109 protein-coding genes and 3 tRNA genes (2 of these 112 running past the window's edge) are annotated in these 114,105 nt (G+C 55.0%); 75 read left to right on the top strand and 37 right to left on the bottom strand.

Translation table 11 applies throughout. The features are described from left to right. Positions 1-1,043: the 3' portion of an aldehyde dehydrogenase family protein gene (locus FJ695_RS16860; protein WP_141186534.1), read on the top strand. The gene continues 451 nt to the left of window position 1, outside the view; 1,043 of the gene's 1,494 nt are visible here — the last part of the coding sequence; its start codon lies off the left edge, out of view; its stop codon occupies positions 1,041-1,043. Between the two features lie 255 nt (positions 1,044-1,298). Here the strand turns inward: FJ695_RS16860 and FJ695_RS16865 are convergent, their stop codons facing one another. Both FJ695_RS16865 and FJ695_RS16870 read right to left on the bottom strand, forming a co-directional pair. Next, a complete protein-coding gene (locus FJ695_RS16865; RefSeq protein ID WP_209010689.1) occupies positions 1,299-2,168 on the bottom strand; it encodes a hypothetical protein in 870 nt (289 codons plus the stop codon). Next, positions 2,165-3,745: an acyl-CoA synthetase gene (locus tag FJ695_RS16870; protein WP_141186535.1), complete on the bottom strand. Its 1,581-nt coding sequence runs from the start codon at positions 3,743-3,745 to the stop codon at positions 2,165-2,167. Before FJ695_RS16870 ends, FJ695_RS16865 begins: the two co-directional genes overlap by 4 nt. A gap of 159 nt (positions 3,746-3,904) precedes the next feature. On the opposite strand from FJ695_RS16870, the gene FJ695_RS16875 reads away from it, so the two are divergent. Beyond that, positions 3,905-4,711, top strand: a complete 807-nt coding sequence (locus FJ695_RS16875; protein WP_141186536.1) for an alpha/beta hydrolase — start codon at positions 3,905-3,907, stop codon at positions 4,709-4,711. Between the two features lie 3 nt (positions 4,712-4,714). Here the strand turns inward: FJ695_RS16875 and FJ695_RS16880 are convergent, their stop codons facing one another. Both FJ695_RS16880 and FJ695_RS16885 read right to left on the bottom strand, forming a co-directional pair. Continuing rightward, entirely contained in the window at positions 4,715-5,083 is a 369-nt protein-coding gene (locus FJ695_RS16880) for a PilZ domain-containing protein (RefSeq protein WP_141186537.1), read from the bottom strand. Between the two features lie 8 nt (positions 5,084-5,091). After that, positions 5,092-5,661, bottom strand: a complete 570-nt coding sequence (locus tag FJ695_RS16885) for a hypothetical protein (protein ID WP_141186538.1) — start codon at positions 5,659-5,661, stop codon at positions 5,092-5,094. A 179-nt stretch (positions 5,662-5,840) separates the two neighbouring features. On the opposite strand from FJ695_RS16885, the gene flgB reads away from it, so the two are divergent. From flgB to FJ695_RS17035, 30 genes are all read left to right on the top strand, one after another. Continuing rightward, complete coding sequence (gene flgB / locus FJ695_RS16890) at positions 5,841-6,221, top strand: flagellar basal body rod protein FlgB (protein ID WP_141186539.1); 381 nt, start codon at positions 5,841-5,843, stop codon at positions 6,219-6,221. A 19-nt stretch (positions 6,222-6,240) separates the two neighbouring features. Beyond that, complete coding sequence (flgC, locus tag FJ695_RS16895; RefSeq protein ID WP_141186540.1) at positions 6,241-6,657, top strand: flagellar basal body rod protein FlgC; 417 nt, start codon at positions 6,241-6,243, stop codon at positions 6,655-6,657. A gap of 2 nt (positions 6,658-6,659) precedes the next feature. Next, positions 6,660-6,998 (top strand): flagellar hook-basal body complex protein FliE, encoded by a 339-nt coding sequence (locus FJ695_RS16900; protein ID WP_141186541.1) that lies wholly within the window; start codon positions 6,660-6,662, stop codon positions 6,996-6,998. 63 nt (positions 6,999-7,061) lie between these two features. Continuing rightward, entirely contained in the window at positions 7,062-7,850 is a 789-nt protein-coding gene (gene flgG, locus FJ695_RS16905) for a flagellar basal-body rod protein FlgG (RefSeq protein ID WP_141186542.1), read from the top strand. A 22-nt stretch (positions 7,851-7,872) separates the two neighbouring features. Continuing rightward, a complete protein-coding gene (gene flgA, locus FJ695_RS16910; protein ID WP_141186543.1) occupies positions 7,873-8,331 on the top strand; it encodes a flagellar basal body P-ring formation chaperone FlgA in 459 nt (152 codons plus the stop codon). A gap of 3 nt (positions 8,332-8,334) precedes the next feature. Then, entirely contained in the window at positions 8,335-9,435 is a 1,101-nt protein-coding gene (gene flgI, locus FJ695_RS16915; RefSeq protein ID WP_141186544.1) for a flagellar basal body P-ring protein FlgI, read from the top strand. A gap of 141 nt (positions 9,436-9,576) precedes the next feature. After that, the gene (locus tag FJ695_RS16920; RefSeq protein ID WP_209010690.1) at positions 9,577-10,140 is read left to right on the top strand and encodes a MotE family protein; all 564 of its coding nucleotides are present in this window, start codon (positions 9,577-9,579) and stop codon (positions 10,138-10,140) included. Positions 10,141-10,148: 8 nt separating this feature from the next. Beyond that, a complete protein-coding gene (flgH, locus tag FJ695_RS16925; RefSeq protein WP_141188774.1) occupies positions 10,149-10,844 on the top strand; it encodes a flagellar basal body L-ring protein FlgH in 696 nt (231 codons plus the stop codon). Between the two features lie 18 nt (positions 10,845-10,862). Continuing rightward, a complete protein-coding gene (locus FJ695_RS16930; RefSeq protein ID WP_141186545.1) occupies positions 10,863-11,360 on the top strand; it encodes a flagellar basal body-associated FliL family protein in 498 nt (165 codons plus the stop codon). Next, positions 11,357-12,112 carry a flagellar type III secretion system pore protein FliP gene (fliP, locus tag FJ695_RS16935; RefSeq protein ID WP_209010691.1) on the top strand — a complete coding sequence of 252 codons (756 nt, stop codon included), beginning with the start codon at positions 11,357-11,359 and terminating at the stop codon, positions 12,110-12,112. Before FJ695_RS16930 ends, fliP begins: the two co-directional genes overlap by 4 nt. 412 nt (positions 12,113-12,524) lie before the next feature. Then, on the top strand, positions 12,525-13,460 hold the full coding sequence (locus tag FJ695_RS16940; RefSeq protein ID WP_141186546.1) for a flagellin: 936 nt from the start codon (positions 12,525-12,527) through the stop codon (positions 13,458-13,460). A gap of 154 nt (positions 13,461-13,614) precedes the next feature. Further along, positions 13,615-15,261 carry a flagellar basal-body MS-ring/collar protein FliF gene (gene fliF, locus FJ695_RS16945; protein WP_141186547.1) on the top strand — a complete coding sequence of 549 codons (1,647 nt, stop codon included), beginning with the start codon at positions 13,615-13,617 and terminating at the stop codon, positions 15,259-15,261. Next, on the top strand, positions 15,261-15,902 hold the full coding sequence (locus FJ695_RS16950) for a hypothetical protein (RefSeq protein WP_141186548.1): 642 nt from the start codon (positions 15,261-15,263) through the stop codon (positions 15,900-15,902). Before fliF ends, FJ695_RS16950 begins: the two co-directional genes overlap by 1 nt. Continuing rightward, positions 15,902-17,338 carry a MotB family protein gene (locus tag FJ695_RS16955; protein ID WP_209010692.1) on the top strand — a complete coding sequence of 479 codons (1,437 nt, stop codon included), beginning with the start codon at positions 15,902-15,904 and terminating at the stop codon, positions 17,336-17,338. The genes FJ695_RS16950 and FJ695_RS16955 overlap by 1 nt, the downstream gene beginning before the upstream one ends. Continuing rightward, positions 17,335-18,567 (top strand): hypothetical protein, encoded by a 1,233-nt coding sequence (locus FJ695_RS16960; RefSeq protein WP_209010693.1) that lies wholly within the window; start codon positions 17,335-17,337, stop codon positions 18,565-18,567. The genes FJ695_RS16955 and FJ695_RS16960 overlap by 4 nt, the downstream gene beginning before the upstream one ends. Beyond that, entirely contained in the window at positions 18,564-19,889 is a 1,326-nt protein-coding gene (locus FJ695_RS16965) for a flagellar hook-length control protein FliK (RefSeq protein ID WP_141186549.1), read from the top strand. Before FJ695_RS16960 ends, FJ695_RS16965 begins: the two co-directional genes overlap by 4 nt. After that, on the top strand, positions 19,843-20,421 hold the full coding sequence (locus tag FJ695_RS16970; protein ID WP_209010694.1) for a transglycosylase SLT domain-containing protein: 579 nt from the start codon (positions 19,843-19,845) through the stop codon (positions 20,419-20,421). The genes FJ695_RS16965 and FJ695_RS16970 overlap by 47 nt, the downstream gene beginning before the upstream one ends. Positions 20,422-20,590: 169 nt before the next feature. Further along, entirely contained in the window at positions 20,591-21,874 is a 1,284-nt protein-coding gene (locus tag FJ695_RS16975; protein ID WP_141186550.1) for a flagellar hook protein FlgE, read from the top strand. Between the two features lie 35 nt (positions 21,875-21,909). Next, on the top strand, positions 21,910-23,400 hold the full coding sequence (gene flgK, locus FJ695_RS16980) for a flagellar hook-associated protein FlgK (protein ID WP_141186551.1): 1,491 nt from the start codon (positions 21,910-21,912) through the stop codon (positions 23,398-23,400). Between the two features lie 5 nt (positions 23,401-23,405). Next, complete coding sequence (locus tag FJ695_RS16985) at positions 23,406-24,452, top strand: flagellar hook-associated family protein (RefSeq protein ID WP_141186552.1); 1,047 nt, start codon at positions 23,406-23,408, stop codon at positions 24,450-24,452. 48 nt (positions 24,453-24,500) lie between these two features. Further along, a complete protein-coding gene (gene flaF, locus FJ695_RS16990) occupies positions 24,501-24,851 on the top strand; it encodes a flagellar biosynthesis regulator FlaF (RefSeq protein ID WP_141186553.1) in 351 nt (116 codons plus the stop codon). A gap of 4 nt (positions 24,852-24,855) precedes the next feature. Then, complete coding sequence (flbT, locus tag FJ695_RS16995; protein ID WP_141186554.1) at positions 24,856-25,323, top strand: flagellar biosynthesis repressor FlbT; 468 nt, start codon at positions 24,856-24,858, stop codon at positions 25,321-25,323. Positions 25,324-25,335: 12 nt separating this feature from the next. Continuing rightward, positions 25,336-25,731: a flagellar hook assembly protein FlgD gene (gene flgD / locus FJ695_RS17000; RefSeq protein ID WP_141186555.1), complete on the top strand. Its 396-nt coding sequence runs from the start codon at positions 25,336-25,338 to the stop codon at positions 25,729-25,731. Between the two features lie 15 nt (positions 25,732-25,746). After that, positions 25,747-26,013: a flagellar biosynthesis protein FliQ gene (gene fliQ / locus FJ695_RS17005; protein ID WP_141186556.1), complete on the top strand. Its 267-nt coding sequence runs from the start codon at positions 25,747-25,749 to the stop codon at positions 26,011-26,013. Positions 26,014-26,178: 165 nt separating this feature from the next. Further along, on the top strand, positions 26,179-28,269 hold the full coding sequence (gene flhA, locus FJ695_RS17010; protein WP_141186557.1) for a flagellar biosynthesis protein FlhA: 2,091 nt from the start codon (positions 26,179-26,181) through the stop codon (positions 28,267-28,269). Further along, entirely contained in the window at positions 28,266-29,042 is a 777-nt protein-coding gene (fliR, locus tag FJ695_RS17015) for a flagellar biosynthesis protein FliR (RefSeq protein ID WP_141186558.1), read from the top strand. Before flhA ends, fliR begins: the two co-directional genes overlap by 4 nt. A gap of 4 nt (positions 29,043-29,046) precedes the next feature. Beyond that, positions 29,047-29,427 carry a flagellar biosynthesis protein R gene (locus FJ695_RS17020; RefSeq protein WP_141186559.1) on the top strand — a complete coding sequence of 127 codons (381 nt, stop codon included), beginning with the start codon at positions 29,047-29,049 and terminating at the stop codon, positions 29,425-29,427. 97 nt (positions 29,428-29,524) lie between these two features. Beyond that, positions 29,525-29,956: a rod-binding protein gene (locus FJ695_RS17025; RefSeq protein ID WP_141186560.1), complete on the top strand. Its 432-nt coding sequence runs from the start codon at positions 29,525-29,527 to the stop codon at positions 29,954-29,956. Further along, the gene (locus FJ695_RS17030; protein ID WP_209010695.1) at positions 29,956-30,354 is read left to right on the top strand and encodes a hypothetical protein; all 399 of its coding nucleotides are present in this window, start codon (positions 29,956-29,958) and stop codon (positions 30,352-30,354) included. Before FJ695_RS17025 ends, FJ695_RS17030 begins: the two co-directional genes overlap by 1 nt. Next, positions 30,351-30,809 carry a hypothetical protein gene (locus tag FJ695_RS17035; protein ID WP_141186561.1) on the top strand — a complete coding sequence of 153 codons (459 nt, stop codon included), beginning with the start codon at positions 30,351-30,353 and terminating at the stop codon, positions 30,807-30,809. The genes FJ695_RS17030 and FJ695_RS17035 overlap by 4 nt, the downstream gene beginning before the upstream one ends. A 149-nt stretch (positions 30,810-30,958) precedes the next feature. Here the strand turns inward: FJ695_RS17035 and FJ695_RS17040 are convergent, their stop codons facing one another. The 6 genes from FJ695_RS17040 to FJ695_RS17060 all read right to left on the bottom strand — a co-directional run bounded on the left by FJ695_RS17040 (position 30,959) and on the right by FJ695_RS17060 (position 36,279). Then, the gene (locus tag FJ695_RS17040; RefSeq protein WP_141186562.1) at positions 30,959-33,004 is read right to left on the bottom strand and encodes a M3 family metallopeptidase; all 2,046 of its coding nucleotides are present in this window, start codon (positions 33,002-33,004) and stop codon (positions 30,959-30,961) included. Positions 33,005-33,144: 140 nt separating this feature from the next. Further along, positions 33,145-33,882: a DMT family transporter gene (locus FJ695_RS17045; protein ID WP_209010696.1), complete on the bottom strand. Its 738-nt coding sequence runs from the start codon at positions 33,880-33,882 to the stop codon at positions 33,145-33,147. After that, on the bottom strand, positions 33,807-33,995 hold the full coding sequence (locus tag FJ695_RS28185) for a hypothetical protein (protein WP_209011235.1): 189 nt from the start codon (positions 33,993-33,995) through the stop codon (positions 33,807-33,809). Before FJ695_RS28185 ends, FJ695_RS17045 begins: the two co-directional genes overlap by 76 nt. Positions 33,996-34,130: 135 nt before the next feature. Then, on the bottom strand, positions 34,131-34,529 hold the full coding sequence (locus FJ695_RS17050; RefSeq protein WP_141186563.1) for a DUF2306 domain-containing protein: 399 nt from the start codon (positions 34,527-34,529) through the stop codon (positions 34,131-34,133). An 11-nt stretch (positions 34,530-34,540) separates the two neighbouring features. Continuing rightward, positions 34,541-35,674: an agmatine/peptidylarginine deiminase gene (locus FJ695_RS17055; protein WP_209010697.1), complete on the bottom strand. Its 1,134-nt coding sequence runs from the start codon at positions 35,672-35,674 to the stop codon at positions 34,541-34,543. Next, complete coding sequence (locus tag FJ695_RS17060; RefSeq protein ID WP_141186565.1) at positions 35,671-36,279, bottom strand: pyridoxamine 5'-phosphate oxidase family protein; 609 nt, start codon at positions 36,277-36,279, stop codon at positions 35,671-35,673. Before FJ695_RS17060 ends, FJ695_RS17055 begins: the two co-directional genes overlap by 4 nt. A 485-nt stretch (positions 36,280-36,764) precedes the next feature. On the opposite strand from FJ695_RS17060, the gene FJ695_RS17065 reads away from it, so the two are divergent. The 8 genes from FJ695_RS17065 (at position 36,765) to FJ695_RS17100 (ending at position 44,831) form a co-directional block, all read left to right on the top strand. Further along, the gene (locus FJ695_RS17065) at positions 36,765-38,117 is read left to right on the top strand and encodes a substrate-binding protein (RefSeq protein WP_141186566.1); all 1,353 of its coding nucleotides are present in this window, start codon (positions 36,765-36,767) and stop codon (positions 38,115-38,117) included. An 88-nt stretch (positions 38,118-38,205) separates the two neighbouring features. Further along, positions 38,206-39,234: a branched-chain amino acid ABC transporter permease gene (locus tag FJ695_RS17070; protein WP_141186567.1), complete on the top strand. Its 1,029-nt coding sequence runs from the start codon at positions 38,206-38,208 to the stop codon at positions 39,232-39,234. A 4-nt stretch (positions 39,235-39,238) separates the two neighbouring features. Then, a complete protein-coding gene (locus FJ695_RS17075; protein ID WP_141186568.1) occupies positions 39,239-40,384 on the top strand; it encodes a branched-chain amino acid ABC transporter permease in 1,146 nt (381 codons plus the stop codon). An 11-nt stretch (positions 40,385-40,395) separates the two neighbouring features. Then, complete coding sequence (locus FJ695_RS17080) at positions 40,396-41,151, top strand: ABC transporter ATP-binding protein (protein WP_141186569.1); 756 nt, start codon at positions 40,396-40,398, stop codon at positions 41,149-41,151. A gap of 44 nt (positions 41,152-41,195) precedes the next feature. After that, entirely contained in the window at positions 41,196-41,930 is a 735-nt protein-coding gene (locus FJ695_RS17085; protein ID WP_141188779.1) for an ABC transporter ATP-binding protein, read from the top strand. A 218-nt stretch (positions 41,931-42,148) separates the two neighbouring features. Continuing rightward, positions 42,149-42,541 carry a hypothetical protein gene (locus FJ695_RS17090; protein WP_141186570.1) on the top strand — a complete coding sequence of 131 codons (393 nt, stop codon included), beginning with the start codon at positions 42,149-42,151 and terminating at the stop codon, positions 42,539-42,541. Positions 42,542-42,685: 144 nt separating this feature from the next. Continuing rightward, positions 42,686-43,786 (top strand): calcium:proton antiporter, encoded by a 1,101-nt coding sequence (locus tag FJ695_RS17095; RefSeq protein WP_141186571.1) that lies wholly within the window; start codon positions 42,686-42,688, stop codon positions 43,784-43,786. A gap of 100 nt (positions 43,787-43,886) precedes the next feature. Then, positions 43,887-44,831: an ornithine cyclodeaminase family protein gene (locus tag FJ695_RS17100; protein WP_141186572.1), complete on the top strand. Its 945-nt coding sequence runs from the start codon at positions 43,887-43,889 to the stop codon at positions 44,829-44,831. A gap of 9 nt (positions 44,832-44,840) precedes the next feature. Here FJ695_RS17100 and FJ695_RS17105 read toward each other — a convergent pair whose 3' ends face one another. Next, on the bottom strand, positions 44,841-45,692 hold the full coding sequence (locus tag FJ695_RS17105) for a GNAT family N-acetyltransferase (protein WP_141186573.1): 852 nt from the start codon (positions 45,690-45,692) through the stop codon (positions 44,841-44,843). Positions 45,693-45,972: 280 nt separating this feature from the next. On the opposite strand from FJ695_RS17105, the gene FJ695_RS17110 reads away from it, so the two are divergent. The 6 genes from FJ695_RS17110 (at position 45,973) to FJ695_RS17135 (ending at position 53,584) form a co-directional block, all read left to right on the top strand. Next, positions 45,973-46,659: a hypothetical protein gene (locus FJ695_RS17110; RefSeq protein WP_209010698.1), complete on the top strand. Its 687-nt coding sequence runs from the start codon at positions 45,973-45,975 to the stop codon at positions 46,657-46,659. Next, positions 46,656-48,590: an adenylate/guanylate cyclase domain-containing protein gene (locus FJ695_RS17115; protein WP_141186574.1), complete on the top strand. Its 1,935-nt coding sequence runs from the start codon at positions 46,656-46,658 to the stop codon at positions 48,588-48,590. Before FJ695_RS17110 ends, FJ695_RS17115 begins: the two co-directional genes overlap by 4 nt. An 83-nt stretch (positions 48,591-48,673) precedes the next feature. Beyond that, on the top strand, positions 48,674-50,665 hold the full coding sequence (locus FJ695_RS17120) for a M23 family metallopeptidase (RefSeq protein ID WP_141186575.1): 1,992 nt from the start codon (positions 48,674-48,676) through the stop codon (positions 50,663-50,665). Between the two features lie 94 nt (positions 50,666-50,759). Beyond that, positions 50,760-51,056, top strand: a complete 297-nt coding sequence (locus FJ695_RS17125) for a PAAR domain-containing protein (RefSeq protein ID WP_141186576.1) — start codon at positions 50,760-50,762, stop codon at positions 51,054-51,056. Between the two features lie 313 nt (positions 51,057-51,369). Continuing rightward, complete coding sequence (locus FJ695_RS17130) at positions 51,370-52,458, top strand: hypothetical protein (protein ID WP_141186577.1); 1,089 nt, start codon at positions 51,370-51,372, stop codon at positions 52,456-52,458. Positions 52,459-52,513: 55 nt separating this feature from the next. Next, a complete protein-coding gene (locus FJ695_RS17135) occupies positions 52,514-53,584 on the top strand; it encodes a hypothetical protein (RefSeq protein WP_141186578.1) in 1,071 nt (356 codons plus the stop codon). Between the two features lie 400 nt (positions 53,585-53,984). Here FJ695_RS17135 and FJ695_RS17140 read toward each other — a convergent pair whose 3' ends face one another. From FJ695_RS17140 to FJ695_RS17185, 10 genes are all read right to left on the bottom strand, one after another. After that, complete coding sequence (locus FJ695_RS17140; RefSeq protein WP_141186579.1) at positions 53,985-55,130, bottom strand: hypothetical protein; 1,146 nt, start codon at positions 55,128-55,130, stop codon at positions 53,985-53,987. 195 nt (positions 55,131-55,325) lie between these two features. Beyond that, positions 55,326-58,127, bottom strand: coding sequence for a type VI secretion system ATPase TssH (tssH, locus tag FJ695_RS17145; protein WP_141186580.1), 2,802 nt, complete (start codon positions 58,125-58,127; stop codon positions 55,326-55,328). Positions 58,128-58,152: 25 nt separating this feature from the next. Continuing rightward, positions 58,153-59,622, bottom strand: a complete 1,470-nt coding sequence (gene tssG / locus FJ695_RS17150; protein WP_168206399.1) for a type VI secretion system baseplate subunit TssG — start codon at positions 59,620-59,622, stop codon at positions 58,153-58,155. Continuing rightward, positions 59,619-61,616, bottom strand: a complete 1,998-nt coding sequence (gene tssF / locus FJ695_RS17155; RefSeq protein ID WP_141186582.1) for a type VI secretion system baseplate subunit TssF — start codon at positions 61,614-61,616, stop codon at positions 59,619-59,621. The genes tssG and tssF overlap by 4 nt, the downstream gene beginning before the upstream one ends. Beyond that, positions 61,613-62,164 carry a type VI secretion system baseplate subunit TssE gene (gene tssE, locus FJ695_RS17160; RefSeq protein WP_141186583.1) on the bottom strand — a complete coding sequence of 184 codons (552 nt, stop codon included), beginning with the start codon at positions 62,162-62,164 and terminating at the stop codon, positions 61,613-61,615. The genes tssF and tssE overlap by 4 nt, the downstream gene beginning before the upstream one ends. Positions 62,165-62,286: 122 nt before the next feature. Further along, on the bottom strand, positions 62,287-62,772 hold the full coding sequence (locus tag FJ695_RS17165; RefSeq protein ID WP_141186584.1) for a type VI secretion system tube protein Hcp: 486 nt from the start codon (positions 62,770-62,772) through the stop codon (positions 62,287-62,289). Between the two features lie 205 nt (positions 62,773-62,977). After that, entirely contained in the window at positions 62,978-64,501 is a 1,524-nt protein-coding gene (gene tssC / locus FJ695_RS17170; protein ID WP_141186585.1) for a type VI secretion system contractile sheath large subunit, read from the bottom strand. Beyond that, positions 64,502-65,056 carry a type VI secretion system contractile sheath small subunit gene (tssB, locus tag FJ695_RS17175; RefSeq protein WP_141186586.1) on the bottom strand — a complete coding sequence of 185 codons (555 nt, stop codon included), beginning with the start codon at positions 65,054-65,056 and terminating at the stop codon, positions 64,502-64,504. A 280-nt stretch (positions 65,057-65,336) separates the two neighbouring features. Further along, a complete protein-coding gene (locus FJ695_RS17180; RefSeq protein WP_141186587.1) occupies positions 65,337-66,641 on the bottom strand; it encodes an ImpA family type VI secretion system protein in 1,305 nt (434 codons plus the stop codon). A gap of 71 nt (positions 66,642-66,712) precedes the next feature. After that, positions 66,713-67,396 (bottom strand): OmpA family protein, encoded by a 684-nt coding sequence (locus FJ695_RS17185; protein ID WP_247653671.1) that lies wholly within the window; start codon positions 67,394-67,396, stop codon positions 66,713-66,715. 387 nt (positions 67,397-67,783) lie between these two features. On the opposite strand from FJ695_RS17185, the gene FJ695_RS17190 reads away from it, so the two are divergent. From FJ695_RS17190 to FJ695_RS17240, 11 genes are read left to right on the top strand one after another with little or no spacing between them, the layout of a single operon-like run. Beyond that, positions 67,784-69,685, top strand: coding sequence for a type VI secretion system Vgr family protein (locus tag FJ695_RS17190; protein WP_247653672.1), 1,902 nt, complete (start codon positions 67,784-67,786; stop codon positions 69,683-69,685). A 47-nt stretch (positions 69,686-69,732) separates the two neighbouring features. Further along, on the top strand, positions 69,733-70,359 hold the full coding sequence (locus FJ695_RS17195; protein WP_141186588.1) for a hypothetical protein: 627 nt from the start codon (positions 69,733-69,735) through the stop codon (positions 70,357-70,359). Between the two features lie 6 nt (positions 70,360-70,365). Beyond that, positions 70,366-72,147, top strand: coding sequence for a type VI secretion system-associated FHA domain protein TagH (tagH, locus tag FJ695_RS17200; RefSeq protein ID WP_141186589.1), 1,782 nt, complete (start codon positions 70,366-70,368; stop codon positions 72,145-72,147). Positions 72,148-72,205: 58 nt separating this feature from the next. Continuing rightward, entirely contained in the window at positions 72,206-73,540 is a 1,335-nt protein-coding gene (gene tssK, locus FJ695_RS17205; protein ID WP_141186590.1) for a type VI secretion system baseplate subunit TssK, read from the top strand. Further along, positions 73,540-75,153 (top strand): type IVB secretion system protein IcmH/DotU, encoded by a 1,614-nt coding sequence (gene icmH, locus FJ695_RS17210; protein ID WP_141186591.1) that lies wholly within the window; start codon positions 73,540-73,542, stop codon positions 75,151-75,153. The genes tssK and icmH overlap by 1 nt, the downstream gene beginning before the upstream one ends. Positions 75,154-75,164: 11 nt before the next feature. Then, positions 75,165-78,821: a type VI secretion system membrane subunit TssM gene (tssM, locus tag FJ695_RS17215; RefSeq protein WP_141186592.1), complete on the top strand. Its 3,657-nt coding sequence runs from the start codon at positions 75,165-75,167 to the stop codon at positions 78,819-78,821. Positions 78,822-78,825: 4 nt separating this feature from the next. After that, complete coding sequence (tagF, locus tag FJ695_RS17220) at positions 78,826-79,497, top strand: type VI secretion system-associated protein TagF (RefSeq protein WP_256370164.1); 672 nt, start codon at positions 78,826-78,828, stop codon at positions 79,495-79,497. Beyond that, on the top strand, positions 79,494-80,267 hold the full coding sequence (locus FJ695_RS17225) for a PP2C family serine/threonine-protein phosphatase (RefSeq protein WP_141186594.1): 774 nt from the start codon (positions 79,494-79,496) through the stop codon (positions 80,265-80,267). Before tagF ends, FJ695_RS17225 begins: the two co-directional genes overlap by 4 nt. After that, positions 80,264-82,171: a serine/threonine-protein kinase gene (locus FJ695_RS17230; RefSeq protein ID WP_141186595.1), complete on the top strand. Its 1,908-nt coding sequence runs from the start codon at positions 80,264-80,266 to the stop codon at positions 82,169-82,171. Before FJ695_RS17225 ends, FJ695_RS17230 begins: the two co-directional genes overlap by 4 nt. 16 nt (positions 82,172-82,187) lie before the next feature. Then, on the top strand, positions 82,188-82,610 hold the full coding sequence (locus FJ695_RS17235) for a biopolymer transporter ExbD (RefSeq protein WP_141186596.1): 423 nt from the start codon (positions 82,188-82,190) through the stop codon (positions 82,608-82,610). Next, positions 82,607-84,496, top strand: a complete 1,890-nt coding sequence (locus tag FJ695_RS17240) for a hypothetical protein (protein ID WP_141186597.1) — start codon at positions 82,607-82,609, stop codon at positions 84,494-84,496. The genes FJ695_RS17235 and FJ695_RS17240 overlap by 4 nt, the downstream gene beginning before the upstream one ends. A gap of 4 nt (positions 84,497-84,500) precedes the next feature. Here the strand turns inward: FJ695_RS17240 and FJ695_RS17245 are convergent, their stop codons facing one another. The 3 genes from FJ695_RS17245 to FJ695_RS17255 form a co-directional block, all read right to left on the bottom strand. After that, on the bottom strand, positions 84,501-85,157 hold the full coding sequence (locus tag FJ695_RS17245; protein WP_141186598.1) for a MotA/TolQ/ExbB proton channel family protein: 657 nt from the start codon (positions 85,155-85,157) through the stop codon (positions 84,501-84,503). A gap of 45 nt (positions 85,158-85,202) precedes the next feature. Then, entirely contained in the window at positions 85,203-85,640 is a 438-nt protein-coding gene (locus FJ695_RS17250; RefSeq protein WP_141186599.1) for a hypothetical protein, read from the bottom strand. Positions 85,641-85,705: 65 nt separating this feature from the next. Then, positions 85,706-86,080, bottom strand: a complete 375-nt coding sequence (locus FJ695_RS17255) for a DUF1036 domain-containing protein (RefSeq protein WP_168206401.1) — start codon at positions 86,078-86,080, stop codon at positions 85,706-85,708. 209 nt (positions 86,081-86,289) lie between these two features. On the opposite strand from FJ695_RS17255, the gene FJ695_RS17260 reads away from it, so the two are divergent. Beyond that, complete coding sequence (locus FJ695_RS17260) at positions 86,290-86,715, top strand: biopolymer transporter ExbD (RefSeq protein WP_141186601.1); 426 nt, start codon at positions 86,290-86,292, stop codon at positions 86,713-86,715. 366 nt (positions 86,716-87,081) lie between these two features. Here FJ695_RS17260 and FJ695_RS17265 read toward each other — a convergent pair whose 3' ends face one another. From FJ695_RS17265 to gloA, 3 genes are all read right to left on the bottom strand, one after another. Further along, positions 87,082-88,644, bottom strand: coding sequence for a caspase family protein (locus FJ695_RS17265; RefSeq protein WP_209010699.1), 1,563 nt, complete (start codon positions 88,642-88,644; stop codon positions 87,082-87,084). Between the two features lie 294 nt (positions 88,645-88,938). After that, positions 88,939-89,013: transfer RNA gene (locus tag FJ695_RS17270), tRNA-Glu, on the bottom strand. A 125-nt stretch (positions 89,014-89,138) separates the two neighbouring features. Continuing rightward, positions 89,139-89,579 carry a lactoylglutathione lyase gene (gene gloA, locus FJ695_RS17275; protein WP_141186603.1) on the bottom strand — a complete coding sequence of 147 codons (441 nt, stop codon included), beginning with the start codon at positions 89,577-89,579 and terminating at the stop codon, positions 89,139-89,141. 54 nt (positions 89,580-89,633) lie between these two features. On the opposite strand from gloA, the gene FJ695_RS17280 reads away from it, so the two are divergent. From FJ695_RS17280 to FJ695_RS17290, 3 genes are all read left to right on the top strand, one after another. Then, on the top strand, positions 89,634-90,398 hold the full coding sequence (locus FJ695_RS17280) for a Sir2 family NAD-dependent protein deacetylase (RefSeq protein WP_141186604.1): 765 nt from the start codon (positions 89,634-89,636) through the stop codon (positions 90,396-90,398). Positions 90,399-90,549: 151 nt separating this feature from the next. Then, positions 90,550-91,131 carry a cold-shock protein gene (locus FJ695_RS17285; RefSeq protein WP_141186605.1) on the top strand — a complete coding sequence of 194 codons (582 nt, stop codon included), beginning with the start codon at positions 90,550-90,552 and terminating at the stop codon, positions 91,129-91,131. A gap of 91 nt (positions 91,132-91,222) precedes the next feature. Then, a complete protein-coding gene (locus FJ695_RS17290) occupies positions 91,223-91,717 on the top strand; it encodes a DUF192 domain-containing protein (RefSeq protein WP_141186606.1) in 495 nt (164 codons plus the stop codon). A gap of 102 nt (positions 91,718-91,819) precedes the next feature. Here FJ695_RS17290 and FJ695_RS17295 read toward each other — a convergent pair whose 3' ends face one another. Beyond that, positions 91,820-92,809, bottom strand: coding sequence for a LysR substrate-binding domain-containing protein (locus FJ695_RS17295; RefSeq protein ID WP_141186607.1), 990 nt, complete (start codon positions 92,807-92,809; stop codon positions 91,820-91,822). Between the two features lie 98 nt (positions 92,810-92,907). On the opposite strand from FJ695_RS17295, the gene FJ695_RS17300 reads away from it, so the two are divergent. The 4 genes from FJ695_RS17300 to FJ695_RS17315 all read left to right on the top strand — a co-directional run bounded on the left by FJ695_RS17300 (position 92,908) and on the right by FJ695_RS17315 (position 97,129). After that, positions 92,908-94,482, top strand: a complete 1,575-nt coding sequence (locus FJ695_RS17300) for a trimethylamine methyltransferase family protein (RefSeq protein WP_141188783.1) — start codon at positions 92,908-92,910, stop codon at positions 94,480-94,482. 7 nt (positions 94,483-94,489) lie between these two features. Next, positions 94,490-95,674: a mandelate racemase/muconate lactonizing enzyme family protein gene (locus tag FJ695_RS17305; RefSeq protein ID WP_141186608.1), complete on the top strand. Its 1,185-nt coding sequence runs from the start codon at positions 94,490-94,492 to the stop codon at positions 95,672-95,674. Between the two features lie 186 nt (positions 95,675-95,860). Next, positions 95,861-95,937: transfer RNA gene (locus FJ695_RS17310), tRNA-Pro, on the top strand. A 478-nt stretch (positions 95,938-96,415) separates the two neighbouring features. Continuing rightward, complete coding sequence (locus FJ695_RS17315) at positions 96,416-97,129, top strand: hypothetical protein (protein ID WP_168206402.1); 714 nt, start codon at positions 96,416-96,418, stop codon at positions 97,127-97,129. On the opposite strand, the gene FJ695_RS17320 is transcribed toward FJ695_RS17315, so the two are convergent. Further along, positions 97,101-97,613: a hypothetical protein gene (locus FJ695_RS17320; protein ID WP_141186610.1), complete on the bottom strand. Its 513-nt coding sequence runs from the start codon at positions 97,611-97,613 to the stop codon at positions 97,101-97,103. The two genes, FJ695_RS17315 and FJ695_RS17320, sit on opposite strands and share 29 nt — an antisense overlap. Positions 97,614-97,642: 29 nt before the next feature. Beyond that, positions 97,643-97,891 (bottom strand): hypothetical protein, encoded by a 249-nt coding sequence (locus tag FJ695_RS17325; RefSeq protein ID WP_141186611.1) that lies wholly within the window; start codon positions 97,889-97,891, stop codon positions 97,643-97,645. Positions 97,892-98,322: 431 nt separating this feature from the next. On the opposite strand from FJ695_RS17325, the gene FJ695_RS17330 reads away from it, so the two are divergent. Together FJ695_RS17330 and FJ695_RS17335 are read left to right on the top strand one after the other, a co-directional pair. Further along, positions 98,323-98,628: an ETC complex I subunit gene (locus tag FJ695_RS17330; protein WP_141186612.1), complete on the top strand. Its 306-nt coding sequence runs from the start codon at positions 98,323-98,325 to the stop codon at positions 98,626-98,628. Positions 98,629-98,740: 112 nt separating this feature from the next. Then, a tRNA-Arg gene (locus FJ695_RS17335) sits at positions 98,741-98,817 on the top strand. Positions 98,818-99,145: 328 nt separating this feature from the next. Here the strand turns inward: FJ695_RS17335 and FJ695_RS17340 are convergent. Beyond that, entirely contained in the window at positions 99,146-99,400 is a 255-nt protein-coding gene (locus tag FJ695_RS17340; protein WP_141186613.1) for a hypothetical protein, read from the bottom strand. Positions 99,401-99,579: 179 nt separating this feature from the next. Between FJ695_RS17340 and FJ695_RS17345 the strand changes: the two genes are divergently transcribed. Further along, positions 99,580-101,607 carry a BTAD domain-containing putative transcriptional regulator gene (locus tag FJ695_RS17345; protein WP_168206403.1) on the top strand — a complete coding sequence of 676 codons (2,028 nt, stop codon included), beginning with the start codon at positions 99,580-99,582 and terminating at the stop codon, positions 101,605-101,607. A 1-nt stretch (position 101,608) separates the two neighbouring features. On the opposite strand, the gene FJ695_RS17350 is transcribed toward FJ695_RS17345, so the two are convergent. Continuing rightward, positions 101,609-101,887 carry a hypothetical protein gene (locus FJ695_RS17350; RefSeq protein ID WP_141186615.1) on the bottom strand — a complete coding sequence of 93 codons (279 nt, stop codon included), beginning with the start codon at positions 101,885-101,887 and terminating at the stop codon, positions 101,609-101,611. 79 nt (positions 101,888-101,966) lie between these two features. After that, the gene (locus FJ695_RS17355) at positions 101,967-102,257 is read right to left on the bottom strand and encodes a hypothetical protein (RefSeq protein WP_141186616.1); all 291 of its coding nucleotides are present in this window, start codon (positions 102,255-102,257) and stop codon (positions 101,967-101,969) included. Between the two features lie 405 nt (positions 102,258-102,662). Between FJ695_RS17355 and FJ695_RS17360 the strand changes: the two genes are divergently transcribed. Beyond that, positions 102,663-103,904 (top strand): YcaO-like family protein, encoded by a 1,242-nt coding sequence (locus tag FJ695_RS17360; RefSeq protein WP_256370165.1) that lies wholly within the window; start codon positions 102,663-102,665, stop codon positions 103,902-103,904. A 21-nt stretch (positions 103,905-103,925) separates the two neighbouring features. Here FJ695_RS17360 and FJ695_RS17365 read toward each other — a convergent pair whose 3' ends face one another. Then, positions 103,926-104,492 carry a CAP domain-containing protein gene (locus FJ695_RS17365; RefSeq protein WP_141186618.1) on the bottom strand — a complete coding sequence of 189 codons (567 nt, stop codon included), beginning with the start codon at positions 104,490-104,492 and terminating at the stop codon, positions 103,926-103,928. Then, a complete protein-coding gene (locus FJ695_RS17370) occupies positions 104,493-105,329 on the bottom strand; it encodes a phosphodiesterase (protein ID WP_141186619.1) in 837 nt (278 codons plus the stop codon). Between the two features lie 168 nt (positions 105,330-105,497). Between FJ695_RS17370 and FJ695_RS17375 the strand changes: the two genes are divergently transcribed. The 4 genes from FJ695_RS17375 to FJ695_RS17390 all read left to right on the top strand — a co-directional run bounded on the left by FJ695_RS17375 (position 105,498) and on the right by FJ695_RS17390 (position 109,314). Beyond that, entirely contained in the window at positions 105,498-107,285 is a 1,788-nt protein-coding gene (locus tag FJ695_RS17375) for a glycosyltransferase family 39 protein (protein WP_141186620.1), read from the top strand. Further along, positions 107,272-108,168, top strand: coding sequence for a phosphatase PAP2 family protein (locus FJ695_RS17380; RefSeq protein ID WP_168206404.1), 897 nt, complete (start codon positions 107,272-107,274; stop codon positions 108,166-108,168). Before FJ695_RS17375 ends, FJ695_RS17380 begins: the two co-directional genes overlap by 14 nt. 4 nt (positions 108,169-108,172) lie before the next feature. Beyond that, entirely contained in the window at positions 108,173-108,934 is a 762-nt protein-coding gene (locus FJ695_RS17385) for a glycosyltransferase family 2 protein (RefSeq protein WP_141186621.1), read from the top strand. A gap of 65 nt (positions 108,935-108,999) precedes the next feature. After that, positions 109,000-109,314, top strand: a complete 315-nt coding sequence (locus FJ695_RS17390; RefSeq protein WP_141186622.1) for a lipid-A-disaccharide synthase N-terminal domain-containing protein — start codon at positions 109,000-109,002, stop codon at positions 109,312-109,314. Between the two features lie 39 nt (positions 109,315-109,353). Here FJ695_RS17390 and FJ695_RS17395 read toward each other — a convergent pair whose 3' ends face one another. Together FJ695_RS17395 and metC are read right to left on the bottom strand one after the other, a co-directional pair. Next, on the bottom strand, positions 109,354-110,193 hold the full coding sequence (locus FJ695_RS17395) for a PhzF family phenazine biosynthesis protein (protein ID WP_141186623.1): 840 nt from the start codon (positions 110,191-110,193) through the stop codon (positions 109,354-109,356). Between the two features lie 101 nt (positions 110,194-110,294). After that, positions 110,295-111,473: a cystathionine beta-lyase gene (gene metC, locus FJ695_RS17400; protein WP_141186624.1), complete on the bottom strand. Its 1,179-nt coding sequence runs from the start codon at positions 111,471-111,473 to the stop codon at positions 110,295-110,297. A 239-nt stretch (positions 111,474-111,712) separates the two neighbouring features. On the opposite strand from metC, the gene FJ695_RS17405 reads away from it, so the two are divergent. Then, on the top strand, positions 111,713-112,729 hold the full coding sequence (locus tag FJ695_RS17405) for an amino acid ABC transporter substrate-binding protein (protein ID WP_141186625.1): 1,017 nt from the start codon (positions 111,713-111,715) through the stop codon (positions 112,727-112,729). A 410-nt stretch (positions 112,730-113,139) separates the two neighbouring features. Further along, positions 113,140-114,105, top strand: the 5' portion of a protein-coding gene (locus FJ695_RS17410) for an amino acid ABC transporter substrate-binding protein (RefSeq protein WP_209010700.1). Its footprint extends 51 nt past the window's final position; only the first 966 of its 1,017 coding nucleotides appear in the window; its start codon is at positions 113,140-113,142; the stop codon falls past the right edge of the window.

Below are 114,105 nucleotides of genomic sequence, written 5' to 3' on the forward strand. Positions count from 1 at the left end.
GCTATTCAATTCATGAACCGGTCGGGGTGACTGCGCACATCATTCCGTGGAACTTCCCGATTTCAACAGCCGCCCGCGGCTTTGCACCAGCTCTGGCGGCTGGATGTACCGTTGTGGCAAAACCGGCCGAACAGACCCCGTTCACCGCGCTGCTTTTGGCCAAGATCTTGTCGGACGCCGGCTTGCCGGATGGGGTTTGCAATGTGGTCACCGGAACAGGCATGGAAACCGGTGCGCCTTTGACCCAAAACACAGGTGTTGATCACATCACCTTCACCGGCTCTGTCCAGACTGGCAAGGCAGTGATGAAGGCGGCTGCCGATGACATCACCCGCGTTGTGCTGGAACTTGGCGGCAAATCGCCGGTGGTTGTTTTGGCTGATTGCAACAAGGAACAGGCGCTCAACGGCATTATGGGCGCCATCTTTGAAAACGCCGGTCAGATCTGTTCGGCCGGCTCGCGCCTTGTGATCGAAAAATCGATCCATGAGGAGTTCGTTGCCGAACTGGTCAAGCGCACCAAAGCGCTGAAAATCGGTCATGGGCTCAGCCAGCCTGAACTTGGTCCGGTCAATTCTGCCGAACATCTGTCCAAGATTGCTGGTTTCATCGATCGGGCGAAAGAGCGCGGCGCAACCGTTGCAGTCGGTGGCGCCATCACCAACGATCCGGAAACAGGCGCTGGCTGGTTCTTTGAACCGACCATCGTAGACGCTGTTCCGGCCAAGGACGAGCTTGCCCAGGAAGAGATCTTCGGTCCGGTGCTGACCGTACAGGTTGCCGACGACGCCGATCACGCGCTGGAATTGGCCAACGACTGCCAATACGGCCTGGTCGCCGGCATCTACACATCTAACTTTGCCAAGGCGCATCAGCTTGCACGCAAGATCGATGCAGGCCAGATCTACATCAACGAGTATTTCGCCGGTGGCATTGAAGTGCCGTTTGGCGGTAACAAGAAATCCGGTTTCGGCCGGGAAAAGGGCATCGAAGGTCTGAAGAGCTACTGCAAGACCAAGAGCATTGCGGCAAAAATCGGCTAGGAGGTCCAATCAACCAGGCGATGGGCGCGGCAGATACTCTCGATCACATCCCACCTAGAAAGAGATGAGCTGCTGCGGCCTATAAAACGGGACGGTGAAAGCCAGCCCAATTATGTTTTGAGGCAGTGCGCATGAGGCCCTCGGATTGAGGGGCGGCGGACGTGCTGTCTAGCCTGGTAAACGGGATCCCTCGGCAGATTTATTCCGCGAAAGGCCAGTTTTCCGTTCCCCGGAGCTGGCCTTTTCTTTTTTCGATTATCGATCCTTTGCTACAAGAAGCAACTCGTTGGTCACCAGCGTCGGGCAACCACCTGGCTGGGCATTGCCCTCAAACTGGTCTTTGTTCAGATCGATGGTGCGCAGAGGCAGATGCAGATGGCCATCTGCGTTCAGGCCAGCCCCGTTTTGAAGGAGAATTTCGGAGATCAATCCGGTCATGGGTGGGCCGTCAGTAAAGGCCGCTCCGGCGAGACTGCCAAGGCCATGAACGGAATAGGCGGAACCTGGTAACGCGGCTCCAAGTTCCTCAATACTGGAATGAAGGTCGGTAAAAGGCGCCAAAGTGGTGATCAGCGCATTGCAGGCCTTGCCATCTATCTCTTCGGGACCGGATTTGACGCGGAACAGAGTGAATTCTGTTTCCGGGTCAAGGGCTGCTTCAAAACGCGCACCGGTGATGCCATGCCCAGAGACTTGAGCATCTTGTGCAAGTAAAAGGGTTTCGGGCAACAAATGCGCAAGATGCGCGTCTCCGTTTTCCTGCCAATAGGCATGAATATGGGCAAACCAGCAGCCGTCCCGCCAGCCGATGATCGCGACGGCCTCGTCAAGCCTTGCGCCCTTGGAGGTATGGGTATCGCTGTACCAGGCCGCATGGCGGTCATCGATCGCCCGGTCCGGCATGACATAGTCGAAGGGCGCCAGATGGAGGCCGGAAAGATCCAAGACGGCAGAACCATATCCTGCGTTGGTTGCCCAGTGTCCCAAAGCGTTGAGCAGTGGTTCGTTGCCAGTCAGCTGAAAGGAAACCGGTGCAGCATGGCACAAGGCATGCGGCAACCGGTTTTCCGCCTTCGGCCCTGGATGCCGAACGTCTTTTAGGGCGCGTGGTGCCGGGCGTCTCATAACAGACCTTTTTCAGTAAGATACTCACGCACCAGCTTCTTGGTGATCTTGCCATAGGCGCTGGTCGGCATTTCCTCAATAAAGAGATAGCGTGCCGGCATCTTGTAACGGGTTATTTTATCTTTCAGGAAATCAGAAAGCACCGCGCTGTCCGGCTGGTTGCCAGGTTCCGCCACACAGACAGCTAGGCCGACTTCGCCCCATTGCGGATCAGGAATGCCGAGAATGGCAACTTCTGAAATGGCGGGATGGGTCAGAAGGATCTCTTCGACTTCCTTTGGATAAACGTTGGAGCCGCCAGAGATATACATGTCTGAGGCCCGACCTGTGAGATAGAGATAGCGGGCCTCATCCATGTGGCCGATGTCGCCAGTGCGGAACCATCCATTTCTAAATGACTTTTGGTTGGCGCCGTCATCATCCAGATAACCGGAACAGACGGCAGATCCGACGACACAGACTTCTCCGGTTTCCAGCGGACCTAGGACCTTGCCCGTATCATCTTGAATGGAAATCTCGATCCCGGTGCGTTCCACGCCGCAGGTGCCAGTCCGTGTATGGGGCCCGTCCTCCATAGAGTGCTCACTGGGCCTTAGGACCGTGATGTTTCCGGTCACCTCGCCAAGGCCATAATACTGCACCAGCACCGGGCCGAGTTTTTCCAAAGCCTGTTTTTGATCTTCCCTATACATGGGGGCGCCCGCATAGATCAGATGCCGCAGGCTGGAGTGATCAAACTCATCAACGGCTGGATCCTCCACCAGCCGTTTTACGATCGTCGGCACGGTGAACATGTTCGAGATCTTGTGCTCTTCGATCAAGCGGAAGGCATCGGACGGTTTGAATCCGCCTTGCGGCATCAGGATATGGGCAGCGCCACAAGAAAGCTGTGCGATCAGTTGTAGACCGGCCCCATGGGAGAGAGGGGCAATCACTAGAGAGGCATCTGTCTCGGAAGTTCCGGGCAGAAGGTCGGCCATGTAGTTGACTGTGACAAAGCCGATCTGGCCATGGGTGAGCACCACCGCTTTCGGACGGCCAGTTGAGCCAGAGGTGAAGAAATACCAGCAGGGATCATTGTGATCGACGTTCGCATTGCCAATGGACGTGCCTGCATGTTTGGCAATCAAGGTCTCATACGACTGCCCGAATGCGCTTTCCCCGATGGTGATAACACCGGCTATATCCGGGCAAGCCGTTTTCACCGCGTCCGCTTGAGCCGCATAGTCAGCATCACACAGGAAAAGATTGGCCTTGGACTTCTCCGCCGCATAAGCGGTTTCACCCGGAGCCTGGCGGAAATTGCAAGGAACCCAAATGGCGCCAAGCCGGAAAGCGGCCAGCATGATCTCCACCATCTGATTGGAGTTTTGCGCTTGAACCAGAATGCGGTCGCCCTTGGTAATCCCCAAGTCGGTTGTAAGGGCAGCACACAGAGCTGAAACGCGTTGATCAAGGTCCTGCCAGCTCCAGGTTCTATTCCCCCAGACAAGCGCCGGACGTTCCGGCCAGCGGCGGGCATTGCGCGTTAGAAAATGCGCGAGGTTTTGCACACGATTGGAACAGCGCTCGATCATACGGTTTGAAACCTCCCAGATTATCCGTGCAGCCAAGGTAGGGGGTACTTGCGTGATTTGACAAGCAATATGAATGGCCTAAGCGGCATTTCAATTCGCTAGAAAATCAGGCAAGGTTGCCAGTTCAAATAGGAACGCATGTGAGTGCAGGAAAGATTGATGACACTTTCGCCAGATTTCGATTGGGACGATGCCTACGCCAATGGCGCATATATTGAGAACGCCGACAGTTATCCCGCGCGCTGGGCTGATGAAGCGCTGAATTTCCGGTCTAGCTGGATCAAAAAAGATCTGGACATCATTTATGGCGACGGCGACCGGCAACGCCTGGATCTGTTTCACCCGGATGGCTCCAGCAAAGGCCTGGCGGTTTTTGTACACGGCGGCTATTGGCGCCGGTTTGACAAGTCCTATTGGTCTCATCTGGCTGCCGGTGCGCTGGGCAACGGCTGGTCCGTCTGCATGCCGAGTTATGACTTGGCGCCGACGGTTCAGATTTCGGAGATCACATCTCAGATCGGTGCAGCGCTCAACAAGGCCGCACAACGCGTCGAGGGGCCGGTCCGCCTCTCTGGGCATTCTGCGGGCGGTCATCTGGTTACGCGGATGGTTTGCAAGGATACACCGCTCAAGCCGGACGTTATAAGCCGGATCGAAAAGGTCGTTTCGATCAGCGGCCTGCATGACTTGCGGCCGTTGATGAAGACCGCGATGAACGATGATTTTCTGCTCAATGAAGAAGGCGCGGAAAAGGAAAGCGCAGCGCTGCTTGCGCCGGCTACCTCGTGTCCGGTGACCGCTTGGGTCGGGGGAAGTGAACGGCCGGAGTTTATCCGCCAATCCCAGCTGTTGGCCGATGCCTGGGAGACGGCAACTTTTCATGAAGATCCGGGCAAGCACCATTTTGATGTAATTGAGGGTCTGGCCGATCCGTCAAGCCAGCTGACGTCGGAACTTTTGGGCTAAGCCTCAGTCCTCAAGTGCATAGAAGCGCTGGGCAAGCCGACGTACACCGGTGTTTTCATAAAGTGCGATGCTGGCGGGCGGCACCAGATAGGCCACACCGGCTTCCAAGCCGTCCCGCCAGCACAGCCGGACCTCCGAAATGGTTCGTTCCGTGACATCGAAGACGTAGAATTCCTTGGGCAGCGGCAGGTCTTCGTTGAGTATGAGCCGCAAGCCGCCCTGGGAAATGTCCCGGGTGGTGCAATCGCAAATGTAATCGTTGGTCAGGTTGGCGAGTTTCGCCGGCCGTAATCGCGTGCGCCAGCGCGGGAAAAAACGTTTTTGAACGGCACTCATGGCCGTTTGCCTGTTGAGGCCTAAACCTTTGAACATTTTGAACCTCAACGACGCGGTGCCGCCGGTGGCGGGGAAGGTAGTGATGGGGGAGGTGGCGGTGCGAGCTGCGGCCGCGGATCGAGAGCAGGTGGTGGAGCCTGCTGTTTGATCAGCGGCCGCCCCCGGTACGTCGGATCGCCAAGAGTTGTTGGGTGATGGGTGACGCTGGACTGCTCATTGACGCACATCCGGTAAGCAAGGTCATAAAGACTTCGCCAGCCGGCCGGATAATTGCCTAAGTTGTCCAGAACCGCGAGGGCCCCGCCGATTTTCGCGCCGCGTTCCGCACCGCTGGGTCCGGCCCAGATGCCGCCGACAACAGCGCCGCGGGATCCGCGGTCATAGATCTCCAGATCCGTCCCGCCGGGATTGACATGGGCGTCCGCATAAGCACGCGCATAGGCATGACAATTGTAAGGCTGAGCCAGAACGCCTGGGATCGGGGCGATGCAAACGGCTGCAATCGCACCAAGAGTCCACAGCTTGGCCGTTGCAATTTGGTAGGCAGGCGCCGCCTGGCTTTTTAGTGGCTCTTCGATCAACGCGCCGTCCTTGAGACGCCATCGCTGGGTCATTGCGGTCTCCGCTCGACAGGATTGGGCCGGCGGCTAATTGCCGGCAATCGGAAAGTTATCAGCGTCATCCATGCCTTACGGAGATTGCGCGAGCCTTACGGTGCCGCTGGTTAGCGGAACAGCCTCAGACAAGCTTGGGATTTTAGAACTGCTTCGATCCCGGCTGAATGGAGGTTTTTATGGAACCGGTGTTCCTGAACAAACTGGTCTCGCAGAACAATGAATGGCTGTCTGTTCGTCAGGCAGCAATTGCAGAAAACATCGCCAATGCGAACACCCCAGGTTTTGGCACCAAGGATGTCGAGCCGTTTACGTCTGTGATCAGCAAAAGCCAGCTGGCAATGACCGCAACGCACGGTAGTCACCTCGGTCAGACCATGGAAGCGGCGCGAGCCTCGGATGTCGAAAAGGCCGATAGCTGGTCCGTGAGCCACTCCGGCAACTCTGTCAGCCTTGAGCAAGAGCTGATGAAAGCCGGTGAGGTCGCGCGCGATCACTCGCTGAACGCGTCCATCGCCAAGTCGTTCCACAAAATGTACCTCGCAGCCGTCAAACCCTAAGCCCAGGTGATTTCAATCCATGTCCGATCCTCTTTCCGCCACATTAGAAATTGCCGCTTCCGGTTTGAAAGCCCAGTCCGACCGTATGCGGATCGTGTCTGAAAACCTGGCCAACGCCCGGTCGACCGGCGAAGCCTCTGGTGACGATCCCTACCGCCGCAAGACGATCACGTTTGAAAGCGAATTCAACCGGGCAAGCCAAGCCAATCTCGTGTCTGTGAAAGGGATCGGCACGGACAAGGCGCCGTTCACCGTTGAATACGATCCCGGACATCCGGCAGCGGACATCGATGGCTACGTGAAAATGCCAAACGTCAACACGCTGATGGAGCTCGCGGATATGCGCGAAACCAACCGATCCTATGAAGCCAATTTGAAAGTCATGACCCAGGCCCGCGAAATGGTCATGCGCCACATCGACCTGTTGAGGACCTGATCATGATCAACGAAATCTCTGCCCTGACATCGGCATCGTCGACGGATGGGATTTTGAATTCAACGTCAACCACGCGCTACATGTCCGGTCCCCCGGATCTTGGCGGAGCCGAACAGGTTTCCGGCCTGTCTTTTTCCGATGCGATTGCAGAAGTGTCGCAAACGGCAATCGACAAGGTCAAACAGGGCGAAGCTGCAGCGATTGCCGGTGTGGATGGCCAAGCCTCCGTTCAGCAAGTTGTTGAAGCCGTCATGCAGGCTGAATCCACCCTGCAAACCGCCATTGCCATTCGCGACAAGGTCGTCAGCGCTTATCAGGAAGTAAGCCGCATGACGATTTGATCCGCCTCGAAATTATCGAGCGCGATTAAATCGCTTTATCAGCGACTTTAGGAGACTAGAATTATGAAAGCCCTTGCTATCGCGGCGACCGGAATGAGTGCTCAGCAACTCAATGTGGAAGTGGTTGCCAACAACATCGCCAACATGAACACCACTTCGTTCAAACGGGCGCAAGCCGAGTTTTCAGACCTGCTCTATCAGGCAGAACGCTTGCAGGGTGTGCCAAACCGCGGCGGCGAAGATCCAGTGCCGGAAGGCGCGCAGCTGGGTCTTGGTGTGCGCACGGCAGGTATCCGCAAACTGCATGTGCAAGGTCCAATGAACAACACCGGCAACCAGTTAGACGTGGCACTGGATGGCCGGGGCTGGTTTGAGGTCACCGGACCGGATGACGAGACGCTTTACACGCGTGCGGGTTCCTTCAACAAGAATGCAGACGGCCGCCTGGTCACCATCGATGGCTACACTGTCGAACCGGCGATCATTGTTCCCAATGACACGATTGAAGTTGTGATCAACGAAAGCGGTCAGGTCTATGCCAAGATCGATGGCGAGTTGAACCCGCGCGAACTCGGCCAGCTGACCCTTGCCAACTTCGCCAATGACGTCGGTCTCGACCCGGTTGGCGGCAATCTCTTCCGCGAAACGCCTGCGTCGGGCGCACCGGTTGCCGGCGTTCCTGGAGACCCAGGATTTGGTGTGATCCGTCAGGGCTATCTGGAGACATCGAACGTCGACCCGGTGAAGGAAATCACCGCGCTCATCTCCGCCCAGCGGGGATATGAGATGAATTCCAAGGTCATGAAAGCGGCCGATGAAATGGCCAACACCGTTACCAACGGCATCCGATAACCAGGCACCGGGGGCGAAGCTCATGACCAAAGTCCTTAGAACCCTGACAGTGCTGTTTGCTGTGCTTAGTTTGACGCAGGTGGTCCAGGCGGCAGGCATTCAATTGCCGGTCCCGCGCCAGACGATCCCGCCGGGAACGGAAGTCGGACACCAGGATTTGATTGAACGCAAGTTCCCGAGCCGCACAGCTCAGCAATTTGCCGTGGCAGCGCATCGCAGCCAGGTCGTGGGGCTGGTTGCCCGGCGAACCTTGCTGCCCGGCCAACCAATCCCGGTCAGTGCGGTCGAAAAACCGCTTCTGGTTAAGCGCGGTGAACCCGCCCGGCTGGTGTTTCACGAGCAGGGTTTGATGATCATCATGCAGGTGGAAGCGCTTCAAAACGGCGGTGCCGGCAGTTTTGTCCGTGTCCGCAACGTCGACAGCGGTCTGGTGGTGTCCGGCACGGTCCAGCAAGACGGTTCGATCCGCGTGGAGAATTGATAGATGGTCCGGATTTTCATTTGCCTGCTGGCTCTTCTGACGGCCATGCCGGCCACCGCAATGGTGCGGATCAAAGACATTGCCAATCTGCAAGGGGTGCGGGACAACCAGCTGGTTGGTTACGGCCTGGTGATTGGGCTGAAAGGCTCCGGCGATACCTTGCGCAATTCACCTTTTACCGAGCAATCTTTGCAATCGATGCTCGACAGCCTCGGCGTCAATGTCCGCGATACGCCGCTTAGAACCCGCAATGTGGCTGCTGTCGTGGTGACCGCCGAAATGCCATCGTTTATCGGCAAGGGATCGACCATTGACGTCAGTGTGTCTTCGCTGGGCGATGCAACATCGCTTGCGGGCGGCATGCTGGTTGCAACACCGCTTTTAGGCGCGGATGGTCAGATCTATGCTGTGGCGCAGGGCCCGGTGGCTGTTTCAGGGTTCGCCGAACTCGGAGCCGCGGAAAGCCTCACTCAAGGCATTCCAACCGTTGGCCGGGTGCCAAACGGTGGTTTGATCGAGCGGGATTTGCCGGCAAAGTTTGCGCAAATTCCCGACCTGGTTCTTGAGTTGTCCAACCCGGATTTCAAAACAGCGGTGCGCATTACCGATGCCATCAACCGCTATACCAGAGAACGTTATGGCATTCGGGTTGCCAAGGAGCGGGACTATCGGTCGATTGATCTGACACCACCGAAAAAAGTTAGCATGACCCGGTTTATTGCGGAAATCGAATCCATCCGTGTTAGGCCCGACCAAAGCGCCAAGGTCGTCATTGATGAACGCACAGGGACAGTGGTCATCGGCAAGGATGTACAGATTTCGACGGTCGCGATCACCCATGGCAATTTGACCGTTCGGATTTCGGAAGCGCCTGAAGTGTCTCAGCCTTCGCCATTCTCGCAAAATGGGGAAACGGTGGTAGTGCCACGCACCTATGTGGATGCGCAGGAAAGTGGCGGCCGGCTCGCCGTTGTTGGCGGCACGGATCTGCCGACCCTGGTGCGCGGTCTTAACCGCATCGGCCTGCGGCCGACCGGGATCATCGCCATCCTGCAGGCGATCAAAACCGCCGGAGCTCTTCAGGCAGAGCTTGTGGTCCAGTAAACGCTCGTGAATTTCTGGACTTGCAAGAAGAAGCGCCGCGCGCCAGCGGCGCTTCTTTTGTTTTTTGCAGCCGACAGCCTCGCACAAGCTCGCTCAGCGATTGTCCAATCAAACTGGTCACTCGCAAAGGACAGTGCTCACATGCCTACTTTCGTGGACGGATGCCGGACGGCCGGTATTCTGACATGCCTGGCTCTCCAGATCGTTTGCGCCGGCAGCGCCGCGCAAGCTGAGACACCGCCGGCCAAGCCGGTGAAAGTCAAGACGGTTGAGATCCAACACCCGGATCACCACGGTCAGCCGAAGCGCGACAGCGAGCTTTATTGCAAAAACATCGCTGATGCCGCCAGCGATGCCCGCATCCAATGGCAGACCTGGAAAATGATTGCTCTGGAAGGCCGCCTGCAGGCCCGCATTGCTGAACTGCAGCGCAAGGAACGGGAGTTTGAAGCCTGGGTCGCGCGCCGTGAGGAACTGCTGGAACAGGTTGAAGATCAGGTGGTCACGATCATTGGCCGGATGCGTCCAACGGCGGCTGCTGAACAACTGTCGACCACAGAAGATGAAGCTGCCGTCGGTGTGCTTCTGAAACTAAAAGCCCGGGTTGCCAGCGCGATCCTTGACGAAATGGAGCCGGCCCGGGCGGCCCAGCTGACCCAATCCATGATGGGCTTCACGAACCCCGTCGTACAACGGAGATTTTAATGCGTTTGATGCTCATGTCTTTGGGGGCAGCTGTGCTTTCTGGCTGCGCCGGGCAACTGGAAGATCTCGGCAAGGCGCCGGAAATGTCGCCGGTCGGGTACGGACTGGCCAACCGGCCGGCAACGGTTTATCCGCTCAGCACCTTCGCGCCGGGCGGTGTCAAGGACTACAACTCGCTTTGGCGGAATGACCGAGAAAATTTCTTTGCCGACCCGCGCGCAAAAAAAATCGGCGACGTTCTGACTGTCGCGATCCAGATCGATGACAAGGCGGAATTGGACAACTCATCCGAGCGCGGCAGGAACTCCGACATCGGGATTGGCGGGTCTTTTAACGCCGGCAGCAATGGCAGCACATCCGGCGGCCAGGCGGACCTGAGCGGCAATTCTGCGTCGACCTCAGCCGGTTCTGGATCCATCGACCGATCAGAAGAAATCAACCTGTCCGTTGCCGCTGTTGTCACGGACCGCTTGCCCAACGGCAATTTGGTTATCTCCGGCTCCCAGGAAGTGCGCGTGAACTACGAAATGCGCATCCTCAATGTCAGCGGCATCGTGCGTCCACGCGACATCGAAAGCAACAACACAATTCCCTACGACAAGATCGCGGAAGCCCGGATTTCCTATGGTGGACGCGGCCGGATCACTGAAGTTCAGCAGCCGGGTTGGGGCCAGCAGATCTATGACATCATTACGCCGTTTTGAGCTACCGGGGGCACGACTATGACCAACAGTGTTGTTCCATACAGCTTTGCAGAAACAGAAAGCGGCCGGTCCAGCTTCCTTGCTGCCTTGATCTTGATCGGGTTGGTTGGCGCTGGAGCTGGGGCCGGTCTGGCGAAATTCGTCTCTGACATGACAGAAACCGCTGTGCATGGCCGGATCCGCGAGGCTCAGGCGTTCAGCCAGACTTTGCCATTTGCACCATCTACGCGGTTACAGCGGTTGGAGCCGTTGGTCACCAATCTGGCAGTTCCAAACAAAGCCTGGATCCGCCTGCAAGCCTCGCTCCTGCTTGAGGATGATCTAGATGGCGATGTCGCGGTTTTGCGCAAGCGCATCGAAGACGATTTCATGAGTTATTTGCGGACGCTGACGATGGCACACCTGGAAGGCAGCGTCGGGCTTCAGCACTTGCGGGAAGACCTCAATGAACGCGCCAAAGTGCGCAGCAAAGGCCAAGTTCGGGAAGTCATTTTGGAGTCTGTGGTAATTCAATGATCCGATTGTTTGTAACAGCCGCCGCGCTCTTGGTCCTGCCTATCGGCATGTCCAGCGGCGCCTTGGCCCAAGTGCCCGATCTCTCCGCGCTGCTGCCCGAAGGCGAGGGAAGTGCGTCCGGCCGCATCATCCAGATGGTGATGCTGCTGACGGTGCTGTCGCTGGCGCCCGGCATTCTTATCATGGTCACAAGTTTCATCCGTTTTGTGATCGCCTTTTCCTTCTTGCGCTCTGGAATTGGTCTTCAGACAACGCCGGGCAATCTGATCCTGATCTCCCTAGCGCTGTTCATGACGTTTTATGTCATGGCGCCGACCTTCGACAAAGCCTGGGAAGACGGTGTGCAGCCCTTGATGAACAACGAGATCAGCGAACAGGAAGCTTACGGGCGGATCACAGAACCATTTCGCGATTTCATGCTCAGCCAGGTGCGCGAACAGGATCTCGTGCTGTTTGATGATCTGGCGGCCGGCCGGGTGACGGAAGAGCCGGCTGAATCGGCAGAAGAAGTCGAACTTCGGGTCCTTGTACCAGCATTCATGATTTCCGAGCTGCGCCGCGGCTTTGAGATAGGGTTTCTGATCGCGCTTCCGTTTCTGGTGATCGACATGATCGTTGCCACCATCACCATGTCGATGGGCATGATGATGCTGCCGCCAACCGTGATCTCCCTGCCGTTCAAGGCTTTGTTCTTCGTCCTGATCGACGGCTGGAATCTTTTGGTCGGCAGCCTGGTGCGGTCGTTCTTCTGACACTTAATCCGGATTGAAGAGACAAAGGCGGAGCCAATGGCTCCGCCTTTTTTGTGTGATATTATCGCGCGCGATAAAGATATCTTGGGTTGCTGATACAGGGCATTTTTGTTTCTGAGCAGGATTGGCTGCTTGAATGTGCGTTGTTTGAATGATCGCACTGGAAAGAAAATACGTGAAGCAACCTGCAAAAAAATGGCGTTTTCCTCAAAAGAACGAAAAACTTCAACTTGAAAGAAATCACGTAAGCTTCGCGCAAGTTTTGATGTCTAGTCTCTAAATCACACGACGGGTTGAGCCTCACTGACCTTGAAGGGCTCAAAAGCATGACGCTGCCCCGCCGTCCCGGTGAAACTCCGGAATGTCCCAATCCAAGTACCAGTACCTACTGTAACACTGAAAGGGACATATCATGTCTAGTTTGATGACCAACGCTTCTGCGATGACTGCATTGCAGACCCTGACTTCCACAAACAAAAACCTTGCGACTACGCAAAACCGGATTTCCACCGGTTTCCGTGTGGCGGGTGCTGAAGACAACGCCGCTTATTGGTCAATCGCAACCACCATGCGGTCTGATAATATGGCCTTGTCTGCTGTTTCCGATGCTCTCGGGCTCGGCGCAGCGACTGTGGACGTCATGTATACGGCTATGAACAGCACCGTGGACGTGATGAACGAGATTAAGGCGAAAGTTGTTGCTGCCAAAACACCAGGTGTTGACCGCGGCAAGATCCAGTCTGACATCTCACAGCTGCAGAACCAGCTTAAGTCGACAGCAGACTCGGCTGTCTTCAACGGCGAAAACTGGCTGTCCGTTGACTCCAGTGCAGCTGGCTACTCAGCAACGAAGGACATCGTGTCTTCGTTCAGCCGTGCAGGCGGCACCATCACCGTTCAGACCATTTCAGTCGATATTACATCTGCTGCTGGTGGTACTGAATTGTACGATGCTGCTGACCAATCCGGCATTCTGGATCAGGACCGCGGTTTTGCGGCTCTAACCAACATTACCGGTGCCGGTATCGCTGACTTTGACATCTCTGCTGTTACCGATGCAGACCTTGCCGGTCTGGATACGGTGATTGCTGGTGTTGACGCAGCGCTCGGTCAAATCACGGATGCTGCGACGTCCCTCGGTTCGATCAAGTCCCGTGTTGATCTTCAGAAAGACTTTGTCTCCAAATTGACTGACGCGATTGATCGTGGTGTCGGTCAGCTTGTTGACGCTGACATGAACAAAGAGTCCACCCGCCTTCAGGCTCTGCAGACCCAGCAGCAGCTCGGCATTCAGGCTCTGTCCATCGCCAACCAGGGTTCTCAGAACATTCTGTCCCTGTTCCGCTAATCTTCACCGATTACCGGATGAGAGGCCGCGCCCAATGGGCGCGGCCTTTTTCGTTTTGAAATCAACTTGTTCGATCAAGGCATGACAGGCTCGCACAAGCTCCACTGCCGATAGTGCCAGGAACTTGAGACGAACGTGCATGAAGGGGTTATGCATGCCGGGCCGTGAACACGCCGAAAAACTTTGGGCCAACTTGATGGAATTGGGCATGCGCCGTTTGATCGCGCTTGCCTTGATCGGCCTTGCCACCATCGCCACCGTCGGCGCTGGGGCCTTTTATCTGAGCCGGCCGGAAACGACGCCGCTCTACACCGGACTTTCGGGCGAAGATGTGTCCCGGATTGGGTCCGCCTTGCGTGATGCTGGCATCCCGTTTGATGTCAATTCCGCCGGAGATGCAGTTTTGGTCCGTCATGGCCAGACAGCCAAGGCACGAATGCTTCTCGCCGAAAAAGGCCTGCCGCGGGGTGCCAACTCCGGTTATGAGCTGTTTGATGATCTCGGGTCCCTCGGCCTGACATCCTTCATGCAGGAAGTCACGAGGGTCAGAGCGCTCGAGGGCGAACTTGCCCGCACCATCCAGCTGATGAAAGGCATCCGGGCAGCGCGTGTCCACATCGTTCTGCCGGAAAAAGGATCGTTCCGCCGTGACAAGCAACCGCCGTCGGCGTCCGTTGTAATCCGTTCCGATATTCCCGATGATGTCCGTACCGCTGATGCCATCCGCCATCTTGTTGCCGCCGGTGTCCCCGGCATGGAAGCGGCCAAAGTAACAGTTCTGGATACATCGGGTGGCATCCTGGCAGCCGGGAAAGACCCGACCAAAGCGTCTGCCGGTCAGATGGCCAGCCTTGAAATGGCGGTGAACAATCGCATTCAGGAAAACATCCGCAAGACCCTGACACCGTATCTGGGCCTCGACAACTTCCAGGTCAGCGTTGCTTCCGAACTGAACACCGACCGAAAGCGGATTGCCGAGACGATCTTTGACCCGGATTCGCGGATCGAGCGATCCGTGCGGACCATCCGCGAAAATGAAAACGCAGAGAATTCCAGCACGACTGAACCGGTAACTGCCGAACAGAACCTGCCGGAAGAAAATGTCACGGCTGACGGCGGGGAACGCTCATTGGAAGAAACAGAACGGCGGGAAGAAACCGTCAATTACGAGATTTCGTCCAAACGGATCGAAACCTCTCAGGACGGCTATCGGGTTGACCGGCTGTCAATCGCTGTCCTGGTCGACAAAACCCGTCTGTCAGACTCCCTGGGCGGGTCCCCGACACAGTCACAAATTGAAGAACAAGTCCGGGAAATCGAAGCGCTGGTGGCGTCATCCGCTGGGGTAACACCCGACCGGGGCGATCTCGTAAAAGTGTCTGTGGTCGACTTTGTCGATGGCGGCCGTGATCTTGAACCGATCCCGCCGATTGGCGTAACCGAATACCTGCTGCGTCAGTCCGGTAACATCGTCAATGCCTTGGCCATTCTGACTGTATCCATGCTGGTGATTTGGTTTGGCCTGCGACCGGCTGTGGCCGCCCTGGTTCCGCAAGTGACCAGTGAACAGGCCGAAATGGCTGAAATCGGGTTGCTGCCGGATGGCGCTGAGGCGCCTGCCGAGTTGGCCGAGGGCGAACAGGGGTTCCTCGTGCCGCCGGATCACTCAGATCTTCTTCAAGACCTCAACAGCAAGCGCAACCAATCCGCGCTGAAGAAACTGGAATCTCTCTTGGAATTCAACGAAGAGCAATCTGCCGCAATCCTGCGCCAGTGGCTCTATGACACGGAGCGTACCTGATGACAGCATCCGCAGCAGCGCACATTCCGGTTCTATCAACACCGACTTTCAAATCTTTCGAAAACCTGGATGGCGTCCTGGCTGACGTTATTGAGCCGGCAAACAACGCCGTAGCTCCGGCAAGCGAGGAAGATCTCCGGCTGGCGAACTATGAGCGCGGCTTGACCGAAGGGGATAGCCGCACCCGGGCGCACTACAAGGCGCTCCTTGAACAGGAACGTGAGGTTCACGCCAAACAGCTCGACGAAGAACGTCTTCGGTTTGAAATGCGTGAGGCTGCAAACATCAGTGCCGCGATCGAGGGCTTTCTTCAAATTACTGAACAGCGGCTATCCTATTCACTCTCCAAGCTCCTGATGCCGTTCCTGAAACAAAAAGTGGCCGATCAGCTTGTTGAGTCCTTTGCAGGCCGGCTCCGCCAATTGTCGGAAGTCCCCGGAGGGACAACCATCCGTCTGCGCGGTCCTGAAACACTCGTTGCTCAAGTCCTGCAACAACTTCCAGACATGAAAGACCGGATCTCTGTTGAAACCGCCGACCAGGTTGAGCTGCAAGCAGTGTTTGACGAAACCACGATCGAAACCCGCCTAGGCGATTGGTTGGGACAGTTGGAGAGCCTGCAGGCGGAAGGAAAAGACTGATGGATAGCCTGCCGAATGAAATTGTCATTGTCCGGCGCCGCAACGCTTGGGAAGAAGATCATCAACCCCACGGTGTCTGGAAAATCGCCTATGCGGATTTCATGACCGCTTTGATGGCCTTCTTTCTGGTTATGTGGCTGATCAATGTGACGGATGAAAGCGTGCGCCGCGGCGTCGCCCAGTATTTTAATCCAGTCAAACTCGCCTCGACAGCGCCCAACCGTAAGGGACTGAACGATCCGATCGTCAACGGCGATACCAACGAAAACGGAACCAAACTTTTTACTGGAAAATTGGGCGGTTCGGATGAGAGAGCCGAAGAAAGTCCGAAATTCGGGGAAGGTGAAAACAAAGGAAACACGGCGGTTGAAGCTGATGAAATCCGGGAGCAGGGCGGGGCTCCGGCTGCTGAGGGGCAGTTTACCCAAACACACGCAGAATCAATCCTGTTCACGGATCCCTACGCCGTTCTCGATACGCTCTCTCAAAAAATCCAGGTGGCAAAATCGGGTGAAGCCAATCCAGACGGCATTGGGTCAGGCCTGCAAAAGCAGCAAGGCGCTCTTGGCGGCGAAGCGTACCGGGATCCGTTCGATCCGCAATTCTGGCAGTTTCGGCCTGGCCGTGGTGTCGATGGAGCTGCAACAGTCACCAAAGGTTTGCCTTCAGACACGGGGACCGGAGGAGGTTCCGGGCCAAGCGATGTTCAGCAAGATGGGGACAAAGCCTGGGCAGCGCCGTTTGGCAAGGACGGCACATCGAAGGCGGAAAAAACCAGTCACGTTACGGACCAGACAAGCTATACAAAAACAGGCACCCGAAACACTTCGGACAACACGGCAACTCCGCAAGTTGATCCACTGGTCGCCCATGTCTCTGGTAAGCCCGTGGACGAGACCACGAATTTCCAGTTAAAGGATTCTGAGGCCACAAGTCTCAACGCCGGTGCAGCTGAGGAGGCCACCGCAGCCCGTTTGGTGGCGGATCTGAGCCAAGTTCTGAAATCTGCTGAAGGGACGCTCCTTGAAAACACGGCCGCTCAAATCACGGTAAGCCGTCAGGATAATGGTGCCCTAATCAGCCTGACGGACGATCAGAACTTCGGCATGTTTGCCATTGGATCTGCAGAGCCGCGCCCGGAACTGGTGAAACTGCTGGAGCGCCTGGGCAAGGTGATTGCCGACTCCGAAGGACAGATCGTCATTACAGGGCATACGGATGCGCGCCCGTTTAAGAGCAAGAGCTACGACAACTGGCGCTTGTCCTCGGCCCGCGCGCACATGGCGCTTTATATGCTCAACCGGGGCGGGGTCGGCAAAGACCGATTTATCCGGATTGAAGGGGCTGCTGACCGTCACTTGAAAGTAGAAGACGATCCGTTTTCTGCATCCAATCGGCGGGTTGAGATTTATCTTTTTGAGGAGGGCGCGGAATGATCACGGGCAAGTCCGCAGTTCGATCGCTTTTTATGGCGCGTGCGATAATCTTGGGTGCGACTTTATTGATGGGTGCACCAGTATTTGCACAGGAAACAAAAGGCAGTCATAGCCTTGACGCCCCCTTCAAGATGGTGCGGGTCCTACAGTCCGCACAGGAGCAGATTGCTTCGGGAAACAACACTGCAGCCTCGGCACAGCGTGCTTTGCTGATGAAGATGGACGAAGAGTTTTTGGCAATGCCCGGAACTGTTTGGCAGGATCCGCGCAATGCCCGCGCAGCAATCATCCATTTGCTCAGTGGTGGCAATCCCTCTGTCATGCGGCACTTGCTCAAGCTGGATCCTCTGCCCGCGATCGATCACAATTTGATGGAAGCGTCTTTGGCGTATGTGGAGGGGCGGGAGCAGGAGATGCTCAAGCTTCTGGTCAACGTCGACCCGCTCGATCTACCCGCAAGCCTGGGAGGTCATATCGCACTGGTGAAAGCTGTTCCCTATATCCAAGCCGATCCGCTGAAAGCCATGGAACTTCTCCAGATTGCGAGCCTCTTGATGCCCGGAACCTTGGTGGAGGAAGCTGCTTTGAGGCGAGAAGTTCTTGTCGCCGGTCTGGTCGGCGATATTGAACGGTTCCGCACTTTATCGATCCGGTACCTTCGCCGCTATAGCGGCTCGGTCTACGTTGGTGATTTCCGGCGCAGGTTCGCAATAGCGCTCGATACGCTCGGCTTCATTGAAAACACCGACAAGTTTGAACTGCTTTATGGGGTTTTGGAGGAATTTGAGGAAGACAGCCGCCGGGGCCTTTATTTGCGGCTGGCACGGTCGGCGCTTCTGGGCGGCAACTTACAAGTGGCAGCCAAAGCGACGGAACAGGCCCGGATCCTGGCGATCCCGGGAACTGCGGAACACGAGATCCTGAAAATCTACCAGGTCGCAACACGGCTTGAGCCGGAAACGGTTCAGTCGAACCGGGAGCTGCTCTGGTCGATCGATAAATCTTCTCTCGCGGCGGAAGACCTCGATTTTCTATATGCCGTTTATACTGTGCTCAACTCCATCCGCCATTTCCCGGACCCACCGGACAACTTCATTGGTGATTTCAATTCCGGCGGCAGCTTGAAAGAGCCTGCAAAACGGGACTGGCTGACAAGTGATATGGAGCTTGCCGAGCTTCTGCTGAGGCGGACGGAAACGATGCTTGCCCTTGCAGGAGAACAAAGATGAGTGTGAACACACAAGCGCTTGTGCGATTTGCGCAGAATGGGTCTCTGGCGGTTGATGGCAAGTCCGGTGAGGGCGGGCAAAACGACCCCAAGGATGCGGCTGAAAAGTTTCAGTCCATGATGACAAGTCTGCGTGATGGAGAAGCCTCCAAATCGAAGGACGGCCCAGCTGTAAAATCCACCGATAATCATCCGAATTCGGAAGACGGTTCCGCGCAGGGTGACTTCTCCGACGGTTCTACCTCCAATAACAGCCCAAAGAATGTGGGTTCGGCTTCACCAGGAGCATCTTATCCGGTCACCAATCTAGCTGACGCCATCCGGACGGTTTCGCAAACCGTTATGGGGAGATCTGCAGACGGTGAAGTTGCTACCGGCACTGCTGGCGCAGGCTCAGAGAGCGTGGATGCCAGACCGCAATTGCCGACCGGTTTGTCCGGAGCGCTTCCTCTGGGAACTGTGTTGGCGGCAAGATTGCAAGGGAGCCAAAACCAGGCACCAGCCGGACCAATAGCAGCTCAACAAGGAGCTGCTCAGCAAAATGGCCCCGCGTTTCCAATAGGTTCCGCCGTTAGTGAAACTGCAGCGGGGGAGGGTGCGGCCAAAACCGGAACATCTTCCTTGTTCGCCCAGTTCGGTATCGAGCCTGAGCAGGTTAGTGAAACAGGTCTACGGGCTGCCAGGAATGCTTTGCCCGAAGAGGCGGCCGGGACAGTCAAGGTTCTCCGTCAGGAAACCCATTTTGCGCCGAACCTGCGTTTGTCTCCGGCGCAACAGATTGGTGAGCAGATCGCAACAGCCTTGAAAGATATGCCGTCCGAAATGGGGCGTCTGCAAGGCGGGGTGACTGCCAAAGCCGAAGGTCCTGTCTTAAAAACGCTCGACATTCAGCTGACCCCGCATGAACTCGGCACAGTGAAGGTGTCTTTGCAGATGGTCGGGGACAACGTCGAAGTTACTCTTGCCACCAGCAAGGCACAAACGGCAGAACTTTTAAAGCAGGACCGGCAGTTGCTCGACCAGATGCTCCGGACCACTGGGTTCAAGGCCGATACGATCACTATTCAGGCTGCCGATGACCGCGGCGGAGCAATGTCTACGACCTTGTCTAACAACAGCTCCGCACAAGCTCAACAAGGTACAAATGGCGGTGCCTTTGGTGACAATCAAAACGAGAGTGCATCCGGAAACAGTGCCGGCGGTCGCGGCGGACAAACAAGTGGCCAGGACGATCACAGTGACACTTCCGGATATGAACCGGCAATGGAGCAAGGTGATGAAGATAGCGTGGGCAGCAACCTGTCTGACGGCATCTATCTGTAGCGCTTATGGCGCGCTTACCGTACCTGCGGTCGCGGAGGACCAAAATGTTTGCGAGCGTGAAATGGTGGCCGCTGCCCAGAAATACCGGGTACCGCTCGGCATTTTATATGCAGTTGGTTTGACGGAAACCGGACGGCGCAATTCGCTCTATCCTCACGCCCTGAACATTGAGGGAAAATCCGTTTTTCCGCCCAGCCTGCAAGCTGCCAAAAGCGATATTGAGGCTGCCCGCAAACGTGGCAAGAAACTGATTGATATTGGCTGTATGCAGATCAATCACCACTATCATGGTGATCAGTTCAACTCCGTGGAGCATATGCTGGAACCCAAGGCGAACGTGCAATACGCGGCCCGTTTCTTGAAAGAACTGCGCGGCCGTCAGGGCTCCTGGACCATGGCGGTTGCCCGCTATCACGCAGGACCGAACAACAACCCGGCGCAAAAGCGTTATGTCTGCACGGTGATCCGCAACATGGTGGCCTCCGGGTTCGGCAATTGGACCACGCAGTCCAAGGCGTTCTGCGGCGCCTGACGAACACCTGTTGGTCCGGCAGCTTCCGGGTTTGATTTTGGTCCCGATAGTTAAAATTTTAGCTAAATAAGTTATTGTAATTATTGCGAAAAATTCCGCTGGCGAACAGCTTCACGCAAGTTAGATCGGTTTGACTGGCTCCAGTTGATTTTGAAACTGGAGATAATCCATGGGTCTTTCAGGTATTATGCGCAGCGGTGTGTCCGGCATGAACGCGCAATCGAGCAAGCTTGCCGCTGTGGCCGACAACATCCAAAACTCGAGTACGACCGGCTACAAACGGGCCGAGACCGAGTTCTCGTCCATGGTCTTGTCTCAAGGGGCGGGCACTTATAATTCCGGTGGCGTTCAAGCGCATACCAAATATGCCATCTCCGATCAGGGGTCCATGAGCTTCACGACCTCGAAGCTGGATCTTGCGGTTGACGGAAACGGTTTTTTTATCGTGTCTGATGGGACTGGGGCCGCAGCCTCCCAGGGGCTGACACGCGCCGGATCTTTTGTCCCGGATGGCAACGGTTATTTGGTCAACACGGCCGGCATGTACCTGCAAGGCTACCCAATCACAAACGGCGCGGCACCGTCCGTTGTAGCCAATGGTCTGGGTGGTCTGGAGCCGGTGAACATCACGCAGAACCAGCTGGAAGCAACGCCGACCAGTACGGCGACCCTCCATGTCAATGTCGATGAAGATTCCGCCATTGTTGCAGCGGCCAATCTGCCGTCCGCGAACGCGGCCACTGCCGAATATTCTCACAAGACATCTTTGGTGGTTTACGACAACCTCGGCAACGAGCTGACGCTGGATGTCTATTACACCAAGACAACAGACACACCGCCGACAACCGATTGGGAGGTCACGGTTTATAACGCCGCTGACAGGGATCCAACGTCTGGTGGGTTCCCATATGGTGCCGGCAACATCGGCACAAGTACGATCCATTTCGACACCACGACCGGTCAGCGGACTGGGGCCACTACAGCGGTCAACATCACTGTGCCGAATGGCGGTACCTTCGATGTTGATCTCACCAATTCCACCTACACGGATGCAAATTTTACCGTCACAAAAGTGGATGCGGACGGCAATGTTCCGAGCTCTGTCGAGAAGGTGGAATTTGGCGAAGACGGCACCTTGTACTCCATCTACACGAACGGTGACCGCCGTGCGATCTACAAGATCCCGCTGGCCGATGTCCCGAGCCCGGACAAGCTCGATCCGGTGTCTGGAAATATTTACCGGCCATCGATCGACTCCGGTGATGTTCGGGTCGGTTTCCCCGGAGATGGTGGAATGGGCAATCTGGAAGTTGGTGCACTCGAAGGATCCAATGTCGATCTGGCGGGTGAACTGACGTCGATGATCGAATCCCAACGAACCTACACGGCCAATTCCCAGGTGTTTAAGGCTGGTTCCGATCTGATGCAGGAACTGGTGAACCTGGTTCGCTGATGTTTTTCCGTGATGAAACCCGAAAGTATTAAGTCATGAGTTTGTCCGTCGCCCTGCAGGTGGCTCAGTCCGCGCTGGCTGCCCGCCAGACAGAATCCGCAGTGGTCGCCCGCAATATCACGGGCGCCCAGGATCCTGGATATTCGCGCAAATCCGTAATGCTCAGCACGGCCTATACAGACTCCGGCCAAGCCGGCGGTTTGCGGGTCAACGGAGTTTCGAGGCTGGCGGACAGCGCGCTCTATTCTTCGTTGCTGGCCTCAACCTCGACCGGCTCCTCTCAACAAGCAATCCTCACCGGTTTGGGGCGGCTAGCCGAAACGGTGGGCGATACCGGTCTTGAAATGTCACCGGCAGCCAGGCTGGGAGAACTGCAACTGTCTTTGCAAAATTATGCTTCTGATCCGAACAATATCGTTATGGCGCAGGAGACCTTGCAGACCGCCAAGAATATGGCGGAAAGCCTGAAATCCAGTTCCGCTCTCGTTCAGGACGTACGGGCAAACGCCGACGCCGACATGGCGACATCCGTCAAGGATATCAACACGCTGCTTGGTAAGCTTGAAGATCTCAATTCCGTCATCGTCAAGGGTACACAATCTGGAGCCGATGTCACCGATGCACTCGACAGCCGGGATCAGGTTCTCTTGTCGCTGTCCGAAGAAATCGGGATTACAACGCTGGACCGGGCCAACGGCGATGTTGTTGTCTATACCGACAGCGGTGTGACGCTATTTGAGACGACAGCTCGGTCGGTCACGTTTGCGCCGACGACAGTCTATAACGCTACAACGGTGGGAAATTCGGTAATCGTCGATGGGGTTCCTGTCGCGGGGCCGGGGGCCATCATGCCGATCTCATCCGGGCGTTTGCATGGGCTGGCAGAGCTTCGGGACACGACTGCCGTGTCTTATCAAAACCAGTTGGATGAAGTCGCCCGCGGTTTGATTGAAGCCTTTGCCGAAAGTGACCAAAGCCTGGGCGGTAATCCGGATCAGGCGGGCCTGTTTACTTGGTCCGGGGCTCCAGCTGTACCAGCAACAGCCACACTGTCGGTTGGCCTTGCGTCCGATATCATCGTGAACCCCAACGCGGACCCGGACCAAGGCGGCAGCCTGGACCGTATCCGAGATGGCGGTCTGTCCGATCCGCTCGACCCAAACTACGACTACAACCCTACAAATGCCGCTGGTTATTCAGACCGGCTTCAAGAATTGGTTGGTGCATTGGACAGCGACCGGACCTTTGACCCGGCGGTTGGACTTGACCCGGATGCAAGTCTCTTGGGCTTTGCCGCGTCATCGGTGAGCTGGGTTGAAAGCGGCCGCAAGACGATGACGAGCAACGTCGAAATCCAATCGGTGATTGTCGGCCGGACAGCAGAAAATCTGAACAACACCAAAGGCGTCAACATCGATGAGGAGCTGACCCTGCTTCTTGAAATCGAACGGGCCTATGCAGCTGCATCCAGGCTGATCACTGCCGTTGACTCCATGCTTGATGATCTCTTGGCCGCTGCGAGGTAACAGCCATGAAAACGACCTTCATATCAACGTTCTCGCTTGCCGATTCCTCAAGGCGGAACATCATGAGCCAGTCCAACCTGGTGAATAAGCTGAGTGTTGAACTGTCCTCGGGGCGCAAGTTCGATGTTGGTTTGGACCTGGGAACGAAGACCGGCGAAAGCGTAGCACTGCGGTCAGAGTTCCATTTTCTACACGGGATCATTGATACCAATGCACTTACCGCATCGCGGCTTGATGCAAGCCAGGCTGCAATGAGTGACATGCTGACTGATGCTCAGGATTTCTTGGCGTCATTGGTCGCCTTGCAGCAAAATCCCGCCAGCGCCGACATCCTCGATACGGATGCTACGGGCAATTTGGGATTGTTAACATCGCGGCTGAACACACAGCTGAATGGCAGCTATCTATTTGCCGGTATCAATACAGGCCAGCAGCCCATTGCTGATTATGCGGACCCGGCATCAGCCAACAAAGTTGCTGCGGACGCGGCATTTCTCGCTGAGTTCGGATTTACGCAAAGTGATCCGAACGTTGCCACGATCACACCAGCAGCTATGTCGGCCTATTTGACCGGTAACTTCGAGACAATGTTCCAGGACCCGGCTTGGGGCACAACCTGGTCGTCCGCATCTGACACGCCGACGACCAGCCGGATTGCTGCAAATGAGTCTGTGTCTTCGTCCGTCAGTGCCAATGAAGAGGCCTTCCGCGAGTTGGCGCAGGTTTATACAATGATGTCGGATCTTGGAAACGCAGATCTAGGCCAAGATGCGTTCAAAGTTGTGATCGATACGGCAACCGAAAAACTCGGCTCCGCTATTGGCAAATTGACTTCCGAAATGGGCAAGCTGGGCACGGTTCAGCAACAAGTTCATCTGGCGAGCGAACGGTTAACGGTTCAGACCGACATCTTGAATGTCCGCGTCAATGACCTGGAGACGGTCAATCTGGAAGAAACTTCCGTGCGTCTCAACACCGCGCTCACCCAGCTCGAAACCACTTATGCCGTTACGTCCAAGATGCAGGGGATGAGCCTCCTGAATTACATCTAACTGACTGACCAGGCACCAAGAACTTCAACTGAGCACCAGAGAGGGGCCATGTATAATCTGTCTTACGCCGAGGTGATCGAAGACCTTTGCGCCGACGAACGGCTGAATGAGCACGAGGCGATGTCTATCGTCATCGGAAAGTTGGCAAATGCGCAGGAGAAAGGCGTTCGGTCCGCAGAGGCTATCGATGCGCTGTTCTATACCCGCAGAGTATGGGGGTACTTCATGGAGCACCTGGCGGATGATGCCAATCAGCTGCCCGATGAGATGCGGGCCAACCTGATCTCCGTAGGAATCTGGGTGTTGAAGGAAGCCGAAGCCCTGCGGCAGTGGGAGAAAGACGACTTCGCCGACATCATCGAAATCAATTCCATCATCCGGGACAGTTTGGCGGGGTAAGACCATGAAAATTGCACTGAAGTCGGGTGAACGTCTGTTTATCAACGGTGCGGTGATCCGCGCTGAGCGCAAGACCAGTTTAGAACTGCTGAATGATGCTGTGTTCCTGTTGGAATCTCACGTTCTGCAGCCCGAACAGGCCACAACACCGTTAAAGCAGCTCTATTTCATTTTGCAGACGATGATCATGGATCCGGTGTCAGCGCCAGCCGCCAAAGACATGTTCCATCTGGTGATGGCATCTGTATCCGGTGCTTTTTCGAGCCCGGAAGTCCTGGAGCAGCTTGGGAACGTCGAGGACCTTGCCCAAAACGACCGCTGGTTTGAGGCCATGAAGATCGTTCGTGGTCTCTATCCAATCGAAGCGCGTCTTATGGCAGCCGATCATCGGGCCCGGCAGGAGGACGATAACTCACCACCTCTGCGGGGCAGGGAAGTGGTGCACCAGGGACCGCAGTTGGCGGTGGTTTAAGGAGTAACAGGTATGACCAGCGTAAATCCGGTGGCTGCAGAAAACAAACAAGGTACAGCCTCTGCCGCTCAACAACAGTTGACGGTAGATTACAACGCTTTCTTGCAGCTGATGATGGCGCAGATGCAGAACCAGGACCCGACCAACCCGATGGATGCATCTGAGCAGCTGTCACAGCTCGCCAGTTTCTCTCAAGTCGAACAAACCATCCAAACCAATCAGAAGCTGGAAACCATGCTGACCAACATGTCGTTTGGACAGGTGGACGACCTGATTGGCAGGACGGTCACGGATCCCAATGGCATCACTGGTGTGGTGGAGCGGGTGGAAGTCTATTCTGACGGTACACTTCTCGGCTTGGACAATGGTCAGGGCATTTTGCTTGGACCGGGCGTTTCCATTTCTTGAAGGTCGACGCGCAATATGAATGAAGTTGATGCCCTGGATCTGGTGCGCTCTGCAATCTGGACAATCCTGATTGGGTCCGCGCCGGCAATTGTCCCCGCGATGGTGGTCGGGATTGGGATCGCCCTCCTGCAGGCCCTGACCCAGGTTCAGGAAATCACCTTGACGTTCATCCCGAAAATCGTCGCGATCCTGGTGATGATTGTTGTGGCTGGACCTTTTATCGGCGGTCACATCTATACGTTGACCGGATTGATTTACAGCCGGATCGAAAACGGGTTCTGACCCTAGTTTCGGATAGTGATTGCGACGGCGGCGGCTGGGTACTGAACCAGCCGGCCGCCGTTTCTGTTTTGCAACAAAAATGCTTTGCCCAAATCAACCGGAAAAAGCCTCGCGCAAGTTTGAGCAGTGATTTTTGCACCAGCAGACACGCGCAAGAGAGTAGGCATGACAGACATTTCCCTTACATCCGGCGTTGACGGGGTTCCAGAAAGCCGCCGGGACGTAGGTTTCGCGCTTGGTATCGTTGTGATCCTCGCGGTTCTGTTTCTTCCGATTCCGACGTTTTTGATTGATGTGGGCCTCGCCATGTCGATTGCCCTGTCCGTGCTGATCCTGATGGTTGCCTTGTGGATCCAAAAGCCGCTGGATTTCTCTTCCTTTCCGACAATCCTGCTGATCGCGACGATGTTGCGGCTATCGCTCAATATCGCAACAACCCGGGTGATCCTTGCCAACGGCCATGAAGGTCTGACAGCGGCCGGGTACGTCATCAACGGCTTTTCCCAGTTCGTCATGAGCGGTGATTTTGTCATCGGCCTGATCGTTTTTGCGATCCTGGTTACGGTGAACTTCATGGTGATAACAAAGGGCGCAACCCGGATCGCGGAAGTCGGCGCCCGGTTCACGCTGGATGCGATCCCCGGCAAGCAGATGGCGATTGACGCCGACCTCTCAGCCGGACTGATTGATGACAAGGAAGCCCAGAAGCGCCGGAAAGAACTGGAAGAAGAAAGCTCTTTCTTCGGCTCTATGGACGGTGCCTCAAAATTTGTGCGCGGCGACGCGGTCGCTGGCTTGATCATTACTGCTGTCAACATCCTGGGCGGTATTGTCATCGGGGTGACCCGCTATGACATGACCGTTTCGAATGCTGCAGATGTCTTCACCAAACTGTCCGTGGGCGATGGTCTGGTTTCCCAGATCCCGGCGCTGATCGTGTCGCTTGCAGCTGGTCTTCTGGTCTCCAAAGGTGGCACCCGCGGTTCTGCCGACAAGGCGGTCTTGGGCCAGCTCAGCGGTTATCCGCGGGCACTTTTCGTGGCCGCAGTCCTGATGGGTGTTTTTGCTCTGATGCCAGGTCTGCCGATGCTGCCATTTCTGTTGCTGGCTGGGGTATTGGGGTTCATGGGTTACACAATCCCGCGACGCTTGGCCGCCCAAAAAGATGCCGAAGAGAAAAAGCGGCAGGCCGCCGAACAAAAAGCCAGATCGGAAGAAAAAGACTCCGTCAAAGAGTCCTTGAAAACCGCCGAAATAGAGCTAGTCCTTGGCAAGCAGTTGTCCGCAGAACTTGTGGCAAATCACGGCGAGCTTTCCCGCCGGGTCGCCAAAATGCGCCGAAAATTTGCTGAGCTGTATGGCTTTGTCGTTCCCGAAATCCGGGTCTCAGATAGCCTGACCATTGATCCGAAGAGCTATCAGATCAAGATCCACGGTACGATTGTCGCGGCTCAGCAATTGAAAGTGGGCGAACTCCTGGTCATTCCTTCGGGAGATCAGACCTTGCCGGTGCCGGCGGATCAAACCCGCGAACCAGCCTTCGGCATGCCGGCCTTATGGGTGCCGCCTGCCTACCGGGATGAGCTGAAACGCTATGGTCTGGAACCGGCGGAAAACAACACGGTTGTTCTGACACACCTCAGCGAAGTGATCCGCAACAACCTGCCGCAGCTGCTCTCCTACAAAGACATGCGCAACCTGTTCAACCGGCTAGATCCGGAATACCAAAAGCTGCTTGATGACATTTGCCCGGCGCACACCTCGTTCTCCGGTTTGCAGGCGGTCATGAAACTCCTGCTGGCTGAACGGATATCGATCCGCAACCTTAACCTGATCCTTGAAGCGATTGCCGAGATTGTGCCGCACGTGCGCCGGTCCGAACAGGTGGTGGAACACGTGCGCATGCGCATTGCCCAGCAGATCTGCGGTGATCTGGCCGAAGGCGGACCATTGCAAGTGCTGCGCCTTGGCAACCGCTGGGATCTGGCATTTCACAATGCGCTGAAACGCGATGCCAAGGGTGAAGTCACCGAGTTCGACATTGAACCGCAACTGGTCGAAGATTTCGGATCGCAAATGTCGGACGCCGTCAAGAAACACATGAAGGACGGTCAAAAATTCGCAATCGTTGCAGCGCCGGACGCCCGGCCGTACGTGCGCATGATCGTGGAACGTATGTTCCCGACATTGCCGGTCCTGTCCCATCTGGAAATTGCACGCGGGGTTGATGTCACCTCTCTCGGAACCGTGTCGTGATCCCCGGCGGAATGCTCTTCAGCGCCTATGGATCCTCGCTGATCCTGGCTGTATTCCTTCTGTTTTGCCGGATTGGTGCCTGCTTGATGGTGATCCCGGGCTTCGGCAGCAATCGGATCCCGATGCGGGTGCGTTTGTTCATCGCCCTGGCGATTTCTCTGGCTCTGTCGCCATTGCTGGCGGAGGACATCCAGGGGGCGTTGCCGGATGAATCCCTTGGCACCGTTTCAACCTTTATCGGTGCGGAGCTGTTGACCGGGATATTCATCGGCTTTCTAGGCCGGATTTTCCTGGCGGCTTTGGAAACCCTGACAACCCTGGTCTCCATGGCAATTGGCCTGTCCAACATGCCGGGCATGCCGATTGATGGTGTTGATGCGCTGCCGCCGGTGGCCAACCTCTTCACGCTCACCGCAACGGCCATGGTGTTCATCGCCGATCAGCATTGGGAGATCTTGCGCGGGCTGGTGTCGTCTTATGAGGTAATCCCGGCCGGCCAGCCGCTGGCCGCGGTCGCCAGTCTGGAACAGTTTGCCGAACAACTTGGCCGCACTTTTGTGCTGGCGCTCCGGGTGGTCAGCCCGTTTGTCGTCTACACGATCGTGGTCAACCTGGCGATTGGCCTCATCAACAAACTGACACCGCAGATTCCGGTCTATTTCATCTCACTGCCGTTCGTGATTGCGGGCGGTCTCTACTTCCTTTATCTCGTCGCTGCCGAAGCCATCATGATCTTCCTCGACGGGTACTTCACTTGGCTTCAACTAGGATAGTTCAATGGCAAGAACCAGTCAGGAAATCGAACGCATGTTCAAGATGCAGCAGCAGATATTGAAGCTGTCATCCTGGATCCTGCAAAACCTCGATGACCAGGCCTATCAACTCAATGAAAAGGAGCGGCGGATCCTGACCGCGCTCTCTACCGGGGACTTGGCTCAGCATGACCGATTCATTGCCAATGCGGCCGCGCGATTGCGGATGATCATCGAAGACATGGCCCGCATCAACTCCGCGCGCGAAAAGGTCAGCTCCGAATTCGACCGGCAACGGATGATGCTCAAGGTGATGTCGGAACGGCTGGCTGTGATGCGGGGCGAAGAACAACGTGCGGAAGATGAGCGCGATCTGCAAGAGATCTTGGAACGCCGGTATGGGTGAAATACGCCTTCCGGGGCGCAAGCTTGCCGCAAGCTGCAAGGCCTAGAACACATAGAAATTCAAGACGCGGCATGTCCGCATGAGATGGAGACCGGCGATGGCTATTTCGCCCCCTTCAGATTTGATCCTGGATGTCGCCAAGGCGGCCGATCCAATGGAAATCAAAGAAGCGGCCAATCGGCTAAAGACGATGGCTGTCAATGCAAGCGGTGCTGATTTTAGTTTGGCATTTTACTCTGCAAAAGCTGGCACTCCGGGTACTGCAGGATTTGATTTGTTCCGCCCGGGTAGTGCCGGGGAAACTCCGGCGCAGAAATCGCCGGCTGAGAAATTCGAAGCGATGATCCTCACCCAGTTTGTTGAAACCATGCTGCCAAAAGAGGCCGAGATGGTGTTCGGCAAGGGCACCACCGGTGAAATCTGGAAATCGATGCTGGCCGAACAGGTTGCTGGTCAATTGGCTGCCAGCGGAGGAGTTGGTGTTGCCGACTTGATCTCAGACACTCTCACTCAAGGAGCTAAAACCTGATGGACACCGCACAGGACCTTGTCGTGCGAACCCCGATCGGGAATCCGGCCGCTTCCGCGCCTCTGCTTGTTGCCGTTGAGCGCGCCATTGAAGTAGTGGATGCTGAAACCAAGGCATTGCGCGCGGATCCGACAACCAATCTGAAGCCGTTTGAATACCGCAAGAGCCAGGCACTTTTGGACCTGACCCGCGCCCGGTCGGCGGTTCCCGCGCCAGCTTACACAGATGAGTTGAAGGACGGTCTGCGCGAATTCAAAGCGGCGCTGGAAGAAAACGTCAAACTTCTGGGACTGCATATGGATGCGGTGTCCGAAGTTGTTCAAATCATGTCGCGCACGATGATTGATCAAGAGTCGGACGGTACCTATGAAGCGCCGTTCCCGGAGCCCGCCCGATGATGAAGATGCTAGCGGCAGGTCTATGGATGTCGTTCACAATGCTGGTGTCCGGATATGGAACGGCCAAATATATCTCGGCTCAAAACCAGTCCGGCCCGCCGGAAGAAACGGCCTTTGTCGGGCTCGATTACGAGACCTTGAAACCGGTGAACGTGCCGATCCTGTTTGAAGGCGCGCTGCAAGGCTATGTGGTTGCCAAACTGGTGTTCACCGCTGATGGCGACACCCTGCGCCGCTTGCCGGTGCCGCCGCATCCGTTCCTGGTCGATGAGGCCTTCCGGGCGCTTTATGCGGATGAAACCCTCGATTTCCGCAACCTGGAACGCTACGACCTCGAAAGTCTGACCAAGCATGTGAAAGAAGTCACCAATCAGCGTATTGGCCGAAAGGTCGTGCAAGATGTTCTGGTGGAAGAATTCAACTATTTCGACAAGGAGGATGTGCTGAGCCACTAACGCTTCGGCAATCGTCCCTTGTCATCCGTTCTCCATGCCGCCTCCCGGGCGACCAGCCGGCGTTTGCTTCGTGCAAGTGCCGGTTTTTTTGTTCTATTGGATTAGGAAAACGGTCCCGGCTCAAGGCCGGGACAGCGATATAGTGCGAATTAGGCTGCGGCCAAGCCGCGTTTTTCCAAGAGAGCATCGATTTTCGGAGCGCGGCCGCGGAAGGCGATATAGGCGTCCTCCGGATCGGGCTTGCCGCCAGCAGAATAGATGTTGTCCAGTAGCTTTTGAGCCGTTTCCTTGTCGAAGATATCGCCTTTTTCTTCAAAGGCGCCAAAGGCATCAGCGTCCATCACCTCCGACCACATGTAGCTGTAATAGCCGGAGGAATAACCATCGCCGGAAAAGACATGTTGAAAGTGCGGAATGCGGTGGCGCATGGTGATCGCCTTCGGCATGCCGATCTTCTTTAGTTCCGTCTTTTCAAATTCGACCGGGTCGAAGCTGGAGGGATCGTCGAGAAGATGCAGATCGAGGTCCAGCAGCGCGCAGGCCGTATATTCGACCGTGGCAAAACCCTGATTGAAATTCGCGGCGGCCAGCAGCTTGTCCAAAAGTGCTTTGGGCATGGCTTCGCCGGTTTTGTAGTGAACGGCGAATTTAGACAGGACTTCGGGCTCCGACAGCCAGTGCTCATAAAGCTGGGAAGGAAGCTCGACAAAGTCGCGTGCGACCGATGTTCCGGAAATCATCGGATAGGTGACATTCGACAAGAGCCCGTGCAGCGCATGGCCAAACTCGTGGAACAACGTGCGGGCATCGTCAAAGGTTAAAAGCGTCGCTTCACCTTCCGCGCCTTTTGAGAAGTTCATCACGTTGACGATCACCGGCGTGACATCACCGTCGAGCCTGTGCTGGGAGCGGAACGCGCTCATCCAGGCGCCAGAACGTTTGGAGGGCCTAGCGAAATAATCCCCCAAGAATAGTCCTGCATGGTTTCCGGCCTTATCCAGCACCTCAAAGACGCGGACATCTGGATGATAGACCGGCATGTCGTTTAATTCTCGGAAAGAGATTCCGAAGAGACGTGTTGCCGTATCAAAGGCGGCCTCGATGATCTTGTCGAGCTGCAGATAAGGCTTCAGTTCAGCTTCATCGAGATCATGTTCGGCCTTGCGGACTTTTTCCGAATAAAACCGCCAGTCCCAGGCTTCGATGTCATGGTTTTCGCCGAGGCTTTGGGCCATCTCTCCCAGTTTTTCCGCTTCCTCGTTTGCGCGTTTGACGGCAGGCGCCCAGACTTTGGTCAGCAGATCCCGGACATTCTCCGGTTTTTTGGCCATGGTGTCGTCGAGCTTGAAAGCGGCGAAATTTTCAAATCCGAGCAGCTTGGCCCTTTCAGAGCGCAGCTCTAAGGTTTCCTTGATGATCGCACGGTTGTCGGTTTCGCCGCCATTTTCCCCGCGGGCGGACCAGGCCTTGAAGGCTTCTTCACGCAAACGCCGGTTGGTAGAAAACTGCAAGAATGGTTCGATTGAGGAGCGGGAGAGGGTGATGACGTGTTTGCCGTCAAGGCCGCGCTCCTTGGCAGCTTCAGCTGCTGCGGCGATCAGGAAGTCGGGAAGGCCCGCCCGGTCTTCATCGGTTTCCAGAATCAGCTGGTAGTCTGATTCGTCCTTCAACACGTTTTGCGAGAAAGACGTGCCCAGCGTTGCCAGCTTTTGGGAAAGACCGGCCATGCGGGTCTTGTCATCGGCATCAAGGCCGGCACCGGCGCGCTGGAACATCTTGTAGTAGCGCTCCAGGACCTTAGCGTCCTCGTCGTTCAGGCCGAGCGTATCTTTCTGTTCCCAAAGAGCGGCAATGCGGCCATAGAGTTTGGCGTTCAGCAGGGTATCCGAGCTGTGTTTGGCGAGTTTTGGCGCCAGATCCCGCTCGATCTTTTGCAGAGATTCATTGGTGTGGGCGCCGGTCAGATTGAAAAAGGTCCGGGCGACCTTGGTCAGAACTTTGCCGGACTTTTCCATGGCAACAACAGTGTTTTCAAACGTTGCTGCGTCCGCCTGATCAGCAATTTGATCGATCTCGATACGTGCGTCTGCCATCGACTTTTCGAACGCCTCTTTGTAATGGCTCGGCTCAATCTCAGAAAACGGCGGTAGCTCGAACGGTGTGGTCCAGTCGGCAAGAAGCGGATTGACGGTCATGAAAGTCCTCGAAGCAATCGGAAATTGTTTCCTCAGATATGGCGCGGCAGAGCGCCGGTTCCAAGAGGCAATTGTTTTGATTGGATCTTATGCCCAAACGAAACTGCCTCAACACAAATGATCTTCTGGGATCAGGAAAATCAGAATCGTTTGAGGGCTAGAGACCCAAGGCCGGACATGGCGATGAGGGTGAGACCGCCAAGGGCGATTGGATCGGGCCAGTCGCCAAAAACCAAAATGCCGAGAAGGGTTGCGGAAATCAGCTGCGTGTAGACCAATGGCGCGACAAGGCTGGCGTCGGCCATCCGGTTGGCAACAACCAGCAGGTAATTGCCGCCGGCCGACCCAAGAGCGCTCGCCACAATCAGAAGCCAAAGGACAGTGTCATTCGGTGGTAGCGGTGAATTCAATCCAATAGGGGTGAGCAGAAGCGTGCCGATAATAAGCTGCGAAACCAGCAAGACACTTGCGCGCATGGCCCCGGCCAGCAGTTTGGTCATGAAGAGATAACAGCCGTAAAAAATCCCGGCGAGGATCGCAAACAATGTCCCCGTCGACATGCCAAATCCGGGTTTGACCACCAAAAGAACACCGAGGAACCCAAGGCCGAGCAACAGCGAGTGGAGAGGTGTTGGCCGCTCTTTCAAGAAGATGATGGCCAGAATGTAGGAGATGATTGGGCCGACAAAGAACGCGCCAAAAACATTTGCAATCGGTTCTGTTTTGAGGGCAATGAGGATCGAGCAAATGCCGCCGGTGATGAAAACTGCGCGGAGAAGCACGCGCCAGTCCTTCAGTACGATCAAATCGCACCAGCTAAACCGGGCCAGTGGCAATAGCGCCAAAGCTCCGATGGCAAACCGGGACCAGGCCACCACAAAGGGGCGACACCAGCTTGGGTCAACAGCTTGCCGCAGGTGTCTCCAACAACCACCAGGGAGACGGCGAGAAAGACGGTGCTCGCAAGACGGCTCAGTTCGATTGCGGACATGAAAAACAACTTGAAAAGACGAGAAAGGACTTCTTCAGCGGTCAGTCATCAGAGGCCTAAAGAGCTGCCTTGGCAAGGCCGGAATTGTGGTTTTGGTACGGTCTGATCCAATGCAAACCTTGCAAAAAAGAAGGATCAGCTGCCAAAGAGAACCTTATGCATCAGCCTGCCGGGCATGAAGGCGAAAAAACCAGCGACCACCAGCGCCCCGGAATAGAGCAAAATCATTGTTTTTCGATGTTCCGGCACCTTTTTGTTCCGGGCTTCGCGAACACCGTTGAGGACCCCGGCAAGTGCCAGCAGCGACAAAAGATGGATCGGACTGAACGGCCCCCAGAGGCGGATGTCATAGATGAAGAAGCTCGACCCGGCCGTCCAAAGCATCAGGACGATCCAGAAGTAGCCAAGTGTTCTGTGCTGGCCGGAGCCCTTGGCAGCGGCCAGCTGATAGGCTCCCACAAAAAACGCCAATGTTGCAGCGATTGCATGGCTGGCGATCAGGAAGCCAGCATCAAACAAGGGTGTCAGGTCCATCCTGGTTGTGCCTATACTGTCTTAGGTTGCTGCTGGGTGGCGCAATGAATGCCGCCGCCTGTTTCTCCAAGAGGATCGACATTTAAGGCGATGACTTCGCGGCCGGGATACAACGCCTTCAGTGTTGTAGCCGCTTCATGATCCGTCTCCGGATCACCAAACTGGGCACAGACGACAGCACCATTACAAACGTAATAGTTCACGTAGGAGGCAACAAAGTCATCCGAGGTCACACGGGTGCGGTCAGGTGAGGGGATTTCGCTGATTTTTACTGGGCGGCCACGGGCATCTGTTGCTGACCTCAAGATGGATAGTGTTTTTCTAGCGGAGACGGAAAAGATATCATCGTCTTTAGGATAAGGGACCTGGATGATGACTTCACCCGGCCGAATGAACCTAGCCAAAGCATCGATGTGATCGTCCGTGATGTCGTATCCGGGGACACCTGGCGCCCAGATCATTTTTTCTGCGCCGTAGGCGGACAGCAATCTGTTTTCGATTTCAGCTTTGGGAAGTGCGTTCCGATTGTCATTTACCCAGCAGCTTTCATGGGCGAGCAAGGTGCCGTCGCCGTCCCATTCCACACCGCCAGGTTCGCCAAATAGGCCGCTGGGATAGATCTCTAGGCCGAGCCGGTGAGCGACACGCGCAGCAATCTCGCCATCGTTGCCGTGAACCTGTTTGCCGCCCCAGCCGTTAAACTGAATGCCGGAGATGGCGAGACCGCCATTGTCATTGATAACAAACAGCGGACCTGCATCCCGGCACCACAAATCGTCTGTCGGAATGTCCCAGACTTCGACTGGATCAGAAAGAAGCCGGGAAGCAGCTGGCAAGTGCTCTTTGCTCATGAGCATTACGACCGGCTCAAATTCGGCTATGGTGTTGGCGATATCGGCGATCGTTTGTTGCAGGTCTGCAAGGAACCAACGGTCCGGATGCACGGTTCGATTGACAGGCCACTGCATGAAAGTGCGCTCATGCGGCTCTTCTTCGGCCGGCACATAAAAGCCATCCGGTAATCCATTGATTGATGCCCGTGCTGGCATAAGCGAACCACCTCCAGAAACTGCTGCCGTCATCAATGTGGCGGTTGCACCGCTTCGCTTCAAAAACTGCCGCCGTGTGAGCTTTGTCTTCGTCACCACATGGTTCCCTTCGCCCGGTCCAGCCATTCTGAATCATAGGTTTTTCCGTCGAAATTGTCCTTAATTTCCTGCAGGATCTGGCCGGGTGTTGGCACATCGTTTTTGGTGACCTGTTTGTCCAGGTTCCAGAGATCTGCCCGCATAAGGGCACGGGCACATTGGAAATATACTTCTTCGGTCGTGATTTCGATAACCGATCGTGGTTGTTCGCCTTCCTTTTCAAAGGACGCCAGCAAAGCCGGGTCGACCGAAATGACCGCCTGTCCATTGATCCTGAGTACATTGTTCCAGCCCGGGATCATGAACATCAGCGACACACGGGAATCGCGAATGATATTGCGCAGCGAATCCATGCGATTGTTGCCGCGCCGATCGGGCATCTGCAGGGTACGTGAATCTTTGATACGAACGACAGGTCCGGCCTCGCCGCGCGGGGAACAATCGAGCCCTTCAGGGCCAGCTGTTGTCAGGGTGCAAAAACACGATTTTTCGACAATGTCCCGGTAGGCCCGTGTGAGTCGGTCGGTCACCTTGATCACGGACGTTTCACCCGGAACTCCGTAGTGATTTTCCAGTTCATCAATCGTTTTAACAATAGTCATTTTACACTCATGAGCTTGGCCAATTGGGCAGGAAATAAACAAATGCTGTTTTTATGGGCAGTTTCGGAGCCTGTGCAACGGTTGAACCGATGCTCTGATACCAGATTCTCATATAACTTTTGTCTAATAGCTCCCAAGTGGGCTGATTTTAGAGGTTTACGTAAAGGTTATATTGCGGTGCAGCGTGCCGTGAGGCCGGTTGGCTGTAATGATGGCGCGTTTAATGTTTGCGCTGCATCATGAATGCTCTCTCACTGGCAGTATTTAGCCGGTGTTACTTCGAAAGTATTATACGCTCTCGTAATAGGGCGATCCGATAGTCGTATTGCTGTTCAGTTCTCAACGTTTTTACAGTCGGCGCAGCTCGCAGTTTTGACTCAGAGGATCCGGATTACCGGACGGGGAACAGGTCGAAGCTGCTGGCCGCTGTACAGCTATTGCAGGCGTGCTCAAAGGGAGCATGTCATGCCTTTCGGGAGGAAAGAATGAGCTTAATTCGCAAACCCCTTAATCGCCGTTCGATCTTGCGCGCTGGCGCCATGGGCGGGGCTGCTCTTGCAACACCGACTATCTTCACTAGCAAAGCATGGTCCGCTGGATACTTGAATGAGCCAAAGGGCGCTGAAGTTATCTTGGGTTTCAACGTCCCGCAGACCGGCGCTTATGCCGATGAGGGCGCTGATGAGCTGCGCGCCTATCAGCTCGCTGTTAAGCACCTGAACGGTGAAGGCGACGGCGGTATGCTGAACACCTTCTCGTCCAAGGTTCTGCAAGGTGAGGGCGTCAACGGCAAAAAGGTCGCTTATGTAACCGGTGACACGCAAACCAAGTCCGATGCAGCCCGTGCGTCTGCTAAGCGCATGATCGAAAAAGACGGTGCGGTGATGATCACCGGCGGTTCGTCTTCTGGTGTGGCGATTGCGGTGCAATCTCTGTGTCAGGAAGCTGGCGTCATCTTCATGGCCGGCCTGACCCACTCCAACGACACCACCGGTAAAGACCGCCGGGCTAACGGTTTCCGTCACTTCTTCAACACGGAAATGACCGGTGCTGCTCTCGGTCCGGTGCTTAAGAACGCATTCGGCTCCGACCGGAAAGCGTATCACCTGACCGCTGACTACACTTGGGGCTGGTCTCAGGAAGGATCCATCAAGAAGTACACTGAGGCTCTGGGTTGGGAAACCACCGCTGCAGTCCGCACGCCGCTCGGCGCTGGTGACTTCTCCCAGTACATCACTCCGGTTCTGAACTCCGGTGCTGACGTTCTGGTTCTGAACCACTACGGCAAGGACATGGTGAACTCCCTGACACAGGCTGTTCAGTTCGGTCTGCGCGACAAGCAAGTCAACGGCAAAGACTTCCAGATCGTCGTGCCGCTGTTCTCGCGTCTGATGGCGCAGGGTGCCGGTGAAAACATCAAGGGCATCTTCGGTTCTACCAACTGGAACTGGTCACTGCAGGACGAAGGCTCCAAGGCATTCGTCAAGTCCTTCGGTCAGGAATACGGCTTCCCGCCGAGCCAGGCAGCTCACACCACCTACTGTCAGACTCTGCTTTATGCAGATGCTGCTCAGCGCGCTGGTACGTTTGAGCCTTGCGCAGTTGCTGCTGCTCTTGAGGACTTCGAGTTCGACGGCCTCGGTAATGGTCCGACCCTCTACCGCGGTGCTGACCACCAGTGCTTCAAGGACGTTCTGGTCGTGAAGGGTAAAGAAAACCCAAGCTCGCAGTTCGACCTTCTCGAAGTGGTTGAAGTGACCCCGCGTGCACAGGTTGAGTACGCACCGGACATGGCAGATGTCGCTGGTGAACTCGGCACTTGCAACAACGGCGCTTAATCGCCCGAACTAAAGCAGCCGCCGGAGGTGTATCTCCGGCGGCTGTTTTCTGAAATGAGCCTATGGCTTTGGAACGAGCGGCAAAATCATGGATGTGATTCTACTTCAACTGCTTAACGGGCTAGACAAAGGCGGAGCCTATGCGCTGATCGCCCTTGGATTGACCCTTATTTTCGGTACCCTCGGTGTCGTGAACTTCGCCCATGGTGCGCTGTTCATGCTTGGTGCTTTCTGCGCGGTGACCTTCAACAGACTGTTGAGTGTTGAATTGGTGACCTTGGACCCAACCAAAACAACGGCCTGGGGAACACCACTGGAAGTCCGGGTTCCTTATGTGGAGGCCTATCTTGGCGATTTCGGCGCCTGGATCCTCAACTACTCAGTTCCTGTCTCCATCCTTGTCGCCATTCCGGTGATGCTGCTGATCGGCTTCATTATGGAACGCGGGCTGATCAAGCATTTTTACAACCGGGCGCACGCTGATCAGATCCTGGTGACCTTCGGTCTTGCGATCGTAATTCAGGAAATCATCAAGTCTATGTATGGCGCAAATCCGATCCCGCAAACAGCACCAGAGGCTGTTCGCGGCGCTGCCGATATCGGCGCTATTTTCGGATTTGATCCTGGGGTTATCGTTTACCCATACTGGCGTATGGTCTATCTCGGCTTTGCCGCTGCCGTGATTGCCGCTGTCTTTGCTTTCCTACAATTCACCACCTTTGGTATGGTGGTCAGGGCCGGCATGGCAGACCGCGACACAGTTGGCCTTCTCGGCATCAACATCCAGCGCCGTTTTACGATTGTTTTTGCAATCGCTGCCGTCGTCGCGGGTCTTGCCGGGGTCATGTACACACCGATCTTGCCACCTGATTACCACATGGGCATGGACTTCCTCGTTCTGTCATTCGTCGTGGTGGTTGTGGGCGGAATGGGCTCGCTGCCAGGCGCAGTCTCAGCCGGTTTCCTGCTTGGAATTCTACAGTCATTTGCCTCCATGAACGAGGTCAAGGCAATCCTGCCGGGCATCGACCAGATCATCATCTATCTTGTTGCCGTGGTCATCCTACTCGTGCGTCCGCGCGGGCTGATGGGCCGCAAGGGCGTCATGGAGAACTAAGAACATGGTCAAAAACTCATCTCCTTCGCTTGATCTGATCTACTTTCTGGTCTTTGCAGGCGCCGTACTGACAATGCCGATCTGGCTGACCCCGATCGGGGCCGGCTATCCGGATCTCTTGCAGAAGTTCGCAATCTTTGGTCTCTTTGCTACTGGCTTCAATCTGCTGTTCGGCCTGACAGGATACCTGTCCTTTGGTCATGCGGCATTCTTGGGGGTCGGCTCCTATACTGCGGTCTGGTCGTTCAAGCTTCTGGGCATGAACCCGATCCCGGCCGCGATCCTGGCGGTGCTGACAACCGGCTTGTTTGCCTTGGCAATCGGCTACATTTCGCTGCGCCGGTCGGGTATTTACTTCTCGATCCTGACGCTCGCCTTTGCGCAGATGTCCTACAATCTGGCTTACTCTGTGCTGACGCCGATCACCAACGGTGAAACCGGCCTGCGTGTTCTGGAAAGCGATCCGCGGATTTTTGATGGTGCAGGTTCTGCTGACGGTCCCTTGATCTCCAATCTCTTCGGCATCGAAATGACGGGCTATTCTGGCTTCTATTTCTGCGCCGTTGTGATGCTGATCGGCTTCTTTGTTGCTCAGCGGATCTTCCGCTCGCCGTTCGGTATCATGCTGCGCGCAGTGAAGACCAACCAGAACCGGATGACATACACAGGGCTCAATCCGCGTCCTTATACGCTGGCCGCGTTTGTCATCTCCGGCATGTATGCTGGCCTTGCCGGCGCGTTGATGTGTATCACGGATCCGCTGGCCGGTGCTGAGCGCATGCAGTGGACGGCGTCGGGTGAGGTGGTCCTCATGACCATTCTCGGCGGCGCGGGCACCTTGCTCGGACCGATCTTCGGTGCTGCCTTGATCAAATATTTTGAGAACATCTTCTCCGCTTTCAACGAGCAAACCTTGCATGAAATCTTTGGTTTCCTGCCGGACTTCGTGGAAACGCCTGTTGTGGCCATCTCTGGTCTATTTGTCGGCGAAGGCTGGCACCTGACCCTGGGGGTTCTGTTCATGATGATCGTGATCTTCCTGCCAGGTGGCTTGATGGAAGGGTTCGCGCGGATTGGACGTTTGTTTAAGCGCATAACGTCAAAGTCTGACACAGACACCCGTGGTGCGACCACGGCCCCTGCAGAGTAAGGAAAACATAGATGGATATCCTTAAAGTAGAGGGCGTGAACAAGTCGTTCGGCGGACTGAGAGCCCTCAATGAAGTAAACTTCTCGGTAGAAGAAGGAATTGTTCACGCGATCATCGGCCCGAATGGGGCCGGCAAATCGACCTTCTTGAACTGCATGATCGGCCGTTTGGCGCCGGACACAGGCACCGTGATGTTTGGCGACATCTCACTCACCGGGATGAAGCCTTATGAGATCAATCAGGTCGGTGTATCGCGCGTGTTCCAGACCCCAGAGATCTTCACGGATTTGTCGCTTCTGGAAAACGTCATGATCCCGAGTATGGCCAAGCGCGATGGTGTCTTTGCTCTGCAGGCGTTCAAACGCCTGGACCAGGATGCGGAGATCATCGACAAGGCTATGCACATGCTGGAAGACGTTGGCCTGGCGGAGAAAAAAGACATTGTGGCTGGTTCGTTGTCACGCGGTGATAAACGGCGCTTGGAGCTGGCGATGTGTCTGTCCCAGGATCCGAAACTTTTGCTCCTGGATGAGCCGACTGCGGGCATGTCCCGTGCAGATACCAACAACACCATCGATCTTCTGAAACGGATCGGCGATCGCGGCATTACCAAGGTGGTCATCGAGCACGACATGCACGTTGTGTTCTCGCTGGCCGACAAGGTCTCTGTGCTGGCTCAGGGCGCGATCATCGCCGAAGGCAAACCGGAAGACATCAAAGGCGATCCGCGCGTACAGGAAGCCTATCTCGGAGGAGCGCACCTGTGACGACTATTCTGGAAAACCAGTTTGAGGGCAAATCCGCACCGGGTATGAAACCGGTGACGGCAAAGGGTGGTGCGCCTGCCTTTTTCTCCGCCTGGGATTTGCATGCTTACTACGGCGAAAGTTACATCGTTCAGGGTGTGAATTTCGATGTTCGTGAAGGTGAAATCCTGGCCTTGTTGGGCCGGAACGGCGCTGGCAAGACGTCGACCTTGCGCGCAATCGCAAGGATGGATGATCCGCAGCTGACACGTGGCGAGATTTGGCTGGATCACCAGCCGCTGCACGATATGCAGAGTTATCAAGCGGCACGGGTCGGCGTTGGTCTTGTCCCTGAAGACCGGCGGATTATTCCAGGCCTGACGGTTGAGGAAAACCTTGAACTGTCGCAAATTGCCGAGCCGAAGGGCTGGTCGATTGAGCGGATTTACGAACACTTTCCGCGTTTGGCCGAACGGCGGATGCAGGAAGCTGTGACCATGTCCGGCGGGGAACAGCAGATGCTCGCCGTTGCCCGGATCCTGGCCCGCGACATCAAGCTGCTGCTGCTGGATGAGCCTTATGAAGGCCTGGCTCCGGTAATCGTTCAGGAAATTGAGCGCATTCTGGAAGGTGTCAAAGAGCTTGGCATGACCACAATCATCGTGGAGCAAAACGCCATCGCTGCGCTTCATCTGGCCGACCGCGCTGTGATCTTGGATATGGGCGAGGTGGTGTTTGACGGCACGGCCCAGGAAGTTCTCGATAACGCTGAACTTCGTCAGGAGTATCTCGCGATCTAAGTTTCTGGACACTGAGTTTTAAAGGGCCGGCGCTTTGCGCCGGCTTTTTTTATGTCGGCAAAAAAGGATTCCAGGCCGGATATATTGCTTGGTATCCGGTGACAAATTAGGGGTAGTCATTTATCAGGGTTTGATGATGAGTATTGCTATTTCCGATTGAATATATTGTCATAAATACCTATTATTTTTCGAAATTAAATTGCATTTGGAGAATATACATGCGGTCCTTGTTGGGGTTCATTTTTTTCATTGGATTTATTGCCTGCGCGCAGGCGGACACGATCAGACGAGACGCACCTGCAAACAAAACCTCTTATGTCGGTGGTCATTCGGTTTACAATCCCGACTGCACAGCTGGGGCCATTCCCATATTAAAGCTGACAAAAAAACCAAAACACGGGAAAGTCACATTTCAGAAGCACAAGCATAAGCTCGGCGAAAGGGCTGGCCGGTGCGAAGGCACCCAGGTCACCGGTAATTTCATTCTGTACCAGCCGGAACGCGGTTTTAAAGGGGAAGATACGTTTAAGGTTGGTTTCGTTATGGATCACTATGACGAAGGTTCAGAGATTAGGCACGTTGTGAATAAATACGTTATAACCGTCAAATAGAGATGAATTATTACTTCCGGATATCAAACTTAGATCGGAAGATAATGGAATTACGATTGGGGGATAATTGTACGTTGTCCGCCTTTATCTTTTTCCTATACTGAGCATGATAAAACAGCCATTCATGAACTCGGCGGGGATAGATTGTCTATTTTAAGATCTGAACTTCCCAGCATCGTAGCATTTCTTGTATTTGCCGGATTTAAAGTCGCAGGCGATGCGGTGAAACCGGATACGGTTGGAACGGCGGGCAGTTTGGTGCTGCTCGCGCTGATTTTTGCTGTGGTGATGTGGTGTGCCTTTTCGGTTGTCCGGCATGCTGAGTGTTTGGCGACGCTTTTCGGTGAACCCTATGGCACGTTGATCCTGACACTCGCCGTAATCGGCATCGAAGTTGCCCTGATCGTTGCGATTATGTTGTCCGGCGATGCGGTCCCCACCATGGCGCGGGATACCATGTTTTCGGTCATTATGATCGTGTTGAATGGGCTTGTCGGCTTGTGTCTCCTGCTAGGCGGAATTCGGCACCGGAACCAAAGCTACAATCTGCAAGGAGCCAACGCGTTTTTGTCGGTTCTGGTGCCCTTGGCGGTGTTTGCGCTGGTTTTGCCGCGCATCACGCATTCCGCCCCCGGTGGTGAACTGTCGAGCGTCCAGGCAGGTTTTGAGATTGCCATGTCTGTATTGCTCTATGGCGTGTTCTTGGCGATCCAGACCGTTACACACAGTGATATCTTTCAGCAGCCCGATGTTGGCGGCAATGATGATGGCCATCATGATGTCGTCGTGCGGACTGTGCCGTTCCATGTCGTGGGGCTTATGGGGGCGCTGGTGCCAATCATTTTGCTCTCCAAAAGCCTGGCGCTGTATGTCGAGTTTGGCATTGAGGCGGTCGGAGCGCCGATTGCGTTTAGCGGGTTCATTGTTGCAGCGCTTGTGTTGATGCCGGAGGGCATGAGTGCGGTTCAGGCCGCGCGGGACAACAAACTGCAGCGGGCGGTCAATATCTGTCTCGGCTCAGCTGTTGCGACCATAGGCCTGACGGTCCCTGCAGTGCTGATCGTGGGCTGGGTCACCGGCCTACGGATCGAGCTGGGTCTGGAAACTGCGGACATCATCCTGCTGATGCTGACGTTGTTTGTCAGCTTGTTGACCTTCGGCAGCCGGACCACAAATTACCTGCAAGGCGCGGTTCATTTGGCTTTGTTTGCCGCTTACATAATGATGATCTTCGATCTGTCCTGAACCCGCATCCGGTAATGTGTGTTTAATCCGTTCTGGTGCTTGGTCTGGCGGAACAAATATGATTTGGTGGCCCGATCTTTTTCACAAGTACCGGTAAACCATGCTGCTTTTGTCCGAAGACCAAACCCGTCAGGCCCTGCCATTTCCTGAGTTGATCGACAGTTTGGATGAGATTTTCCGCTCCGGCTGCGTGATGCCGACCCGTCATCACCACGACATTGAAATGCAGGGTGAACCGGATGCGACCATGCTGTTGATGCCGGCCTGGGTTCCCGGTGAGTATAGCGGTGTGAAGGTCGCAAATGTCGTGCCGGGCAACTCAGACCGCGGCCTGCCAGCTGTCTCGGCCCAATATCTGCTTTGTTCCGCCAAAACCGGGGAGATGCTGGCCCTGATTGACGGAGGTGAACTCACAGCCCGCAGGACGGCGGCCGCATCGGCTTTGGCCGCGCGGTACCTGGCACGCGAAGACGCGGGTCACCTGCTTATTGTCGGCACTGGCCGGTTGGCGCCCAATCTGGTTGGCGCCCATATGGCTGTCCGGCCGATCTCCAAAGTTACGATTTGGGGAAGATCTCAACATAAAGCGGCTGACTTTGCTCGGCAAATCAGTGCCACTTATTCCATCAATGTGACGGTTGCTGAGGAGCTGGAAGCGGCTTTGGGAGAGGCCGATATTATTAGTGCTGCGACCTTGTCGAACGACCCACTGGTAAAGGGTGCCTTGGTGAAACCTGGCGCACATGTCGATTTGGTCGGGGCCTTCAAGCCGTCCATGCGCGAAAGCGATGATGATCTCATCAAACGTGCCGATCTATTTGTCGACACCCGCGACGGCTGCCTGGTGGAGGGGGGCGACATCGTCCAGCCGCTGAAGGCTGGTTTGATCACACCTGAAGACATTCGAGCAGACCTTTATGATCTTTGCCGGGGAACATATCCGGGCCGGCAGTCAAATGACGCGGTCACACTGTTTAAATCCGTCGGCGCCGCGCTCGAAGATCTGGCTGGAGCCATGCTCGCCTATAAAACCGCGAGCAAATAGGAAAGTCCGTTAGCCGAGTTCAAATGTGGTGATGCCAAACATCTGATCGAGCGGAAGATCAGGGGCAGGGCCCTTGTACATGCGGAAAGTCTCAAACTCCGGCGACATCTCGTATTTTTCGACGAGCAGCAACGCTGCGGCATTTGGTTCCGGCGTGTCCAGAATGACGGTCTGTCCTTTCACCTTGCCTGCCAAGGCCTTGAAAAGGATTTCTGCGATCTCCGGGGTGTCGGCAAAGAGCGGGCCGATTTTGTATCCGTCCCCGCATTGACGCAGGACGCCATAACCTTGAACCTCTCCATCTTCAACAAAAGCAAATCCGCTGCGGGTTTCTGCCTCTGGTGAGGTCCACAGTTTGATAAATTCGCTTCGTTCTGCCGGGAAGAAACGCCGGTCATACTCCTGGAGAGACGGAAACAAATCCTGGTCCAACGGAGTGAGCCGGGGGTCCATAGGCGTGTCACAAATTGGCGTCCCGACATACCGGACATTCCGGTAGACTGGCTTAAATCCATGTTTGGCGTATCTTGGGGTCTGTTCCTTCACGGCATCGAGCCCCAAGGTCCGGCCGTTGAGGTAACTCATGGCATGGTCCCAGATGAGCTGCCCATAGCCTTTGGCCCGGTGTTCCGGTTTTGTGATAAACAGCCCGATAAAGCCGAAGTCATGACCGTAGCGCACAGCTGAGATAACGGTGACCAGTTGTCCGTTTACCTCGCCAGCAAAAAAGCCAGTTTGATCTGCTTCTAGAAATGCGGCCGCATCTTCGAGACCTGGGTTCCATCCCTCATTCGCTGCCAAGTCGATGGCGGTTTGAATATCTTCCGGGCCGAGATTTCTGATTTTTAGGTCGGTGGTCATGATTTCTCCGGGAGAATGGGGCTTGATAATGGCACGCGGTATGAAAAGGCTACCATAGGCAAAAAGGGAGTTATCTTTTCATTTCTATGATAATCTGAGTGGATTCAAGAGTTTGGGCAAGGTAACAACAAATGAGTCTGGAAGAAAATTTTCTATTTGGACCGGAAACAGTCATTTTGTGACAGCCGCCACATGAAGATCCCAGACAGTTGTTATATTAAATTACACAAGGCCTCTGCACAGGACGCAGTGCCACAGAATTATTGTACAGGAGACTGACATGACGGTCCTATCCGGTTTCTTCTTCGCCTGTCCGAAGTCCGCCCGGATGAAAGCTGCCGGTGCTGCCATCGGGGGCATTCTGGCAGCCGGGGCTGCGCAGGCTGAACCAATCGCACTTGTTCTGGACAAATCCGAAGCAGTGACGTTTCCAGCCTTTACAGAATTGTCTCCCGGCGATGTCGTGGAACTTGGCAATTCCGGGCATATCGATCTTCTCGACTACAGCGCCTGCCGCGAAGTTCGGATCACATCTGGCCGCGTCATGATCTCTTCGACCGGTTACGTCATCGACGGCGGTGTCGAAAAGGAACTGCGTGCCGGAAATTGCCTGCAGGCTGACAGCGGCAGCACTCCGAGCGCTGATGAAAAGAAGGGGCTGACGGTCACCTTGCGCAGCATAAAAGCGGCCAACAAGACGGCCGCGTCGTTGATGCTACGCTTTGATGAGCAACTGAAGACAGATTACGATACGGTCTTTGTTGCCTTTGAGGGCGGCGCGCCGAAACGCTTCGAACTTGGCGAAAACATCCTGACTGACATGCCTGTCCGCAGTGAAGAAACGGACAAGGTCGATGTCGAGTTGTTCTTCCAAGGTAAGGCACCGGACTTTGGTGTGGTTATGCGCAAGTTCACCATCGACCCGGCTTCTGTTGGACGGAAGACCGCTGTTGTCGTGGTAAAATGACAGCCGACAGGCGCATATCAGATCAGTTTACCGGCCGGAAACGGCTTGTTGTGGCGATCGCAATTCTGGCGATCGCCGCTGGTACTTTGCTTGGGTTGACTGCCGACAAGGCGATCTGGGAAGGCTGGGTCACCGATCGTATCTTTCAGCTGCGTGCGCATTTGTCCAAGTCAGACACACCTCCGCCGTCTCCGGTTGCGGTGGTGGGACTGGATCAGGTTTCCCTCGATTCTAAACGTCTGACGACCGTGCCGCGTGTCTTCATGACACCGGTTTTTGCCGAAGCGGGGCAGGCTATTTTGGACGCTGGCGCTGTCGGGGTCGGGTATGACTTTGTCTTTGCGTTTAGTGCAGATTCTTTTGCTGATCCAAATTCCGGCGAAGCTCGGCTGCGCGGATTTGACCGGCCGTTTTTGGGGTTTTTATACCGCAACCGCGGCAAGGTTTTTGTTTCCAGAACAAGCACGGGTGTCCCGCACCGGTCTGTGTCCGCAGCGGCCGGGGCATCCGGTGTCCGGTATGCGGAAGTAACGCCTGATAACGATGGGGTGGTTCGCCGTCATACGCCGCAGCCGCCGCTTGATGAATCTCCCTTGCTGATTGATGCGTTGCTTGCCAGCGTACGGTCATCGGCATCTGACAGTTATGTCGCAGTACCGGAAAACCGACTGGCGACGTCGTTGCCATATCTCTCCCTGCTAGATGTTCTGGCGATGGCGGAGACAGAAACTGGTCGGGAGAAACTGCGGGACTTTGCAACCGGCCGGGTGGTTCTCTTCGGCAGCACAATGCCGAATGAAGATGAGCACCTTTATTCCGACCGGTTCTTACCTTGGCTGCCGGACACCCTTGCAGAGACCGGTGAAAGCGGCCGGCCGTATGTCCGCCATGCAACAGCTGGGGTATATGTTCTGGCCGATTTGATCGGGGCCGCATTATCAGGCCGCACGGCTTTAGATCCGCCACCCGGGACGCTCTCAATAATTGCCGTGTTATTTGCGATATTTGGCGCGTGTGCGGGTCTTTTGTTGCCGCTCTCCGTTTTACCCATCGTTGCTGCGATTGGTATGAGCGCTGGATTGAGCCTGAGTTTTGTTGGCCTCGATTTTGGCTATTTGTTGGCCCCAGGCGTAGCACCGGTCGCGGCCATTTCTGGTATGGTTGTCGCTGCGATCGGCAAGGTTGGCGTTCTGCAGCGGCGGCAGCGGTCACTGGTCCGGCTCTTCGGCCACTACCTGTCTCCGGATGTCATTCAGCAAATGGCCCAGTCTGAGGAATTGCCGGAGCTTGGCGGGGAGACCCGCTATGTCGTGGTTGCCTTCATCGATATTGTCGGTTTCACCAAGATGTCCGAACGGTTGCCGGATCATGAAGTGGTGCGGGTGGTCAACACAAGCTTTGATGCCATCGGACAGGTGATCACCAAACACGGCGGATACATCGACAAATATATCGGCGATGCCATCATGGCCGTGTGGAATGCCCCCAATACTGTTGAGTATCCGGAGCAAGCAGCGGTCGATGCGTCGAGGGAGATCGTTGAGCTGCTGGATGGCATTCGATCCCAAACCGGTCAGACCGCGCTGGATCTTCGCATCGCCCTAAACTCCGGTCCTGTCCTGGTTGGGGATATCGGCGGCCAGCACCGGCGGTCTTTCACTGTGATGGGCACGACTGTGAATACTGCGAGCCGGATCGAAAGTGTTGCTAAGGATAAAAAGGTGCGCTTAGCCGTGAATGATACGGTCGCCAGCAAACTACCGGAAGATTATCCGGTTAAAAAGATCTGGAGCGGGCAGCTTCGTGGTTTAAGCCATGACACGCATGTGTTCACTCTGGACGTGCCAGCGATGTACATGGAGCCGGATAAGGAAACCGGTGACCAAAAAGACCGGCGGCAACCTCCGAAACTGGTCAAGTTTCCGCGTTAGTTGTTTGAATTATGCGCTTTTTCGGGCATCATTTGATTGCTACCTGTAATCAGGACAATCGATTGTGATGCCAGTGAGGCCGTATGGGTGAGTGGCCGGACAATCCACCAGGCGGACAGCCGCGGCCGGAGTTTGATAAGACCATCATCCGGCCTGCATCGTCGACTGCTTTTAAAGCTGCCGAAAGTGTCCAAGCTGACCCAGGGCCGCTCGACAAAAGTCCTGCAAAGCCCCAACAATCCAACGGAAAATCCAACCTCTGGAAGTTTGCTGGCATCGCGGTAATCTTTTTGCTCTTGGGAGCTGGTGGTGGCAGTGTCGCGCTCCTCATCAGTTCCGGTGCGATTACGTTTTCTTCGCCAGAGGACGGTCAACAGAGCACAGCTGAATCCGTAACTGAGCAGGCGAAGGTGGAAGACCCTGCGGTCAGTGACTCACAATCTGAACAGGCAATGCCGCCAGGCCAATCTGAAGACGCGCAGGAACAGGTGACTGCTGAGGTCAATTCTGACGAGCTCGAAACGCCGGCCGATCCGTTTTATGACATGGCCTTGTCTGCGGTGATCCCGCTGGCTGGTGATCCGGTATTGCTCCGTTCCGCCGACGCCCATCAACGTATCGAATTGTCGGAACGCCCTCTGGGACTGGACAGCGGCAGCGACAAGTTTGGTCTTGCCAATGCGGCGGCTGCCTATGTGCTCGACAGTCAAATGCTGGATGAGAGCGGAACACTCGTGATCCGCGCGCCCGGAACCGAGGCGGACTTCCAGTTTGGCAATTTTGGCGGAGGTCAGGATTCTGAAAGTCTGGACATCGTTGAAGAAGATCCTGCGGATGCCGGAGCTGCACTGCCGGTGTTTTTGAAACCGGCAACCAATACCTTGGATCTTTATCTGAATGAGCGGCCGATTGGTCAGGGTGCCCATCGGATTGAAATTCGGGAGGCTATTGATAAGGCGGTGCCGATTGAGACCTATTTGACCACGCACGGGTTCGACAAAGAGTTTGCTGCAGACGCGGCAGGTTTCATGAAATCAAAGTTTGGACGGGGCGATTTTGTCGCGGGCGATAAAGTCGCTGTTCGAGGTGTTCGTTTGCCCAATAAGATAGGCCGGATCGGCGACTATTACCGGCCGGTTCAGATGTCCCTCTATGCCGCCGACGGCTACTTGGGAACGGCCTCGCTTTCCACCAGCCGGGATCAGTCGGGGTATGTGGCGGGTGCAGATCCTTGGTTCGGCAAACCGTTTGAACAGGAAGATCCAGGTGAAGATGACAAGGACGGCAAAGCCAAAAGCCACCGGCTGATTGACGGTCTTTACGCGACTGCCATAAGGAATGCCGTTCCTGCCTCAATCGTCGGCGAGGCGATTGCTTATCTCGCCCCAACCACTGACCTGAAACGCGCCGTCAAACCGGGCGAACGGTTTACACTCTTGTTTTCAGCTCAGCCCAGGGATGAAAAACGCGGTGGTGGCCGGGTTCTTTTTGCCGGTGTCCGGCGGGGCGACAATTGGTCGGTCCGCTGTTATGTCCTCAAAGCCCCGGGAAGTCCGCGGTTCGCCTGCGTCAACGAAGGCGGCAAGGTCAGCATTTCTGGTGCGATGCTGGTTCCGGTCAAAGGTGTTCTGACGTCCAAATTTGGCATGCGGTTTCACCCGATCAAAAAGACCTCCCGCCTTCACGCCGGTGTTGATTGGGCCGCGCCGACGGGCACCCCCATCCGGGCGGCCTTTTCAGGCAAGGTCAGTTACCGCGATGTCCGCGGTGGGTACGGCAATTTCATTGAGCTGCGTCACAAAGACGGCATCACCACACGCTACGCGCATTTGCATGAGTACGGTGAGGGCATTGAGCTGGAATCGGTTGTGCAAGCCGGAGATCTGATCGGTTATGTCGGGACGACAGGCCTCTCCACCGGACCGCACCTTCATTTTGAAATCCGCCAACGCGGCGAACCGACAGACCCGCTGGCTTTTGAGATGGAGACAGGAACCGATGCACCGCAGACCGTGTCCAGTCCGGCTTTGAAAGGGTACCGGGACTTTGTTCAGACGGTCCTGACGACACAATAGGCTCGGTCAAACTCCGATAGTTTGTGATGTAAATCGCAATCAGTGCGCCAGTTTTGGAGTATAGTGAAACAACAAACCGAGACAGGAGCCATCAATGAGCCGTCCGGCTGCCCGATTGGGCGATTTTCACGTGTGCCCCATGACACCGATCCCTCCCGGATTGCCAATCATTCCGCCGTGTGCGGTGACAACGCTGATCGGAAAACGCCCGGCTGCGCGGATGACAGATCTTTGTGCCTGCGTCGGTCCGCCGCCGGCGAATGTCGACCCGATCATCATGGGATCGGTCACAGTATTGGTCAACGGATTGCCCCTTGCACGGATTGGGGACCCAACCCTGAAAGGTGGCGTGATCACCACCGGTGACTTCACCGTCTTGGTTGGCGGTTGATTGTTTGCCGGAAAACTCGCCGCGGCATTTTCGGGATTAGTTGAGAATGAACATGGTTTTAGCGAATGAAGCTTGTTTTGTTGTGCAGTCTTGATCACATATGTAAATTCGGTTCTCATTGTGAATTAGTACTATGTAAAAAAAGTTTTATATATTAGATATTCAATTAAAAATTATTCTTTAATTCGCTGATTTGTGTTTTGTAACACTTAGAAATTCTTCGAAATCAAATAAATTGTTTGCGTGGGCAAAGAAACCCGGAAGCAAATTTCCCGGTCCTGAATAAGCACCGTGGGAGTTTGGGAGAGTTGCCGTGCCAAACAATACTGAATTTGACCGTCTTGCCGAAATGTCCGCTCAGCTTATGGGCAAAACATCTGCTCTGGCCGCTGTTGCTGCTGCTCAGGAGCGGCTGGAGATGCGGGTCGTTTATCACGGGCAAAATCTTGAAACAGAACGCCATGTCCGCCATGCGCAGCGCATGGATGACGCGGTCAATCAACTGATCGTCCATGTGGTCGTGTCGATCGCAACGCTCGGTCTGACAGCGGCGGTGGAAGCCGTGATGGCAGGCGCCTATGTCGCCGAAGGGGCCTATGCAACAACGCAGGGCGTTCGGTATGCCCAAGCAACAGCTGCCGTTGAAGAGGCGCTGGCCGCAAAGGCCATTCTGGACAAGATCAACAATGTTGTCGCGGTCGCGCGCAATCCAGCCTTGCGAAACATCCTGATTGAATATCATGCAGTCAAACTCATGGTCGAAGCGCCAGTGGTCGGGGTTCAATACGCCCTGGAACAATGGGCTGAGCAGCGGCAAGGGCATGCTTATGAATTCGATCTTTTGGATTCCCCGGAAAACGATGGTGGCTCTTTTCTCCGGGAACGTGATGGCAGTGCCCGGCGCCCAGGGTTGGGCGATCTAAAGGATGCGGCTGAATTTTTGAGATTGGCCAAACAAGTCTATGACCGCTGGGGCCGGGATCAACAGACAGAGCGGGCTTTCCTGGAACGGTTGGCGCGGATTTGCGGCGAAGCATGCCGGACGACATTGAACCAGGATATCGGCGGAATTCAGCAAGACACTCAGGTCTTTCTAGGTCTTGATGGAATGCGCTTTGGCGAAATCGATGATGTCTTGAACAGGGAGGTATCTGCCCTGGTTCGCCGGGAAAACCCGGATATCAGCGATTATGACCTCCGGCTCGCCGTCTCTTCGGTGCTGGTGCAGTACTGGCAGCGCCCCTACAGCGAACTGACGCAAATGAAGGCCCGATTACAGGTGCAAATTCAGAGCCTGACTACCGAAATCGCCCGTTTGGAGCGGCGGATCCGTTTGGCGCTGAACAACCAGCCCGCGCTTCGGTTCGGTTACCGTCCGACCATCGGTGAACCGGCTTTTTGATCGGCGTTAACCGCTTTTCTTCCATCAAAACATCGCTTACGGAGGCAAGAAGTCCATGGCCAACATCACTGAAGCCACAGCCAACAGATGGGTGCAGACTGCCCGCGCAGCCTATAGCAGCCAAGTCATTTCACCGTTTTGTGCGGCCTATCAGCAGGCCTACACCAATTTCACCAAAACACTTGAAGCTCAAGACGCTGCAGACAAGGCGGAGGCCGAGGCAAAAACCGAGATGGCCATCCTTGCGCTGTCATTGATTGGTGGGTTTGGGCTCGGAACTGTCATGGGAGCAGCCTGTGCAAAGGCCTGCGCCGGGAAAATATCCCAAAAGATGCTCAACGGACCGGTCCTGGACTATGTGTCAGCAAACTTGGGAGAGCGGTCCTTCAAAACACTGGATTTCGTCGCCAATGATATCCGGTCGGAATTCGTCGCCGGCGCCTTGTTTGATGTTGTCAGCGCCAAGGCCGGGGACAAGTTGAAAGCTGCTCTGACAAACCAACCCCAGGACATCAAACATGCCAAAGGATTTATCGATGAGCCCTTGACGGTGCTCGTCAATATGACCGGATATGTGGACGGCCTGTGTCACACAGCCTTGTTGTTGATCGAGGAGATCTTCAACGGCAAACTGAAAGATAAAGAACAGGAATATCTCAAGAAGTTTCACCAGTCGTCCAAGCTCTTAAAACTCAGCCATAAGATGCCCGACAAGTTGAAAGAGCGGATCGAACTGTCGTTCTGGATGCGGTATCTGCTGACGCTGGATCAAATCAAGGTTCAGGAGTGGCGCTGGAACCGGACCGCGTTTGGCTCCTTTGCCGAAGAATACACCGTGACCAAAGGAATTCCGCAAAACCCGACGGACAAAAACTATCCGAAAACAGGGCGGGACCACCGCCGCCACCGGCAAGAGGTGATTTATAACGACGCTGGTGAATTGGTGAAAAAGCGGATTGATACACTCTATAAGGCGCTGGTCGGTCACACCTTTTTCGGAATGGAAGCAACATACGGCGGTTTCAGCAGTTCAAAGGAAACGGTCGACAAACAATTGCTCATGCGCGCTCAATTTGCTTTGAAGAAGTTACAACCTGCCTATGCGCCGGGGTCCAAAGGACGGTGACCCAACGCGGGCGCTGGACACCGGTCTTAACAACGGGCGCCGCATTCGCAGCGTCCGTTTCCTTTGACTGAGCACCTGGTCCAGCCTGGGAAGCGCTTTGGACTGGCACTGAATTGGCGGTTCGTCCGGCCTCGGCCGTGCGGACGAATTGGAGACGCATTTCGTGAGGCAAAGGGCAAAAAATGGCGTGGAAAGACCTGCAGAGCGTATCGGTGATACGGTCAAGGGGCCGTCCGCGTCAGATTGCTGGCCTTTGCCTCACCCAAAGGGCCGAACCTGCAGCGTCCAATTCTTTTCAATACTCCGCCCAGATGATGCACCGGCATCACCTGCGGCAGATTTTCTTGATCCTGAACGCAGCATTCCCCGGCGAAATACATCTCCAATTCGTCCACACGGCCTAGTTCCCGGGGACTGCAGTATCAAAAGGATAGGTGTCGCTGCGCAGCTTCACATATCCCGTTTTCAGCCGCCATGGCACATCGACCGGCGGGAGTTTCAGGGCGCGGATCGGTTCTTTGCCGGTCTTGAGTTTTAACTCGCTTCTGACTTTCCAAAGTTGCCAGTGCAGGTCGCGGATTTGCGCCAGTTTGTTGAAAAGCCGTTTTTCGAAGGCATCGGCTTTTTTCGCCAGGGCTTCATGCTGGGTGTTGTACTGATTGTATGTTTTGTGGGTTTTGTTTTCCTTGGTGACATAAGACCTCAGGACGCTGACAAACTTCTTGTGGTCCTTTTTGCGGTAAACTTCGCCTTCCCAAAAAACGATGCCCTTTTCATGAAACTTCCGATGTTGTTCGGTTCCCTGGTCCAGTTTCTTCAGGTTTATTTTCCATTTGCGGTGGGACTCCGCACGCCATCCCTCAACGATGTCGGCATCGCGGTCCATCTGCACGAATTTACCGATCATAATCCGGAGATCTGCAAGCGCGTTGACGAGTTTGAACTGGATCTGATCCTTTAGAGCGTTGCGGCCCTTCTGTACCTCGATCCGCTTCACACGCGCGTTTTCCAGTTTCTGTAGCCGGGTCCGTAGATCCGCTTGGAGCTTTTTGTAAATTGGTTTCCAATCGACAGAATTTGCCCAGCTTTCAGGGACACCGGCAACCAGGTGAATAACATTGCCAGCTTTTGCAGCCGGTCCGCTTTCATTGATCTTCGTCAGGTACTTTTGGTACTCGCGGTCTACGGCTGCATCAATTGTGCCGAGCATGCCTTTCAACGTGTCTAATAGATCATCCGCTGGAAGCATTGGATAGCGGTTCGCCTCTCCAAACACATTGGCAACAGCTAAGGAGTAGCTCAGTCCGGTAACGGCTGCATCCGCGTGTTTGCCGAATGCCTTTTGGAGTTCTTTGCCTTTTTTTGTCAGCTGGCGCCGACGCATGTCGCGGCTTATTTCAGTATCAGCCAGAGCTTTGCTGATGCCATAAGCTTCGGCTTTCAACGCTTCGTTGATGGCCAGGCCGATCAACTCGTTGATCAGCTTTTTTGCACCTTCTTTTGCCGCTGCTTTGGTGCCCTCTGAAAAGATTTTACCAACTGGCATGTCGTCAACCTTTCGTTTGAGTTCATGCCAATTGTGGGAATTTCTTGAAAATACGTCAGTGATTACAGACACATCTTGTTTGATTGAAGAGTGTCTATGTGGATTGTGTGTTGTTGAGGGATGACGCACTTAGGGTGACGGTCGCCGTACAATGGCGGCGACCCCTTCTCAAAAGGTCAGAGATCTAAAGCTCACTCAGCCCTGATCGATTTCGATCCCATCATCCCCGGCCTTCAACGTAACACCGGCCAGCTCCTCGCCGTTCATTTCCGCGGTGAGGAATGCGCGGGACAGTTTCGGCAAGAGATCGTTGGTCAGGATGTTGTCGATCATGCGCCCGCCGCTGTCCGGGTCGCGGCACAGCGACACAATGTAGCTGACAACATCCTCGCCATAGCTGAGCTCGGCGCCGCGGTTTTGTTTGACCCGCTTGACGATCTTGTTGAGCTGCAGGTTGATGATGAAGCCGAGCATGGACGGCGACAGCGGATAATAGGGGATCGTGACGATCCGGCCGAGCAGCGCTGGCGGGAAAACATCTAGTAGCGCAGGGCGCAAGCTTTCGGCGAGTTTTTCCGGGTCCGGTGCATTGGGATCCGTCGCAGCCATTTCCGGATCATCGGATACAGGTGTGTCCAGCATCTGGCTGGCCGCACTCATGATCAGGTCGGTGCCGACGTTCGACGTCAGCAGGATGAGTGTGTTGCGGAAGTCTATCTTCCGGCCCATACCGTCTTCCATCCAGCCTTTGTCAAACACCTGGAAGAAGATTTCATGCACGTCCGGATGCGCTTTTTCGACTTCATCTAGGAGCACAACCGAATAGGGTTTGCGCCGGACGGCCTCGGTCAGCCTGCCGCCTTCGCCATAGCCAACATAGCCGGGAGGCGCACCTTTGAGGCCAGAGACCGAATGCGCTTCCTGGAACTCGGACATGTTGATAGTGATCAAGCTGTCTTCGCCGCCATAAAGCGTTTCAGCGAGTGCTAATGCTGTTTCCGTCTTGCCGACGCCTGACGGGCCGCACAGCATGAACACGCCAATCGGCTTGTCCGGATTGCCGAGCTGCGCGCGGCTGGTCTCGATCCGCTTAGCGATCATGGCGAGGCCATGAGACTGGCCAATCACCCGTTTGTTCAGGCTTTCGGTCAACGACAGGATGGTCTGCATTTCATCCTGCACCATGCGGCCAACCGGAATGCCGGTCCAATCGGAAATGATGCTGGCAACCGCCTCGTCATCGACATAGGCATAGACCATGCGATCGTCTTCCGGGATTTTGGCGAGTTCCGCCCGTTTGTCATGAAGAGCGTCGCGGATTGCTTGTTCGTCGGCAAGATCGATGCCGAGATCCAGATCTATGTCATCAATTGGGACGAGAGCCGGGCCTTCGTGCTCAGGATCTGCAATTTCGGCAGCATCCGGATGGGGCGCAGGTTCGCCGCCGCTTAGGTCCATCAGCGCTTTATTGAGGCGCCGGATGCCGGCAACCAAGAGACGTTCGGCTTCCCATTCACCGCGGAGCGTCTCGATGTCCTGCTCCGTCTTTTCAATGGCCTCGGTCAGCGCACTCAGTTGCTCCTCGTGCTCCATACCAAGTTCGGTATCGTTGCTGAGTGCTTTGTGTTCGGTTTCCAGAAAGCCCTTCTTGGCGACGAGGTCGAGGAGTTTAGCTGGCTGAGCAGCTTGCGAGATATTGACCCGGGCCGAGGCTGTATCCAGAACGCTGACCGCTTTGTCAGGGAGCTGGCGGGCCGGAATATAGCGGTGCGACAGGGAAACCGCTGACCGCACGGCGCTGTCCAGGATACGGACTTGGTGATGGTCTTCCATGGGGCCGAGAAGGCCGCGCACCATGGCAAAGCATTTCTCTTCATCCGGTTCATCGACTTGAACCGGCTGGAAGCGGCGGGTGAGGGCCGGGTCTTTTTCAAAATGCTGCCGGTATTCGGACCAGGTTGTTGCCGCAACTGTGCGCAGAGTTCCTCGAGCTAAGGCCGGTTTTAATAGGTTGGCGGCATCGCCGGTGCCGGCGGCACCACCAGCGCCGATCAAGGTATGGGCTTCATCGATGAACAAAATCGTTGGCACGATAGAGGCATGAACGGCATCGATGACCGCGCGCAGGCGTTTTTCAAACTCTCCCTTCATCGATGCTCCAGCCTGAAGAAGACCGAGATCAAGGGCGCACAGGCGTGTCCCGAGCAGGGATGGGGGTACGTCACCGGCAACAATTTTCTGCGCAAACCCTTCGACGATGGCGGTTTTGCCGACCCCGGCTTCCCCAGTCAGAATTGGGTTGTTTTGGCGGCGGCGCAACAACACATCGATGACTTGCCGGATCTCTTCGTCACGGCCGACTATCGGATCAAATTCCTCCGCCCGGGCCCGGGCCGTGAAGTCGACGGTGAATTGTGACAGCGCATCATCGCCAGCTCCGCTTCCAGGGGCTGCGTCTTCGCCGGGAGCGGCTGCTACGGCCGCCTGCGGGCCGGAGCCATCGATCGGCCGGGCGCCGGTTTCAGCGGAGGCGCCAGCAATCCCATCCAGGTTTTTCACCAGGATATCCCGGTTCAGCTTCTCAAAGGCGCTGGAATAACTTAAGAACTGGCGCCGGGCCGATTTGTCGCCCATGGCTGCGATCAGAACATAGGCGGAGCGGATTTTATAATCGCCATACCGGAGCGTGCCTTCAAACCAGGCGCGTTCCAACGCTTCCTGGAAAGGCGCTGCCATGCCCGGTAATTCCGTCTGGTTGATTTTGAACTTGGCAATGGCGGCCTGGAGGTCGCTGTCGACCACAGAACTATCGATGTCGAAGTGGCGCAAGATGTGCGTCAGATCTGAATTCTCATCCCGGAGCAGATAATAGAGCCAATGGACGATCTCCAGGTGCCGGTGGCCGGAGCTTTTGGTCAGCCGCATGGCATTTTCCAGGCTCTCATAACTGACTGTTGTGAGCTTGTTGGCTACTGTTTCGACCAGAATATCACTCATCACGTCGGCCTTTCTGATAGAAATCCTACTGATAAACGGCGGTGTGACGGCGCACCGGACGGAATCTCGTGTCCGTCAGCAGTTCGTCGTCCTCCATGTCCTTGTCTGTTGGGGCTTCCGGCGCTGCCGGTTTCAGCCATCCAATGTGGCCAAGGGTGGCGGAGCCGGACTTGTCCATACGCACGGCGGAGGCACAGCGTTTGGGCAGTGCCAGTTCGATTTCATATTCGAGTTCCAAACCCAGATAAAAGTCGATCAAGTCAAACAGTTTTTCTGTAAATGGATTGGGTTTGGTGCGCGTTGGTGGCAGGAATTTCCGATATTGATCAAGATCTTCGGTATAGATCCGGATGCGGATCTTGTCGCTGACACTGTAGATCTTAGCGCCAACGATTGTATCGCGTCCGAGACTTCCGGCGCCGCCAGGACCAAAACCGCCAAGGGCCAATTGATCATCCGGATCCAGATGCAGCCAGGTGCCGACGCATTGCTCGATTTCCACCCGGACACCGAAGGTTCCAGAGACCAGTGCTTTCAGCCGGGCGGCGCTCTTTACCTTGGGCGCCATAAGGCCGGCATAATGCAATTTCAGCCGGTCATCCAGCGTATCTTGATCGCGATAGAGCGGGGTTCCGATGCCAATGGTCGAGCCGATGTAAGCCAGGAAACGGTCGTCATCCGGCCGGTCATGCTGGACAATCGGGCGGGCATCGGCCCAGGCGCGGAAGAACAGCTGGATGAACCGGCCATTAAAAACATCCAGGAAACGCGGGAAACTGTCTTCGCCGCGCAGGCCCCGCATGATGGCTTCATCGGTGAGCGGGGCGGGCAGGGCACCATGCGGTCCCAGCAACCCTAAGAAGCGTTCCATCAGTACGAGGCCGCCTTTGACGTCCCGTTGAACCCGTTCAATTGTGGAGGGTGAGAACTCGCTGGAGGGGTCCTGGCCGAAGCGGACGATGTCTTCGTTGAGCCGGCGGCTTTTGCCGATCCGCGGTGGTGTACCCGGATCTGTTTTCTTTGACCCCTCATTGGCGGTGGATGGCTGTGCGGTTTGACCCTCCAGCATTCTAAGAACTGCCAGAAAATCATGACCGCCCGGATGGTCTTGCAAACGGGTTTCGAGGGCATTCAACAACGACGCATATTGTTGCTGGACCGGTGGGGCCGGTTCGATGGGTTCCTCCGGTATTTCCGGGTCTCCAACCTGTTCCGGTTCAGTCTCCGGTGTCAGGTCTTCTGTTTTTTCAGGTTTTGCGTTTGCTTTTTCTTGGTCTGCTTCAGTCTCACTGGATTTGGTCGCGTCCGATAAAGTCGTGTCAGTATCTTCAATCCTTTCAGACAGGTCTTCTTCGGAGGGCTGTGCCAAGCCGTTGGCGGGTTCCCAGGTTTCCTGACTAAACCCGCCAGGACGGATCACGGTTTTATCGGCCGCAGGCTGGGGTTTCCGGTCTGTGTCCGGCGTCGGCGCAGATTTGTTGCCAGCGTCGGTCATATGATCCCCTGCGCGCCCACCCGCGGCGGCCATTTCATGATGGTACCGCGTTCCGTCGTCGCGATGATGCATTGGGTGAAATGGTTGATCGACGCGTATTCGGCGAGGAACCGGTCAAGCACTGCGCCAAGCAGAAAAGCGCTGGCGCCTTCAAATGCCTTGTCATCCAAGGTCAGTGTGATTTCCAGGCCGCGGGCAACACCGGTGCCAGTTTTCTGCTGGAGACGCCGGACGACAGGCCGGGTTGAGACGGACAGAACCGATTGTGTTTGCCGGTCGGCCGCACTGTCGGAGAGCGGGGCAAACACACTTAGAATATCCCGGAAGGACCGGCCGTCTTCTCCCGCCGCATCATGGATCAGGCCGGAGTGGTTGAGTGTCATGATGTTGATGAGCCGCCAGACGATCGCCCCCACATGACCATCTTCACCTAAGCGTTCGTTATAGGAGAGAAGCGGAGGCCGCGGCGCGGTCGGGCCAGCGATACAATCAACCTTCAGGCCGACGTCATCCAAGATCCGGAAGTCCCCCAGTTGTGATGTGTCGGGATTGGAGCCAACGGGCAGATCAGCCGCGAGTGCCCGGTTGGAGGCGATCACCTTCAAGGAGAGCTCGGACAGTTTTTTGTCGCCACTGTCCAGCAAAGCTGCTGCATGCGCGCCGCTGGACAGCGAAACATAAGTCTCTGTTCCGATATAGCCGCTCGGCTGGCGGCGGCGGACCTCGGATGATGATTGGCGGCGCGGCAGGCGGCGGATGGTGTAGAACCAATCGTGGCCAGCTTTTTCAGCATCGGGGGCAACGCTGTAAAGCGGCTCGACACCACGCTTTTCACCGCCAGCGAAATGGGCATTCACTTCGGTGACCGAATGGACCTCATAATCAAGCGGCCGGGTCCGGTCCGCGATGACTGGAAATTCGTGCTGGCCTTTTTTTATCGGTATCCGGTCCGTCTGGCGCTCAAACAGATTGACGGCTGGGGCGGCATGTAGGGCGAAGATCTTGGGCTCAACGTGCGCGGGCAAGCGGCTTTCTGCTTCATCAAAGACAAAAACCAGATCAAAGGATTTCGCGTGAACCCGATCGAGGTAACGGCGAAGCCCGGTCAAACGCATGCCGAGAAAGCTGCGCGGAAAATTAAAATAGTCCCGCAAATAATCAAAGCCGGTGAACAACCGCTTGCTGTTGCGTAAAAGCGCGTCTTCTTCGTCAAATCCCAGCTGTTCAATCCCATTCACAGGGAGCCGTTGCAGGGTGACTTGCCCGAAAGCATCTTCGGTACGGATAAAAAGCGCGATCGTGTGACCGAAGATTTGTTCGTAGATTTTGGCCGCAAGATCCAGGGCACCGGTAAAGCGGATCGGAAGGCTATCAATACGGCATCCAGCGACCTGGTATTCCGGTTTTTTCAATGCTTCTTCGGCCGAGACCTCCATTTCCGGATCTTCAGACATCCGGTGGGTGAAGGTTAGGGCAAGTCCGGCCCGGGCCCGCCTGTCTTCGGCCATATCCGCGCCCATCCCGGAGATTTGGGCGGCGGAACTCAAATACCGCGCACCGGTCAATTCTAAAGGCGTCAGCGTCACGGGCGATGTGAAGGTGAACCGGCAACGCACTTCGCCCTGGCGTTCGCGGAACACGGCCTCCATAAGCGCGTGGCGCTTGATCGTGATGCCAGTCCTGAGATTGGCATCGCCATATTTCGGAGTGATCCGGGTCAGGACCATGGATGGGATCGGAGCTAAGGCGGATGGGTAAAGCTGCTCAAAAAAATTGGATGTGAATTCGGCGAACTCGTGCTTCATCTTCAGCTGCACACGGGCGGCAAGAAATGCTGTGCCTTCCAGCAATCCGGAGAGCATCGGATCGGACCGATCCTCCAAAAGGTCGCCCAGGCGCTGCGCCACAGCGGGATAGGCTTCGGCGAAGGCTGCACCCTGTTCACGCAGATAAGTGAGTTCCTGATTATAGAGATCGAGAAATTCGCGGTTCATGCTGAGGCCCCGACAATCTTGATCCGTCCAAACGCCGGGTCAACATCGGCGACAAATTCGCTGCCCACCCGGACCGGATCACATCTGATTTCCGCCTTGATCAGAAATCGGACTTTCAGATTGTCCTTTTCAAATTCGCGATCGCGCTCAACAACGAGGGTGCGCGGGTCCATTCGGGGTTCAAATCGGATCAAGGCCGTGCGGATATCGACCGCCAATTGTTCGATGCGGATCGTGTCAACCACATGCACAGAGAGATCCGGAAGACCGTAATTGAGGATTGAATTTTCCACTTCCGGAAAGTCGGACAAGTCCTGAGTGGAGTTCAATTGCACGGTATTGAGGAGGGCTTGTAAGTCCCGGCGGACTTCTGAAAGCAAAGCATGATCTGAAATGCCGTAGGCTCTGGTAAGGCGGCGCCCTGTTTTGAGAGCCTGGTTTTCGTTTTCAGCTTTTTGGCGCGCTTCTGCTGCCTTGAAGTCCGGATCATCCATTGCCCGGAAGGCCCACATCAGCGGCGAATGCAGTTTTGTCGTTTGTTTCGCCATTCACTGGCCCCACGCTGGCTTACGATCATCATTTTTTGAAAATTCGGATTATGAAAACTTAGCGGATGCCAAACCAAAAAGGCTCCAGCTGCCGGACATGTCCGGCAGCTGGTTTTGCGATCTTATTTCTTTTCGTTTGCGGCAATGTCCCAGCCGAACTCTGGAGCCGCGCCTTTCGAGCCGTCCGGGTTTTGGACGGTGTAGATATATTTATACTCACCGAAGTTCAGTGTTGCGTTTTCGGTAATCCGGTCTTCAGAGCCGGCGCCACCGGATTGCAAACTGGTGACAATAATGTCCTTCATCTCAATCTTGATGTACTCGAGCGGGCTGTCACCAGCGGCTTTGCGGACGTAAAGCGTGCCCTTGGTAATGTGTTTGCCGGTCGACAGATGCTGCAGCAGCACTGGGGTGGATTTGTCGACAAATTTGGTTATTGCCAGATCCTGGAAGTGGGCCTTACCAGAGCCGGAACCACCGCCCATATGGGTTGTGCCGGACTGAGACGCTCCCCATGACCATGACAGAACATCGATTTTGTCCTTATGGGTTTTGTCCTGTGCTTCACCGTTAATGCCATCAAGTTCTAGAAAAAAATCTACAGCCATTTTCTTAGGTCCTCTTGGGTGTTGACAACCGGCCAAATAGGTCCGGCCTTGTGTCTGTTACTTTCCTGACAACTCTTTCGAACCAATTGGTTCGATCCCCAAGGCGCATTCGCGTCCCGTAGTTACCTCCGCCCGGAAATCCGGGGATGCATCCGCTTGGGATGCCTGCCGGGCGGAGGGCTTGACCCCGTCCGGCAGATCTCATTCAGCTTGCGTCTTGCGGAATGCGCGACGCCAGGCTCATGCCAATGTCCATGCCTTCAAGCTGATAGTGTGGTCTAAGGAAGAACTGGGCTCTGTAATAACCCGGGTTTTCCTCGTCATCGATGATCGTGACTTTCGCTTCCCGCAACGGTTTGCGTGCCTTTGTTTCTTCCGTTGAATTGTCCGGATCACCATCGACATAGTCCATGATCCAGTCGTTCAACCAGCGCTGCAGTTGTGCTGCTTCTTTGGTCGAGCCGATTTTGTTGCGCACCATCACCTTCAGATAATGGGCAAACCTTGTGGTCGCGAACATGTAGGGCAGGCGGGCCGACAGGTTGTCGGATGCTGTTGCATCCTTGCCGTCCGGGCCAGAGAACTGCCGTGGTTTGAAGACCGACTGCGCGCCAAGAAAGGCAGCCTGATCGGTGTTCTTGCGGTGGATCAGCGGGATCAGTCCAAGCCGCGAGATTTCGTGTTCCCGCCGGTCGGTGATTGCGACTTCCGCCGGGCACTTCTGGTCAACCCCGCCGTCATCGGTCTCAAAGACATGGGTCGGCAGTTCTTCAACCAGTCCGCCGCTTTCCACGCCGCGGATCCGAACGGTCCAGCCGTATTCCTTGTAGGCCCGGTTGATGTTGGCCGCCATGGCATAGGCGGAGTTCATCCAGCCGTAGTTGTCATGGCTGTTGTCTTCGAATTCTTCTTCAAAGGCGAATTCTTCAACCGGATCGGATTTGGCGCCATAGGGCTGGCGGGCCAAGACCCTTGGAAGGCTGAGGCCGAGATATCTAGCGTCTTCAGATTCGCGAAGTGTCCGCCACTGAGCGTGAAGTTCGGTGTCAAAGACTTTCGACAAGTCCCGTTTTGCCGGCAGTTCCGTCCAGCTTTCCATCTGCATCAGCTTTGGATTGGCGGCTGCCAGGAACGGTGCGTGGGCTGCTGCAGAGATCTTCGCCATGCCGCGCAGGATCGTAATGTCTTGCGGTTCATTGGAGAATTCATAGTCTCCCACCAGACAACCATAGGGCTGACCGCCAAGCTGACCGAATTCGGCTTCATAGATCTGTTTGAACAGCGGGCTTTGATCCCATTTGGCACCACGGTAGCTCTTGAAGACGCCGGCCAGTTCATTTTTCGAGATGTTCAAAAAATGCAGTTTCAAGGACGCATCGGTCTCTGACTGATGCACAAGATAGTCGATGCCACGCCAGGCGCTTTCCAGCTTCTGATACTCAGGCGCATGAATGATTTCATTCACCTGGTCCGTCAGGGCGCTGTCCAGTTTGGCGATCATTTCGTCGATGGTGTCGTAAACATCGTCCTTGATCAGCGTCTGGTCAGCCATCGCCTCTTCAAGGAAGGTCGACATGGCGTTGTCGACCAGTTTGTTGGCCGTGTCATTTTTGTCCTGGATGCGGAAATTCTGCTTCAAGATCGAGGCGAATTCCTCAGGACTTTTTTCGGTAACCGCACCACCAGCCGGGGCGCCTTGTGTCTGGGCGTTGGTATCCGGATTGGTCATTTACGCCTCCTCTGCACCGCCGTTTTCAGCGGCATTTTCATCTGCCTCGGACTTATCCGCTTCGATCTGTTTGGCGAGCGCTGCCATTAAAGCCGGGTCACGGGTCAGTTCTTCCAGCTGGCTAATTGCCTGAACGCGGCCATCCATCATGGTGCGAAGAGCTGCCAGGCTACGGCGTGCTTCCAGGAGTTTGTTCAAGGCCGGGACCTGCTCGGCAACTCGGCCTGGGCTGAAGTCGTCCATGTTTTCAAACCGAAGCTGAACACTCAACTTGCTGCCGTCTTCACCCGATAGGCGGTCCTTCACGGTGAAGGAGGTGCCTGGCTGGATCGCCTTCATGCGCGAGCTGAAATTGTCCATATCTATGTCAGCCAGTTTTCGGTCGCCAATATCTGGCTTTTCAACGCCGGGACTATCGCCGGAGAGGTCGGCCATGATCCCCATGACAAACGGCAGTTCCACCTTTTCTTCCGCGTCGAACGGATCTTCATAGAAGATATGAACCCGGGGAGGCCTATTGCGCTTAATAAAGCTTTGCCCGCTCTTAGATGCCATTGTACTTGCCTTTCATTTCCTGTTCGGCGTCTTCGCCGGTCAAAGACAGTCAAATACAAGCGCAGGTAAATTCTATATTTTATTGTTTCTTTTTGTTCTGCGCTTCATCTTGTGTAGTTTATATAGCTTAGGAGTATTCATATTTAAGTGATCGTGGTCACATGATCGCGAGTTTTCAAAGGACTGTCTAAATATTGAGGACCTGTTCTGGGTCTGTGTCAAGATCAATAGTGTCAGTCAGTTACGTCAGCCTTTCATCCTTATTTTCTAAAAATTAGTATTAGTCGTCATCTGGACGTAGGAACAAATTCAATAGGCCGGTGAAGGATCCCGAGCTCATATTCTGAGCCTCTTCCAATAAAAGAGGGATCGGACTGGTGGGTTCGTTGGTCGCGAAATAGGCTTTAACGGCCGTAATCGCCTTCATTGCCTCGTTACGGTTTGAAATCGTTGGCGCTTCATATCCATCAATGTCGCCCAGGTCTCCGGTGCCGCTGTCGTTCAGATCCCGCAGCCGGTCATTGGACAACTGCAGACCGCTGGTTCCAAGCAGCAGGCTGACATCGTCAAAGCGCCGCGGCATGAGGATTTTCAACGCATCCAGATATGTGCGTCCAACAAGACCATGCGCTTCGCGGACAAGGAACAGGGCTGGATGGGACGGCTCTCGTGTTGCGAAATAGGTTTCCACCGTTTGCAGCAGTTGTTTTGCTTGAGCTGCGTTGGTCAGATCAGCCGTCGATGCCGGCTCAGTCGTCGTTTCGGTTTCATCAGCAGCAGGGTCAGTGTCCTCGCTACCTGCTTCGGTGTCATCACCAGGCTCGATCCGGCCAAGGCGCAGGTTCAGTTCAGACGACATTTCCCGCAGCAAGGTGCAGAGGTTTTCGAAATTTGGTGCAGAGGCTTCTTTTCCAGATTCCTCCAGCTTTGCCGCACAGACACTGGAAATGGTCTCCAGGAGATCCGGAAGTTCTGCAAGGTCCTTGAGAACAAGGTCGATTTGCTCCTGTTCCATTTCACCGGATGTCAAGGCAGCTTCAATAGCACCGAGGGATATGGTCGGTTCATCCGCACGCGCGGTGGCGGTACCAGCTGCGATTTGTATAGTGCGGTAGCTGATTGGGCCGCTGCGCCGGGTTTTTAGGAGAGGGGCTGCTTCGAGGGGCAAAAACACTGTCGGACGGCTGTTAAATCCTTCCAGGGCGCCGAGCCGTTCCATGTGATCGAAATCTGCATCGTCGGGCTGGACGCTTTCCCAGTGGTCGTTCAGCAGTTTTCGGATTGTGCGGATGGTATTGGCGAACTGGCTGAGGTTGCCATTTAGCAGGCTAAATCGGCCGAGATAAGCAAGCAGCCTGATGTCGCGGGATTGCTTTAAAAAGCCATCCATCTGATTGAACAATTCTGGGAAATCAAATTCAGTCCGGTCAAAATCACCAAAGCGTTCCGGCAGTTTTTCTTCGCAATAATCCATCAGGGCGGCGAATGCGGGGTCCGTGTCGAAAAGGTCCGGTCCGCAGCCAGCGCCTGGCGCGATCTCCGTGCCGTATGTGTCCGGGTCTAGATCCATATACGCCCCCGTCATGGGCCGGCTTTCCTGGTGAGGTAGGGTGTTTTTCGTTGCCCTCACCAGGATTTCCGGCCTTATCGTTCAAATCACTCAAATACCAATTTGCTCTCCACCCGCCGGTTCGCCGGGTCGTTAATGTCGGCCACTTTCGGCCGCGTTTTGCCGTAGCCAATGGTTTTCAGCCGGTTCCTGCCAACGCCAATCGAGACAAGAAATTCGGTGACGGCGCTGGCGCGATCTTCAGAGAGGCGCTGATTGTAAGATGCAGAGCCAATGCCGTCGGTATGGCCTTCGATCACAAATGCCGCAGTGGCTAGATCCGGATCGGAAATGCCCTTGGCAAATTCACGCAAGTTGGCTTTTGCAACGGAACTCAGCCGCGCTGAGGCGTATTCAAACGAGACAAGCAGGTTGAATCCTTCGCCAATTGCCTTCGTTTCTGGATCGGCGACCAAAGGTTCTTCGCCGGAATCCTGCGTTACAGCAACCTGGCCACCAGTGTCGTTGGCTGCCTGGTTCGGATTGCACTCATCTCTGGTGCCAATGCACAGAGCGCGAGATTTTCCCGCCGGCTTTAACGATCGTGTTTTGAGCTGCTTGAAATGCTGTTTCACGTCATCGGCGGAATATGTGGCGTCCTGGGCCGCAGCGGGCGTTGCCGTCGCCAGTGTTAAGGCGAGGGCTGCGGCCGTAGCCATTTTAACGAGTGTGCCGCGGATATCCGCAAAGTCTATGGTCGTTTCTGCGGTCCTGTCCTTAGACAATGTCATTGGTCAAACCTCCCTGTTGGACTTGAGATCAAGTCATTTCGTGGGTGTCAGGTAGCAGTCTGCCGGTTTCAAAAAAAAATAATGTGGCGAAAGTCACTAAAGTGCTGTTTGATGTCATTATGTCGTAAATCAGTGCAAAGAAGCAAGAGGACATTCAGTACGTTACGCAGGTGTGGTTCGCGGTTGCGGATTTATGTATTTGTTCTGAACTTAGATCGGAGGGGTGGTAATATTTACGGTGTGTGAATTAAATTTGGTCGGCAAAATATTATATTTAGACGAAACGTGTTGCTGAGCACATTTTTGGATTTCGATGTGACTTAATTCTAGGGAAGGTATTTTTTCAACAGGCGCTCCGACCGCGCCGATATTCGCTGGGAGAGAGATGTGGTTTCAGGTCAACTCAAACAATCACAGCGGATGGCTCAACTGACCTCTGTCTTCGGTAAAGACGAAGTTTCACTCGTCAAAATCGAAGTCGATGAAGGGATCAGTCAGGACTTTGAGATTGTGCTTGAAGTCTATAGCCAGCGTGAAGATCTGGATTTTGATCAGGCAATTGCCACGCATATGACCGTCAAAGTCACGACCAACAATGGTGATACGCGCCATTTTGATGGCCTGTTGACCGACGCGCGCTGGCTTGGCCACCGGGATGCCTATTATGTCTACCGTCTTACGCTGCGTCCCTGGTTCTGGTTGCTCACTAAAAATGCCAATTGCCGGATTTTTAAGGATATGTCGGCGCCGGACATTATTTCCGAGGTGCTGGGCGAACACGATTTTGCTGATTACCGCAAGACTCTGACCGAAAGCTACGAACCAATCCACTATTGTGTTCAGTATCGGGAGTCTGACCACGATTTTTGTTGCCGTTTGATGGAAGAGGAGGGGATCTCCTACTTTTTCGAACATAAGGATGGCAAACACACGATGATTTTGGCGGACGCCAAATCGTCCTACAGTCCTATTGAAGGAGATCCGGTCATTCCATTCATTCCGCTTGGCGGTGAAAGCCAACGGGACGAAGAGCATCTTTATCACTGGGTGCCTGGACGGCGGTTTAGAACCGGAAAATTCGCTGTCAACGATTACGACTTTGAAAAACCAAGCGCGTCTTTGGAAGCAGACCGGGAAGCTGGGGCTGCGTATCGGGCCGGTACACTGGAACATTATGATTATCCAGGCCGGTACAAGGAAAAAGATAAGGGCACAAACTTCAGCAAGATCCGTCTTGAAGCCGAGCAGGCCGCCGACAAGCGTGTTGAAACGGCTGGGGAAGTCCCAAGGCTTTTTGCAGGCGGTCTGTTTACACTCAAGGACCATTTCCATGGTCCGCAAAACAAGGAATATCTTGTTGTGCGGGCAAGCCATCAAATCATCACCGAACAATACCGGACCGGCGGTGGCGGTGGGTCTCAAGGCGAGGCGTACACTGGATCCTACGACGTGTTGCCGGCCGAAATTCCGTTCCGGACACCTGCAACTACCCGCAAACCGCGCATTCCTGGGCCGCAAACGGCCAAAGTGGTCGGGCAGGGTGAAATCGATGTCGATGAATACGGTCAGATCATGGTCGAATTTCATTGGGACCGCGACAAGACCCAGTCCCGCCGGGTACGGGTTGGGCAGATCTGGTCCGGCCAAGGCTGGGGCGGCATCGTCATCCCCCGTGTGGATCAGGAAGTGATTGTGCAGTTTCTGGAAGGCGATCCGGATCACCCCATCGTGGTCGGGACGGTGTATAATGCTGAAAACATGCCGCCTTATCCGTTGCCAGGTGAAAAGAACAAGGCCGGTGTCAAATCGGATTCCACCTTGGGCGGTGGCGGCTACAACGAGTTCGTGTTCGACGATACCAAGGGTCAGGAGCTGATCGGTGTTCATGCCGAAAAGGATCTGGATACGGTTGTTGAGAACAACGAAACCCGGGAAGTGAAGAACTGCCGCAGTTCGACAATCGGTGTTGATGAAACACTCGACATCGGCCGGGATCGGGAAACGACCATAGGCAAGAATGAAAAACTCGTTGTCGGTATGAAACGGGAAACCGAGGTCGGGATCACGCGTGATGAAACCATCGGTGTTGACTGGACCGTGCAGGCTGGAGCGAAAATCGAGTTTGTTGTTGGCGCCAGCAAAATCCTCATGACGCCGGCGTCGATTTCGATCGAATCTCCTGTGATCGACATCAAGGCGTCGGGGATGTTGAATGCCAAAGGCACAATAACAAACGTTGAAGGCACGGCGCTTCTGCGGCTGAAGGGCGGCGTGATGATGTTGAATTGATCGTCGGGACGAGCGGAAATTAGATTGTAAGATCGGGAGGTGCGTATATGGCAACGTCCAGGATCAGGTTCACAAAAGCGAGCCAGGTATTTGAGACCTATCCGGATTTGGATGAGACGGTGGCCAGGCCGGAAACCGACATGGCCCCACAAGCCTATCTGGACGAACTCCGGAAGGTCGATCCGCCGTTCAGCGCGCTTGCCTATTTTGCCCATGTTCTGCCAAAGCGCGAAGCGGTTTGGTGGGGGCATCAATGTGTGACGGGTTTACTGCCAGATCTCACCCGAACAGAAGCCGAAATCATGAAATTGTGCGAAGCCTGGGTACGCGACGGCGACGATGATAGCCGTGCGGCAGTCAAAAAGGCGGCAGAATCTATCAAAGCGGACAGTGCGCCTGTCTGGGTCGGATTTGCCGCTGGATGGTCCGGCGGATCTTTGTCTCCGAATGAAGACCATCGGGTCGAAACGCCTGATGATTTGACCGCAAAAGCAGTGAATACGGCATTGCTGATTGCGGTGGGACAGGTGGGCCCCGGAGACCGTTCCGAAGCAATCGATGCATGTCTGAATGCCGGGCTTGCGTTTGCAGAAGGCGCTTCAATGCCGGCCGTTTTAGCGGGTGCTGGTGTTAACAAAGCTGAGGCTGTTCCAGCCGGGACCGGAGGAGGATAAGCACGGATGCAAATCACTCTCCGAATTGAGAATGTGGACCGTCTCGAGACCGGTGGGCAGGTGTCTTACACCTGTTCAGACCGTGGTTTTGATATCGGGCGGCACGAACATCTCGATTGGAGCCTGCCGGATCCACATAGGGTAATTTCCGGCAAACACTGCGAAGTCCGCTTCGAGGGCAACGGGTTTGTCCTTTACGACATGTCGACGAACGGCACCTTTATGAATGGCAGTCCGAACCGGATGGATAAACCGCATGGTTTGAAGTCTGGTGACCGCTTTATGATCGGCGATTACATTATTTCGGTGGATTTAGAAGGAGTGGACGCCGTTCAAGCCGCGCCTGATCCCGTTGGTGCGCCGGCCGGCAATCAATGGGCCTCGCCTTTTGAAAGCGCGCCGGAACCGGCCATTCCGCACAGTGCCGGTTGGCCCGCAGCTGCGCCTGCAGCCCAAGATCCATCGTATCCCATCCCAGAGGCTCATAACCCTTGGGGCTCGCCGCAAACCGGTATGGAAGGCCGCCACGCACCGCCGTCAGATGCGCCGGGGATCGGTACTCCGGTGGATGATGTCTGGAGCCAACAAGGCCACGGCTGGGGAAATGCCGATCCAGCACTTTATTCGCCGCAACCGGAAACGCCAATTCAGCAGCCGCCGCGCCCGGCGCAGGCAGACCCGATGGACCATCTGGCACCGCAGCCGGACTTACAGCCTTCGCCAGATGTTCCACCATCAGCGCCGCAACCGTTTGCGCCTAGTAGCCCGGCGCCGCAGGAGGCGCCTCCCGCATCGCCGTTTGCCAGCGAAGACAGGAGTGCTGAACTGGCCGCGCCATTGTTCGGAATGCCGGATCTAGGGCCAGAAGAACCTGCGCCGTTACACGCAGCTCCACCTGTGCCAGAAGCTCAGGTAGAGAGCTCGCCCAGTTTCACCGATGCGGCTCCAGAGCCGGTTTTCCCGGAACCGGCAGCTCCGCCCGCACCGCCAGCTCAAACCGGCGCGTCAGACCCATTTGAAGAAGTGATAAAGGCTGCCGAGGTCTCCAGTTCGCCAGAGACATCTGCGCCAGCCGAACCAGTCGTGCAACCGGTTGAGATAGTTGCCGGTTCAGAACCTGGTGAGGCTGAGCCAGCTGAACAGACCGCTGCTCAATCACATCCAGCCGCAGTAGAGCCGGACACCACGGCAATTGATTTCTTGAAAGCCTTCGCAGAAGGCGCCGGTATTCCGCAGTCGGCGCTTGAGGGCCGCGAGCCGGAAGAGCTTGCACGTGAACTCGGAGAAATTCTAACCGGGATTACAGGCGATTTGATGGGGCTATTGGCGGCCCGCAGTCAGGTGAAAGCCATGACGCGCAATGCCAACCGGACAATGATCAGCCGCAGCGGCAATAATGCGCTGAAGTTCTCGCCAACACCTCAAGCCGCTTTGCAAACCATGCTGTCCAAGAGCGCTGAGGAAAACGGCTATCTGCCGATCCGCAAAGCCATGTCGAGTGCCTTCAAAGACATTCAAAAACATCATGTCTGGACCTATTCGGCCATGCAAAAGGCGGCGGCCCGGTTCGAGGAGACGTTGTCGCCCAAGGCCATTGAGTCTGAGGGCCTGGTTCAGAAAAGCACTTTTGGAAACCTGAAAGCCAAACAATGGGATCGGCTGGAGGAGCGCTGGACGTCCTTGGTCAGCGCTCATGATGATGGTCTGGTGGGTGTGTTCACCCAGTATTTTACGGAAAATTATGAGGAATTGAGCCGTGCAGACGAGGGGGACGCCCCTGGATTCTAGGTGCCAATTGTTGAGGTGCCGTCAAGCATGTGCCGTTTGTTGAAGGAGCAGTGCTTATATGTCGTGGTATAGCAAGGTCGCATGGACCGAAGGCCTGTTTTTAAGGCCGCACCATCTGCAGCAAAGTGACCGATACGCGGAACATTTGCTCGACGAACGGGTGCGCCTTGCTTCGCCCTATCCTTGGGGCTTTGCCGATGTTGAAATCGATCAGGATGTCGGTCAGCAGTGCCGGTTTGCCCTGCGCCATGGCCGCGGCATTTTTCCTGACGGCACGGTCTTCAATTTTCCAGCCGATGGAACATCGCCGCCAGCGATTGATGTGCCTGAAGATGCCGCTGGACAGATCGTTTGGCTTGGGATCCCGGAAACCACCGTCAATGCGGTGGAAGTCGCAAATGGCCGGGATGATGCGGCCACCCGGTATGTCCAAGGGCGGGAGACGATCATCGATTCCACCTCTGCCTTGCGCCAGGAAGAAGAAATCGATGTTGCTCATCCGCGGCTGATGTATTCGATCCGCTCAACCCCGCATCCCGGCCATGTCTGCCTGCCGGTGGCACGGATCACCGAAATCAAGGACCGGATTGTGATCACCGACGGGTCTTTTGCACCGCCAGTTCTGGCCTGTCACGTTCATCCTGTGGTGACCGGGTGGATCGATTCCGTGATCGGCTGGGTGGAACGCAAGCTTAGTGAATTGGCGCGTTATGCCGCTGATACATCTGCTGGCGGCGGATTGCAGAACTTTGATTATCTGACGCTGCAAATGTTGAACCGGATGCATCCGATGCTGATGCATCTGCGCAAATCGGCGTACATTCATCCGGAGCGCCTCTACTGCGAACTGCTGCAGGTTGCCGGAGAGCTGGCAACTTTTGCTACGGAAGAGCGCCGGGCCCGGAACTATCCGGTTTATGACCACGACCGGCTGCACGACATCTTCAAGCCGGTTCTTGCTGACATACAGGCGTTTCTATCGGCTGGTTACGACCGCCGTGCGATCCGTCTGCCGCTCGAACAGTTGGCGCCGAATGCGTTTAAATCGACGATTGTCGACCGCAATCTGTTCTCCCAAGCAAACTTTGTTATTGAAGTTGCGGCGCGCCGCCCATTGACGGAGATCCAGACAGAGTTCCCAAGGCTCTTCAAGGTCGGCCCGTTCAGCCAAATGCGCCAGATTGTTTATTCGAACCTTCCGGGCATCCCGCTCATTCATATGCCGGTGCCGCCGGCACAAATCCGGGCCTTGACCGACCGGGTCTATTTCCGTCTCGACAAGACAACACCGCTGTGGCGTGAATTCAGCCAGGATTCAGCAATTGGCCTGCAGTTCTCAGGCAATTGGCCGGACCTGCAGCTTGAGTTCTACGCCATTCGGGAGGATCGCTGATGGCCGACGATGACGATCCCTTTGGTGTTTCCAAGCGCAAGGGTAAAACCATCGTCCGGCCAAACCCTGGTGGCCGGTGGAGCGAAACACCGTCCGACGCGCCGCCGCCTGCACAAGCGACGCCGCCGCAAGCGCCGCCAGGTCAGATAAACCAGCCGCCGCCCAACCCGCCGCCGCAACAACCGCCGGGACAGGCTGCGGGAGCTGATCCGTGGCAACGCGGTGGTGCGGGCCAAGATCCATATGCCCCGACCCCAACCGGCTATGAATATGGGCAGGAAAAAGCGCCGGACCTGCATCATCCGCCGCAGGCGGCACCAGCCGCGCCACAACAACCGCCGCCGCCCACTCAAGGGCAATTGGCGGCAACACCTGATTTGGCGCAGATCCGGGTCGCGAACCGAAATCCGATTTCGCGTGCGGCCGCGCCGCTGTTGCTGCTTTTGGGGCGTCTGCATCTGACCATGACGGATGCGCAGTTCGATGCGCTGATGCGCGACGTTTATAACGCAATCAAGAGCTTTGAAAAGGAACTCAGAAATTCCGGCATAACTGACGATCAGATCCGCTCAGCAGCCTATGCCCTTTGCGCAACATCGGACGACATCGTCCAGAATTTGCCGTCGGCCGGACGTCATCAGTGGACCCAATATTCGATGCTGACCCAGTTTTTCGGGCAGGCGACCGGCGGTGTCGAGTTTTACCAGCTTCTGGAAAAGGCCAAACAGGATCCAGGCCGGAATTATGGCGTTCTGGAAGTCATGCACTCCTGCCTGTCGCTTGGCTTTTTCGGCAAGTACCGGGCCATTCAGGGCGGTCAGCAGGGCCTGGAACGCGAACGCCGCGACCTTCATGAAATCCTGCGCCGGGTCCGGCCACGTCCTGGGGATGATCTCTCGCCCCATTGGCGCGGCCTGGAACTGATGCAGAAAAAATCGGGGTTTTCCATCCCAATTTGGTCGGTCGCCGCAATCTGCGCGGCGATTCTCATGGGGGGATACATCACATTGCTCCTGCTGCTGTCTGGAGGCAGTGAGGTTTTGGCAAGCCGGGAAGCTGCTCTTTTCCCAAACGGGCCGATTGAGCTTGCCCGTGCAGGGTATCAACCCAAGCCACCGCCACCGCCGCCGCCGCCAGAAGATGCCCTGATTGACGTTTTGAACGACCGGATCGGCGACTTGGAAGGCCTGGAGATATCGCAGGCAGGCCCTGCCGTGCTCCTGCGCATGCGCGCGCAATTTGATGTCGCCGCAGCGACCTTGAAACCGGAGTTCGAGGACTTGGTTGTTCAGGTTAGTACAACATTGAATGAAGAGGGTGGCGAGATCCTTGTTGTCGGGCACACGGACAGCGATCCGATCCGCAACAATCCCCGGTTCCCGAGCAACTGGCACCTGTCCGTCGAACGCGCCAAATCCGTCGCAGCAATCATGCAAGGGATCCTGGAAGATCCGGACCGGATCATCGTGGAAGGCCGGGGCGCAGATGAGCCGATTGAGCCGAACACAAGCCGCGAGGGTAAGGCGAAAAACCGGCGTGTGGATGTCTTCGTCAAACCCTTGCCCGGACGGCCGGTCGCGGCCCTGCAACTTGGTGAGAAAAACCAGGAATAAAGGCTATTTGGATGAAGTTCTGGTTTGGAATTATTGCGATTTTCTTAGGCATTTTTGCCTTGATTGCCTTGATCTGGTTTGGCGGACCTTTCTTGGCGATCGCAGGCGTGCGGCCGTTTGAACCCTTGTGGGTACGCTTAACGCTGGCTTTGCTGATCCTGCTCAGCATTGGCGGTTGGCAGATCTACCGGATTTACAAACGGATCAAGGCAAACCGGGAACTGGAACAGGAAATTATTCAGCCCAAAGCGAGCGAAGAAGACTTGCAAATCATGTCTGAGCGAATGGCCGATGCGCTGAAGACGCTCAAAAAAGCGAGCGGCAACTCCAGAACATATCTTTATGATCTGCCCTGGTATTTGATGATCGGACCGCCCGGTGCCGGCAAAACGACCGCCTTGATGCAGTCCGGTCTGAAGTTCGCCAACTCCCGCGGCAAGGGGGAAGCCCAAAAGCTGGAAGGCCTGGGCGGCACCCGGTTCTGCGACTGGTGGTTTGCCGAAAGCGCGGTGCTGATCGATACGGCCGGGCGTTATACAACGCAGGATTCTGATGAGGAACATGACCGTGAGGCCTGGCAAGGGTTTTTGAAAATCCTGCGCAAGGCGCGGCCGAAACAGCCGATCAATGGCGTCATGGTGTCGATCAGCCTGGAAGACCTGATGACGCTTCCAGAAGATGATCTGAAGTTGCACACCGACGCGATCCGGGCCCGGCTGGTCGAGCTCTACAAAACGCTCAAGATCGATTTTCCGGTCTACATGATTTTCACCAAGGCCGACACGATTGCCGGTTTCATGGAGTTTTTTGGCTCCTATCCGGAAACCCGCCGGAACCTTGTGTGGGGTGCAACGTTCCAGACCCGTGAAAAAACCAAGAATATGGTCGCTGAAACCCCGGCCGAATTTGATCTTCTTATTGAACGCTTGAATGAGGAGCTGCCGGACCGCCTACAGGAAGAGCCGGATCCACGCGCACGGTTGATGTTGTTCGGCCTGCCGACCCAAGTCGCATCGCTGAAGGATCGGGTGATCGGCTTCATGAACGCCATATTTGAGCCGAGCCGCTATTATCCGAATGCCGTTCTGCGCGGCTTCTACTTCACCTCCGGTACTCAGACGGGAACCGCCATTGACCGCGTCATCGGATCAATGAGCCAGGCTTTTGGCACCGCCTATCAGGCCGCGGCCCTTTCAGGGCAGGGCAAGAGCTATTTCCTTCGTGATTTGCTGACAAAGGTGATCATCGGAGAATCCGGTTGGGTCTCCAACAACCGGCAAGCGGTGCGTCTTGCGACCGCGGCGCGGATAGCTGTTTATGCCGCCATCGGTCTGCTGACCATTGGGTTGGGAACTTTGTGGACCATCAGTTATCTAAACAACAAGGCCTTGATCGAAGAGACGAATGCGGCGGTTGCCACAGTCCGGTCGAATGGGGAAGGGGTGATCGACCAAAGGATCGTGCGCGATAATAACCTGGTCGATGTAAATGCCATCCTGTTGTATTTGCGTTCACTTCCCGCCGGATACAACACGCGGGATGACGACATTCCTCTCATGGAGCAATTTGGCCTCAGCCAGCGGGAGCGGCTGGTGGCAGCCGGGATATCGTCCTACCGGAGCGGTCTGGAGCGGCTCTTAAGACCCCGGTTGTTGCTGCGCATTGAAGAGCAGATGGCCGATGTTCTGGACAACCGGCAAGGGCCGGACCGCAGCGAAATTGATGTTCTTTACAATCTTGCCAAGCTCTACAGGATGGTTGCGGGCGACGCGCCGGAAATCGACAAGGAGCAGATCAAAAATTCCTTCCGCGCGGATTTCCTGGCAAGTTTCCCTGGACCTGGAAATGAAGCCCTGCGGTTCCAGTTAAACAGCCACATTGCGGCGATGCTGGATCTGGATTTTGGCGGCTCTGTGCTGACCAGCCAGCTGGACGGGGTTCTCGTCGAAGAAGTGCAGAGGGAACTGGCGCGAGTCAGCCTGGCCGAACGCGGCTATGCCTTATTAAAATCCCGGGCCAAAGGCCTCAGCGCCGAGCACTGGATCGCCAAACAGCGCGGCGGTCCGGATATGGAAACGATCTTTGAAACGGAAAACGGCGATACGCTGGATACCGTTGTCGTCGACAAGTTCTATACCTATCCAGGCTTCCATTTGACGGTTTTGCCGAATTTGGCCGGCATCCGGGAAGAGCTGGAACGCGACAACTGGATTTTCGGCAAGATCGGCGAGGCGACCGCTTTCTCCGGCCAATACCAATCTCTGCCGGCGGAAATCCTGGGGCTTTACACCAAGGACTTTATCGCGGCCTGGGACACAGCGCTCGGAAATCTGAAATTCAAGTCGATGAGCAGCGACAAGCCGCTGTATACGACCCTGCAAGCGGTCTCTGCGCCGACGTCGCCCATCGTCCAGCTGTTGGAAAGTGTCCGCAGCGAAACATCGCTGACAAAGGATCAATCCGCAGGTGACGGCGGCGGACTTGGTGCCTCCAGCGGCCAGGCCAAGGAAGTCGGGGCTGGGGCTGCAGAGAAAGTCTTCCAGCGCTATGTGATTGATTCTTCTGGTGGTCTGAAGCGCATTGGCCTGGAAGCGGGATTGAAGTTGCTGGCGCCCCAAGGTATTTCAGGCGCAATTGGCGCAGCAGGTGGCCAAAACGATCCAGGTGTTGTGCCTGGGCAAGCCATCGAGGATTATTTCCGGCCCTATCATGTGCTTGTTGAAGGAAGTAACAGCCGCAAGATTGATGCGTTGCTGCTCAATTTCAAAAACATTCTCGACAATCTGCTGGTCGTTGCGAACAACCCGCTGCAGAGCGAAACCGCGAATTCGAACGTTCAAATCCAAGCGTCACTTTTGCGCAGCAACGCCACCAGATTTCCCAGCCCGATCGACCGTTTGATCCAGCAAGCGGCGAAGGAATTCGATGAAGAATACAAGGAAACGTCGATCTCGCAGCTCAACGAAAAACTCAAAATTAATGTCGTTGGCAGCTGCCAGAAAATCGTTGGCCGCAATTATCCGTTCAACAATGGCCGTTCTGAAGTTGCGATGACGGATTTTGCCAAGCTGTTTTCTCCTTCCGGGATCATGCAGCAGTTTTTCGATCAGAACCTGAAGCCGCTGGTCAATACCAGTGCACGGCCGTGGACCTGGAAACCGGAAGTGACCCAGGCGGACCGGCTGTCCAATGCCACTTTGCGCCAGTTTGAACGGGCCGCCTTGATCCGGGATGCGTTTTTTCCGACCGGCAACGCCTATCCCTCGGTCGGCTTGCAAGTCGTGCCGCGCGCATTGTCGCCCCAGGCAGATGCGGCAAGCATGGAAGTGAACGGCAACCTTGTTTTGGTCAATCGTGGGCCAGGATTCAACGCCGAAATCCAACCACTGCCAGCCAGTTTTGACTGGCCCGGCAATTCGGCAACTCCCCGGATGGTTCTGGTAGTTGTCCCAGAGGTGCCTGGTTACAAATCCCGGCAGGAAATCCATGGGGACTGGGCGTTCTACCGGTTCGTGCGGGCAAACCGGGTCAGTTCGAAAGGCAAGAGCTTCGTCATTCGAAGGACTTTGGGCGGCCGGCAAGTCGCCTTTACCGTCACTTTAGGCACAAAACCCAATCCATTCTTTTTGTCGGCCGTCGGTGAGTTCCGATGCCCGACCAGTTTTTGACGTTATGGGGTGCGGATATTTCGGCAAGTTGCCCATGCGCGGGGACTTCGTCAGCCGGGATTGTCCGGCCGGGTTCCTGGAGATCTGGGAGCCGTTTTTACAAGAGGGCCTGAGCCAGGCCCGCCTCGATCTGAAAGAGGCATGGGAGGAGGCTTATATGACCATGCCGGTCTGGAGGTTTTTGATTGAACCGGTTGGAACGGACAGCCCTTTGCAGGCTGCCGTAGCCGGGGCTTTTATGCCGAATGTCGACCGGGTCGGACGCAAATATCCCTTAGTGCTTGTGGCTGAAATCAAGCGCTCTGGGGACGGAGTCTATCCCTCAGACAAATGGTTCGCTGACTTGGAAAACACGCTTTTGGCAACGTTGAGGGACGAAGCGACATTCGAGCAGTTTTTGAGCGATTTTGATGCGTTGCCGGAGGCGGAAACTGTACAAGTCAGCTCGAAAGAAACAGATCGGACTGGCTTTGCGCTGGCCGGACCTAAGGCGGACGATTTGCAGTCAGAATTTTGGACCGCGGTACGTGGGAAAACCCTTCGGTTCAAGTTTTCCGGAATGCCGGAGGCGGCGGCTTTCAAGGTATTGGTAAGACCCGAGTTATCTGAACAGGAAACTGGGGGAAGTTTGGCAGGGGATGTTCATGGGCAGTCTCGGGAGGATCTGCAGACATGACGGCTCGTTTGAAGGCACAGGACAATCTCCATGGATTTGCAGTTGGCTTGACCGATGTCGGGCGCATGCGCCAGGAAAACCAGGACACGTTTTTTATCGATGAGGATCTTGGAGTCTATGCCGTGATGGATGGCGCAGGCGGTATGAATGACGGTGCCCGTGCATCGGGACTTGTTCGCGAAGCGTTGACAGGCATTTCCAATCCATCGAGTGCGGAAGATCTGTTTGATCAGTTTGAAAGCCATGTCATCCGGGCAAAAGACCAGATCGAGCGGGCGGCCGAACACGCCAATGGTGCCGGGATGGGGACAACCATTGCTGCCCTTCTCACTTACGGGTCCCATTTCGTTTGTCTTTGGGCTGGAGACAGCCGGGTCTACAGGTTCCGCAACGGGCGGCTTGAACAGCTGACAACCGATCACACTGAGGCTCAGGACCTGGTCGACAAACGGGTTCTGACACCAGAAGAAGCCAAGAGGTATCCGCGCCGACATGTGATCACCCGGGCGATCGGGTCCGGGCTGGATCTCGAACTGGACGCAGTATCCGGCAATTTGCGGTCTTCAGATCGGTTTATGCTGTGTTCCGATGGTTTAACCGGCCACCTGGACGATGCCGTTATTGAGACGTTTTTGATGGATAGTGCGGCGAAAGCGACTGCAAAAGGGTTGATTGACGGTGCGCTCGAAAGCGGTGGATCCGATAATGTGACCGTTGTCATCGTCGACATCGACCAATCATCCTCGTCGCAGGCGGAGGACCGCAAATGACACCTCCCGACAATCTGCTGCCCAAAGGAACGCGGCTGAACAATCTCTATGAGATTGAAGAGCATATCGCAGACGGCGGTATCGGCACCGTCTACCGGGCACGGGATGTAGAAAGCGGCGATCCGGTCGCCATCAAGGTTCTGCTTGCCAGCTTCGCGCGCGATCAGATGATCGTCGATCTGTTCCGCCGGGAAGCCAAAATTCTAAAGAAGCTGACCCATGAAGCGCTGACTCAATATTTCGTCTTCGCCAAGGAGCCGGAGCTCGGCATTTACTATCTGGCGATGGAATTTGTGGCTGGCCCGTCGCTCAGTTCGCGTTTGGAACAGGGCGCGCTGGAACCGGAAGCCGCCTACCGGTTGTTAAAGCGGCTCGCCGAAGCCCTCCAGGCTGTGCACGACTGCCAGGTCATTCACCGGGATCTTTCGCCGGATAATATTATCCTTCAAAACGGAGATGTCGGTCAGGCAAAGATCATTGATTTTGGCATTTCCAAATCGAAGGCCAGCGGACCGACCATCATTGGAGACGGATTTGCTGGCAAGGTCAATTATGTGTCGCCGGAGCAAGTCGGCATTTTTGATGGCAAGGTAACATCGCGCAGCGACATTTATTCCCTTGGTCTGGTGATCGCGGAATCCTTGACAGGGAAACAGCTCGATATGGGCGGAACACAAGCCCAGATTGTGGAAAAACGGCGCATCCTGCCGCCGCTAGATGGGATCGACTTGCGGTTCCAACCTTTGCTGGAAGCTATGCTGCAGCCGGACCCGGCAAACCGTCCGGCATCAATGCGAGAAGTCGCCAATTGGACGATGGGCGCGCCGATGCAGTCCGGCATTCCGGATAAGACCGTCATTCAATTCCAGCCTAGTCCACCGCCCGAGCAGGAACTTTTGGATCAGGACCTTGCCAAACCGAATTGGCCGCGCCGGATATTGCTCGGTTTGTCCTTGATCGGTTTTGCTGGGCTTGGGGCGGCTGGTGTCTTTTTCATCGCGGGACCAACGGTGGAAGACACCGGGCCTGAACGGCCGTTCCTGGCGGCAACTCCTCGGGAAAATGCCCCGGAGGCTCCAGTTCAGCCAACGGACCCCGAACCAGTACCGGCTGTTACGCCAGAGCCTCCCAAAACTTCTCCCGATATTCAGGATACGGCCGGACAACAGACAGCAGAAGACAAATCGCAGGATGAGCAGGTTATCGGCAATCTACAGGATCGGACAAACGTCATCATAGAACAGTCTGTAAAACCGGCGGACCCTGCGCCCAGCACAGATCAGATGACACCAGAAGACCGGATCCGGAAGTATGTCACGGGTTATAAATCCGGAGAGTGCATGTATCTTCAGCCGGTGAAGATCGCGGCCAACTTTGCTGAGATCGAAGGATTTGCCGCGCGGACACCGCCGTTTATCGCGTTTGATGGCGATTTCAAAAAATCCCAGGGATTTGAGGCGACGATCCAGGCAAATTTGGTCACGGATGCGCAGTGTGCGGCTGTTGCGTTTTTGCGGGCAACGCCTCAAGGCACCGGCCGGACTGAGCTGCAATTGGATATGCAAAGAACCGTTGTTCCAAACGGCAGCAATATGGCTGGCCGGATCTCCGGGTTTGATCCCGCTGCCGGGGATTTGGGATTGATTATCGTTGCGAGCGACGGACAGGTCTCAAATCTCAGCGCCTATCTGTTGTCAGATGATGGCGGGGCAGGGTTTGTAATTCCGCTGCAGCTCAACAGGTCTACTGAGGAAACCGGACTGATCATTGCCCTTGTTGGCAAGAACCTTCAAAATGCCTTGGCGAATGCCGCCAAAAATCGGGCGGCGAGCTTCTTTGAAGGACTTGAACGGGATGGTGCGGTCTTGCGGGCCACAGCAACAACGATCAAGGTCTTGCCGTAAGAGCGTGTGATGGCAGATGAAGCGTTTCAGCAAACCGATCCATCTTCCAGAGTTGATTAAGGGGCCAAAACGCGACAGTTCATTGGCCCTGATCAATGTTGTGTTTTTACTGCTTGTGTTCCTTCTTGTGTCCGGCACTCTCCGGCCGCCTATGCCGAATGAGTTCGATTGGGCTGAAACAACATCCGACAATGGTGGCGGAACGCTGCAAGGCAGTTTGGTACTCGACCGGACGGGAGGCATCTGGCTGGGCGCAGAAAGGCTTTCTGACCCAGAAATTGACAAACTTCTTGCTGATCTTGCGGCTGGCGGAGGCAAGCTATCTTTGCAGGTGGACCGCCGCGCGCAGATGAGTTCTGTGAGTGCAGTGGCGAAGCGCGCAAAGGAATCCGGTCTAAAAACACTGTCGTTGATCACCGTGGAGGCCGCAGGGCAGTGACAACGGCGATCCTTCCCTATTCCAGAGAAACATCCGACGGGCGAATGTCGGCCGGATTATGGGCCGCGGGCTTGTGCGTGTCCCTAGCGGTTCATTTTCTCGTTCTTGTTTACGGGCTTCCAGATCTTGCACCACCGGAACCGCTGGATGAGCCAAAACCGCTCGAAACGGAAATCATTCTAGAAACCGGCGGACCACTCTTTGACAGTGTGGCATCCGTCGAAACAGATCCGGTGCCTGTCACTGAACCCGAGACGCTTAAGACGGCTGGGGAAGCTGAAACTGAAAAAATCACCGAAACGGTTGCCGCAGAAGCTGTAGCGCCGGTGACCTCAGAGGCCGTGGCGGCGGCTCCGGTCGCCTCGGAAAGTGTTGCTGAACACGTCACAGAGCCACTGGTGGAAACGCCCCCCTTAGACACTGATCAATCAATTGAACCGCTGGTCACAGAGCCCATCACATCCTCTGTTGCTGAACCCACGCCGACGGTTGAAGCAATTGAGGCTGTTGAAACAATTGAGCCAGCGGGGATTGTCGAGAAGACAGACGTAGCAGCAATTGATGCGGTGAATATCGCGGAGACACCGCTGGATGTGATTGGAGTGATAACCGACGACGCCGCCACAACACTGCCTGAAGTGGCAGGGCGCGTCGGTCCTGTCGAAGTCGTAACAGCTCTGCCTGATGTGCAATCGGCGCCTGAGACTGTCCCGCTCTCATCAAATGACGCAGTCCAAGAGCTTGAGGAGGTTGTGACTGCGGTCGGTGTCGAAGCAGCTTCCAGCGATCCGATCACCACCAATCAAACTGAACAGATTGAAGTGGTTGAGACTGTACCCGCAGTTTCTAGCAACGTGTCAGTAGCCCTTGCTCCAGATAACACAGCTCAGGCAGAACAAATATCAGCGGTCGAAACGGTGCCAGTTGTCGCGGCCGATGGGCCCGTTGGTCTTGGCACGGAGACCACAGTCGCGGTTCCTGAGGCCGTTCGACCGCCCGCTCCAGGAGCCGGCCCAGTCCCTGTGACTGTTCCCGACCCCGTTATACCAGAACCTGTAAGTTCGAACGGTGTTGTGGTCGATCAACAGATTGCGTCGGTCGATCCGCTTGAGGGTGTCGATGCCCTGGCGCCAACGGATTTGGAGCCAGAACCGGTTCCGAACGCCCCTCAGACCACAGTTGAGCCGGATACCGTCGCTCCGGCGGATGTTGAAACGCTCGACCCGACTGAACGGATCGAATCTTATGTTGCAGCTTATCAGCTCGGAGACTGCGCGCATCTGACAGTGCAGTCGGCAGGGGCTGACACCGCGCTGATTACGGCCTTCGGCGCTTCAATCGCGCCCTTCGTAATGTTTGACCAGAGATTCTCTCAAGATCAGGGGTTCGATGCCAGTATCGAGGTCCGGATTGTCACCCGGCCCCAATGTCAGCTTTTGAATGCCCTTGGTTTCTATCAAGGTATTGAAGTGGCCGATTTGATCTCACTGGATAAAACCCTGGTTAGGAGCGGGACGGCCGTTTCGGGTGTGATTGGGCGGGATCTCCCGATCGGCAAAATCGCGATTGCGGAACAAAATGGGGTTGATCTGACCGGACGAGGACCTCCGGAGCTTTATCTGGTGGATGACGCAGGGCAAATACATGATGGCCGGGCATACATCTTGCCGGAAACAAACCCGGGCCGGGCAGGGGGCTGGAAGTTCGCGATCCCGGTGACCATGCTGTCTGCTGGAAACGAGGAAACCGCGCTCGTGCTGGCCGTTTGGAACCGACCCAAAGGCAAGCAGCCGGGAAAATTTGGAAAACTACCGGCCAGCCGCATTTCAAGCGTTTTGGACCAACCGGGTGTTTATTCGCTCGCAGCCTTTAAGGTGACCCGGTGAGGCGTCATTTGGCTGGCCCGGCCGTGAAGACGCCGGTCAGCAAAATCTCCAGGGTTGCCCGTTCCTTTTCCAGCCGGGTTTCGAACCAGGTGACGGCGACGGAAACCGGGATCGCGACTGCCAGTCCACAAGCGGTCGTCAGTAGAGCGACCCAAATGCCGCCCGCAAGGCTGGCCGGGTCAGCCGAAGCACCCGATTCCTGAAGCGATTGAAAGGTTTCGATCATCCCGAGCACGGTACCAAACAGCCCGAGCAAAGGTGCGACCTGGGTGACCAGATCCAGGGCTTTTAGCCAACTTGCCAATCCAAACAGCCGGTCTGCGGCCCGCGCAGACACTTCCTCGCGCAATCGCTCCTCGCGGATGTCCCGCTCTTGGAGAGCCAATTGCTGCCGGTCCAAGGCCTGAAGAGCGTCCATCGCGCTGCGCACAAGTGCGGCAGACAACGATCTGTCTTTCAATAGGTTCTGGGCGGCTCCAGCCCGGTCTCCAGTGCGCCACTGGGTGACAGCTTTTCGAACGCTGGTGTGCCGTCCGACCCGAACAAACCAGAATTGCGCGATTTTGCCGAGAATTACGGTCAGTGCGATGACGGAAATGCACAGCAGCAAAAGAACAACAGGTCCGCCAAATTCAAGTAGGGATGCGGGCGATGCAATCATTTTGCCACTTCTCCAACCAGCTAGCAGGATCCACTAAAACACAAATTAGTCGCCGAATTGAACATTTGTCCGGTTCGATAATTCCAAAAGGTCAGGACAATAAACACCGGTAATTGCCGGGGGGACACAGTTTAGAACATCATTGATGTGGAGCCGGGAGAGACCCTCACAGGGAACATCTGTCAGATCGAATTGTTGAACCTTGGTTTTGCCCGCTGACATGCGTCGGAGGTCCAGCCGCATCAAGCGGTCAATGATGCCATCCTTGTTGAAGACGACAAGCTCCAGTCCCAGTTTATCTATAGGTCGTTCCAATCCATTGGTAGCAATCACTGATAACCGGCAACCGCCTGCTTGGTTGGGCTGAATATGATTGAGTTCCAGGCCGATTTTTCCTGAAACGCCCTGCGCACTTGCAAAATTGACTGGAATGACTGTTGCGAGAACCATCAAAGCAGCAGCCGTAACCCTAAAAAATAACATCTATTCCCCCGAACCCCGAAGTCTGGTTTTGCCATACACTACGCAAAAACCATGCTGTCTCTTGTTCAATCATAGGACAGCAAAACCGTCCAGTCTTGCGCGCCTTCCGTATCGACCTGATAAAAATCGGCTTCGATCAAACCACGTTGCCAGCATTGGTCACCATCATACAAAATGAATTTTTCTTCCCGGATGCAAAGGGTGATGTCGCCGGCAAGACGGCTTTCGCCAAAACCATCAGCAATATGAAGATAGTACTTTGACTGGTTCAAATCGCCTTGGATCAAATGGGTGCAGGCGTTTGCAGTTACGGTCCACCAGCCCTCGGTCCGGATCCCGTCCTCGGTTTCATAGCCAACAGCCACGTTCACCAGATCAAGAGATCCGTTGCAGATTTTAAGGCCCGCTCGCGCATCACTGGACGCCAAAATTTGAAACAAGATACCTGCTGAAACAACCAGTCCGGTCCGCAAAGCGGCGGTCAATAGAGTTCGATTGACAGGTTGTACGCACATCTTTGACATTCGCCGGACCGCTGTGTGGTACCCAGCCTATGAAACCTCTTACGCTTGGTCAATTTGGTTCCCAGTGTTTGCCTTCAAGGCAAAAATCTGCGTGACTATAAAAAGTGCAACAACGGACACCACCAATGCTGCGGATAGATAAACCTTTAAAGACGCGCAAACGGCTTGCTCTGACCCCATTGATCGACGTGATTTTCATTCTGGTGATGTTCTTTTTATTGTCGTCGACCTTTGGAGTTTGGCAGCCACTGGATGTGTCTTTGAGCTCGGAGCAGGGCGCGGATGTTGCAAACACTGCAGCGCAAGCAAAAGTGCCGTCGGTTCTGATGGCAATCCGGTCTGGACCGGAACCGAATTCCTCCACCGTCACGATCAACGGCATTGATTTTCCGAAGACAAAAATGGTCGACGAATTGAACCGGCTTGCGGGATTGGGTGCGGAAGATGTGTTCTTGCTTCCGGCAGAAGATGTTGACTTTCAGGAAGTTGTCACTCTGCTGGATCTTGCGCGGAGTTCCAACATCGCACGCATCAGCATGAAAGTGGATTAGGCCGTGTAGACGAATTGGGGACGCCGTTCGTGAGAAAAAGGGCGAAAGATGGCGTGGAAAGACATGCAGAGGGTATCGGTGATACGGTCAAGGGGCTGTCTGCGTCCGATTGCTGCCCTTTGTCTCACCCGAAGAGCTGGGCCTGCGGCGCCAAATCCTCTACGCAAATCCGGCTTGATGATGCATTCGCATCACCTGCGCCAGATTTTCTTGATCTTGAACGCAGCATTTCCCAGCAAAAGACATCTCCAATTCGTCCCCACGGCCTAGAATTTCACGCGGTAGAGTTAAGCGCGTCACACTTATTTCACACATAAAAAAGGCCGGTCTTGCGACCGGCCTTTGATATCAGATCTCGAAGCGTGATCAGCGTCCGATTGCGCCACCGATGATACCGCCGACAACACCGCCGAGGAAGGCTGCGCCAGCCGGGTTCATGCCACCGCCACTGTTGTTGTTTCTTTGTGTTGTGGTGGTGCGGTTCGAGGTGGTGTTGTTCGCACGACGGGTCGTGCTGCGGGATGTGGTCTTTGCAGCGGCCCGCTTCCGGTTGACTTCCGCAATATACGCCGAATACTGAGTGGCGGTCTGGGACGTCAGCAGAGCATACTGAGCGGCTGTGAAATACCCTGTGGAGATCAAGCCGTTTTGGGTCTGCCAGGAGCTAACGCCAGCGCGGGTTTTGGGACCAAAGGCACCATCTGGACGTCCAACATTGTTACCGGTTAGGTTCAGACGAGTCTGGACTTCGCGGCGGGATGAACGGTTCCAGCCAAGCGCAGCTTCAGTTTGCGGTGTGCCTGGCACCGCTTTTTGCGGATCGGGCAAAGCCTGTGCCGTCGTTGCGACGCCGGTATTTTGGTTGGCGGCGGCAGCTGCATCGGTTGCTGACGAGTTGCGGGCGGCAACTTGAGAACCAGATTGCAGGCGTTTGATGGAATTGCGGGCAAAGTTAGTGAACGTGCCATTCGGATAAGCCGAGAGATAGGCTTCGTAATCGGCGATCGTGTCACTTTCTTTAACCGTATTCCACACCAGCTTTTCGCGTTCCCAATCGATGGTCGATTGGGTGGCGGCAGCTGACGGTGCAGGTGCGGCAGGTTGTGTGGTTGTCGCCGAATCTCCAAGGCTCGCGACCTGAGTGGTTGAAGCGTCAGCTTGTTTGTTGAGGAAGACCTCACCAATGAGGGATGCATTTACCCAAGGCCGTTGGCGTTTTTCGGTAGAGTCGTAAACGTCACCGGTTACCCGTGTCATAACGGTCTGGATCGAGGCATTCGGCGTGTCGATGTGCCGGATCAAAGCAGATGTAAACGGCGAATTTGCACCTTCACCGTCCAGGGCGACATCACCAGGGCTTGTCGCAAAGGCGATCACAGAGCCTTCGCCGCCGGTTTCCTGGACCTTGATTTCCGCCAAGCCGCTGCCAACACTGCCGGACCGGCTCGGGCCCATGCGGCGCGCCAAAGTGCGGGCAAGCGGGTTATCGCGGCAGGCATCCAGGAACACCATCTGCACTTTCACGTCTTTCGACATCTGGCGCATGATGAAATCCACGGAAATGGTTTCAAAATCGAGAGATGTTTCGTCTTCGATCTTTGCGTCAACCGGAACAAGAAGATTTTGCCCGGCGATTTGCATGCCGTGTCCAGCATAAAACAAAATCGCGATATCAGCACCGTAAGCTTTTTTCGCGAATTTCATAACTGTCCGGCGCATGTCGCCATAAGATTGGTCCGTACCGGAAACCACATCGAAGCCAAGGCCGCGCAGTTTACCGGCCATAACTTCCGCGTCATTTGCGGGATTGGGAAGAGCGACAGTGTGCTCATAAGCGCCATTGCCAATAACCAAGGCAACGCGTTTAGCTAATGCAGGTGCAGTGCCCACCACTAGGATAGTAAGCACGGCGATCACGTGTTTGAACATCTCCATGTCCTTTCGTCGATCTGATATCGCCGGTCGGTTGGTCCGATCTTGTTCAGGTATTGGTTCAAGTATGACTACAAATACCTACAATGGCGTTATTAGACTGTAATACGGGTCACAGGATTTCGGAATTCGCTGTGAAGAGGTAAATGAATTAAAAATTGCCCAACTAACCGACGTATTCCGACCCCAAAAACAAGCCGTATTATAGACCCAGCGGACAAAAAACGCCACGGCTGAATACGAGCTAATACGCACGTAGATGAAAGCTGATTTGAATTTGGAGGAAGAAATTGGCACGCCCAAGGGGAATCGAACCCCTGTTTCCGCCGTGAAAGGGCGGCGTCCTAACCGCTAGACGATGGGCGCGCGGTCGACGCGGCTGCGTCGTGGAGAGGCTTATAGGCGGGAATTGATTTGCCCGCAAGAGCCTTTTCTAGAAAAATTCACAAGCCCGGAATTCCGGGCTTGCTGTTGTTGAAATCTCTTGGAATTTACCATTCCCCAACGTTCTGCATGGACGCCCAAGGCTCTTTGATTTCAAGCGCTTTGCCTTTTTGCAGAAGCTCAAAGGAAATGTTGTCAGGAGAACGCACAAATGCCATGCGGCCATCGCGCGGCGGGCGATTGATGGTGACGCCTTTCGATTGTAGCGCGTCACAGAAGGCGTATATATCGTCGACTTCATAAGCCAAGTGACCGAAGTTGCGGCCGCCAGTGTATTCTTCCGGATCCCAGTTGTAGGTGAGCTCCAGAACGGGCGCGGCGTTGGCTTTACCAGCTTCAACGTCGTCCGAGCTTGCTAGAAAAACCAGCGTGAACCGGCCTTGTTCATTTTCATAACGCCGGATCTCAGTCATACCCATTTTGTTACAATAAAAATCGAGCGAGTCGTCCAGGTTGGATACCCGGACCATCGTGTGCAAATAACGCATGTCTTACCCTCTTTGGCAGCGTCTTCAGTTTATTAAGGAGCAACGGACCGGCTCATGAATATCATCACCGAACTGGCCGAAGCGCAGGAATTTGTTTCGTCTTTGGCCCAAAAACCCGGAGGCTCGATTGTGGCGCTTTCGGGCGCAGGGATTTCCACCGAGTCCGGAATTCCGGATTTCAGGTCACCCGGTGGTATTTGGTCCCAGCGCGCACCTGTTCAATATCAGGATTTTCTGGATTTTGAAGAGAGTCGGCTGGAAGACTGGGATCGGCGCTTTGAAATGCTCGGCTTTTTTGAAAAGGCCGAGCCCAATCATGCGCATCGCGCATTGAGCCGTTTATCTGCCGCCGGACAATTGAAGGTGCTTATCACGCAGAACGTTGACGGTCTTCATCAGCGCTCAGGCGTACAGGAAGACAAACTCATCGAATTGCATGGAAATTCCACCTATGCGACCTGCCTTGACTGCGGTGCCATTGCTGCGCTGGAAGACCAAGAAGATCTTGTTGCGCGCAGCATCAGCCCAACTTGCGGCAAATGCGGAGGACTTTTGAAAGCTGCCGTGATCAGTTTCGGCCAATCCATGCCTCAGGACGAACTCCAAAAAGCTGCAATTGCCGCACAAAACTGCGAGACATTTCTCGTGCTGGGGTCTTCTTTGGTTGTGCATCCGGCTGCGCAGTTGCCAGTGATTGCGGCGCAGAATGGTGCTGACTTAGTGATTCTCAACCGGGAGGAAACACCGATTGATTCGCTTGCTGGCACAGTCGTTAGAACCCCACTTTCCGAAACATTCGCGATTTTTCCTATGAAATAGCGAAAAAAACTGGAAATGGTCTGTGGTTAGTCTGTTAATTTTTCTTCCTGGCTTAAAGGGCGGTGTTATCCTTTTGTTAGGAATCGGCTGAAAGGCACTTTGAAATGGACCTTCAGCTATTTAATGCGGACCAGAGACGGGACATTTGATTATGGGGGTTAAAACCGCACCGGATCCCCGTGCACTTGAGAACCTGGCGGATGATGTTGCCGTCGATGTGTTCGAGATTGCCGGAACGATTAAATGGTTCGACGTCGGTAAGGGCTACGGCTTTATCGTACCGGACAGCGGGGAAGGTGATATTCTTCTGCATGTGACCTGCCTTAGGCGCGATGGTTTTCAGACCGCCTATGAGGGGGCCCGGGTCGTATGCGAGGTTCTGGATAGACCGCGCGGGCTTCAAGCTTTCCGGATACTATCCATGGATGAAACCACTGCGGTTCATCCGTCTCAGCTGCCGCCATCGCGCACCCATGTTCAGGTGGTGCCGGAAGGTGGTTTTGAAACCGCCAGCGTGAAGTGGTTCAACAGAGTGAAGGGCTTTGGCTTCCTGACGCAGGGCGAAGGTAGCGAAGACATCTTCATTCACATGGAAACGCTGCGCCGCTATGGCATCACCGAACTCCGGCCAGGTCAGGAAGTCTTGGTGCGGTTCGGGACGGGACCAAAAGGGCGCATGGCGGCTGAAATTCGGCCGGTTGGCGTGGGAACGCATATACCAGCCTCCCATTGAGGGAGGATATCTCAGCAGCGTTTTATCGGCCGGGACATGTTCCGGCCTTTTTTAATGGCTTTTCTGCCGCCTGTATGCGCTCGGAGCTTTCATGACCCAAAATCGTTTTTCAATTCTTCGCGTTGGAGCCTTTGTTTCAGCCCTTCTTGTGGTTGCTCTCCTGCAGCTTCCGGGTTTTGCCCAAAGCAGCCAAAGCTTGCCGAGCGAAGCGCTCAAAGTTGTTTCGGCCGAGAATACCCACGTCTTCACAGCGGAGATTGCGGCTACAGATCGGCAAAGGGCGCAAGGCCTGATGCACCGGGAAGAAATGGCCCTGGATCATGGCATGCTGTTTGTTTTTGAAAGGGAAGCCGAGCAGTTCTTCTGGATGAAAAACACCCCTTTGCCGCTCGACATCATTTTTATTTCCAGTTCTGGGCGGATTGTCAGCATTGCCGCTGACACCACGCCATATTCAGAAAAAATAATCCCATCAGGAATACCCGCGAAATTTGTTCTGGAGCTTAACGCTGGGACGGCGGCCAAACTTGGTATCACTGTGGGTGATCAAGTGAAGAGCAAATCCATAGGGTTGGAGCCGTCGTGACCTGGAAAAGGCTCGGTGAGCCGTACGATTTGGGTTAGGAAAAGGGCGGTTCGAGTTCGAAAACCAGTGCTGTTCTTTTGATTGTCAAATGCAGAAATTTGATCAGCTTATGCGCCTGGATCCGTCCTGAACGACGTTTAGCTTGCGGGAACCCTCTGTCTCCCGGCGCGTTTGAGTATCTCTAGGGCTCGGATTTTGCTGCAAGATCCAATCCCGGACTTTGCGCGAATTGTCGTCGAGTTCTTTGTGTTTTGGCCAGACAACATAATAGCTGTTTCCGGTTCGGAACGTATGGCTGGTCACTTGTTTAAGACGGCCGTTGCGGATGAACTCGCCGACCAGATGACGCCAGCCCAGCGCAATAGCGTCCCCATCAAGGGCCATTTGTAGAACGGCGACATATTCATTGGCCCGAGATCCACGCACCTTGTTGGCGCCATTCACACCGGCCGAACGCAACCAGTCTTTCCATGTCGCAGCATACCGGTAGGGTTCGTCGAGATGGGCCAGGTGATGTTCAAGCAAATCTCTTGGGTGCTCCGGCGTGCCATGGGTCTTGAGATACGACGGCGCGGCCACTGCGATGATTTCTTCCACTTCAAACCGGTCGCACGCATAACCCGGCCAGTCCTTTGGCCGTCCCGCTCGTATTCCTAGCGGAATGTCCTCAGCAACAATGTCAAGATCCCGGTCGGCGGTATGCAGCCTGAGTTCGATACCCGCCAAGTCCGTGCGCATCAGCTGCAAACGAGGCGCGATCCAGAGAGTTGCAAAGGCTGTCGAGACCGAAACCGTGACCACATCGTCTGCAGGTTTTGTCCGGACAGCGGTGATGCCGTCAGCAAGCTGATAGAGGCCACGTGACACATCTGCATGTAAGCGATCCCCAGCAACAGTCAGCCGCACTTCCCGGTGACCGCGTTGAAACAGGGATTGGCCGATCTCTTCCTCAAGCGCCTTGATGGAGTAGGAAACCGCCGATTGTGTCATGCCAAGTTCCTCTCCCGCCCGGGTAAAAGACCCAAGCCGGCCTGCGGCTTCAAAAGCCACAAGGCCCCGAAAGGAAGGAAGCAAATAACGCAAGTTTGCCATGAATAGATCTTATGCCAAGCATGACATTTTTCAAGCGTCACAAGTCATCGCCGCTCGACTAGCATAAAAAATGAAGATGCTACTGGGAGGGTGAAATGATGGGTGTCGAAGCAAGTGCCGTGAGGCCTGCCGGCGAAACTACCAACCGGGCAGGACGTTCTGGTGGCCGGGCAGGGCGCCGGGCGAAACGATCAGTAAGCTCTGCGCATCTCGGCAAACCCTTCATTCACCGGAAAATGCCGCCGCTTAGTATTTTGTCCGAAGACAGCCTTCAGCGTATTGAAGACACAACCTGGACACTGCTTGCCGAAGTCGGAATTGAATTCCGTGACGATCCGGACGCCTTGGCACTATGGAAAACGGCAGGGGCTGAGGTTGATGGCGTCTTGGTGCGCTTCCCCCATGGCATGATCCCGGAGCTCTTGAAAACCGCACCTGCGCAATTCACCCAACATGCACGCAATCCGGCCAACAGTGTCGAGATTGGAGGGGAGAATGTTGTCTTTGCCCCAGCTTATGGCAGCCCGTTTGTCATGGATCTCGACGAAGGCCGCAGATATGGCACCATCGCTGACTTCAAGAATTTCATAAAGCTCGCCCAGTCCTCGCCGTGGCTGCACCATTCGGGCGGAACAATCTGTGAGCCAGTCGATGTGCCCGTCAACAAACGCCACCTGGACATGGTTCACGCTCATATCACGCTATCAGACCGTCCATTTCTCGGTTCTGTCACGGCACAGGAGCGCGCTGAAGACACCATCGATATGGCACGGATCCTTTTCGGCGCAGAGTTTGTCCACAACAATTGCGTCATTATGGGCAATCTGAATGTCAATTCACCGCTGGTTTGGGACGGTACCATGACCAAGGTTCTGCGCTCCTATGCTGCCGCCAATCAAGGCACGGTTCTGGTACCGTTTATTCTAGGTGGGGCGATGGGACCGGTCACAACGGCCGGTGCTATTGCGCAGGCCCATGCCGAAACACTGGCTGGCTGTGCCTTAACGCAGCTGGTGCGCCCGGGAGCTCCGGTCGTCTACGGCAATTTCCTGTCGTCCACCAGTTTGAAATCCGGATCGCCGACCTTCGGAACACCGGAGCCGGCTGCTGGATCTCTTGTGGTCGGCCAACTCGCGCGCCGCCTCAATCTTCCGCTGCGCTGTGCTGGGAATTTCACGACATCCAAGCTGCCCGACGCGCACGCCATGAACGAGGGCACTATGTCTATGCTCTCGGCGATCCATTGCGGCGCCAATTTCATTCTCCATTCGGCTGGTTTCCTCGATGGGCTTTTGTCCATGTCCTACGAGAAATTCATGATGGATGCAGATTTCTGCGGCGCGCTGCACACCTACCTTGGCGGAATTGCGGTCGATGATAACGCGTTAGCGCTTGACGCCTTTCGTGAAGTCGGTCCGGGCAACCATTTCTTCGGCTGCGAGCACACAATCCGCAATTATGAAACGGCCTATTTCGATGCTGCCATTGCCGACAACACCCCGTTCGAGACCTGGCAGGAGGCAGGGTCGGTCGATGCCGCGACACGGGCAAATCGTGCCTGGAAAGAGACCCTTGCTGCTTATGAGGCGCCGCCGCTCGACAACTCGATTGCGGAGCACCTGATGGAGTTCGTTGACCGCAAAAAAGCATCAACTGAAGACCGCTGGTATTGAGGGCGCCATGAAGATCACGAACATCCGCGTCACACATGTGAATGTGCCTTTTGATGCTCCTTTCTGGTGGACAGGCGGACTTTATCCTGGGGCCTCGAAGTCGATCATTGAGGTTGAAACAGATGAGGGACTCACCGGATTGGGCGAGGCGCCCTGGTATCATTTCGGTGAAATCATAAAAAGCGAGATTGCTCCGGCTCTCATTGGAGCGGATCCGCTCGACATTACCGATTGTGAGGCGCGCTGCGTGCCTCCGTGGCAGATTACGGCAAATACCGGGGAGGGCGCGGCGTCTGTCGCTTTTGGGGCTGTTGAAGTGGCGCTTTGGGACATCAAAGGCAAGATGTTCGACCTGCCACTCTATAAACTTCTTGGCGGAGCTGTGCGCAAGGAGATCAAATTCTCCGAGTATTTCTCGTTCCGGCCGGAGCACAATGGCGCAGGCGGTGAAATGAGCCCGGAGACGATCCGCGATTATTGCCTGAAAATGCGGGAAATGCATGGTTCCAGCATCTTTGAAGGCAAACTGATCCTTGGGGATCCCAACCTGGAAATCAAAACGGTTCGGCTCTTACGAGATGCGTTGGGAGAATTGGCCCAGATCAAGCTCGATTCCAACATGCAATATTCGTTGACAACGGCGCGCTGGCTGTTGCGCGAGTTGGAGCCTTTCAACATTCGGAACTATGAGGACCCGGTCGCAACATTTGAAGAAATGGCAGAGCTGCGCCGGCACAGCACCATTCCGTTCTCAACCCATGTGCCGGATCTCAGACGTGCGGTAGCGCTCGGCGCCCCGGACAATTTTGTCTGCAATTTCGCAGCGCTTGGCGGTATTGCGAAATCCCTGAAGTTCATTGCGGCCTGTGAAGCCATGGGGAAGGGGTTTTGGTGTTACTCCAATGACCTTGGCATCATGACGGCGGCCTACTTGCACGTCTCCGCCGCAACGCCCTTGATATCAGAGGCGTCTCAATCGCTGTTCCGCTGGCAAATCGGCGACGTCATCCGGGATGGGCCGTTCCGCCAGACCAACAATGCTGTTCGTGTTCCGGAAGGGCCGGGACTTGGTGTCGAACTGGACCCGGCCGAATTCCGCCGTTGGGCAAAGCTTTTTGAAGACGAAGGGCCGATGAGCCACTTTTATGATCCCGCACGGCCAACCCGGCATCGCACACTGCCGCTGCATTAATGTCTTGTTATTTGCGGGAATCCCGGCGCCAAACGCAACAAATGGGGATGCTGAACTTGCACTGAGAGCCGGACTTTGGACCAGTTTTTCCGTCCTGGTATCAACTGTCCACAAGCGCTGGAAATGTCGTTGTCATTCTCTCTTGACGAACGGAGCAAACGCGGATACACCGCCCAAACCAGCCGTCGGGGTATAGCGCAGCCTGGTAGCGCATCTGGTTTGGGACCAGAGGGTCGCAAGTTCGAATCTTGCTGCCCCGACCATTTTTCCTTTCAAGTTTTCTCAGTTATTCCTCCGAAGCCAAGGGCAGTTCTGACAGCTCGTGATTTTTTCACAGCTGGTAATTCTAGGCCGTGTGGACGAATTGTAGACGCATTTCGTGAGGCAAAGTGCGAAAGATGGCGTGGAAAGACCTGCAAAGCGTATCGGTGATACGCTCAAGGGGCCGTCCGCGCCTGATTGCGGCGCTTTGCATCACCCGAAGGGCCGGGCCTGCGGCGCGCAATCCTCTGCGAAAATCCGCCTTGATGATGCACCTGCATCACCTGCGGCAGATTTTCTGGATTTTGAACGCAGCAAATCCCGGCGAAATACATCTCCAATTCGTCCACACGGCCTAGCCCTGAGGAAACCGGGGAAGTTGTGCGCTTTTGCTTGTGCATCTAATGGCGGTGTTTCACCATTCGTGATGGGATATGGCAGGCAGGCCTGGCGGCAATCGGTTGGCTTATTCGGGGCGGTATGATCGAAGATACCACAGACAAGAGTACGCTTGACGTCACATCGGCGATTGCAGCGGTGCAGGCAAAAATCGAGTCGTGCGGATTGTCGGTCAAGGAAAGCAGCGATTTCCAGCTATTTGAAAAAACCATTCGCGGAACAGATGAAAAATATCTCATGGAGGATTTTTCACCGCGATTTTTCGATCTACATGGTGCAACGGCCTTCTGGATTGCGGCTTACAATGAGCACGGAAATGTTGTTTCCGTTCAAGCGGCCAAGGTCGAAGATTTGCAAGACCGATGCCTTGCCGAACACTGGAAACAGCAGCAGAGACGGATCTTTGTGGATCCCAACCCACAGGCCCGGTTCGGCACCGATCATGCCCATGATGCGTATTTCCTGCGGGGCAAGATCGTCTACCATGGCAACTTATGGCTGCGCCGGGACATTCGCGGCAAGGGCTTGGCCGAACCTTTAACCCAATTGGGTTTTTTGGTGTCGTTGTTGAAGTGGTCACCGGATTATCTTTATGGCCTGATGGCCGCAAAAGCTGCCGAAAAGGGGTTTGGTATCCGGGTTGGATACCGGCGGTTTGTCCCGCGCGGTACGCACTGGATTGTTGCCCCGGGCCACATCCGGTCGGACGATTGGTTGGTCTATTCGACCCGCAGTGACTTGCATAGTCTGGCGCGGATGCTTGCGTCTAGAACGTTCGCTGAAGGTCCTGAATGACACCGAAATACGCGCAAACCTGAAAGTCCGCTGCAGCCGACGGGCGGAAACTGACGATTAACCGCTCAAAGGCGATTTCACAGGTTTGCCCATCGATATTCACCAATGTCCTTGCATAGCCATAATAGGGGACCTGATTGAGCGCACTGTTGTAGCCAAAGACAGAAGCCCGTTCCAGGTCTGCATCCGGTGTGCGCAATCCAGATGCCGCAGCTGGCGCTGGAGGATTGGCCCAGTCATCGCCAAACAGAAGGCGCTGACTGGACTCTTTGCCAACGTAGAAGATGGGGGGCGGTGCATACTCGGTGACTTTGTCTGAGCAAAGGCTCAGGTAACTCATATGTGGTTTCAAAGCGGCTTGAACCGCGCCCGCCGGGGCCGACATGAAGGTTTCATAAAACTCAGACAGCCGCGGGTCGGCCAGGCCGTTTTCAATGACCTTGGTTCCAAGTTCTGTAAAGACGGTTGCCGGGCGGGTGAGCACGGGTTCAATTTGCCTTTCTTTTAAAGAAGTTAGCGATTGAACGCCGACAACAACAACGACATCACGTTTAAGAATTCGTCGCGCTGGCCGGGTGGTAATTCGCTGACGTCTGACACCGAATAATCAAGCGTCAGGATCATGTTCCACATTTCTGTAAGGTTGGCGGCATCGATGTTCGCTCGCAAACTGTCCGGGCTGGTGCTGCGAGGGACTTTGATACCCGGGGAAATATGTTCAGGAACGTAGTCACCAAAGAGGTTTTGGAAGTGATGTTGCATAGTCAGCCTTCCTTTGTTGGGCGACCGGGCACGCTTTGCGTTTATGCGGACGCCATATTTGCCTGTGTCCCGTTTCACCAGAGTATCTGGATTCGGAACTTTGCGGCAAAGTGCACAAGTAACATTCTAACTCCAAAGGATTAGATAGCATAGGTTGTGGTTCCGGGCTATGCGTCAGAATACGAAGGCGGCGAATGTTTCTGTTTTACCGTTAATGCGCTGTTACATGGAGTGCAGAAACCGGAACCTCACGAATAATCGGTACGTCTTGTGAGCTGGGTGCTTGAAGCTTTAGTTGTTCATCCTGGAAATACCTGACACGTACGCACAGTTGAGTTTCACGATAACAAGGTTATTGACTTCCGCTCCAAAGGTGGGAAAAAGCATTCCTGAAACAGTGAATTGATCAGGGTTTAGATAGGATCAAACGTATGGTGGCGCGCATTTACCAGCCGGCAAAGACGGCTATGCAATCGGGAAAAGCCAAAACCCAGCGTTGGGTTCTCGATTATGAGCCCGAGGTCGCCAAATCAGTTGAACCCTTGATGGGCTATACGTCGTCGTCCGACATGAAACAGCAAGTGAAACTGGTGTTTGAAAGCCAGGAGGAGGCTGTCGCTTATGCCAAGCGTCAAGGCATCGCCTATCGCCTGGAAAAACCTCAGGCACGCAAGGTGCGCGGGTCGGCCTATTCAGATAACTTCAAGTTCAACCGGCTTGCCCCCTGGACCCATTGACCCTGGGTCTCCTTGGAATTGGCGTTAGTGATTTGCCTGTTGAAACGTCAAAACTGATATCGACAGAAGCGCCCGCTATAGCGCAGAAAGAATTGGTTGAAACTGGTCTCAAGGCCCCGTAGCTCAGCTGGATAGAGCACTCGCCTTCTAAGCGAATGGTCACAGGTTCGAATCCTGTCGGGGTCGCCAATTTCTCTTTATCTTTTTGAATTGAATAGATGATTTTTGCTTTCGCGCCTGGTGGTTCTGCGAAAGACACCCCAATTTTTGCCGCAAAGGGTGAAAACGAATTCGGCTCGAGCGAGCTGTTTGTCTGCCCATCGGCAAAATCAGTCGTTTTGGATCTGCTGACTTTTGTTGTCCTGTGCCGCCGGCGGCGCGAGCTTCGTTCCAAATCTCACGTATCAAAATGCAAAAAAGAACCGGGATCGACTGATCCCGGTCAATGAGATGGAGCTAGAAAGTACGCCGCGCATTTAGAAGGCTGGAAGAGTTAGAATGCCGCGCGGCCAAAATATCAGGCTTTGATCTTGGCAAAGTCTCCCTTTGGCTGATTTACCATCAACGGGGTAACTTTCGCCTTCAAGATCGTGTCCAGATCCTCAGATCCATCTTCTAATGATTGAAGTGCCATGTCCAAAAAGTAAGTGCAAAAGGTGCGGCCGTCCTTGTCGGCTTCCTTTTGCGTATATCGTATCATACGCTTAATCGCTTCGACGGCCGGTTCCTGTTCTAGGCCCGCTACCGGTGTCTTGTTGGAGAGTTCAGACATAATACCACCCACCAGTGTTTCAGTCTTAGGATTTTCGCACTCAGAAGATCCTTCCGAATTCGCATGATGAGCTTGAAGCGTGAAACGAGCGTGATAAAGTATTCGTGTATTTCATGCGTGACTTCATTCTGGGTTGTGTCACCCGTGTCAGAAGTTACGTAGGTGAGGGAAACAGGAATTTGACGCTGCAAGTTCCCTATTTTGCGTCTCTTGGGCGCCCCATGCTGATTGCGCGTAATCAAGATCCGATTGCGGCGAAAACCCGCAAGGCGCTTGCCATTTTGGGATACTTGAGCCGTATCAGTGATTTGAGTGCGTCCCGCGAGGCGGTGGCGGATCTCTTATGGAGTAGCGCGGTAAGGCAGAAGGGCATGCAGTCGCTCCGGCAGGCGCTTAAACAACTCAAAACTGCGGAAGAAGAAGCCGGGCTCGATGTGGTGATATCCACAGCCGGGCATATTCAGCTGGATCAAGCCGAATTGCGGACCGATCTCCAGCATCTTTTGAAGATCTTGGACGCAGGCGATTCGGCGGGCTTTGAAGAAGCGCGGGCGCTTTGGCGCGGCGAGTTTATGGCCGGCTATGACGATATCGACCCGCAGTTCACCGAGTGGCTGCTGATCGAGCGCGAAAGAATCCGGGCTGAGGTGGTTGATGCAACGCTCAAACACCTGGATGTCTCTGTCATCGAGAGCGGGGCAGGGCACGTCGAAGCGGCGGCGAATTTTCTTCTGCACATGGATCCCGCTTTTGAACCTGCCCACCGGGCCTTGATCCGCTTCTACCTGAGGCAGGGTCAACGAGAGCGGGCCGAGCAGCAGCTTAAAGCGTGTGAGCGGGAACTGAAGGAACTGGATGAAGTTCCTGAGGAAGAAACCCGGGAATTGCTCAAGGAGCTTTCTGTATCCGAAAAACAGATCGCAACTGAAGAGACAGAAACGCCTCAAAATCCCGGTTTTTGGCACAGGCCATCAACTGAGTTTTTGGGCATTGATCCGCAGACATCGGACAACGTAGTCCATTTTCCACATATATCGATCATTTCCGGTCAGCTTAATCAAACGACAACAAATGATGGGTTGTATTTAAAGGAAGAAATCGTAGGAGGTTTGTCCGCATATAGAGCGTTTGACCTCTATCATGGGGAATATTTTGGTGACGCAGAAGGGCCTCAGCCGATTTTGATACAAGGGGATCAAGCCGGAAGTTACCTGCTTCGGTTCCAGCACAATGAAAGAAACGGCAAGGTATCGGTTCAATTTGAAGACCGGGCTGAGGGCCGCATAGTCTTCAGCGAAATAGTTGACCTAAAGGAATGGGACAGCGTTCAAACAGCTGCCAGCCATACCATCGGACGAATTCATACGTACGTAACAAAAAAATTGCGCAATCCGCAGAACAGTTCTGCCTTTGCCAGATGGTGCCAGGCTGAGGCGCTTTTGGTTAATTTTGACCCGGTTTCGGACCGGAAAGCGCTGCAAATCCTGAGTGAACTTGAGCGTCGACATAGCACATTTTCTATGTCCTATTCCGGCAAAGCGCTCGTAAATATTAAACAACTACTTCATTACCGTGTAGAGGACAGAACAAACAGGTTATCTTGGGAAGAAATTCTGGGGCTGTGTGAACACGCAGTGATGCTTGACCCTTGGCAACCTATCAATCAACGGGCTCATGGTTGGGCGCTCATACAATCGAACATGCCGGATCAGGCGCGACGCGCATTTTTGCAAGCAATCCGATTGAACAGCGTTGATCCAATAAATCTAATTTCTGCTGCAGAAGGTTTGGCTTTCGCTGGTGAAGTCGATATGGCGCGCGAAAAAGCTGAACTGGCTATGAACCTGTTCACAACGGTTCCTCGAGTATTTTATGAATATTATTCTTTGGTGTTTTTCGCATCAGAGGATTTTGAAACTGCGGCCAAAATCATCGAAAGAGCGTCATATAAAAGTGTTGTGGGACTAACTACGCGCGTTGCTGCCTTAGTTTGTGCAGGTAAGGAAGCTGAAGCTTTGGAGCTAATGAGCCGACAGAGTGATAGTTTGTCGGCAGTGGTTGACAAAGCCGGGCTTGGGACGGGCGACCCGGAAGAATGGGCGCGTAGAATTAATTTCTTTCAGGAGCCAAAAACGCGGGCTGCTTACGATAGAGGTGTTGATTTGGTGAAAAGGTATTTTTTTGGTGATAGAGCTTCCCTTGGATGAGTTAACAAAATTGCCGAGCAAGAGACCCGAGATAGGCGGGGTCCTTCCCATCGAGCCGGGATTGGTTCAGCTTATATGGTAATACGGTAACCTTTCTGCTTTCGGCGTCCACAATTTCGAATGCCATTAATTTCAGAACATTTTCCGGCAATCCGATTTTCCGGAGTTCAGAGGCCGGATCATGCTTTAATCGGGTCCGGCAACGTTCATCAATGCGCGCATTAGCAAGCAATTTGCCGAGGGCTACAATATTTTTTTGATAGTAGGGAAACCGGGCCATGATCGAAGTTCCATTCCAGAAGTGAGATTGTCCAGCCGGGGCGGGGACCCCGGTTAGACACGCGATCCTGGTTATCCGATTAGTCCGGCATTTCCTCATAGTGGCAGCTTGCCAGTGCCAGGCGGCCCAGTTCTTCGAAGTAGGTTTCGTCGCCAGCAGCGATGCGGGCTTCGTCAACCTTCGCCGGGATAACCAGATGAACCTTGTCAGCCGTGTCGGCATAGATTTTCATATCCGTTGCAAGGCCAAGGCTGGAGAGCGTTTCTTCCGGCTTTTCGGCAAACCGGGCACGCTCAGTGGAATCTTGGATGATTTCGCCGAGTTTCGCGCCAAGTTCCAGGTCATGGTCAGTAGTTGTGAGCGTGTGCATACTAAGACTCCATAAAATGGGTTGCATTTTTTTGCAAAAATCTGAAAAATTAATAATAACCTTTCAGAAAGCAAGGGGATTTAAGTAAAAGTAAAACTTGTGGGTGGTTTTTCTCTCGTTATCCCCTTGCTTGCTATCGATGTAATCAAAAATATGTTGTTATCACAATGGCAATTCATTATTTCTATCTAAGTGCAATTCGAAGCTGAGTCTCGTAGCGGAATTGTATACTTACGTGCTGTATTGGAAAACTTCAGTGAGCGATTCAGGTAAAAAAGGACGTTTTAAATGAATGGACTGAAGCCACAGGTATGTGAGGACCTGGTTCGGATTGGTCTCTTAGTTAAAAACAACAATACCTTGGTGGCGGCCAATACGATAGCGGCGCATGCGCTCGAACTGTTTATGCCAGTATTACAAAGGTTTGATGTTCGTCTGGTGCCGGTTTCTATTCCTGGATGTCCTATCCATTTTTGCACCGGGATACTAAAATTGCCGAAAGGGGCGTGGCTGGACGAGTGCGGCGATATCCGGGCAATCCCCGCTGGCGGCCAAGGCGGGGACAAGGTTGCTGCAGCGGTTGGTTGTATCGGTGAAATGACGGAGCGGCTCTGTCTATACTCTCTGGGGGAGAGTGACCCCAGAGTTGTATTGGCAAATGCTGCAGTGAACGAGATAGATCCGGCGCCGCTGATTGGTTTTAGTCCGTCTCAACTTGTTCAATTTACGGAAAAAAGGCCGGGGCTAATCAGCAACTGCGGAGGTTGTACGATTGCCTGGGATAAAGTCAGCGATCGCCGTGTTTTTCTGACTGATTTAAGCCATCAGAAAGAGACATATTTGCCGGCGTATACTGCGTTGTTTGATGAGCCGGTTTTGAATTTTTGCGGCGGAATTGGCCTTGCCTCAACTGTAGGATGTGCAGTGTGGCGAGATTTGAAGGGGGCTCGTGACCGGGCGCTGCTTGAGCTCATTGAGCGCGACGCGATCGCTCAAGCCTGGTACAACCGCCTGGGGATAACTCGGCTTTCAGAGGGGTTTTTGTCCAAAAAAGTTCCGGTTGACCTTCTGAATTTCCTGTCCGGGAGGTCACGAGCCTGGTCCGTGACACGCGTTCAAACCGATTTTCCGGTACATGTTGTGGTAGCGGTTTCGCACGTCGAAGATGGGAAAATGGCGGCCTTCGGGTCTTCCGCAAATTGGGATTTGCCGTCAGCGCTTTTGAGCGCACTTTGTGAGATGCTCCAGGCGGAAAACTCGCTGGACATGATGATTCAGGCCTATCCGGAGACACAATCAACCGATCAGACTGCACTGCCCAAAGTGCTGCGGTATGCCCGGACCGGATCCATCATTGCCGATTGGCCCGTTGAAGAGCAAGTCTCTGAAGACCCCACGTCAGATGATGAAACCTACTCTTATGAGCAGATGTTGGCTGCTTTGCAGCACAAAGACATCAAGGTTTGGGAGTTCAATGCGACGCGGCCGGATCTGAAGGTGCCGTGCATCAAGCTGTTTTCGCCGGAGCTGTGTACCTGGCAGCCGCGGTTTGGAAAACCTCGGCTCTTCAATGGTGTTGTCGAAAGAGGCTTACGGAAAACACCGGCAGACAAGGCTGAATTCGCCGCGCGGCCGTTTCCATTTTAGTGTTTCGCGAGGCACCAGCCGTTAGTTGACCGGGGTTGGACGGCCATCGGCTTGAGGTCTTGCCAAGGTCATGACCCAGAAATTGCGCCACTTGCCGTTATTCCGGTTTGTCCGTGCAATGCCGACGCGGGTGACGTAAGGATTGAGCAGGTTTTTGTTGTGGCCCTCAGAACCCTGCCAGCCTCGAAAAGCCGCAGGAAGGTCGGCGTAACCTGCGCCAAGGTTCTCCGCTGCGGCGTAGTTCGGATACTTGGCTTTATCGAGACGTTGCGATAGTCCGAATGCGCTGTGCTGCCACGTGTCCATACTGTCGCGCTGCGCAATGTGGCGGGCCATATCCTGAGAAACTGCATCAAGCGCCGGATCATGCTGCAGGTTATGAAGGCCATTTTGGCTTCGATACGCATTGATCATAGAGAGCATTGAGGAACTGCTGACCTGAACGTTAGTCAGGACCGGCCGGTCTACCAGTTCACTTTGGCCGCCAGGTAGAGCGCCGCACCCGGAAATAATCAGCAACAGTGCAATGAAAGCGAGATGGGATCCGCGGAATGTGACAGGTTCGAAGAAGTCCCGGATAGCTAACATTTAGGATCCCTCGCCAGGCCAGGAAACGCCTTCATCGGCAAAGAAGTGGTGCGGACCTGGATAGGATTCCACATAGGCCATATGAGTAACTGTGCCCGCAGTCTTCGAGTGATGATGCAGAAAAAAAGCGGGCGGCTCGAAATTGAACAAGGCCGGGCCTTTTTCTGTCAGATCCAGGACAACCTGATGGGCGGTGCTCGGCGCCAGCGTCATAATTTTCCCTGCAAATCCGGCGATAATCGGCCGGTGCAAATGGCCGCATAACAGCCGGTCAATGTGAGGGAAGGGACCGATGACTTCAGCTAAAGCCGGAGCATCGGTCAAGCCGATTGCGTCCATATGGCTGATCCCGCTAAGGGCGGGCGGATGATGCAATGCGATCAGGGTCGGGCGTTTGTCTTCTTCAAGGCGTTCTTCCAGCCAGGACAATTGCGCTTCTCCAAGAGCACCGTCCGGCCGCCCGGGCAAGCTGGTATCAAGAGCGATCAGCCGGACATCACCAATATCGGCTGTGTAACAGAGTTTGCCGTCAACGCTGCTGTCCATACCCGGATAACCGGCCATTTCACGGCGCATATCAGCAGTGCCATCATGGTTTCCCGGGATCATATAAACAGGCATGTCCAGCCGGGAGAGGATTTGACGGCCGAGCGCGTATTCGCGCGGATCGCTGGTGTCGGTGAGATCTCCTGTCAGGATTACCGCATCCGGCTTGGGAACATGCGCGTTCAAGGCGGCAATCGCCCGTTCGGCAAACATGTTGGTATCTGAGACGCGGTAACAAGCCAGACCGCGCGGGCGCAGGTGTAAATCGGTGATATGTGCAATGAGAGTCATCTAAACAGTCCCCGAATACAGACAGGATTCGTGTCTTTGACGATAGCTTCGGAGAGATTGAGAGCAAGCAGTGTTTCCCTTTTCCGAAAGCTCATGTAGGAGATGCACACAGGTTCTTTGGGGCCGACACGATCTGGAACAGCCCAATCATAGCGGAAATGAATTGCGATGGCAGAAATGCAAGAGGCAAACGGCGAGGAGATACAGTCGGAAGCAAGCCCGGAACAGCCTGTGCCCGCAATGAAGAAGCCGATCTGGCTGCGCATTTTCGGCCACGACGTGTCTGCTCCGCTGTTGCTGCTGGCTCTATCGCTCCTGCTGTTTGTTCCTGGCCAATGGACCGTGCCACCGCTCGACCGTGATGAACCGCGTTTTACTCAAGCAACAAAACAAATGCTGGAAACCGGTGATTATGTCGATATCCGGTTTCAAGAAACGGCCCGGCACAAGAAACCGGTCGGGATCTATTGGCTACAAGCTGCTGCGGTGAAACTGACCGGGCATGATGCAAGTGCTCCACTATGGGTTTATCGATTACCGTCTCTCATCGGCGCTGTTTTATGTGTGCTGGCGACCTTCTGGCTCGCCAGAGCCTTTATGGGACCTGCCGGCGCTTTGGTTGCGGCCGGATTTGTTGGCCTGTCCATCATTCTCGGGGTTGAAGCCCGGCTTGCAAAAACCGATGCCACGTTGTTTGCAACGATTATTATCGCGCAAGGAGCTCTGGCCCGTATTTGGCTGAAAGAAGCAAACAAACGGGCGTGGGGGCTTGGTCTCATCTTCTGGACCGCGCTTGCAGCCAGCGTTTTGGTGAAAGGACCGGTCGGGCCGATGGTGATCGGTTTCACGGTTGTGTCACTGATGATTTCACGGCGGAAGATCGCCTGGTTCAAAGCCGCATCCCCGCTTCTTGGTCTGCTGTGGTTTTTTCTGCTGGTGTTGCCCTGGTTTGTGGCGATTTGGATTGCCACCGATGGAACATTCTTTACCGAGGCCATTGGCAAAGATCTTTTAGGCAAAGTCTCGACGGGGCAGGAAAGCCATGGGGCGCCGCCATTGACCCATCTAGGGGCCATGTTCGGCGTGTTCTGGCCATTGCCGGCGTTTTTCCTGATCGCTCTGCCGGTAATCTGGCGCGAACGTGCTAGCCCGCTGGTCGTCTTTTCTGCCTGCTGGTTCTTTCCAAGCTGGATCGTCTTCGAATTGGTCGCAACCAAACTGCCGCATTACACCATGCCGCTGTTACCGGCCCTGGTGTTGCCAGTTGCGGCGGCCTTGATCGAAGGGGCCGGCGCTGAAACACGGAAATGGGTCCGGTGGATTGCGGCGATCCTGTTCGCTGTCCCGGCAATCGGCATTGCGGTTGGCGCATTCGCTGGGCCATTTGTTCTTGGAACTTGGCCGTCACCGCCTGGGGCGATCGTCACCGCAATAGGCGCCGTTTTTGCTGTAGTAGCGGCAACCCGGCTTTTGCGCGGCCCTGCGCTTTATGCTTTGCCGCCAACAGCACTGACTGCCATTGCAATTGCGATTGGCGTTTGGGGCTTTTCGGGGCCGGCATTGACCACAATTTGGGTAAGCCCGCGGTTGGTCGCAGCCATGGACGAGATCCCGGGCTGTGCCAATCAAGAAGCCAGGCAAGTGGCAACAACCGGTTTCCATGAGCCGAGCTTCATTTTCCTGGAAGGTACGGACACCAGAATCATTCCGGCGGAGGGGGCTGCGAAATTCCTGGCGGACGAGAGCGCAGTTGGTGCTGGCAGCTGCCTGATTGCGGCCATTGAAAGCCGGCACGAAGAGGCGTTTTTGGCATCAGCCAAAGAGATTGGTCTTGTACCAGAGGTGCGAAAAAGGGTAGAGGGCCTGAATATCAACGGCGGCGATGATGTCGATATCGCGCTTTATCAAGCTGCCGTTAGTGGAACAAACACACAAGGCGGCGATGAGCAGCAGTAGTCGGATGAAGCGGATTTGGGAACGCATGCGTGGCAACGCCCGCCGCGCGATGCTGCTGTATTCAAATCGAGAGGAACGGGGAGAAGCACAGCGCAAGTCTCTTCCCCCAGGACAACGTCCTCAGGATATCCTTGCGGTCCTTTTGCTCACTGTTGGGGTTGCGGTTGTTGCCTTTGATGCGCCGACGTATCCGTGGCTGAACTCTCTGCCCAATGAATACCGCATAGCGTTCCGCTCGTTCACGGACCTTGGCAAAGCTGACTGGATCCTGGTGTCAACCGGCATTCCATGCCTGTTCCTGCTTGCGTTGGATGGTGGCCGGTATGCCTTCCGGATCCGGATGGCAATTGGCGCGGTTTTCACTTATGCCGCTTTCATTTTCTATAGCGTTGCTGCCTCAGGAATCGTGGTTCTTGTTCTCAAGTGGTGCCTTGGGCGTGCCAGACCAAAGCTCTATGAAGAGGTCGGACCGGTCCATTTCGATTTTCTTGCGCTCAACGGCAAATACACCAGCTTTCCCTCCGGGCATTCGACGACCGTCGCGGCGCTGGCAACTGCGCTCTACTTCATTTTTCCGGCCTACCGCTGGCTGATAGTGGTGAGTGCCTTCTGGCTGGCCTTTTCGCGGGTTATGGCCGGGGCGCATTATCCAAGTGATGTAATCGCCGGAACACTCCTGGGCATCACATTTACTTTCTTCACTGTGCGTGCCATGGCCCGGCGGCGCATTGGTTTTCATATCGCGGAAAATGGCAACATTGTTCCAAACATGACTTATGTGTCGGCCAAGGCCAGCGCACGGGCTGTATGGCAGGTGCTGCGCGGCCAGCGGGGCGCAGACCGGATCATGCCGGGCCGGACCGTTACGGGTGAGGCTGACTGATTTCATGACACAGAGCTATCTTGAGGCGCTGACCGCCACCAAGGGAACGATCGCGGTGACCGTGGTGGTGCCGGCGAAAGACGAAGCGCAAAACCTGCCGATCCTGCTTGATGAAATCGAAGAGGCACTGACTGGCCGGACCTTCGAAGTCATTGTCATCGACGACGGGTCCACAGATGGTACGGACATTGTCCTGCAAGATTATGCCGCGACCCATGACTGGCTGCGTCCGGTGCGGCATGAGAAGTCTTGCGGTCAAAGCTGCGCGGTCCGCACCGGGCTTCAGCATGCGCGCGGAGATTATGTCGCAACGATTGACGGTGATGGTGAGAACAATCCGGCCTATATCCCAAAGCTGATCGATGCCTTGGACGCGGCCGGACCATCGGCAGCCTTGGCCGCGGGCCAGCGCCTTGGACGTAAGGCAAGCCTTGGCAAACGGTATGCATCGAGATTTGCCAACAAGTTGCGCGGTGCCATTCTAAAAGACAATACAAGGGACAGTGGTTGCGGCCTAAAAGCGCTGCGTCGTGAGATCTTCCTGCAGCTGCCCTATTTTGACAGCTGGCACCGTTTCTTGCCGGCGTTGGTGATCCGCGAAGGATACGGTGTCGTGCATATTGATGTGCAGGATCGGCAACGCCGTCACGGGACATCGAAATACGGTATCTTCGATCGAGCATTGATTGGTGTGCTGGATCTGTTTGGGGTTTGGTGGTTGCGCCGGCGTCGGAAAAAAATTCCAGAAGTCCGCCCCCTGACCTAAATTGCCGCCACATTTCCCGCGCACTAGACCCCAACTTGCGCGTCAACGACTGGAACGAACCTGACATGGCTGCCCTATACGACTGGCTTTACGCAGTCTTCATCGAACAATTTGATTTTTGGATCATCCTTGGCTTCTTCGCGCAAGCCATGTTCATGATGCGTTTTGTGATTCAGTGGGTGGCATCTGAACGGGTTGGCCGTTCAATTGTTCCAGTCGCCTTTTGGTTCTTCTCCATTGCCGGAGGAACACTTTTATTGATTTACGCCATCCAGCGTCAGGATCCGGTGTTTATTGCCGGGCAGGGGCTTGGGCTGCTGATCTACTTCCGGAACTTGTGGCTGATTTTTAAAGAAAAGCGGCGCGACCCAACCATCTGATCGCGCCTCTTTTTGCCGTTTGCGGAGCACCGGGTCGATTTAGGCTGCGTCCATCACTCGGGCCGATCCGGATACCCGGATCGAACTGCCTTTTTCACTTGAGATTTCGGCGGTGATCCGGCTGGGCAGCCCCATGTCGACGCCTTGATTGATTTCGATCTTACCGCCGTGCGGCCAATCGATATCCCGCAAATACCCCGCATAGGCCGCGCTGGCTGCCCCCGTTGCAGGATCCTCATAAACACCTCCGGACGCAAACGCATTGCGCGTATGAAAGAGCTGCGGCGTTTCGCTATAGCCTATCAGGATGGTTACCCAGCCATAGTCTTCCATCAGTTTGCGGCCGTCTTCTTGATCGTACGTCATGTCCGCAACGGCCTGGCGGGAGGTGAGTGTCAAAGCAAAGTGATCTGCACCACCGTGAACGATTGCCGGTGGGATCTGCGGATCGATCTGATCAGCCGTATATCCAAAAAGGTCGAGGACCTTGTTCAGGACATCTGCCGTGGCTTTTTCGCTCCGTGTCGGCGGAGATTGCAATGCCGCCTGATAAAGCTCTCCGGATGCTGCACCTTCGACTGTGATTTCCGCTTCGTTCAAAACCAGTTTGTATACGCCTTCGCCAAACTGGCGGGTAAGGGCGGATCCCAACGCGATCGTGGCATGGCCGCAGAACGGCACTTCGGATTGCGGGGAGAAATAGCGGACGCGCCAAGCACTGTCGCCCTCGGGCATGGCAAAGGCGGTTTCGGAAAAGCCGACATCGGCGGCAATCGCGCGCATGTCATCTACGGACGGATGTGCGTCGCTGATCAAGACGCCGGCCGGATTGCCGCCTTGCTGGCCGTCGGAAAATGCAGAGATACGTTGAATGTCCATGGTGGGAACCTTTGAGTTCGAATTGGTCCCCACCATTTTGTAACAAGTGATATTGATCGCAATACAGTCAAACCATGAAATTTGTTCATGGTATTGATCACTTATTTGAACGCCTTATCCAGAGCTTGCCCAAGATCCTTGATCAGGTCTTCGGGGTCTTCCAGGCCGATGTGAAGCCGAATGGCGTGGAGATCCGAATCAATTGGTGTTGCCGAGCGCATGCCTTTCAAACGAACTGGTATGGCCAGGCTTTCAAAACCGCCCCAGGAATAACCGAGGCCGAACAAAGTGAGGGCGTCCAGGAACGCGTGGGCTTGTGCTTCTGTCGTTCCTTTGGCGAAGTTAAAACCACAGAGGCCGGATGCCCCGGAGAAGTCCCGTTTCCAAATCTCGTACCCAGGATCGCTCTCCAGCGCCGGATACCGCAACGCGCCAACGGCAGGCTGATCTTTCAGCCAATTCAAAACAGTGGCCGTGTTTTTTTCATGCCGTTCCAGACGTACCGACAGAGTTCTGAGGCCGCGCAGACCGAGATAAACATCATCAGGGGCAACATGGCTGCCCATGGCACCGTGCAGCTTATCCAGATTGTCCCAAGCCTTCTCACTTGCAGCGATGGTCCCGAGCATGGCGTCAGAATGGCCGACGATGTATTTGGTGCCGGCCTGGATCGATAAATCGACGCCGAAAGACAGTGGCTGGCAATAGAGAGGGCTGGCCCAGGTGTTGTCCATCAGAACAGTCGCGCCGATCTCATGGGCCGTTGCGGCAACTGCCGGAATGTCCATCATTTCGAAGGTAAGGGATCCCGGTGCTTCGGTGAATACAGCGGTCGTGTTCGGTTTGTACAGAGATTTGATGCCAGCCCCGAGGGACGGGTCATAATACTCGACCGCGACATTCAGGCCGGGCAATACGGTATCGGCAAAATGACGGGTCGGGCCGTACGCAGTATCCGCGATGAGAATATGGTCGCCCGCTTTAACGCAGGACAGGATCGCCAGAGAGATCGCATTTAGACCAGAATTCGCGAGTTTTACGCCCGCTGCACCTTCGATCTCCTTTAAGGCATCTTCTAGGGAATCAGTCGTCGGATTGCCGCGCCTTGCATAGGAGTATTTCTGACTGCCGGTAACAAGCGTTTGGCTGTCTGGATAAAGAACGGTTGAAGCATGAACAACCGGCGGATTGACGAAGCCGTGAAAGTTCGCCGGATCCCGTCCTGCATGCGCCAGCTTCGTTTCGAGTTTTGTTTCCGATTTGGAAGTATTGTTTTTCATAGTGTCCTGCTTGTGAGACGGGGCGTTTGAATTTTGGGGCCGGTTAGAGACAGTGTTTCACTGGGTTTTACCCAGCAAAGCCAACATGTCTAGGCAGCATTTGAGTACGATGGAAAAACTGCTTCGAATTGCCATTTTTCCCAAGTCTTTTTTTCATTGGTATTAGGGAATTATCGCAATGGTCCTTTGATTTCTCCAGTGTCGCGGGCGGTATTTCGCGCCTCAGGAGGACTATACTGATGACCAACCTTATCAAAAGCATTTTGCTTGCCGCCACCGTAGGCGGTTTCTCTGGACCAGCCGCAGCGTCTACCCTGGACGATGTAAAGGCAAATGGTTTTTTCACCTGCGGTGTCAGCCAGGGCAACCCGGGTTTTTCCAATCCGGACAATGAAGGCAACTGGAGCGGCCTGGATGTTGATTATTGCCGCGCTGTCGCAGCCGCGGTCTTGGGCGATCCGGAAGCGGTAAAATTCCGGCCGTTGTCTTCGCCAGAGCGCTTCACAGCCTTGCAATCCGGTGAAATTGATCTGCTTTCTCGGACCACCACCTGGACTATGTCCAGGGATACCAATCTCGGCGCGAACTTCGCAGGCGTTATGTATTACGACGGCCAGGCGATGATGGTGCGTAAGGAGCTTGGGATTACATCGGCCATGGAATTGGCTGGGGCTTCGGTTTGTACTGCCACCGGTACGACCACCGAATTGAATGTCGCCGACTTTTTCCGTGTCAACAAAATGGAATACGAAGTTGTCGCCTTTGAAAAGAATGACGAGGTGACTGCCGCCTATGACGCTGGCCGTTGCGACGTTTATACGACCGACAAATCTGGCCTGCATGCCAATCGGTTGAAGCTGACCAATCCGTCTGACCATATGATTCTGCCGGAAGTCATTTCGAAAGAGCCGCTCGGTCCCGTTGTCCGCCAGGGCGACGATCAATGGTTTAACATTGCCAAGTGGACTTTGAACGTTCTGATCAATGCTGAGGAACTGGGTGTGACCCAAGCCAACGTTGAGGAGATGAAAGGGTCTGATAATCCAGCTGTGAAGCGTCTTCTTGGAATCGAAGGCAATTTCGGTGAAGCGCTTGGCCTCGATAAGGATTGGGCCGTCCGCATCATCGGCTCTATTGGCAACTATGGTGAGGTCTTTGCCCGGAACGTTGGTGTCGACACACCGCTGGGTATTGAGCGCGGGCTCAACGCCTCCTGGACAGATGAGGGCATTCTTTATGCCCCGCCGGTCCGCTAGGCCTGCCGATACCCTTATTTGACAAAATTCCGGCGGTTGGTTGATCCGAGCGCCGGTTTTTTATCAGAAGCCGTCGAGGGGAGTTCCTTTACGGTACTCGTCTTACTTGACGTTGGGGTGATTACCTAATGGGCAGCCACTGCGCCGAAACTAGACATGTTCGCGTTTTGTGCAGCCATGGTAACCGTAATCCTACTTTCGACCGAGAAATTTATCGAGATAACGCCAGCAAGTACTTGACCCGAACTCCTAAATGCCATCGTATGGAGAGCGTTGGATCGGGGGGACGATTTCCGGAGGAACTGGCCTTGACGGCTGGTATTCACCCTGTTTGGGGGGTGAAGAGGAGGTCTGCCCAACCCGACCCGACTAAATATAAAGTATGGGTAACAAATAAAGGCTGCATATCCATGTCTAATAAAATCCTTCCGCTCGTACTCGGCGCCGCTATGGGTGTCGCTGCGACAGCTGCTGGTGCGACGACGCTGGAAGACGTCAAGGCAAAGGGTTCCATCCAGTGTGGTGTGAGCCAAGGTCTGCCGGGCTTCTCAAACCCGGATGCTCAGGGGAACTGGACTGGTCTCGACGTTGATCTCTGCCGCGCGATGGCCGCAGCAGTTTTTGGCGACGCGTCTGCCGTTAAATTCACTCCGCTGTCCGCTAAAGAGCGTTTCACTGCTCTGCAGTCCGGCGAAGTCGACGTTCTGTCCCGTAACACAACCTGGACCATGTCTCGTGACACCCAGTTGGGTCTGAACTTTGCTGGCGTCAACTACTACGACGGTCAGGGCTTCATGGTTCGTAAGGATCTTGGTGTCACGTCCGCTCTGGAACTGTCCGGCGCATCTGTTTGCACCAACACTGGTACAACCACCGAGCTGAACGTTGCTGACTACTTCCGTGCCAACAACATGCCGTACGAAATCGTCGCTTTCGAAAAAGCTGACGAAGTTGTCGCTGCATATGACGCTGGCCGTTGTGACGTTTACACCACGGACGCTTCCGGTCTGTACGCTCAGCGCCTGAAGCTGACCAACCCGGGCGACCACATGGTTCTGCCGGAAATCATTTCGAAAGAGCCGCTTGGTCCGGTTGTCCGTCAGGGTGATGATGAGTGGTTCAACATCGCTAAGTGGACTCTCAACGCGATGATCAACGCTGAAGAAATGGGCGTTACATCTGCAAACGTTGACGAAATGAAGGGTTCCGACAACCCGTCCATCAAGCGTCTTCTGGGTGTTGAAGGTGCCTTTGGTGAGGCAATCGGCCTTGGCAATGACTGGGCATACAACATCATCAAGCACGTTGGTAACTACGAAGAAACCTTCAATGCGAACGTTGGTCCGGACACTCCGCTCGGCATCTCCCGCGGTGTG

Source organism: Labrenzia sp. PHM005 (assembly GCF_006517275.1).
GTDB lineage: Bacteria > Pseudomonadota > Alphaproteobacteria > Rhizobiales > Stappiaceae > Roseibium.

Excerpts from the sequence above, each read along its gene's own strand:
- tssK (WP_141186590.1), top strand. The coding sequence starts at position 72,206 with ATGTCGTGGTATAGCAAGGTCGCATGGACCGAAGGCCTGTTTTTAAGG.
- FJ695_RS16870 (WP_141186535.1), bottom strand. The coding sequence starts at position 3,745 with ATGATCGAGCGCTGTTCCAATCGTGTGCAAAACCTCGCGCATTTTCTA.
- FJ695_RS17090 (WP_141186570.1), top strand. The coding sequence starts at position 42,149 with ATGCGGTCCTTGTTGGGGTTCATTTTTTTCATTGGATTTATTGCCTGC.
- flhA (WP_141186557.1), top strand. The coding sequence starts at position 26,179 with ATGACAGACATTTCCCTTACATCCGGCGTTGACGGGGTTCCAGAAAGC.
- FJ695_RS17365 (WP_141186618.1), bottom strand. The coding sequence starts at position 104,492 with ATGTTAGCTATCCGGGACTTCTTCGAACCTGTCACATTCCGCGGATCC.
- gloA (WP_141186603.1), bottom strand. The coding sequence starts at position 89,579 with ATGCGTTATTTGCACACGATGGTCCGGGTATCCAACCTGGACGACTCG.
- FJ695_RS17120 (WP_141186575.1), top strand. The coding sequence starts at position 48,674 with ATGGGTGAGTGGCCGGACAATCCACCAGGCGGACAGCCGCGGCCGGAG.
- FJ695_RS17140 (WP_141186579.1), bottom strand. The coding sequence starts at position 55,130 with ATGCCAGTTGGTAAAATCTTTTCAGAGGGCACCAAAGCAGCGGCAAAA.
- fliP (WP_209010691.1), top strand. The coding sequence starts at position 11,357 with ATGATCCGATTGTTTGTAACAGCCGCCGCGCTCTTGGTCCTGCCTATC.
- FJ695_RS16920 (WP_209010690.1), top strand. The coding sequence starts at position 9,577 with ATGCCTACTTTCGTGGACGGATGCCGGACGGCCGGTATTCTGACATGC.
- FJ695_RS17245 (WP_141186598.1), bottom strand. The coding sequence starts at position 85,157 with ATGATTGCATCGCCCGCATCCCTACTTGAATTTGGCGGACCTGTTGTT.
- FJ695_RS17340 (WP_141186613.1), bottom strand. The coding sequence starts at position 99,400 with ATGTCTGAACTCTCCAACAAGACACCGGTAGCGGGCCTAGAACAGGAA.
- FJ695_RS16985 (WP_141186552.1), top strand. The coding sequence starts at position 23,406 with ATGAAAACGACCTTCATATCAACGTTCTCGCTTGCCGATTCCTCAAGG.
- FJ695_RS17355 (WP_141186616.1), bottom strand. The coding sequence starts at position 102,257 with ATGCACACGCTCACAACTACTGACCATGACCTGGAACTTGGCGCGAAA.
- FJ695_RS17085 (WP_141188779.1), top strand. The coding sequence starts at position 41,196 with ATGAAACCGGTGACGGCAAAGGGTGGTGCGCCTGCCTTTTTCTCCGCC.
- tssG (WP_168206399.1), bottom strand. The coding sequence starts at position 59,622 with ATGACCGACGCTGGCAACAAATCTGCGCCGACGCCGGACACAGACCGG.
- FJ695_RS17100 (WP_141186572.1), top strand. The coding sequence starts at position 43,887 with ATGCTGCTTTTGTCCGAAGACCAAACCCGTCAGGCCCTGCCATTTCCT.
- FJ695_RS17390 (WP_141186622.1), top strand. The coding sequence starts at position 109,000 with ATGGCTGCCCTATACGACTGGCTTTACGCAGTCTTCATCGAACAATTT.
- FJ695_RS17125 (WP_141186576.1), top strand. The coding sequence starts at position 50,760 with ATGAGCCGTCCGGCTGCCCGATTGGGCGATTTTCACGTGTGCCCCATG.
- FJ695_RS17060 (WP_141186565.1), bottom strand. The coding sequence starts at position 36,279 with ATGACTATTGTTAAAACGATTGATGAACTGGAAAATCACTACGGAGTT.
- FJ695_RS17165 (WP_141186584.1), bottom strand. The coding sequence starts at position 62,772 with ATGGCTGTAGATTTTTTTCTAGAACTTGATGGCATTAACGGTGAAGCA.
- flgB (WP_141186539.1), top strand. The coding sequence starts at position 5,841 with ATGGAACCGGTGTTCCTGAACAAACTGGTCTCGCAGAACAATGAATGG.
- FJ695_RS17115 (WP_141186574.1), top strand. The coding sequence starts at position 46,656 with ATGACAGCCGACAGGCGCATATCAGATCAGTTTACCGGCCGGAAACGG.
- flgA (WP_141186543.1), top strand. The coding sequence starts at position 7,873 with ATGACCAAAGTCCTTAGAACCCTGACAGTGCTGTTTGCTGTGCTTAGT.
- fliF (WP_141186547.1), top strand. The coding sequence starts at position 13,615 with ATGCCGGGCCGTGAACACGCCGAAAAACTTTGGGCCAACTTGATGGAA.
- FJ695_RS17280 (WP_141186604.1), top strand. The coding sequence starts at position 89,634 with ATGAATATCATCACCGAACTGGCCGAAGCGCAGGAATTTGTTTCGTCT.
- FJ695_RS17305 (WP_141186608.1), top strand. The coding sequence starts at position 94,490 with ATGAAGATCACGAACATCCGCGTCACACATGTGAATGTGCCTTTTGAT.
- FJ695_RS16965 (WP_141186549.1), top strand. The coding sequence starts at position 18,564 with ATGAGTGTGAACACACAAGCGCTTGTGCGATTTGCGCAGAATGGGTCT.
- tssE (WP_141186583.1), bottom strand. The coding sequence starts at position 62,164 with ATGGCGAAACAAACGACAAAACTGCATTCGCCGCTGATGTGGGCCTTC.
- FJ695_RS17025 (WP_141186560.1), top strand. The coding sequence starts at position 29,525 with ATGGCTATTTCGCCCCCTTCAGATTTGATCCTGGATGTCGCCAAGGCG.
- flgK (WP_141186551.1), top strand. The coding sequence starts at position 21,910 with ATGAGTTTGTCCGTCGCCCTGCAGGTGGCTCAGTCCGCGCTGGCTGCC.
- FJ695_RS17035 (WP_141186561.1), top strand. The coding sequence starts at position 30,351 with ATGATGAAGATGCTAGCGGCAGGTCTATGGATGTCGTTCACAATGCTG.
- FJ695_RS17250 (WP_141186599.1), bottom strand. The coding sequence starts at position 85,640 with ATGTTATTTTTTAGGGTTACGGCTGCTGCTTTGATGGTTCTCGCAACA.
- FJ695_RS16950 (WP_141186548.1), top strand. The coding sequence starts at position 15,261 with ATGACAGCATCCGCAGCAGCGCACATTCCGGTTCTATCAACACCGACT.
- FJ695_RS17050 (WP_141186563.1), bottom strand. The coding sequence starts at position 34,529 with ATGGACCTGACACCCTTGTTTGATGCTGGCTTCCTGATCGCCAGCCAT.
- FJ695_RS16960 (WP_209010693.1), top strand. The coding sequence starts at position 17,335 with ATGATCACGGGCAAGTCCGCAGTTCGATCGCTTTTTATGGCGCGTGCG.
- FJ695_RS16900 (WP_141186541.1), top strand. The coding sequence starts at position 6,660 with ATGATCAACGAAATCTCTGCCCTGACATCGGCATCGTCGACGGATGGG.
- FJ695_RS17360 (WP_256370165.1), top strand. The coding sequence starts at position 102,663 with ATGCCAGTATTACAAAGGTTTGATGTTCGTCTGGTGCCGGTTTCTATT.
- FJ695_RS17405 (WP_141186625.1), top strand. The coding sequence starts at position 111,713 with ATGACCAACCTTATCAAAAGCATTTTGCTTGCCGCCACCGTAGGCGGT.
- FJ695_RS17260 (WP_141186601.1), top strand. The coding sequence starts at position 86,290 with ATGCTGCGGATAGATAAACCTTTAAAGACGCGCAAACGGCTTGCTCTG.
- FJ695_RS17350 (WP_141186615.1), bottom strand. The coding sequence starts at position 101,887 with ATGGCCCGGTTTCCCTACTATCAAAAAAATATTGTAGCCCTCGGCAAA.
- tssM (WP_141186592.1), top strand. The coding sequence starts at position 75,165 with ATGAAGTTCTGGTTTGGAATTATTGCGATTTTCTTAGGCATTTTTGCC.
- FJ695_RS17300 (WP_141188783.1), top strand. The coding sequence starts at position 92,908 with ATGGGTGTCGAAGCAAGTGCCGTGAGGCCTGCCGGCGAAACTACCAAC.
- FJ695_RS17290 (WP_141186606.1), top strand. The coding sequence starts at position 91,223 with ATGACCCAAAATCGTTTTTCAATTCTTCGCGTTGGAGCCTTTGTTTCA.
- FJ695_RS17285 (WP_141186605.1), top strand. The coding sequence starts at position 90,550 with ATGGGGGTTAAAACCGCACCGGATCCCCGTGCACTTGAGAACCTGGCG.
- FJ695_RS17325 (WP_141186611.1), bottom strand. The coding sequence starts at position 97,891 with ATGCAACATCACTTCCAAAACCTCTTTGGTGACTACGTTCCTGAACAT.
- FJ695_RS17375 (WP_141186620.1), top strand. The coding sequence starts at position 105,498 with ATGGCAGAAATGCAAGAGGCAAACGGCGAGGAGATACAGTCGGAAGCA.
- FJ695_RS17225 (WP_141186594.1), top strand. The coding sequence starts at position 79,494 with ATGACGGCTCGTTTGAAGGCACAGGACAATCTCCATGGATTTGCAGTT.
- fliQ (WP_141186556.1), top strand. The coding sequence starts at position 25,747 with ATGAATGAAGTTGATGCCCTGGATCTGGTGCGCTCTGCAATCTGGACA.
- FJ695_RS17385 (WP_141186621.1), top strand. The coding sequence starts at position 108,173 with ATGACACAGAGCTATCTTGAGGCGCTGACCGCCACCAAGGGAACGATC.
- FJ695_RS17330 (WP_141186612.1), top strand. The coding sequence starts at position 98,323 with ATGGTGGCGCGCATTTACCAGCCGGCAAAGACGGCTATGCAATCGGGA.
- FJ695_RS17075 (WP_141186568.1), top strand. The coding sequence starts at position 39,239 with ATGGTCAAAAACTCATCTCCTTCGCTTGATCTGATCTACTTTCTGGTC.
- FJ695_RS17070 (WP_141186567.1), top strand. The coding sequence starts at position 38,206 with ATGGATGTGATTCTACTTCAACTGCTTAACGGGCTAGACAAAGGCGGA.
- flgD (WP_141186555.1), top strand. The coding sequence starts at position 25,336 with ATGACCAGCGTAAATCCGGTGGCTGCAGAAAACAAACAAGGTACAGCC.
- tssH (WP_141186580.1), bottom strand. The coding sequence starts at position 58,127 with ATGAGTGATATTCTGGTCGAAACAGTAGCCAACAAGCTCACAACAGTC.
- flbT (WP_141186554.1), top strand. The coding sequence starts at position 24,856 with ATGAAAATTGCACTGAAGTCGGGTGAACGTCTGTTTATCAACGGTGCG.
- FJ695_RS17370 (WP_141186619.1), bottom strand. The coding sequence starts at position 105,329 with ATGACTCTCATTGCACATATCACCGATTTACACCTGCGCCCGCGCGGT.
- FJ695_RS16970 (WP_209010694.1), top strand. The coding sequence starts at position 19,843 with ATGAAGATAGCGTGGGCAGCAACCTGTCTGACGGCATCTATCTGTAGC.
- FJ695_RS16865 (WP_209010689.1), bottom strand. The coding sequence starts at position 2,168 with ATGAGACGCCCGGCACCACGCGCCCTAAAAGACGTTCGGCATCCAGGG.
- FJ695_RS17315 (WP_168206402.1), top strand. The coding sequence starts at position 96,416 with ATGATCGAAGATACCACAGACAAGAGTACGCTTGACGTCACATCGGCG.
- FJ695_RS17040 (WP_141186562.1), bottom strand. The coding sequence starts at position 33,004 with ATGACCGTCAATCCGCTTCTTGCCGACTGGACCACACCGTTCGAGCTA.
- FJ695_RS16875 (WP_141186536.1), top strand. The coding sequence starts at position 3,905 with ATGACACTTTCGCCAGATTTCGATTGGGACGATGCCTACGCCAATGGC.
- FJ695_RS17080 (WP_141186569.1), top strand. The coding sequence starts at position 40,396 with ATGGATATCCTTAAAGTAGAGGGCGTGAACAAGTCGTTCGGCGGACTG.
- FJ695_RS17020 (WP_141186559.1), top strand. The coding sequence starts at position 29,047 with ATGGCAAGAACCAGTCAGGAAATCGAACGCATGTTCAAGATGCAGCAG.
- FJ695_RS17380 (WP_168206404.1), top strand. The coding sequence starts at position 107,272 with ATGAGCAGCAGTAGTCGGATGAAGCGGATTTGGGAACGCATGCGTGGC.
- FJ695_RS17265 (WP_209010699.1), bottom strand. The coding sequence starts at position 88,644 with ATGTTCAAACACGTGATCGCCGTGCTTACTATCCTAGTGGTGGGCACT.
- FJ695_RS17065 (WP_141186566.1), top strand. The coding sequence starts at position 36,765 with ATGAGCTTAATTCGCAAACCCCTTAATCGCCGTTCGATCTTGCGCGCT.
- FJ695_RS17230 (WP_141186595.1), top strand. The coding sequence starts at position 80,264 with ATGACACCTCCCGACAATCTGCTGCCCAAAGGAACGCGGCTGAACAAT.
- tssB (WP_141186586.1), bottom strand. The coding sequence starts at position 65,056 with ATGGCATCTAAGAGCGGGCAAAGCTTTATTAAGCGCAATAGGCCTCCC.
- FJ695_RS17395 (WP_141186623.1), bottom strand. The coding sequence starts at position 110,193 with ATGGACATTCAACGTATCTCTGCATTTTCCGACGGCCAGCAAGGCGGC.
- tagH (WP_141186589.1), top strand. The coding sequence starts at position 70,366 with ATGCAAATCACTCTCCGAATTGAGAATGTGGACCGTCTCGAGACCGGT.
- icmH (WP_141186591.1), top strand. The coding sequence starts at position 73,540 with ATGGCCGACGATGACGATCCCTTTGGTGTTTCCAAGCGCAAGGGTAAA.
- FJ695_RS17110 (WP_209010698.1), top strand. The coding sequence starts at position 45,973 with ATGACGGTCCTATCCGGTTTCTTCTTCGCCTGTCCGAAGTCCGCCCGG.
- flgG (WP_141186542.1), top strand. The coding sequence starts at position 7,062 with ATGAAAGCCCTTGCTATCGCGGCGACCGGAATGAGTGCTCAGCAACTC.
- FJ695_RS16880 (WP_141186537.1), bottom strand. The coding sequence starts at position 5,083 with ATGTTCAAAGGTTTAGGCCTCAACAGGCAAACGGCCATGAGTGCCGTT.
- flgI (WP_141186544.1), top strand. The coding sequence starts at position 8,335 with ATGGTCCGGATTTTCATTTGCCTGCTGGCTCTTCTGACGGCCATGCCG.
- FJ695_RS17180 (WP_141186587.1), bottom strand. The coding sequence starts at position 66,641 with ATGACGGGGGCGTATATGGATCTAGACCCGGACACATACGGCACGGAG.
- FJ695_RS16930 (WP_141186545.1), top strand. The coding sequence starts at position 10,863 with ATGACCAACAGTGTTGTTCCATACAGCTTTGCAGAAACAGAAAGCGGC.
- tssF (WP_141186582.1), bottom strand. The coding sequence starts at position 61,616 with ATGAACCGCGAATTTCTCGATCTCTATAATCAGGAACTCACTTATCTG.
- FJ695_RS17030 (WP_209010695.1), top strand. The coding sequence starts at position 29,956 with ATGGACACCGCACAGGACCTTGTCGTGCGAACCCCGATCGGGAATCCG.
- FJ695_RS17185 (WP_247653671.1), bottom strand. The coding sequence starts at position 67,396 with ATGACATTGTCTAAGGACAGGACCGCAGAAACGACCATAGACTTTGCG.
- tagF (WP_256370164.1), top strand. The coding sequence starts at position 78,826 with ATGGGGTGCGGATATTTCGGCAAGTTGCCCATGCGCGGGGACTTCGTC.
- FJ695_RS17135 (WP_141186578.1), top strand. The coding sequence starts at position 52,514 with ATGGCCAACATCACTGAAGCCACAGCCAACAGATGGGTGCAGACTGCC.
- FJ695_RS17195 (WP_141186588.1), top strand. The coding sequence starts at position 69,733 with ATGGCAACGTCCAGGATCAGGTTCACAAAAGCGAGCCAGGTATTTGAG.
- flgH (WP_141188774.1), top strand. The coding sequence starts at position 10,149 with ATGCTCATGTCTTTGGGGGCAGCTGTGCTTTCTGGCTGCGCCGGGCAA.
- FJ695_RS16885 (WP_141186538.1), bottom strand. The coding sequence starts at position 5,661 with ATGACCCAGCGATGGCGTCTCAAGGACGGCGCGTTGATCGAAGAGCCA.
- FJ695_RS17105 (WP_141186573.1), bottom strand. The coding sequence starts at position 45,692 with ATGACCACCGACCTAAAAATCAGAAATCTCGGCCCGGAAGATATTCAA.
- FJ695_RS17235 (WP_141186596.1), top strand. The coding sequence starts at position 82,188 with ATGAAGCGTTTCAGCAAACCGATCCATCTTCCAGAGTTGATTAAGGGG.
- flaF (WP_141186553.1), top strand. The coding sequence starts at position 24,501 with ATGTATAATCTGTCTTACGCCGAGGTGATCGAAGACCTTTGCGCCGAC.
- FJ695_RS17295 (WP_141186607.1), bottom strand. The coding sequence starts at position 92,809 with ATGGCAAACTTGCGTTATTTGCTTCCTTCCTTTCGGGGCCTTGTGGCT.
- metC (WP_141186624.1), bottom strand. The coding sequence starts at position 111,473 with ATGAAAAACAATACTTCCAAATCGGAAACAAAACTCGAAACGAAGCTG.
- FJ695_RS28185 (WP_209011235.1), bottom strand. The coding sequence starts at position 33,995 with ATGTCCGCAATCGAACTGAGCCGTCTTGCGAGCACCGTCTTTCTCGCC.
- tssC (WP_141186585.1), bottom strand. The coding sequence starts at position 64,501 with ATGACCAATCCGGATACCAACGCCCAGACACAAGGCGCCCCGGCTGGT.
- FJ695_RS16955 (WP_209010692.1), top strand. The coding sequence starts at position 15,902 with ATGGATAGCCTGCCGAATGAAATTGTCATTGTCCGGCGCCGCAACGCT.
- FJ695_RS16975 (WP_141186550.1), top strand. The coding sequence starts at position 20,591 with ATGGGTCTTTCAGGTATTATGCGCAGCGGTGTGTCCGGCATGAACGCG.
- flgC (WP_141186540.1), top strand. The coding sequence starts at position 6,241 with ATGTCCGATCCTCTTTCCGCCACATTAGAAATTGCCGCTTCCGGTTTG.
- FJ695_RS16940 (WP_141186546.1), top strand. The coding sequence starts at position 12,525 with ATGTCTAGTTTGATGACCAACGCTTCTGCGATGACTGCATTGCAGACC.